Origin of the sequence: Streptomyces sp. 4N509B, from assembly GCF_052245655.1 — a bacterium.
GTDB lineage: Bacteria > Actinomycetota > Actinomycetes > Streptomycetales > Streptomycetaceae > Streptomyces.
In genome coordinates, this window is the sequence record NZ_JBQQBZ010000019.1 from 1 (window position 1) to 113,555 (window position 113,555).

The window sequence follows — 113,555 nt, forward strand, 5'->3', positions numbered from 1 at the left end:
CCGCGGTGGCCAGGGCGGCCAGGGCGGTGACGGCACCGCCGCCGGCGGCACGGGCCCCGTGCCCCTGCCCGGCCAGCACCAGCCGCACCAGCCGAACCACCCGGTGCGCCCCGGCTGGGAGACGGAGCCCCGCACCCCCCGCCCGCCCCAGTGGCCGGCGAACACGCCGCCGGCCGCCCCCGCGCCGCAGGCCGCCTCCGCCCCGCTGCCCGCCGTCCCGGCCGCCTCCGCCGCTCCCACCCCGCACGGGGCCCCGCCCACGCGCGTGGAGCGGTACCGCGGCCCCGACACCGCGCTCGCCGCCGAGCGTGCCCGCCAGGCCCGCATGACCACCGTCGGCGCGGTCACCGAGCGCTGGGCGCCCGAGCAGGCGGGCCCGGTCTACGAGCACTGGCGGCTGGCCCCGCCCGTCGGCCCGGCCGCCGACTTCTGGGCGCTGGGCGTGCTGCTCTTCCGCGCCGTCCAGGGATACCCGCCCTACCCCGAGGACAGCGCCGCCGAGCTGACCCAGGCGGTCTGCGCCGAGCAGCCGGCGTTCGCCGAGGACTGCGGCGCGCTGCGCCCGGTCGTCGAGTCCCTGCTGCGGCAGGACCCCACCGAGCGGCCGAGCGCCGAGGAGCTGCGCGGCTGGCTGCGTTCGCTGCTGCGCAGCGCCCCCGAGCCCGAGGTGGGTCAGCACACGGTCACCGCCCCGCCGCCCGCGCTGGAGCCGGGGCGTCCCGCGGACCCGAGGCGGCTGCCGATAGTGCGCCGACGGGGTCCGCTGGTGGGTCCGCTCCGCCGCCGTCACCGCACCCGCGCGGCGCGCGGGCCGCGCCACCTGGGGCGGATGCTGCTGGCCGCGGTGCTGGCCGGGCTGGTCGCCTCCATCGCCTCGGTGGTGGCGTTCATGTCGGACGGCGACCGCCGGGACGGCGCCGCCGTGCCGCCCGCCGACACCGGCGGTCCCATCGAGGACCCCGAGGTCACGCCCTCGCCCTCGACCGGTGGCGAGGACGACGAGCCGGCGCCCGAGCCCACGGAGGACGGCGCGGGCGGCGGGGGCGGCGGGGGAGACGGCGACGGGGACGGCGCCTCGCCGTCGATGCCCGGCGGCTTCGAGTCCGTCCAGGACCCGGCGGGCTTCAGCCTCGCCGTGCCCGAGGGCTTCCGCCGCCAGGGCGAGAACGCCGCGGGCCAGGTGATCTACGCCGACGGGCCGCTGGAGATCGTCGTCGTGTCCGGCCGCGACAGCACCGCCGAGTTCGGCGACGACCTGATGGACTACCAGCTGGACCTCGAACCAGAGTTGGAGGCGTACCGCGCCGACTCCTACGCCAGCTCCCGCGACGTCTACGACATCGGCGTCGGCGACTCGGCCATGGTCACGGGCGTCTTCGCCTGGCGCGAGGGCGACGAGCAGCGGGTGGCGTTCAACCAGGTCGTGATACTGGACGGGCACTACCACGTGGTGATGGTCCGCGGCCCGGCCAGCCAGGAGGCCGAGCTGGAGGAGATCAACGAGACGACCTCCACGAGCTACGCCGTCACCGACTGACCGCCGGCGCCCCGGCCCGAGGTCGGGTCGCGGGGGCGTTGTCACGACTGTGTACCTGTCCCCGACCCGGGGAACCTGTCGCTCCGACCCGCCCGGTATAGATGGTGGCATGCACACCTCTGGGGGAGACGAGAGCGAGACCACCAGCTACGGTCTGCGGCCACCGGACCCGGCGGCCGTCTCGGCGGCGCCGCCGCGGCCCGAGGCGCGGACCGCCCAGCTGGCGACGCCCCCGGCCCCGCCCACCCCACCCACCCCGCAACGTGGGTCCGCCGCGCCCGCGCCGGGCGCCGAGCCCACCGGGTCGCGGGACGGCGGGCGGCTGTTGGGCGGCCGGTACCGGCTGGTGGAGCGGCTGGGACACGGCGGCATGGGCACCGTCTGGCGGGCCCGGGACGAGGTCGTGGACCGGGACGTGGCGGTGAAGGAGCCGCGCCTGCCGCGTTCGGTGGGAGAGGAACACCGGGCGAACCTCCACGCCCGGATGCGGCGGGAGGCCCGTGCGGCGGCCCGCGTGACCCACCCCTCCGTGGTGGCCGTGCACGACGTGGTGGTGGAGGACGACCAGCCGTGGCTGGTGATGGAGCTGGTGCGCGGCGAGTCGCTCGCCGACGTGCTGGAGACCGGAACGTTGGAGCCGCGTGAGGCGGCGCGCGTGGGCCTCGCGGTGCTGGAGGCGCTGGTCGCGGCGCACGAGGCGGGGGTGCTGCACCGCGACGTGAAGCCGGCGAACGTGCTGCTGGGGCGGGGCGGCCGGGTGGTGCTCACCGACTTCGGGATCGCCCACGTCGAGGGGGACCAGCAGCTCACCTCCACCGGCGTCTTCGTCGGCTCGCCCGAGTACGCGGCGCCCGAGCGGATCGCCGGCCACCGTCCCGGCCCCGAGTCCGACCTGTGGTCGCTGGGCGTGATGCTCTACGCGGCGGTGGAGGGCGTCTCGCCCTTCCGCCGCAGCAACCAGGCCGCCACCGTGCAGGCGGTGACGAGCGCGGAGCCGCAGGCGCCCGTCCGCGCGGGGGAGCCGCTGGCCGGCCTGGTGCTGCGGCTGCTCGCGAAGCAGCCCGCCGCCCGTCCCGGGGCGGAGGAGATCCGCCGCGTGCTGTCGGCCGTCGCCGCGCCGCCGCCCGACGCGACGCTGGGGGCGACCCGGCTCGCCCCCGGAGTGCCGGGCGCCCCGCCGCTCCCGGGCGCGGTTGCGGGAACGGCTCCGGGCGCGGTTCCGGGTGCCGGCGAGGGCGGGCGGCGGGGCCGCGGCCGGGCGCTGCTCGCGGGTTTCGCGGCCGGCGCCGTGCTGGCGACGGGCGTGCTGCTCGCCCCGTTCAGCCCCACCAGTCCGTTCGGTGGGGAGGAGGAGAGCACCGCGTTCACCGAGGAGTGGCGCACCCACCAGGAGGACGAGCTGCGGTTCACGCTCGAGGTGCCGCGCTCCTTCGAGCGCTCCACCGACCCCGAGGACCCCTCGCGGGTGAACTACACCTCGCGCGACGGCATCTTCCAGGTCAGCGTCTGGTCCTGGGACGACGAGGAGGGCCGCAGCCCCCTCAACATCGCCAACGACGTGCTGGAGGAGTACCACGACAGCTTCTCCTACGACGACGTCGACGGCGACTTCGGGGAGACGGTCTTCCAGGAGCGCGAGGGCGCCGAGCTGTGGCTTGAGGCCCGCGACGCCTACGCCTCGGAGGGGGAGGACCACCTGCGGCGCGCGCTCGCCCTCTTCCACGCCGAGGAGGGCACCGACCACCGGTGGCGGGTCCAGGTCGGCATGCCGGGGGAGTCGGGCCACTCCCGCGCCTACGGCGAGCAGCTGTACGCCGACGTCGTCGAGAGCCTCGTGATCGACGACGGGGAGGCCGCCGGCTGAACGGGGCTTGGGGCGGGACTCGTTCAGGACCGAGGCGAGGGCCCGGACGGGGGCGTCGGACGGGAGGGCCGGGCCGACGGCGGGGTGAGCCGGTCTTGACAACCGAAAGCGGAGATGCCGTAAAAGCGGTTACCGCTAGGTAGTCAGCGGCAGCGCGGCACCGTACCCTCCCGCCTATGAGGACAGCGGAGTCACAGACAGACCTCCAGGACCGCGTCGAGCGGCTTGTCACCGACACGTTCGTGAAGCGACTGGCCGACGGCGTCGTCGGCAGGGGAACCACCAGCTGCCACAGCCCGCTGACGGGCGGCGGTCACCTCGCCGAGCTGCCCGAGGCCGACGACGCCGACGTGGCGGCGGCCTTCGACCGCGCGCGGGCCGCGCAACGCGCCTGGGCCGCGGTCCCCGTCCGTCGCCGCGCCGCCGTCCTCCTCCGCTTCCACGACCTCCTCCTGCGCCGGCAGGACGAGGCGCTGGACCTGATCCAGATCGAGACGGGCAAGGCCAGGCTGTCCGCCCACGAGGAGGTCATGGCCGTCGCCGTCTCGGCCCGCCACTACGGCCGCAGGGCCCCCGACTACCTCCGCCCGCGCCGCCGCCTCGGCGCCATACCCGTCCTCACCCAGACCAGCGAGCTGCGCCAGCCGCGCGGCGTCGTCGGCCACATCTCGCCGTGGAACTACCCGCTGGAGCTGTCCGTCGGCGACGCCCTGCCCGCCTTCGCCGCCGGCAACGCCGTCGTCATGAAGCCCGACACCGAGGCGGCGCTCACCGCGCTGTGGGCCCGCCGGCTCCTGATCGAGGCGGGGCTGCCCGAGGAGCTGTGGCAGGTCGTCCTCGGCGAGGGGCCCGTCGTCGGCCCGATGGTGGTCGGCCGCGCGGACTACGTCGTCTTCACCGGGTCGACCCGCACCGGCCGCACCGTCGCCCAGAGCGCCGCGGCCCGCCTCGTGGGCGCCACGCTGGAACTCGGCGGCAAGAACCCGATGCTGGTCCTCGACGACGCCGACCTCGACAAGGCGGCGGCCGGCGCCGTCCGCGGCTGCTTCGCCAACACCGGCCAGATCTGCGTCGGCATCGAACGGATCCTCGTCCACGCCTCCGTCGCCGACGCGTTCACCACGCGCTTCGTCGAGGCGACGAAGGCGATGCGGCTGGGTGCCTCCCTCGACTACGGCACCGACATGGGCCCGCTCGTCTCGGCCACCCAGCTCGACCGCGTCGTCCGCCACGTCGAGGACGCCGTCTCCCACGGTGCCACGGTGCTGACCGGCGGCAAGGCCCGCCCCGACCTCAGCGCCTTCTTCTACGAGCCGACCGTCCTCACCGACGTGAAGCCACCCATGCTCGTCTGCGAGGAGGAGACCTTCGGCCCCGTCGTCTCCATCACCCCCGTCGCCGACGACGCCGAGGCCGTCGCGCGCGCCAACGACACCGCCTACGGCCTCAACGCCGCCGTCTTCTCGCGCGACGGCCGCCGCGCCCGCCGCGTCGCGGCCCGGCTGCGCACCGGGAGCGTCAACATCAACGAGGGCTACGCCGCCGCCTACGGCAGCGTCCAGTCCCCGCTGGGCGGCATGGGGGACTCCGGCGTCGGCCGCCGCCACGGCGCCGAGGGCATCTGGAAGTACACCGAGTCGCAGACCATCTCCCACCAGCGGGTGCTGCCGCTGGCGCCCTCTCTCGGCATGGACGACCGGCGCTACGCCGCGCTCCTGACGTTCGGGATGAAGGCCCTGAAGTCCCTCAGGGTGCGGTAGACGATGGCCCGCGACGACACGACCGCCAGGACTGACAGGGCCGCCAGGACCGACAGGGGCGCCCGGGACGACTGCGACTACGACGTCGTGGTCGTCGGCTCCGGCTTCGGCGGCTCCGTGGCCGCCCTCCGGCTGAGCGAGAAGGGGTACCGCGTCGCCGTGCTGGAGGCCGGCCGACGCTTCGCCCGCTCCGACCTCCCGAAGACCTCCTGGCGGCTGCGCGACTACCTGTGGGCGCCGCGCCTGCGCCTGTACGGCATCCAGCGCGTCCACCTGCTCGGCAAGGTCATGGTGCTGGCCGGCGCGGGCGTCGGCGGCGGCTCCCTCAACTACGCGAACACCCTCTACGTGCCGCCGAAGGCGTTCTTCGAGGACCGCCAGTGGGCCGACATCACCGACTGGCAGGACGAGCTCTCCCCGTACTACGAGCAGGCCCGCCGCATGCTCGGCGTCCGTCTCAACCCCACCGTCACCCCCTCCGACGAGCACCTGAGGGACGCCGCCGAGCGGATGGGCGTGGGCGACACCTTCCACCTCACCCCCGTCGGCGTCTTCTTCGGCGACGGGAAGGACGCCGACGGCACGGCGGGCACGGCCAAGCCGGGCGAGGAGGTGCCCGACCCGTTCTTCGGCGGCGCGGGACCGAGCCGCCGGGCCTGCCTGGAGTGCGGCGCCTGCATGACCGGCTGCCGCTTCGGCGCGAAGAACACCCTCAACGAGAACTACCTCCACCTCGCCGAGCGCGCCGGGGCCGAGGTCCACCCCCTGACCACCGTCACCGAGGTGCGCGAGGTGGGACGGGCGGGGGAGGGAGGGGAGGAGCGGATCCACGAGGTCACCGTCGTCCCCACCAACGCCTCACCCCGCCGGCGCCGCCGCCGCGCCCGCACGCTGCGCGCGCGGCACGTCATCATCGCCGCCGGCACCTACGGCACCCAGGCGCTGCTGCACCGCATGCGCGACACCGGCACCCTGCCGGGCCTGTCCGACCGCCTCGGCGCCCTGGCCCGCACCAACTCCGAGGCGCTGCTCGGCGCCCGCACCAACCCCCGCCGCTACGGCGCGACGCCCGACTTCACGCGCGGGGTGGCCATCACCTCCTCCATCCACCCCAACGAGCACACCCACGTCGAGCCCGTCCGCTACGGCAAGGGCTCCAACGCCATGGGGTTCCTGGCGATCAAGCAGTTCCGGCAGGGCGGCCGGATGCCCCCGCTGCTGGCGTACGCCGCCACGACGCTGCGGCACCCGCTGCTGTTCCTCATATCGCTCTCCAACCGCCGGTGGTCGGAGCGGACCATCATCGCCCTGGTGATGCAGACCCACGACAACTCCCTGACCACCTACCGCCGCACCCGCCGCCCCGGCCGTGGCCTGCTCACCGCCCGTCAGGGACACGGCGCCCCGAACCCCGACTTCATCCCCGAGGGCGCCGAGGCGGCCCGGCACCTGGCCGACTCGATCAACGGCTTCGCCGGCACCAACGTCGGCGAGCTGATCGGCACCCCGCTCACCGCGCACTTCCTCGGCGGCTGCGTCATCGGCGCCGACCCCCAGGCGGGCGTGGTCGACCCCTACCACCGGCTCTACGGCCACCCGGGGATCTCGGTCGTCGACGGCTCGACCGTCTCCGCGAACCTCGGCGTGAACCCGGCGCTCACCATCACCGCGCAGGCCGAGCGCGCCATGGCGCTGTGGCCCAACCGGGGGGAGCCCGACGCACGCCCGCCGCAGGAGGCGCCGTACGCCTACCGCAGGCTCGACCCCGTCCCGCCCAGGGACCCGGCCGTTCCGCCGGGCGCCTTCGCCGCGCTCCGCTGGTGAGCCGGGGCGGCCGTCGGAGGGTCGTCGCAGGGCCGTTGAGCGGGGAGAGTTGGCGAAGGGGCCGCCCCCCGGGGGAGTGGGAGCGGACCCCTTCACGGTGAAGGACCCGCCACCGTGTGCCCGGGTTGCCTCGCACCTGATCACGAATCAGACACGAAGGCGCCACAAGCTGCCGGGAATTGGTGAGGAAGGCGTGGAGAAGATTCGGGAGGGGGCCCGGGAGAGGCGCGGAAGGGTGGGCCCCGGCCTGCCGTTACGGAGGGGAAACGACAGGCCGAGGCCCGTGTCTCAGCACCGGTGACAGGGCGGCTCCGGTGCTGAGGGGCGGGGCGCCCCGGGGAGAAGCGCCGTCGCCCGTTGGCCGGGCCGACGGGGAGGGGGTGAGGCCCGTGGCCCGCCATCGGTTCCGTCGGCATGGTGGGGGACGTCGCTCCGTGCCCGCAAGACTCGTGCCGCACGCGGCCGGCTCCCGGCGTCCCGGAATCCGGCCGCGCCCGCGTGGCCGGCCCGCTGTCCCCTGCTGCCCGGCCACATCCCGGAACGTGGTCCCGCGACGCGGAGCCCTCGCCGTGCCCCGCCCGCAATGGAGCCGCGTCTCGTCGCCCCGGGGTCATCCCGTTCAACGAACCCCCGCGCGGGCCGGTCACGCGGCGTACGGGTGACGCGTCGGAGGGTGACCGTTGGTGGGTGGGAGCGCGTCGGCGGCGGACGGGGCGGGGCGGCCGGTGGGGCGGCCGACGGCGGCCGGCGGGGCCGGCGACCCACCCGGGCTGAGTAGACTCGACAGCCAGGTACCAGGCACGAAAGGCAGCCAGCTCCGTGGCATCCGAGCCCACCCCGCCCGCCTCCGGCGACGTCCCCGGCACGCCCGACACCGTCCTCGTCGTCGACTTCGGCGCGCAGTACGCCCAGCTCATCGCCCGCCGCGTCCGCGAGGCCCGGGTGTACAGCGAGATCGTGCCCTCCAGCACGCCCGTGGCCGAGATGCTGGCCCGCCGCCCCCGGGCGATCATCCTCTCCGGCGGCCCCTCCTCGGTGTACGCCGAGGACGCCCCCGGCATAGACGCCTCGCTCTTCGAGGCGGGCGTCCCCGTCTTCGGCATGTGCTACGGCTTCCAGCTGATGGCCCAGGCCCTCGGCGGCACGGTGGACAACACCGGCGCCCGCGAGTACGGCCGCACCGAGCTGAGCGTCAGCCGCCCCGGGTCGACCCTCTTCGAGGGCACCCCGGCCCGGCAGCAGGTGTGGATGTCCCACGGCGACGCCTGCTCCGCCGCGCCCGACGGCTTCACCGTCACCGCCGCCACCGACACGGTGCCCGTCGCCGCCTTCGAGGACGACGCCCGCCGGCTGTACGGCGTGCAGCACCACCCGGAGGTCATGCACTCCACGCACGGCCAGCAGCTCCTGGAGCACTTCCTCTACCGCGGCGCGGGCCTGGCCCCGAGCTGGACGGCCGGCAGCATCGTGGAGGAGCAGATCGCCGCGATCCGCGCCCAGGTCGGCGAGGAGGGCCGCGCGATCTGCGCGCTCTCGGGCGGCGTGGACTCCGCCGTGGCCGCCGCCCTGGTCAACCGCGCCATCGGCGAGCGCCTGACCTGCGTGTACGTGGACCACGGGCTGATGCGCGAGGGCGAGACCGAGCAGGTCGAGAAGGACTTCGTGGCCGCCACCGGCGTCTCCCTGAAGGTCGTGGACGCCTCCGAGCGCTTCCTGGAGGCGCTGCGGGGCGTCAGCGAGCCCGAGCAGAAGCGGAAGATCATCGGGCGGGAGTTCATCCGCGTCTTCGAGCAGGCCCAGGCCGAGCTCGTCTCCCAGGGCGACCACGCCTTCCTCGTGCAGGGCACCCTCTACCCGGACATCGTCGAGTCGGGCGGCGGCACGGGCACGGCCACCATCAAGTCCCACCACAACGTCGGCGGCCTGCCGGAGGACCTGGAGTTCGAGCTCGTCGAGCCGCTGCGCCGGCTCTTCAAGGACGAGGTGCGGATGGTCGGGCAGGAGCTCGGCCTGCCCGAGCAGATCGTCCACCGCCAGCCGTTCCCCGGCCCCGGCCTCGCGATCCGCATCATCGGCGAGGTCACCCGCGAGCGGCTGGACACGCTCCGCGCGGCCGACGCCATCGTCCGCGAGGAGCTGACGGCCGCCGGGCTGGACCGCGACATCTGGCAGTGCCCCGTCGTGCTGCTGGCGGACGTGCGCAGCGTCGGCGTCCAGGGCGACGGCCGCACCTACGGGCACCCCGTGGTGCTGCGCCCGGTCACCTCGGAGGACGCCATGACGGCGGACTTCGCCCGCATCCCGTACGAGCTGCTGGCGACGATCTCCACCCGGATCACCAACGAGGTCGCCGACGTCAACCGCGTGACGCTCGACGTCACGAGCAAGCCGCCGGGCACCATCGAGTGGGAGTGACGCGGGCGCGCTGACCGCGGGCCGCGGCCCGTTTGCCGAAGTGGCAACGTCGCTTGCAATGCGGCGACCCCGGATGCACGCTGCGGTCATGCGTCCACACCACGACACCACGCCCCCCACCCACGCTCATGCCCACGCCCACGCCCACTCCCACGGCGGCGGCCACGGCGCCGCCGCCGGCGTCGACATCGACTGGAACGAGATGGCCGACGAGATGGAGCGGCAGGCCGGCGTCCACCTCGGCGTCGTCCTCGACAGCATCGCCTGGCTGCGCCCCCGCCTGACGGACGTCACGCGCGTCCTCGACGTCGGCAGCGGCACGGGCGTGGCCGCCGCCGCGTTCGCCGAGGCGTTCCCCGAGGCCGAGGTCGTCGCCGTGGACGGCGCGGCCGGGCTGCTGGAGCGCGCCGTCGCCCGCGGCCAGGGCCGCGTCACCACGCACCTCGCGGAGCTGTCGGAGCGCGCCGACCTCGACGCCCTCCCCGACGCCGACCTGGTCTGGGCCAGCCGCGTCGTCCACCACCTCGGCGACCAGCAGGCGGCACTCGACGCGCTCGCCCGCCGCGTCCGCCCCGGCGGGCTGCTCGCGATCAGCGAGGGCGGCCTGCCGCAGCGCGTGCTACCCCGCGACATCGGCGTCGGCCGCCCCGGGCTCCAGGCACGGCTCGACGCGGCCAACGAGGAGTGGTTCGCCGTCATGCGCGAGACGCTGCCCGACGCGACGCCGGTCGTCGAGGACTGGCCGGCGATGCTCACCCGCGCCGGGCTCGTCGAGGCCAGCAGCCGCAGCTTCGTGACGGAGCTGCGGGCGCCGCTCGACGACGCGGCCCGCGCCGTGGTCCACGGCTACCTCGCGCGGGCCCACGAGTCCCTGGGCGACTGGCTCGACGAGGAGGACCGCGGCACGCTCGCGCGCCTGCTCGACCCAAAGGACCCGGCCTCACTCCACCGGCGCACCGACACCTTCTACCTCACCGCCACCACCGTGCACACCGCCCGCGCCCCGCGCTGACGCGGGGCGGCTCAGCCGGGGGCCGCTCAGACCAGGCGGCGGGCCGTGGCCCAGCGGGTCAGCTCGTGACGGTTGGAGAGCTGGAGCTTGCGCAGCACGGCCGAGACGTGGCTCTCCACGGTCTTGACCGAGATGAACAGCTCCTTGCCGACCTCCTTGTACGCGTAGCCCCGCGCGATCAGGCGCAGCACCTCGCGCTCCCGCTGGGTCAGCCGGTCGAGGTCCTCGTCGACGGCGGCGGCCGGCTCGGAGGAGGCGAAGGCGTCGAGCACGAAGCCGGCCAGCCGGGGCGAGAACACGGCGTCGCCGTCGGAGACGCGGAAGATCGCGTCCACCAGGTCCTGACCGGTGATCGTCTTCGTGACGTACCCCCGGGCGCCACCCCGTATCACGCCGATCACGTCCTCGGCGGCGTCGGACACCGACAGCGCCAGGAACCGCACCGGATCGGTGGCGGCCGCCGTCAGCTGCGCGCAGCGGCGCAGCACCTCGACGCCGCCACCGCCCGGCAGGTGCACGTCGAGCAGCACCACGTCGGGCCTCGTCTCCCGGATGACGGAGACCGCCTCGTCGACGTCACCCGCCTCGCCGACCACCTCCACGCCGGTCTCGGCGGTCACGCCGATCTCGGCCCGCACGCCCGCGCGGAACATCCGGTGGTCGTCGACGAGAACGACCCTCGCCCGCCGCCCGGCCGTCTCCGTCCCCGGTGTCCCCGGCGTCCCTGGCTCGCCGCCGCGCTCCGTCATCCGTCCACTCCGTCACTGCCTCGGTCCCTGGCCCGGTCCCCGGCTCGGTCACTGCCGTGGCCAAGGCCCCGGTCACTGGCTCGCTCGGTCACTGCCTCGCTCCGTCACTGGCTCGCTCCATCGTGAGCACCACCTCGGTGCCCTCGCCCGGCGTGGACCTCACGCGCGCCGTGCCGCCGTTGCGGCGCATCCGGCCGATGATCGACTCGCGCACGCCCATCCGGTCGGCCGGCACCGCGTCCGGATCGAAGCCCGGACCCCGGTCCCGCACCGACAGGAAGACGGTACGCCCCTCCACCTCGGCGAAGACCCGCACCGGCGCGCTGTCGCCACCGTACTTGGCGGCGTTCACCATGGCCTCGCGCGCCGCCTGCACCTGCGCGGCCAGCGCCTCGTCCAGCGGGCAGTCCCCGACGCACACCACCTCGATCTGCACCCCGTGGTAGTCCTCCACCTCCGCGGCCGTGGCCCGGACGGCGTCGGCCAGCGTGGCCGGCGCGGGCCGCTCGCCCGCGCCGCCCGCCGCGCCGCCCGCCCCGGCCGCGGCGGAGGCCGCCGACCCCGGGCCGGCGGCGGTGTCGGACTCCGGGTCCGCCGACCGGTACAGCCACTGCCGCAGCTCCCGCTCCTGCGCGCGCGCCAGCCGCGCCACCTCCCGCGCGTTCTCCGCGTTCCGCTGGATCAGCGTCAGGGTGTGCAGCACCGAGTCGTGCACGTGGGCCGCGACCTCGGCGCGCTCCTGCGCGCGGATGCGCATCGTCCGCTCCGCCGACAGGTCCTGCACCATCCGCACCACGTACGGGCCCGCCAGCAGCGCGATGCCGACGACCACCGCCACCGACGCCTGGAGCACGTGCCCCAGGCTCTGCGTCGCGGCCGGACCCGAGGCGCCGCGGATCACGACGAAGCCGGCCACGCCACCGCAGACCAGCACCGCGCCGGCCGCGCTGCGCGCCAACGGCAGCCAGCGGCCCCGACGCGTGGCGGCGGCCCAGTGCGAGCGGCGCGAGTCGTCGGCCTGCCGCCACACCACGGCGGCGCCGACGCCGACGATCACCAGCGGCCACAGCGCCGCGCCCGAGATGGGGATCTGGAGGTTGCTCGCGCCCACGGCGAGCGCGCCGACCGCCATGCAGAACGCCAGCAGGTTCCCCTTGCCCGCGCGGTGCAGCACCTGCCGCAGCCCGCCGGGCTGCCGCTCGGGCGCGGGCGCCTCGCCCAGCGGCACCACGAACCAGAAGATGCCGTAGAGCAGGATGCCCAGGCCGTTGGCCGTCAGCAGGAAGAGGAAGACCAGCCGCACCCAGGCCACCGGCAGGCCGAGGTGGCCGGCGAGACCGCGCGCCACGCCGCCCAGCCAGCGGCCCTCGACCGAGCGGTAGAGCTTGCGGAGGGGAGGCAGGGGCTGCGCCGTGGGCGCGTCGGTGGTGGTCGTCGTCCCGATCCCGGACATGCACTGATCGTCACATGGACCGGCCGCCGTGAACATCAGGGGTGACCCCCGAGACCGGGGTGGGGGCAGCACCAGGGGATCCCCCGATGCCGCGACGGCGGGCCAGGCGTCACCATGGTGGCCATGGCCGAGGAGCGAGCGACGGGATCCGAGCGATCCGAGGGATCCGCGCGACCCACGACGACGTCGCGCCCGAGTGCGCGCTCGACGCCGCGGCCGACGCCGCCCACGCCGTCGCCGATCCCGCTGGCCCGCAGCCGCGAGCACAAGGTGGTCGGCGGCGTCTGCGGCGGCCTCGGCCGCTACACCCACCTCGACCCCGTCATCTTCCGGGTGTCACTGGCCGTGCTGTCGGTCATCGGCGGGCTCGGCTTCGTCGCGTACGGCGTGGCGTGGCTGGTGATCCCGTTCGAGGACGAGGACGAGAACGAGGGCCGGCGGATGCTGTCGGGCCGCGTGGAAGGCCCTGGGCTGACGGCGCTGCTCTTCGTCGTCGCCGGCTGCGGGCTGATGGTCGCCGCGTTCGACAGCGGCGGCGCCACCTGGTTCACGACGATGGTGGTGGCCGCGGTGGCCGGCGCCGCGGCCTGGTCGCGCCGCCGCCACCTCGGGCAGGGCGGTGCCGGCGGCGCGGCGGGCGAGGACGACGGCCTCCCGACGGACGCGGCCGTGGACCGCGTGACCGCGCCGCCCGAGGCGCACGCGCCGCCCGAGCCGCCCGGCCCGTCGTGGTGGCGCCGCCCCGCGGAGGGCGCCGCCGCCACGGCGGCGGAGCGGGCCAGCGAGTACCTGTGGGGCCCGGCCGCCGCGCGGCCGGCCATGGCCCGTGCCCGCGCCGAGGCCGCCGCCCGCGCGGGGACCGTGGACGGCGGCACGGCGACGGCACCGGCGACGGCGAGCGCGCCGTGGCGCCCGGCACCGTCGCGCGCCGCCGGCGGCCTGGCGGCGACCGCGGCGGGCGCCCCGGGCGTCGCCCCGGAGGGCGTGCCGGCCGAGGCCGCCCCGGCGCGCGGCGTGTGGTTCGGCGGCGTCGTGGTCCTGCTGGCGCTCCTGGCCTTCGCCTGCGGCACGGGCGGGGTGTGGCTGTGGGGCGGCGACGAGCTCGGCGAGGCGCTGGTCGTCGGCCTCGCGGCGGCGATGGTGATCTTCGGGCTCGGGCTGGCCGTCAGCTCCTTCGTCGGCCGCCTCGGCGTCGGCACCCTCGTCGCCGTCGTCGTCACCGGCGCGCTGCTGACCGGCGCCGCCGCGCTGCCGGAGAACATCACCACCAACTGGTCCGAGCGCGTGTGGCGGCCGGTCGCCGCCGACGAGCTGCGGCCCCGCTACGAGGTCGGCAGCGGCGACGCGGAGCTCGACCTCAGCGCCCTGACGCTGGCCCCGGGCGAGTACGCGGCCACCCGGGTCGAGGCGGGCGCGGGACAGCTCGTGGTCACGGTGCCGCGCGGCGCCCGGCTGGTCATTCACGTCGAGATCGGCGTCGGCGCGTTCACCTACGACGAGGACGGCCGCTCCACCGGCCGCGGCCCCGTCGACAGCTGGGGCGGCGCCGGCTGGCGGTGGACGGAGCGGTACGGGCCTCCCGACGGCGTGACCGAGGGGGGCACCGTGGAACTCTGGTTGGAGATGGGCCTCGGTTACGTGGCCGTGGAACGGGAGGTGTGACCGTGTCCGTGAAGGCGCCGCTGCAACGCCACCGCTTCGAGCCCGCCCGGCTGCTGCTGGGCCTGGCGCTGCTCGGCATCGCCACGCTGTACCTGCTGCGGACCTTCGGCGAACGCGGCGGCCCGCCGCTGTGGGTGTTGGGTCTGCTCCTGCCGTGCGCGCTGCTGGTCTCCGGCATCGTCGCCGCGGTCACCGTCACGGTGCGCCGTGCCCGCGCCCGCCGCCACGAGGACTTCGAACGCCGGCTGCGCGCCGCCACCAGCGACGAGCGACGGTCGGTGACGTCCCCGCGCTAGGGGGCGTCCGCGCTTCACCGGCCGGTGCGGGTGTGTGGGTGCCCGCCCCGACAGGTTGGCGCCCCGGGGCGGGCGTCCTGCCCGGGGCCCGACCGACCAGCGGGGCGGGGGCAGGAGTTGGGTGTGCTGCCGCCCGCCCGGCCGTGACGGGGGATGGGCGGGGCGGGCGGCGTCCCCGCGCGGCTTGGCCGGGCGGGGGGTTTGTGGTGCCCACCCCGGGGGTTGTGGGTGTGAATCAGCTGTCCCGGGGTGGGCGGGGTGTCCCTCACCGCGTTGCGGCACCCCAGCGAAGGGGCGGACCGGGGCGGGAGCGGCAGAGCGTCCGCTGCCGCTCGGGGCTGGTCCGGTCGGGGGACTTGCCCGGCCACCCCGCTGCGGGAGCGGCCGGGATCCTTCTACGACGGCGGTCTTCGCCCGGCCTCTTCCTCTCCGGCCGGGCCCGACCGCTGCTGCTGTTCGTCGGCGGGTGCGAGGTCGTCGAGGTTGAAGCGCCACTCCCAGCCGGAACCGTCGAGGCGTCGGACGTGCGCCTCGGTCCACAGCAGCTTCTCGCGGCCGAACAGGTCGTAGTGCAGGTGCTGCATGACCAGTCCCAACCGACCCGTCCGCCCACTGGCCGGATGGACGACCCGCCGCCCGACCCACGGATGCGCCACGTCCCGCAACACCTCCTTACCACCGCCGCCGAGATCCCCGATCACCGAACCGCTCCCGGCTCGATGGGCACCCACTCCAGCCGGAGGGTCACGCGATGGGTGTCGAACTCCCAGGCGCAGGCACCGTCCATGCTGACGCTCAGGTACGCGCCGGAGGCGTCCGCGTCGCGGCCGATCTCATCCGCGATGACGCGCGCGGCCGGTGCCGGGTCGTGCCACGCACGGCGGACGACGGGCCCGTCGTCCATGGACCGGAGGTCGCGGACCAGGACCCACACCCCGCCCTCGCGGGGAGTCAGAGCAGCGAGCATGCTTCCCAGCAACTCGGTCACGGCACCGGAGTCCGGCGCATCCTGCATCGTCGCCACGGTGCTCACCGCCCCGACTCCGGCCGAGCCCGGCCGGCAACGGCGGCGGTGAGGGCGGCGTTCAACAGGCCGGGGTCGGTCAGGCAGTCCCGCCCCGGCTCGGGCTGGACCAGCCACTCCACCCAGCACGTGTGGCTGCTGCCGAGCGACGGCACCAGCAGACGGCACGCGACGCCGTACACCTGCACCGGCAGACCACCACGCCAGCCGTCGGCCGCACCCGGCGCGACGAGCCAGCTGTAGACGCCGTCGCAACGGTCACCGATCACCGGCCCCGACTGCCCCGCCAACGCCTCCAGCACGACGGCGCCGATGTCCTCGGGGACCCTCACCGCATCCCACCAACATCCGCACGGCACACGCCGCGCGCTGACATCGGACGGCGGCAGCCACATGGGCATGTTCGGGATGACGCCCGCAGCCGCCTCTGCCAGCAGAGCCCGGCGCCACTGGTCGTGGTCACTACGGGTCATGCTCCATCACCGCCAGCAGGGACAGCGCCGGCGAGCATTCGTGTCAGGTCCGCGCACAGAGCTTCGGCCTCTTCCTGGCGCAGGACCAGCGAGCCGTCCCCCACGTGCTCGCCATCGCGCAGGACGCGCACCGGGAGGGCGATACGCCCGGCCTCCGTGCGCCGTAACGACCGACCCGGGATGCGCTCCAGACGCAGCCCCATGGCCGGGTTCGCCGTCGTCCCCCGGGAGGCTCGTCGCCCCCATCGCCGCTGAGTCGCTGTCATGTGACCGATGGTGAGGGAAAAAATCAGGCGCACCCCGGAAGAAGTTTCCGGGGTGCGCCTGATTCCGGGTCAGGCAGCCGCCAACACTCCGATGTGCTCGGCGATCTGCCGCAGGTCACGGCGGTACTGCGGGCGTTCGCGCTTCAGCAACGCGACGACAGCTTCACGCACGAGAGTGAAGTACGCGATCTCCTCCGGCGACTCCTCCAAGATCCTGCGCAGCATGTAGATCGTGCCGAAGTCGTCGCCGGTCAGTCGGTGGGAGTGCATGACCTCGACGAGGTAGCGGGTCCTTCGCTCCAGCGGCAGCTCGGGGTTGACCTCCACGTCGTCCGCCAGCCGCAGGGCTTCGTGTGCGTCGCCTTCCTCGGCCGCGAGGTGCACGCCGTGCATCCTCACGTTGCAGGGGCCGAAGCTGGTGTGCCAGTCGTTCCGGTCGCGCCCGAGGCGGTCGGCGACCGTCCCGGCCTCACGGAGAAGATCCCAGGCGGCGGGGGCGTTGGTCGACCTCACGGCAGCGATCACGGCCGCGAGATGGAGGGCGCCGAACGCGGACAGGTGATCGGGGGTGGCGTCGTCTCCCGGGCGGCAGTGGTCGATGGTCGACCGTGCGAGATCCAGGCTCTCGCGGACGTCGCCCGAGCTGGTGAGGATGCCGCACACGTTCCACGCGGACGCGGCGATGAGCGCCGGGTCCTCGGTCTCGTCCGCGATCTGCATCGCGCGGTCGGCGGCGATCAGCGACAGCTTGCGCTCACCGACGCGCCGGAGGAACACCTGGTGCAGGTGGAGCAGCGACACGAGGGACCGCACCGCCGACATCTCGTCCGGACCGGTGGACTTCCGCAGCGTCAGGTACGCCTCGGCGAGCAGTCGCGGCAGACGCTCGCCGACGGGGCCGTATCGCTCGGTCTGCGTCTCGTAGACGCTCCACGCGTCCCGCACGTGCTGATCCAACTCGCCCGCGCTCACCGGCTCCCCCGGCAGCCTCCCGCCGAGCAGGGACGGAGGCGTGCTGAGTGCGAGGCGGATCGCCGGCACGGCGGGGTGTTCCGGGCCGCTGGCCAGGGTCATGGTGAGGGAGGGCCCGGTGAGGTCGGACAGGTCGGAGACTCCGAGGACGCGGCCGATCTCAAGCAGCAGGGACAGCCGGTCCACGGAGATGACACCCCGCTCGACCTTCGATACCCAGTCCTCCGAGCGACCGACGAGGCCACCCAGGGCCGCCTGCGACTTGCCGGCCCGGTTTCTGAAGTACCTGATGCGCTCACCGATGGAGAGTTCGGGATAATCGATCATGTCGATCCTTTGGGTTATGAGCACTCGCTGCCCAGCGTACGGCTGTGCCGTCTCGCGCTCATCGAGACGGCGAGGCTGCCGCCCGAAGGGGTGCACTCGTCCGCAGTCGTGACGATCGTGCAGGATCTCGCGCTGCTCGTGCCATCCCCCGGCGCGGACTTGCGTGCACTCGCCGAGCGCTGTGGACTCCCGGCATGACCCGTGTTCGTGTCCTGTACCTGATCGCCTGCGCTGCCGGTCCCGCCGAGTACGTGGACAGAGGGGTGCGAGTCGCGCAGGACGCGGGGTGGGACACCTGCCTCGTCCTGTCCCCGACCGCCGCGCGCTGGTGGGAGGGCCGTCTGCCGGAGCTGGAGAAGCTGACGGGGCACCCGGTCCGTCACCAGTACACGCTGCCAGGCCAGGGCGGGGGACTGCCGCCGGCCGACGCGATGCTGGTGGCGCCGATGACGACGACCAGCGCGTGCCGATGGGCGGCGGGTGTCACGGACACGCTCTCCCTCGGTCTTCCCGCCGAGGCGGTGCACATGGGTGTCCCGGTGGCGGCCATGCCGTTCTGGAGCACGGCACTGGGTGCGCAGCCCGCCGTGCCGCGCGCCGTGGCGACGCTGCGGGAGCAGGGCGTCCGGGTCCTGCTCGGACCGGACGGCTACGAGCCACACGCGCCGAGGCAGGGCGCCCCGGGGGCCTTCCCCTGGGAAAGAGCCGTGGCCGCGCTGGGCTGAGGGCGACGGGCCCGCCGGGCGGGCCCTAGCCGAACATGCGGCGGTTGGCGCGTGCCTGGTGTGCGGAGAGCGCCGTGTCGAGGGCGAACGGGCCGCTGCCCGCCAGGAGGAGGGTCAGGAAGCCCGCCAGCAGCGGCAGGTCCGCCCCGAAGTAGTACGGGTCCGTGCTCCAGGACACCGTCAGCCAGAACGCGAGCGCCAGCAGCGCCCCCGCGGCGGCGGCCAGGCGCGTCCACAGCCCGAGCAGCAGGCCCGCGCCCACGGCCATCTCGACCACCGCCGTCCCGTGGCCGAACAGGCCCGGGTTCTCCAGTGCCAGGTCCACGAGCCAGCCCGCGGCGGCGCTGTCGCGGGAGAACTCCAGCAGCGTCTCCATCTGGTCGGTGTTCATGCTGTCGCTGAACGGCGCCGAGTCCACGTACTTGTCGATCCCCGCGTAGAGGAACGTGAAGCCGAGGAAGAACCGCAGCGGCAGGAGCGCGAAGTGGGCGGCGGTCTCCCGCAGCCCGCCGCCGGGGCCGCCCGTGCCGGGCAGCGGGCCGCGGGCCGCCGGACCCCCGAGTTGATCCCTGACTGACATGACCGTGCCACCTTTCGTCCGGCGGTCCCAGTCTGCCAGCGCCTCCTCACGGCCGACACCCGACAGGCGTCACGCGGGGCGCGTCGCCGCGGCGACGGGCATCGAGTCCACCGGGGCGAACGCGATCGGCGCGCCCGGCCGCGACGCGTGGATGACCTGCCCGCCGCCCACGTAGATCCCGACGTGGCTCAGCCCCGCGTAGTAGAAGACCAGGTCGCCCGGGGCCAGCTCGGACAGCGCGACCGGGGTGCCGGAGCCCACCTGGGCGTAGCTGGTGCGCGGCAGCGCCACCCCGGCCGCCGCCCAGGCCGCCTGGGTCAGGCCCGAGCAGTCGAAACCGTCGGGCCCGGTGCCGCCCCACACGTACGGCTTGCCCAGCTGCGCGTGGGCGAAGGCGACGGCCGCCGCGGCCCGCCCCACCGCCTCGCCGTCGCCGCCCGAGCCGGGCGCGGAGGGCACGACGCCCTGCGCGGCCCCCGCCGCGTCCGGCGAGCCGCCGAGCAGGATCCGCTCCCGCTCCTCCTCGGTGCGGGTGGCCAACAGCTCCTCCGCCTCGGCGAGCCGCTCGCGCACCTCCTCGCGCTCCTCGCTCGCGACGTCCCGCGCCTCGGCGAGCGCCTCGGCCTCCACGTCGGCCTCGCCCCGCAGCTGCTCGATCGCCCGCAGCTGCTCGTGCACCTCCGCCACGGCCTCGGCCTGGAGGTCGCCGCTCAGGTCGGCCAGCACGGCGGCGTCGAGGAAGTCGTCGGGGTCGGAGGAGAGCGCGAGCTGGAGCGAGGGCGGCAGACCGGCGTGGCTGTCGCGGTACTGGGCGGCGGCGTGGCCGCCGAGGGCGTCGCGGGCCTCGTCCAACAGCTCGGTGTGGCGGGCCGCCTCGTCCTGGAGCAGCTCGATCGCCTCCTGCGCCCGGTCGACCTCCTCGGTGGCCGCGTTGTACCGCTCGGTCGCCTCCTCGGCCTCGCGGTGCAGGGCGTCGACCCGCTCGCGGATCGCGGGAAGGCTCGGCTCCGGCTCGGCGAGCGCCACGCCGTCGACCAACGTGGTCGAGGCGGCGCCCGCGAGGGTGAGCGTCGCGGCGACGGACCGCAGGGCGCGGTGCGGGCGGCGGGAGCCGCGCGGGCGGAACGCGCCTAACGGGTGGGGCCGGCGCTTCGGCTTCCTGTGCTTTGCCATGGCCCAGGACGCTAAGTCGACATGACGGCCGTCAGCGACCACTTGATCGGTAGTGGCGGTGATTGACCGGCGTTGGCCTCCGGCGCGTGCCGGCTGCCCGGCCCCGCGTCCGGCCGCGACCGTTCGCGTCCTCTTCGGCTCGTTCGGCCATGCGGCTCACACGGCGTCGTCGGCGCTGTCTGCGTCGACGAGGGGCGTCAGCGGGCCGCCTCGTACGCCTCGTCGATGGTCTCGCGGAAGATCTCGGGGGACTGGACGCCCTGCACCGGCTCGCCGTTGATCAGGAACGACGGCACCGAGGTGACGCCCAGCTCGTACGCCTCCTCCGCGTCCCGCCCCACGGCCTCGCCCGCCGCCTCGGACTCCATGTCGGTCAGCAGCCGCTCGACGTCCTCCACGCCCGCCCGGTCGGCCAGCTCGCGCAGCCCCTCCTCCTCGAAGCGGCCCGAGTTCATGGAGAACTCCTCCGCCAGCGCGGCGTCGTGGAACTCCCAGAAGCGGCCCTGCTCCCCGGCCGCCCACGCGGCGCGCGCGGCGGCGTCCGACTCGGGCCCGTTGACGGGGTAGTTGCGGAACTCGATCCGCAGGATGCCGGCCTCCACGTACTCCGTCACCAGCTCCTGGTGGGTCCGACGGGCGTGGATGCCGACGAACGCGTCCTGGAAGTCGGCGTACTCGATCATCACGACGGGGGCGTCGGGCTCGCCGAGGGCGAGCGGGTCGCCCGCGTCCCGGCGCGCCAGCTCGGCCACCGGGCCGTCCGTGGGCAGCGTCGTCGGCTCGCCCCCGGCGTCGTCGTCCGCGCCGGTGGCGTCGCTCCCGCCGAGGGCGGCGAGCGTGCCGACCGCCATCGCCCCCACCAGCAGCGCCACCAGCAACGCGACGGCGTACGGCCGCGCGGCGCGCGCCCCGTACGTCGTCCTCGGCGGCTGGGTCCGTCCCGGCCTCCCCGTCTTCCGGGAGGACGACCCGGGTCGCTGGGAGCCGGTCGGGCGCTGCCGCTTCTTCGCGTTCTTCTTCGCGCGGGCTGGGGGCATGCCGCCAGCGTACGGGGAGCGCGCGGACAGCGAGGCGGGGGCGTACGGTGCGGTGGTCCGCGACCGTACGCCCCCGCCGGGGGCCCGGCGCCCGCGGGCGCCGTCAGGCCCTGATCAGGCCCTACGTGGGCAGGTCCTGCTCAGTCCCTGCTCAGGCGTCGCCGCCCTGGTCGTCGGCGTAGGCGGCCAGCCACGCCAGCGGGGCGTTCCAGTTGATCGTGACCTCGTTCGTCGCGTACGACTCGATGTGGTCGATGTAGCACATCGCGCCCACGCACCCGACGAGCTCCTGCTCGGCGATCGGGTCCTGGAGGTCCGCGTTCGGGCCGCCGGCCAGCGAGCCCGCGGGCGGGTTCGGCAGGCCGGGGTCGAGCTGGTTGGCCCAGAAGCGGTGGTGCTGGTTGACCGAGTCCCGCTCGCCGTAGCCGGTGACGTACGACTGGTTGAGCGGGTTGCGGCCCAGGACGTAGTCGAGCGCGCCCAGGGCGGCGTCACGGTAGGCGGCCTCGCCCGTCAGGTCGTGGGCGACACCGAGCACCACGCCGTTGTTGAGCACCTGGGAGTTGGAGCCCCAGATGAAGCCCTCGCCGTAGGGCAGGCCGTACGGCGCCGCCTGGGCGGTGGCCGCGTACCGGTCGGCCGCGTTGAGGACCATCTCGTCGACGTTGGCCTGGCGGACCCGGTTCAGGTCGTTCGGGACCGTGGCCAGACTCAGCGCGCCGAGACCGGCGGTCTCGCCCCAGCTCATGCCGCCGTCGGGGAAGACGGCCTCGGCGTCGCCGTGCAGCTCGGAGTCGAGCAGGGCGCCCTCGTAGGTGCCCTCACCGGTGGTGAGGTACAGCTCGGCCGCGGCCCAGTAGAACTCGTCGCTGACCTTCGCGTCGCTGTAGGCGCCGCCGCCGACGCCGTCGTTCGGGTCGGCGAGCATGTCCGGGTTGGCCTGCGCCGCCTGCCAGGCCCGCTCGGCGGCGGTCAGGCACTGGGCGGCGAAGTCCGCGTCGAAGGGCTCGAAGACCCGGGCGCACTGGGCGCCGGCCGCCGCGAGGTTCAACGTGGCGGCGGTGGACGGCGGGTGCAGCTCACGCGGCTGGCTGTCCTCGTGCGGGATGGTCGGCAGCGCGGTCCAGGCGGCGTCGTGGAGCTTGTGGTGGGCCATGCCCGCCAGCTCCTCGCCCTCGGGCACCTGCATGGACATCAGGAAGTCCAGCTGCCAGCGGGCCTCGTCGAGGATGTCGGGCACCGCGTTGCCCTGCTCGGGGACGGCGAGGGAGCTGTCGCCGAACGCCTCGGGGTCGCGCTCGTAGATCGACATCAGCTGCGCCACGGAGATGCCGCCGTTGACGACGTACTTGCCGTGGTCACCCGCGTCGTACCAGCCGCCGGCGGCGTCGAGGGTGTAGTCGCAGGCGTCCTGCCAGCAGGTCACGCCGTCGTCGCCCTGGTTCGGCTCGACGTTGGCGTGGCCGGCGGGGCGGGCGTACTCCTCGCCCACGAGCGCCGCGTCGATCTCGATGCCGGAACGGTTGTGGTAGTAGTACGCGAGCGCGTCGGTGCCCAGGCCCGCGTAGACGTCGTCGCCGATGGCGAAGGGCAGGCTCGTGTCCTCGCCGACGGTGACGGTGTAGTCCTCACCCGGGGTGGCGACCTCGCTGAAGTCGAAGGTGTGGACGTTCTCCGCCGAGGTGGGGTCGACGCCGGCGGGGGAGGTGGTGCCGGAGGCGACCTCGGTGCCGTCGGCGGCGTTGACCGTGAACGGCAGCGCCTCGGTCGACTCGGTCACGTACGTGCCGACCTTTGCCGCGTCCGTCAGGTACCCGTGCTGGTTGACGCGGACGGGCGAGCCGGTGTCGGGGTCGAACGGCGGCACCTCGGCGCCGCTGGTCAGCGAGACGTCGTCCACGCAGAAGGTGAACGCCTCGTCACGGCCGCCGAGCTGGAAGACCAGCTGGGCGTCGGGCTGGTTCACCGTGGGGGTGAAGATGTGGCTGATCGGCTCGGTGGCGTCGGTCGCCGTGTCGATCGCGGTGAGGTACGAGGTGTACGGGTCGGTCGGCATCTGGATGTTCGCGCGGACCGGCCCTTCCGGGCTGCTCGTGGGGGTGTACCGGAACTCGTAGCTCTCGGCGGCGGTCAGGGGCAGGGCGTCCTGCCCGATGATCACGTCCCAGGGGTTCGCCGTACCGCCCGGGATCTCTGCGCACAGGCGGCCGTCGACGATCTCGGGCGTGATGTTCTGGGTCCACCACCAGGGGGCGGTTTCCCCGCTGGCGAAGTCGCCGTTGGAGATCAGCTCGGGCCCTGGCTGGCCTGAGGCGGTGGTGGCGGAGGGCAGGGCGATGGCGGCTGCCAACAGTCCTGCCGCGGACGCGACGGCACCGCCGCCGAGGAGGCGGCGTCGTCTGCGGTGGGGGTGGGGGGTCACGGCTCTGGGTCCCTTCGCGACGGAGACGGAGTGGACATGACACGTTGAAGTTCTGAACGTGGGAGCGCTCCCAAAGCATCCTGGGGGGCGCGCCACTCAGCGTCAAGACGCGTGCTGGCTAGACTTCCGGCCCATGGAGGTCCTGATCGACGTCGTCCTCGGGCTGCACATCATCGGTATCGCGGCTCTGCTGGGTGGCTTCCTGTCGCAGATGAAGGCACTTCGAGCCGGTGAGGCGCGGGTGTCCCCGGGGATGCTCCACGGCGCGTGGACCATGCTCGTCACGGGTCTCGCCCTCGTCGGCCTCAACCAGGCGGACGATCAGGAGGTGAACAACGTCAAGATCGCCGTGAAGCTCACGGTGCTGCTGGCGATCCTCGCCGTCACGTACGTCAACCGCGACGAGGAGCGCGTGGCCGCCCCGCTGTTCGGCGCGATCGGCGGGCTCACGATCGTGAACATCTTCATCGCCACCGTCTGGTGACGCCGGCCGGCCCGCACCCCGGGCCGGCCCGCGATCTCCCGTCACGTCCCCGCACGCTCACCCGCGACGGCGACGGCGACGGCGACGGCGACGGCGCTCCGTTGGCGACCGCGCTCGTCGGCGACCGCGGCCGCCGGCCGTGACGCCGCCGGCCGCGTCACCACGCGACGGCCGTCAGAAGAGCAGGCCCCAGGAGTTGAGGGTGCCCTCGTCGGCCGCCCTGATGTCCTCCACGGTCAGCGTCCACGTGCCGTTGGCCGGCACCGCCGAGGCGTCGATGACGTACGAGTGCTCACCGCTGCTCGGGTGCTCCTCCTCCTCGTTGAGGGTGAAGGTGGTGCCGTCCGGGGCGGTCAGCCTGATGTCCAGTTCGTTGGAGGAGGTGTAGTCGTGGGTGATGTCCACGGGGACGGCCAGTGAGCTCGGGGCGTTGCCCTCGAACCCGGAGACCTCGATCGTCGAGACAGCCGAGTCCATGTCGGGGATGGCCACCGGATCGTTGTTCGCGAACGACTGGAAGCGCAGGCCCCAGGAGTTGAGGGTGCCCTCGTCGATCGCCCTGATGTCCTCCACGGTCAGCGTCCACGTGCCGTTGGCCGGCACCGCCGAGGCGTCGACGACGTACGTGTGGACGCCGCTCTCGCCGCCGTTGTGTTCCTCGTCCTGGCTGTTGAGGGTGAAGGTGGTGCCGTCGGGGGCGGTCAGCGTGATGTCCAGTTCGCTGGTGGAGGTGTAGTCGTGGGTGATGTCCACGGGGACGGCCAGTGAGCTCGGGGCGTTGCCGTCGATGCCGGTGACCTCGATCGTCGAGACGGCCGAGTCCATGTCGGGGATGGTCACGGGCTCGTTGTTCTCGAACGATCCGCCGACCGGGCCCGTCTGACCCCCGCCCTCGCCTTCGCCTCCGCCGTCGCCCGATCCCATGTGCAGGCCCCAGGAGTTCAGGGTGCCCTGGTCGAGTCCCGCGGTGTCCTCGACGGCGAGCGTCCAGGTGCCGTTGGCCACGACCGCCGCGGCGTTGACCGTGTAGGTGAAGGAGCCGTCCTCGCCGTCGTTGTGCGGGCCGTCCTCGTCCAGGACGAAGGTGGTGCCGTCGGGGGCGGCGAGCGTGATGTCGAGGTCGTTGACGTTGGTGTGGGTGAGGTCCACGGGGACGGCCAGCGCGGCGGGGGCGTTGCCGTCGACGCCGGTGACCTCGATCGTCGACTCGGCCGTCTCGTTGTCCCTGATCTCGACCGAGGTGTCGTTGACGAACGTCCCCGCCTCCGTCTCGCCTCCCCCTCCCGTGCCGTTGCCGCCCGTGCCGCCCGTGCCGCCCTCGGAGTCGCCTCCCGACGTGGCGACCAGGACCACGATCACGACGAGGGCCAGGCCGAGGACTCCGGCCAGCACCTTGACGACCAGGGCGTTGGAGGAGGGCCGGTGGGGACCGCCGGGAGGGTAGGGGACGGGTGCCGTCGGATAGGTGTGGCCGGGCTGCCCGGGGTAGCCGGGGTGGTGCGGCATCGGCGTGGCGGGGTACGCCTGGGGCGGGGTGTGCACGCCCGCCACCGCCGTGGGATACGCGTGGGTCGGCGTCGGCATCGCGGCCATCGTGGGCAGCGCGTGCGGCGGCGTCGCCGGCGTGACGGGCGTCGCCGGCGTGGCGGGTGTCGGCGGCTGCGCCGGCGGGGGCGGCGCGGTCGGCTTCGCCAGGCCCGGCGCGTCGGCGGCGCGCAGCGCGGACACCGGTATCGCGTCGAGCAGGGCGAGGGCCTCGGCGATCGACGGGCGCTGCGCCGGGTCCTTCGTGAGCAGCCGCGTGATCAGCGGCGCCAGCGGTCCCGCGCGTCGCAGCGGTGGCGGGTCCTCGTAGGCGACGGCGTGCAGCGTCACGGCCGTCGAGGTGCGGGCGAACGGCGACAGGCCCTCCAGCGCCTCGAACAGCGTCACGCCGAGGGAGAACAGGTCGCTCGGCGCCTGCCCCTTGTCGCCGAGGGCGCGCTCGGGTGCCATGTAGGCGACCGAGCCGATGACCGCCCCGGTGATCGTGAGCGAGGTGTCGGTCTCGTGCGTCGCGATCCCGAAGTCGGTGAGCAGGATGTCGCCGTTGTCGGCGAGCAGGACGTTGGCCGGCTTGATGTCGCGGTGCACGATCCCCGCCTGGTGCGCCGCGTCGAGGGCCTTCAGCAGCGCCCTGGCCAGGTCCGCGGTCTCGCTCACGGACAGCGCGCCGCCGTCCTGGAGGCGCTGGCTGAGGGCGCGGCCCGTGACGAGCTGCATCACGATCCAGAAGACGCCGTCGTCGACGACGACGTCGTGCACGCTCACGATGTGGGGGTGGTCACGCAGGCGGGCGGTGTTGAGGGCCTCGCGCTCCGCTCGGTTCAGGCGTTCTCGCCGTTCCGTCTCGGAGATCGACGAGGGCGGGCGGAGCTCCTTGATGGCCACGTCGGCCTGGAGCCGCTGGTCGCGCGCCTTCCAGACCCGCCCGAACCCGCCGGTGCCGATCACCTCGACGAGCTCGTACCGCCCGCTTATCAGTTCACCTGGGTGCGATGACTGCTCCACTGGTGCCGGACCCCCCGAGTGCTCGATCTAAGCGGCGGGCTACACAGTATGGCACCCCCATGGACATGGCCATGGCGTTCACACGTGCGGACGGCGGGTGGGCGGCGGGTGGGCGGAACCGTCTCAGGTCGGGCGGACGAAGGAGTAGATCGGCATCACGTCGATCGCCTCGACCTTCACCACGTCTCCCGGCTTCGGCGCGTGGATCATCATGCCGCCGCCGATGTACAGGCCGACGTGGCTGATGTCGTCGTAGAAGAAGACGAGGTCGCCGGGCTGGGCCTGGGAGCGGGGGATCGTGGTGCCGATGTTCACCTGGTCGTAGGTGACGCGCGGGATCTCGACGCCCGCCGCCAGCCACGCCGCCTGGGTCAGCCCCGAGCAGTCGAAGGAGTCGGGGCCGGTGGCGCCCCACACGTACGGCTTGCCGATCTGTGCCTCGGCGAACGCGATCGCCTGCTCGGCCAGCGAGGCGTACGTGTCGCCGCTCCCGGTGCCGCCGTCCGCCTGGCCGCCGCCGGACTCCTGCTCCTCCTGCTCGGCCTGCTCCTGCTCCCGCTGCTCCGCGAGCTCCCGCTCGCGCTCCTCCTGGGCCCGCTGCTCGGCCAGGCGGCGCTGCCGCTCGGCCTCCTCTTCCTCCAGCCGCTCCAGCTCGTCGTAGGCGGCCTGCTCCTCGTCGGTGAGCTGGTCGAGCAGCTCCCGCGCCTCGGCCAGCCTGCCCTGCACGAGATCCTTCTGCTCCTGGAGCTCGTCCTCGCGGCTCTGGAGCTCCTCCAGCGCCTCGGTGGCCTCGGCGCTGTGCTCCTCGGCGTCGGCCTGGCGCGAGCTGAAGGTGTCGAGGGCCTGCTGCTGCTGGTCGCCGAGCCGGTCGAGGGTGTGGCTGCGGTCGAAGAACGACTGCGGGTCGCTGGCCAGCAGCAGCGTCGCGGTCTCGGGCATGGTGCCCCCGCCGTGGCGGTACTGCGCCGCGGCGAAGGTGCCGAGGGTGCGACGGGCCTCGTTGACCTCCTCGGTGGCCTCGGCGGCGGCGTCCAACGCCTCGTCCACGGCGTCCTGCTGTTCCTCGACGTCCTCCTCGGCCTCCAGGAAGTCCTGGGTGGCGACGCCGGCCTCGTGGTACAGCTCGTCGACCTGGTCGCGCACCTCCTGGGCGCGCCCCGCGGCCTCCTCGGCCCGCTCGCGCTGCTCCTCGATGGAGGGGGTGTCGGGGTCGTCCGCGTACGCGCTCTGCGTCAGCAGCGTGGCCGACACGAGGGCGGCGGCGCCGACGCCGACGGCTCCGCGCCGGGCGGAGGGACGCTCCAACAGACCTGCCCGGGGCTTGCGATGGGAACCCACAGGTGGCTTCTCCTTCCCTAACCCTGACCGCTCACCGAGCGGGCCCGGGGGGAAGGGCCGGCGGTCGGCGAAGGTGACTCTGCCGCACGCTAGCCATTCGGAGGGGCGTTTGTGAAGGCTGGTGAGTAATTTGTTCGCGGTGTGACTGGAATCCTATTGTGACCTCGCGTTCGGTTTCGCGCCGCGCGGGCACGCCGCGCACCAGGGGTGTCGCCGCACGTCCGGTCCGCCCCGGCCGCCAGACCGGCCCGGTCCAACGGCGTCCGCCTACAGTGGAGTTGAGCCGGTGGCGCCCTCGTGGGGCGCGTCACCGACGGCCGACCGGAGGTCCTGGGGGTGGGACGCGATGGACGTTCTTCTCGTCTGCACGATCGAGTTGTCGTTGGGCCTCGCGGTCTTCGCGATGGCGGGGCGCGTGATCAGCGGCCTGCTGCTCCGGCGCCACGCGACGGGTCGCCTTTCGGTCACGTGGGCGGACGCCGCGTTCGTCGCCCTGATCGTGGCCTCGGGGACGTACGCCCTCGGGCTGCTTCTGCTGCGATGGGGGTATTCGGAGTACGAGTACTGTAGTTGGGGCAGAACCGGCGAACCGCCCGAGATCGCGTCGCCGGACGCCGAGTTCCTGTCGTACGAGAGGTCCTTCCTCCCGCTCGGCTCGGAGTGTCGGTGGGGTGACGGTTTCGTCGAGCAGACCGTTCCCCCCTGGCTGAACGGGGTGCTTCTCGCCAGTCTGCTGGCCGCCGCGCTGGCGGCGACGCTGGCCGTTTCGGCCTCCAGGCGTGCGCGGGCCGGTTCCGCTGGTTCCGCCGGTTCCGGAGGGCCGACAGCGCCGCCGGCGGCCCGCGCGCAGTGAGCCCGCGGCTCAGGCCGTCGGGTTGTCCCGCAGCTTGCGGCGCTCCCAGACGTTGGGATGGCGCACGACGGCGCCCGCCATGCCGCCACTTCCGGTCAGCCGGATCAGCGGCGACCCGGGGAGGCGGGTGACGGGACGGGTCTTGTCCTTCAGGCCGCCGATGCCGGGGTCCATGCCCGTGGTGTCCACGGTCCAGCCCTCGGGCACCACGACCGTGACGCCCGCCATCTCCCCGTAGATCTCGACCTCCACCTCGGGCCAGGGGCACGAGACGCGCGTGAAGTCGATCTTGACGCCGCCGAGTCCGCCCCGGGCGACGATCTTCGCCGGCACCTCCCAGCGACCGACGCGCTCCGCGCCGTGCAGGCCACCCTTGAGCACCAGCGGCGGGCCCGGCTCGGGGGCCGGCGGCTCGGGGAGGTCGGCGGTGAGCGGCGCGAGCTCGCCGAAGGTCTTGGCGGTCAGCGCCACCTCCAGCCGCTCCTCCAGCTCGTCGATGTCGATCCGTCCCTCGGCCGCGGCGTCGCGCAACCGTTCCGCCACCGCCTCCCGGTCCTCGTGAGAGGCGCGGAGCTCGGGGCGCGGGCGGGGCTCGGGCGTGGTCATGCGCATGATTCTAGGAGCCCGCCGCCCGGGGGACGTCTGGCGGGAGAGCGGGGAGGGGAGCGGTCATAGACTCGGTGGCGATGAGCGGGCTCTTCGATGACAACGTGCTGGCGGACCTCGACCCCACCCCGGAGGGCGACGTGCCGCCGCCCCCTCCCGACGAGGAAGGGGCCCCCTACGAGCCGGACGACGACGCCGTGGACGCGCTGTTCGCCGGCACCTTCGCCGAACCCGGCGCCGGCGCGCCGGCACACGGCGGCGACGCGTACTACCGCAACGGCGAGCCCAAGCCGGTGAGCGACCCGGCCGCGCTGCTGGAGGGCCTCAACGAACAGCAGCGCGCCGCCGTCACCCACAGTGGCGCCCCGTTGCTGATCGTCGCCGGCGCCGGCTCGGGCAAGACGCGCGTGCTGACCCACCGCATCGCGTACCTGCTGGCCGCGCGCGGCGCCCACCCGGGCCAGATCCTCGCGATCACCTTCACCAACAAGGCCGCGGGCGAGATGCGCGAGCGCGTCGAGGAGCTGGTGGGCCCGCGGGCCGGCGCGATGTGGGTGATGACCTTCCACAGCGCCTGCGTGCGGATCCTGCGCCGCGAGAGCAAGCGGCTCGGCTTCACCTCCAGCTTCTCGATCTACGACGCGGCCGACTCGCGCCGCCTGATGGCGCTGGTCTGCCGCGACCTGGACCTCGACCCCAAGCGCTTCCCGCCCAAGTCGTTCTCCGCGAAGGTCTCGAACCTCAAGAACGAGCTGATCGACCCCGAGGACTTCGCCGCCCAGGTCAGTGGGGGTACCCCCGGCGGGGCTGGGGGAGGTTTCGAGAAGACGCTCGCCGAGGCGTACGCGCTCTACCAGTCCCGGCTGCGCGAGGCCAACGCCCTCGACTTCGACGACCTCATCATGACGGCCGTGCACCTGCTGGAGGCGTTCCCCGACGTCGCCGAGCACTACCGCCGCCGCTTCCGGCACGTGCTGGTCGACGAGTACCAGGACACCAACATCGCGCAGTACCGGCTGATCCGGCAGCTCGTCGGCACCGGAGACGACGCCCAGGCCGCGGCGGAGGGCCACGGCGTCCCGCCGGCCGAGCTGTGCGTCGTCGGCGACGCCGACCAGTCGATCTACGCCTTCCGCGGCGCCACGATCCGCAACATCCTCCAGTTCGAGGAGGACTTCCCGCAGGCCACCACCCTGCTCCTGGAGCAGAACTACCGCTCCACCCAGACCATCCTCTCGGCCGCCAACGCCGTCATCGCGCGCAACGAGTCCCGCCGCCCGAAGAACCTCTGGACCAACGCCGGGGCCGGCGCCGGCATCACCGGCTGGGTCGCCGACTCCGAGCACGACGAGGCCCAGTTCGTCGCCGACGAGATCGACCGCCTGACGGACGCGGGCACCGCCCGCCCCGGCGACGTCGCCGTGTTCTACCGCACCAACGCCCAGTCCCGCGTCTTCGAGGAGGTGTTCATCCGCGTCGGCCTGCCGTACAAGGTCGTCGGCGGCGTCCGCTTCTACGAGCGCCGCGAGGTCCGCGACGTCCTGGCGTACCTGCGGGTGCTGGCCAACCCCGAGGACACCGTGCCGCTGCGCCGCATCCTCAACGTGCCCAAGCGCGGCATCGGCGACCGCGCCGAGGCGATGATCGAGGCCCTGGCGCAGCGCGAGCGGATCTCGTTCGCCCAGGCGCTGCGCCGCGTGGACGAGGCGTACGGCATGGCGGCCCGCTCCACCAACGCCGTCAGGCGCTTCAACACGCTGCTGGAGGAGCTGCGGACCGTCGCCGAGTCGGGTGCGGGACCGGCCACGGTCCTCCAGGCCGTGCTGGAGCAGACCGGGTACCTCGCGGAGCTGGAGGCGTCCAACGACCCGCAGGACGAGACGCGGGTGGAGAACCTCAGGGAGCTCGCCGCCGTGGCGCTGGAGTTCGAGCAGGACCGCCCCGAGGACGACCCGGGCACGCTCGCGGACTTCCTGGAGCGGGTCGCGCTGGTCGCCGACTCCGACGAGATCCCGGAGGACGGCGAGGACGACGGCGTCATCACGCTGATGACGCTCCACACCGCGAAGGGCCTGGAGTTCCCCGTGGTCTTCCTCACGGGCATGGAGGACGGCGTCTTCCCGCACCTGCGCTCCCTCGGCAAGACGAAGGAGCTGGAGGAGGAGCGGCGCCTGGCGTACGTCGGCATCACCCGGGCCCGGCAGCGGCTGTACGTGTCGCGCGCGGAGCTGCGCAGCGCCTGGGGCCAGCCGCAGCACAACCCGCCCTCCCGTTTCCTGGAGGAGATCCCGGGCGAGTTCGTCGAGTGGCGGCGGGCCGGTGGCCGGGGCTCGGGGGCGGCCTGGGGGTCCGCGTTCGGCGGCGGCTCCTCGGCCTCGACCGGGTCGGCCGCCTCGGCGGGCTCGGCCGCGGCGTCGGCCTCGGCGTCGGCCTCGTCGGGCCTCCGCGCCGGGGCACGGGGCACGGGCGGCTTCGCGACGCGTCGGATGGCGGAGCGGCCGGTGATCTCCCTCAGCCCGGGGGACCGCGTCACCCACGACAGCTTCGGCATGGGCACGGTCGTCTCGGTCTCCGGCAGCGGCGACCGTGCCGAGGCCACCATCGACTTCGGCGGCGAGAAGCCGAAGCGACTCCTGCTTCGCTACGCGCCCGTGGAGAAGCTCTGAGCTGCGGGTGTGTCGCCGTCCTGTCACATCTCACCGCGAAGGCTTGTCGTAGGGGGGTCGGGGGCGATTAGCTGCGGGGGCGATAATCAGCAAGTCGTTCGTACTCCAGCTCTTCCTGATCCCCGGAGTACGTCTCACCTCACGAACCCCAGGGGGAACAGATGAGCCAGCCCTGGCAGCAGCAGCCGCACGGCGGATACGGGCAGCAGCCGCCTCCGCCCCAGCCTCCGCCGGGCGGTGGGTACGGCCAGCCGGCCGGCGGCGGCTACGGCCAGCCCCAGCCGCAGCCCCAGCCGGGCTACGGCTACCCGCAGCCCCAGCCGCAGCCCCAGCAGCCCGGCTACGGCTACCCGCAGCAGCCCGGCCCCGCCCAGCCCTACGGCGCCCCCGGCGGCGGCTTCCCACCGCCGCCCCCGCCCGGCGCCGGCCCGCAGGCCAACCTGCCGGCCGCCATCGGCCTCTCGGCCGTCGCCGCGATCGTCGGCGCGATCCTCTACGCCTTCATCTACCGCGCGACCCTCGACGAGACGACGGGTGAGGTCACGCAGATCACGTACCTCGCGATCCTGCTCGGCATCCTCTGCGGTCTCGGCCCCGCCCTCTTCGCCCGCGGCAACTGGATGGCCTACGGCATCGGCGCGGCGCTCTCCTTCGTCAGCGTCTGCCTCGGCGAGGCGTGGGGCACGACGATGGTCGTCGCGCGGTACGCGGAGCTCGCCGGCGCGGAGATGGGCGCCAACTGGTTCGTCGCGCTGTTCAAGTACCCCGGCGACACGTGGGACGCGTGGAAGGAGGGGGCCGAGGCGATCAACTACATCTTCCTGTTCGTGGCCCCCATCGCCGCCATCGGCATCTGCCAGGCGATCCTGCGCAGGTCCCAGCAGCAGCGACGCCAGTTCTGAACCGACAGTTCTGAACCGACGCGACGGCCGCCCCGCGCGGCGCACGCGACGAACGGCCGACGGCCCGGCCCCCGATGGGGGGACCGGGCCGTCGGCCGTTCCTCGTGGAGGGTGCTGGAGGGTGGTGGAGGGTCGTGGAGGTTCGGGTTACAGCGGCTCCAGGCCGTGGTCGCGCAGCCAGGTGAGCGGGTCGACGGGGGAGCCGCCGTACGGGCGGACCTCGAAGTGCAGGTGGGGGCCCGTGGAGTTGCCCGAGTCGCCGGAGTACGCGATGACCGCGCCGGCCTGGACCCAGCCGGAGGTGTACAGGGTGCTGCTCAGGTGGGTGTACCAGGTCTCGGTGCCGTCGGGGGCGGTGAGGACGATCATCGTGCCGTAGCTGGGGTCCCACTGGGTGGTGATCGAGCCGTCGGTGGCGGCCATCACCGGGGTGCCATAGCTGACGGGGAAGTCGATGCCGGTGTGGAGGGACATCCAGTTGACGCCGGCCTCGCCGAAGTAGGCGCTCAGGCCCGCCTGCTCGACCGGCAGCGCGAACTTCGGCCGCAGCGCCTCCAGCCGGGCGGCCTCCGCCTCGGCCTCGGCCTCCTCCTGCTCGCGCTGGGCCTCCAGGTCGATGTCGGCCTGGGTCAGGCTGGCGCGGGAGGCGTAGTCGGTGGCGGCCTGGGAGAGGCCGGCGAGCTGGGTGTCGAACTGCCGGTTGGCGGCGACGGGCTCGGCCTCGGCGGGGGAGTCGGGGGCGGCGACCGGGGCGGGGTCGCCCGAGCCGGTGCCCGAGTCGCTGACGGTGGCGGCGGTGGCGATGGCCGTGACGCCGAGGACGGCGAGGGAGGGGGCGGCGACGCTCAGGAACGCGGAGCGGCGGGCGCGTGCCCGGCGGGCGGCGCCGGCGAGGACACCGCCGGAGCCGGAGCCCGAACCGGCGCGTCGGCCGTTCGACGCCGAGGAGCGGCGCCTGCCACGGGCCGCGCGGGGCGGGGGCACCGGCCGCGCGTCGTCGTCGGCGGCCTCCGCGGCCTCCGCCGCCTCGTGGTCCGCCTCCGCCGCCGGGTCCGGCCCGTCCGCCATGCCGGCGCCGGAGTCCGTCGCCGCCTCGGTGTCCGCGTCCGCGCCGGCCGCCTCGTAGAGCTCGTGTCCCCCGTCGTACCCCGCCGGTGCCGCGTACGTCTCGTACGCGTCGTAGCCCTCGTAAGCGTCGTAGGAGGCGGCCGGCTCGGTCGCCTCGCCGTGCGGGCTGTGGGACGCGTGCGCCTCGGGCGTCTCGTACGCCTCGGCCGGCTCGTACATCCCGACGGGCGTCGGCGTCGCGGCCCAGGCGTCCGGCGGAGGGGCCTGTCCGGTGTCGGGCAGGCCCCACACCTCCCAGGCGTCCCACTCGCCCGTCGAGGCGCCGGGCTCGGCGACCGCCGTGGCCTGGTACGTCTCGCCCGGGGCGGCGTACCCCTCGGTCAACGGGTCCGCCGTGGTGAGCGACGCGCCGTACGTCTGCCCGTACGCGTCGTACCCGTAGCCGCCGTACACGTACGCGGCGTCCTCTCCGTAGGGCGAGGACGCCGCCCCGTGGGCGAGCTGGGGATCCGTCAGCGGGTCGAAGGCGGACTCCGGGTGGCCCGGGTCGTAGGCGGTAGCGGCGGGGGCCGTGGCCGTGGCGGTCGTCATGGCCCCGTAGGCGTCGTACGCGCCGTACGCTCCGCCGTCGTGTCCGCCGTGCGCGCCGTACGGGTCGTGCGCGCCGTACCCGCCGAACGGGTCCGTGCCGTACGCCGAGGAGGGGGAGTCCGCGGCCACGGGTGAGGGCTGTCTCCAGGGGTCGCCTGGTTCGTCAGTGAGGGCGTTCGGGGCGTACACCCCGGTCATCTGACGATCGGTCACCGACTGCGCCTTTCGGCTCGACTACGGGAGCGGGTGGGCCCGGTGGCTACGTGCGGCGACTGTACCCGGCGGTATGCGAGCGCCACAATCTTTCGCCCCCACCGCCACGCCATTCCCACCTCTGGAAACGGGTCATACAACGTCCTTTCGGGTTTCATTCGAGAGTTTCGCGCGACCTTCCACAGAGGTGTCCACCTCGTGTGCGAGACACGTTCGATTTGCTGGCGCCGTGTCGTCCCATGCGCGATGCTGGTGTTAACGACCGTTCGCAGGGGGCGGGCGGCTCTCGCTCTGGAGGCAGCACGATGGCGGTGGAGACGACGGGAACGGCGGAGTCGAACGTGTCGGGTATGTCGGTCCCTCTTCGCGTCGTGGTCGCCAAGGCGGGCCTCGACGGGCACGACCGGGGCGCCAAGGTGATCGCCCGTGCCCTGCGCGACGCCGGCATGGAGGTCATCTACACCGGGCTGCACCAGACGCCCGAGCAGATCGTGACCACGGCGATCCAGGAGGACGCCGACGCCATCGGCCTGTCGATCCTCTCCGGCGCGCACAACACGCTCTTCGCGCGCGTGCTGGAACTGCTCGACGAGCGGGACGCGAGCGACATCACCGTCTTCGGCGGCGGCATCATCCCCGAGGACGACATCCCGCCGCTGAAGGAGAAGGGCGTCGCCGCGATCTTCACCCCCGGCGCGCCGACGAGCGACGTCGTCGCGTGGGTCCGCGCCAACGTCCGCGGCGCGGGCACGCGCTAGAAGGCGCCCGCGCCGTCCGACGGCGCGCGGCCTCCGCCCCCGGGCGTGGTCGGCCGCGCCCACGCCCTCCGCCACGCTGCCGCCCCGCCGCTTCGCGGTTCGCGGTCCCGACCGGGAGTGCTCGCTGTCCTCGCGGGAGCGCCAGGGCCTGGCCAAGCACGGCGTCGCTCCCACCGGACCCGCGCTGCCTGGCGTCGCGCCGCCCCCTCAGCCTCCGGCCCGGGACGCGTCCGCGCACCGCACCGCTCCGCTGCAGCACGGTCCGTGTCCGAGGGCGATCCTCTCCCTGGGATTGATTCCGGCTCACGCAGGGACCGGGGGAGCACTGCGGTCTGACCGGGCGGCGCGATGTCGTGGACACGCGCCGGGGAGCGTGCCGGCCCGCGCTGCCTGGCGTCGCACCGCTTCACCAGCCTTCGGTCCGGGGCGCGTCGACGCACCGCACCGCGGGTGACGCTCCGCCCAGGGTCCGTCCTTTGCAGGGGTCCGGGGGAGCACGGCCCCTTGGGGCCGTGGCTGGCCCGGCGCGATGTCGTGGTCAGATCCTGGGGAGTCTGTCGGTTCCGTGTCGTCGGGCGGCGCGCGCTCTCTTCCCCGGCCTTCGGCCCGGGGCCGCCCCCGGCGTGGACCGGCGCGTCCACGTGGACCCCCGCCGCATCGCGGTCCTTGCCCGGGAACGATCCCCTTCCGGGGGGCGCCTCCGGTCATCCCCGTAGGGGCCCGGAAGAGCGCTGCGCCTGGCGCCGCGACCCCGGGGAGCCTGCCGGGGTCCACGCGGCCTGGCGTTGTGGCGCTCTCGCGGCCTCCGCCCCGGGGGTGTCCACGCACCGCGCCGCGCGGCGCGGGAGCGTGCCTGCCGCTTCGCGGTCCGTCGAACTCCGCCGCATGGCGCCCTGCCGTTGCGCGGTCCGCGACCGGGGGCGACGCTTCGCCCGGGGCGCCGTCCTGTGCGGGGGCTACGGGAGCGCTGGGCCTGACGCCGCGACCCCGGGAAGCCCGCCGGGCCCGCGCGGCCTGGCGTTGCGGTGCTCTCTCAGTCTTCGGTGCGGGAGGGCGTCCGCCGCCTCGCGGGCCGTGGCCGAGGGCGGCCGCCGCCGCGCGGCGCTTCCCGGCGCCGGGGTCGGGGGGTGCCCCCCGGGTCCCGGGTGACGTGGGCCGGCCGACTGGAGCGACCGGACGGGCCCGCGGGTGTGGCGTGCCGCCCCGGTCCGGCCGGCCGAACGGGTGCCCGGTTCGGACGGGCTCCGTCGCGCTCTGTCACGCTCCGTTCCTGCTCAGAGCCGGTGTGACAGGTTTCACCGCGCCGGGGACGGGGGGCGATTTATCCCCTCCGGTGCTGCCCCGTTACGCTGCACTCCGGACATGCCGCGTGCCACGCTCCGGTTCCTCGCGCAACCGCTCGCCAGGCCCGCACGCGGCCACGCGGCACGCCCATGCGACACGCAGACATCGAACCGCGAGATCACACCCCGCGAATTCACTGAGTGAGGACGGACGCGCGTGGACCTGTTCGAGTACCAGGCGAGGGACATCTTCGCCAAGCATGGCGTACCGGTGCTGGCCGGTGAAGTCATCGACACGCCGGAGGCGGCACGCGCGGCGACCGAGCGACTCGGTGGTCGCGCGGTCGTCAAGGCGCAGGTCAAGACCGGTGGACGAGGCAAGGCGGGCGGCGTGAAGCTCGCCGCCGACCCGGAGGACGCCGTCGTCAAGGCCGGGCAGATCCTCGGCATGGACATCAAGGGCCACACGGTCCACAAGGTCATGCTGGCCCAGACCGCCGACATCGCCGAGGAGTACTACGTCTCCTACCTCCTCGACCGCACCAACCGCACCTTCCTGGCCATGGCCTCCGTCGAGGGCGGCATGGACATCGAGGAGGTCGCCGCGACCAAGCCCGAGGCGCTCGCCCGGATCCCGGTGGACGCGATCGAGGGCGTGACCGAGGCGAAGGCCCGAGAGATCGTCACCGCGGCCCGTTTCCCCGCCGAGGTCGCCGACGCCGTGGTGGACGTCCTCCAGAAGCTGTGGACCGTGTTCACCGCGGAGGACGCCCTCCTCGTCGAGGTGAACCCGCTGGTCAAGACCGCCGACGGCGGTGTCCTCGCGCTCGACGGCAAGGTGTCCCTCGACGCCAACGCCGAGTTCCGCCAGCCGGACCACGCCGCGCTGGAGGACAAGGCCGCGGCCAACCCGCTGGAGGCGGCGGCCAAGGCCAAGGGCCTCAACTACGTCAAGCTGGAGGGCGGCTCGGTCGGCATCATCGGCAACGGCGCCGGCCTCGTCATGAGCACCCTCGACGTCGTCGCCTACGCCGGCGAGGCCCACGGCGGCGTGAAGCCCGCCAACTTCCTCGACATCGGAGGCGGCGCCTCCGCCGAGGTGATGGCCAACGGTCTGGAGATCATCCTCGGCGACCCGGACGTCACCTCGGTCTTCGTCAACGTCTTCGGCGGCATCACCGCCTGCGACGCCGTCGCCAACGGCATCGTCCAGGCCCTGGAGCTGCTCGCGTCCCGTGGCGAGGAGGTCAGCAAGCCGCTGGTCGTGCGGCTGGACGGCAACAACGCGGAGCTCGGCCGGAAGATCCTCACCGACGCCAACCACCCGCTGGTCGAGCAGGTGGACACGATGGACGGCGCCGCGGAGCGCGCCGCCCAGCTGGCGGCCAAGTAAGGCACGGACGAGGACCAGGACCCGGACAGACAGCCGGACAGGACAGAAGGACACCGAGACACACCATGGCTATCTTCCTCACCAAGGAGAGCAGGGTCATCGTCCAGGGGATGACCGGCTCCGAGGGCCAGAAGCACACCCGCCGCATGCTCGCCTCCGGCACCACCATCGTCGGCGGCGTCAACCCCCGCAAGGCCGGCCAGACGCTCGACTTCGACGGGACCCAGGTGCCGGTCTTCGGCACCGTCAAGGAGGCGATCGACGCCACCGGCGCCGACGTCACCGTGATCTTCGTGCCGGAGAAGTTCACCAAGGCCGCCGTCATCGAGGCCATCGACGCCGAGATCCCGCTCGCCGTCGTGATCACCGAGGGCATCGCCGTCCACGACACCGCCGCCTTCTGGGCCCACGCCCAGGCGAAGGGCAACCTCACCCGCATCATCGGCCCGAACTGCCCGGGGCTGATCTCCCCCGGCCAGTCCAACGCCGGCATCATCCCGGCCGACATCACCAAGCCGGGCCGCATCGGCCTGGTCTCGAAGTCCGGCACGCTGACGTACCAGATGATGTACGAGCTGCGCGACATCGGCTTCAGCTCCTGCGTCGGCATCGGCGGCGACCCGGTGATCGGCACCACCCACATCGACGCGCTGGCCGCCTTCGAGGCCGACCCGGAGACCGAGCTGATCGTGATGATCGGCGAGATCGGCGGCGACGCCGAGGAGCGGGCCGCGGCCTACATCAAGGAGAACGTCACCAAGCCCGTCGTCGGCTACGTGGCGGGCTTCACCGCGCCCGAGGGCAAGACCATGGGCCACGCGGGCGCCATCGTGTCCGGCTCCTCCGGCACTGCCCAGGCCAAGAAGGAGGCGCTGGAGGCCGCCGGGGTGAAGGTCGGCAAGACCCCCTCCGAGACCGCCCGCCTCGCCCGCGAGATCCTGACGGCCGCCTGACGACCGTCCAGGTCCCGACGTCCGCCCGAACGCCGGCCCGTCCCGTTGATCAACGGCGATCAGCGGGCCGGCTCGGCGGTCAGCCGCGCAGGGCCGCCGTCAGCAGCACACCCAGCACCAGCGCCACGAACGCCACCGCCGCCCAGGTCAGCGCGCGGGTGGCGCGTTCGCTCGCCTCCCTGACGCGGTGGGCGGGCGGCACGCGGGCCGGCTCCGGCGCCGCCGCGAGCCGCACCAGCAGCTCGCGCAGCACGGGGCCGCGCCGCTCGGGGTGGGTCTCCGCGAGCCGTGGCACCCACGCCGCCAGCTCCTCCCGCGCCCGCGTCACGCGCCGTGCCGCCGCGCCCACGCTGGACTCCATCTCCGCCGCCGTCCTCGCCAGGTCGAGGCCGACGACGTCGTGCAGCACCAGGGCACGGCGGTTGCAGGGCGGAAGGCTCAGCAGCGCCTCGAACAGCGCCCGGTCCAGCAGCCGCCCCGGATACGCGCGCGCGGCCGCGCGCGCCCACGAGCGCGAGCCGTGCCGGTTGCCGGCGGGGCGCCAGGGCGGCATCGCGTGGGCGCAGGCCGCCGCCCGCACCCACCCCACCGGGTCGGGGTGGGACGCCACCTCGGGCCACCGCTCCCACGCCCGCTGGAAGGCGCGCCGGACCGCGCGCCGCGCCGGTTCGAGTCGGCCGCAGAGCAGGAAGGTGTGGCACGTCAGCGACTCGACGTGCCGCGCGTAGAGCGCGTCGAACGCCGCCACGGCGCCGTCCGTCGCGGCGCCGTCGGTGAGGGTCGCCCTCGTGGGGGCGGTCTCCACGGTCGACAGTCGGCTCATGGGGGCCATGCTGGCCGACGCCGACCCGAAAACGGGCTATCTGTGCAAAGCGGTCAGGAAGAAACAGCTGTCCGGTCGAGAACCGGACGGGTGTCAGCTCGGCTCGGTCAGGAACCGACGCATCTCGCTCGGGAGATGTTGCTCACAGGTCTCGCGCGCCGGCGTGGTCAGCGCGTCCGCGACACAGTCGTAGTAGTCCTTGTAGACGAACTGGAGCGTGTACGCCCCGGCCGCGATGGCCAGCGAGGACGCCGCCAGCACGATCCCGGCCACCGCCGCCGCGAACTGCGGACGCTCCTTCCGCCCCGCGCCCGCGGCCCCCGCCGCGCCGGCCGCGCCGCCACGAGGCGCCCACCCCGGTGCCTGCGCCCCCGGAGCCGGAGCGCCCGGCGGTTGGGACCCCGGCGGTTGCGATCCCGGTGGCTGGGACCCCGGCGCCTCGGGCCCCGGCGCGGCGGAGTCCGAACCCTGCGGGCTCCGCCCCTCCAGCTGCGCTACGAGCCGCTCGCGCCGGGCGTCGTCCCGGCCGCCGTCGACCTGCCGGGGGCCGCCGCGCAGCGCGCTGATGCCCCAGTACATGGCGAGGGCGCCCAGCAGCAGCCCGACCTCCAGCCAGCCCAGCGGCCCCGCGGCGAGAATGCCCCACAGGCCCGCCATCACGGCGTACCTGGCGTGCCGCTGCGCCGGATCGCTCGGGTCCCAGCGGTGACGGGCGCCGAAGCCGCCGTCGCGGTCTCCGCCGCGGTCCCGGTCACGGTCGCGGTCACCGCCGCGGTTCCGGTCGCGGTCGCGGTCGCCGTTGCGGCCCGAGGGCGACGGCGGCGGGTCGCCGAAGCCGCCGTTCTGCCGCCGCGGCTGCCGCCTGCTCCACTGGCTTCCCCACCGCGAACGCTGACCCGGCCTGCCGTCCTCGCCGGACCCGCCGTCGTCGCCCCGGCCCTCCTGACGGCCGGAGGCGTCCTCGGGCCGCTGCTGGTCCGGGTAACGCGGTCGCCAGGGCTGGTCGGGCTGCCCCTCGGGGGGCGGAGCGAAGGGGTTGTCCTCCTCGCTGCGGCGTCGGTCGGTCATCTCGCTCGTCGCGTCTCCTCAGTAAGGCCCGCGTCCGTGGTCCCGGAGGGGAGGGGATCGCCGTGGGATCGCCGTGGGAACGCGGTGCCGCCTGCTTCGACCGTACACGGGGGCGCCCCCTCGCCGACGGGCCGGCCAGCCTCCGCCGCCCGGCCGGCCGGTATCGTGGCGAGCGCTCCCCGGCCAGACGAGAGAGAGACCCCGCCGTGCCCCCTGCCCGCATCGTCGTCCTCGTCTCGGGTTCCGGCAGTCTCCTCCAGGCGCTGCTCGACGCCGTCGCCGAGCGGGGAGCCGCGGCCTACGGCGCCGAGATCGTCGCCGTCGGGGCCGACCGGGGCGACATCGAGGGGCTGCGGCGCGCCGAGCGGGCCGGCCTGCCGGCGTTCGTCCAACGGGTCGCCGACCACGCCAACCGCGAGGAGTGGGACCGCGCGCTCACCGAGGCGGTCGCGGCGCACGAGCCCGACCTCGTGGTCTCGGCCGGGTTCATGAAGATCGTGGGCCCCCACTTCCTCGCCCGCTTCGGCGGGCGCATCGTCAACACCCACCCCGCGCTGCTGCCGAGCTTCCCCGGCGCACACGCCGTGCGCGACGCCCTCGCACACGGCGTGAAGGTGACCGGCTGCACCATCCACGTCGTCGACGCCGGTGTGGACACCGGCCCGATCATCGCCCAGGGCGCGGTCGAGGTGCGCGAGGACGACGACGAGGGCAGCCTCCACGAGCGGATCAAGCACGTCGAGCGGGAGATGCTCGTCGAGGTCGTGGGACGCCTCGCCCGCGACGGCTACACCATCGAGGGACGAAAGGTCTGTATCCCGTGACCGAGACGACGAAGCGGCCGATTCGCCGGGCCCTGATCAGCGTCTACGACAAGACCGGACTGGCCGAGCTGGCGCGCGGCCTCCACGAGGCCGGGGTCGAGCTGGTCTCCACCGGCTCCACGGCCGCGACGATCGCCGCCGCCGGGGTTCCCGTGACGGCCGTCGAGGAGCTGACCGGCTTCCCCGAGTGCCTCGACGGCCGGGTGAAGACCCTCCACCCCCGCGTCCACGCCGGGCTGCTCGCCGACACCCGTCGGACCGAGCACCTCGCGCAGATCGAGGAACTCGGCGTCGCGCCGTTCGAGCTGCTGGTCGCGAACCTCTACCCCTTCCGCGAGACCGTCGCCTCCGGCGCCTCGCCCGAGGAGTGCGTGGAGCTGATCGACATCGGCGGCCCCGCCATGGTGCGGGCCGCGGCGAAGAACCACGCCTCGGTGGCCGTCGTCGTCGACCCCGCCCGGTACGCGGAGGCGCTGGCCGCCGCGGCCGACGGCGGCTTCGACCTCCCGGCGCGCGCCCGGCTGGCCGCCGCCGCGTTCCGCCACACCGCGGAGTACGACGCGGCCGTCGCCACCTGGTTCGCCGAGCAGACCGCCGAGCAGGCCGGTGAGACCGGTGAGGCCGGCGGGGCCGGGGCGGCCTTCCCCGCGTTCATCGGCGGCGCCCTCACCCTCGACCGGGTGCTGCGCTACGGCGAGAACCCGCACCAGCCCGCCGCGCTCTACGGCGACGGCAGCGGCACGGGCCTGGCCGCCGCCGAGCAGCTGCACGGCAAGGAGATGTCGTACAACAACTACGTCGACACCGAGGCCGCCCACCGCGCCGCCCACGACCACGCCGCCGACGACCGGCCCTGCGTCGCGATCGTCAAGCACACCAACCCCTGCGGCATCGCCCTCGGCGAGGACGTCGCCGAGGCCCACCGCAGGGCGCACGCCTGCGACCCGCTCTCCGCCTACGGCGGCGTCATCGCCGTCAACCGCCCGGTCTCCGTCGCCATGGCCGAACAGGTCGCCGAGATCTTCACCGAGGTCATCGTGGCCCCGGACTACGAGGACGGCGCCGTCGACGTGCTGGCCCGCAAGAAGAACATCCGCGTGTTGCGCTGCCCCACCCCGCCCCGCGCCGTGCGCGAGCAGCGGCGCATCGACGGCGGCGCGCTGGTGCAGGTCGCCGACCGCCTCCAGGCCGAGGGCGACGACCCGGGCGCCTGGCGGCTGGTGGCCGGCGAGCCGCTGCCCCCGGCCGAGCTCGCCGAGCTGGCCTTCGCTTGGCGCGCCTGCCGCGCGGTGAAGTCCAACGCGATCCTGCTGGCCAAGGACACCGCCACCGTCGGCGTCGGCATGGGCCAGGTCAACCGCGTCGACTCCGCGCGCCTCGCGGTGCAGCGCGCCGGCGCCGAGCGGGCCCGCGGCTCGTACGCCGCCTCCGACGCGTTCTTCCCCTTCCCCGACGGCCTCGAGGTCCTGACCGAGGCGGGCGTGCGTGCCGTGGCCCAGCCCGGCGGCTCGGTCCGCGACGAGGCGGTCATCGAGGCGGCCCGCGCGGCGGGCGTCACCATGTACCTGACGGGGACGCGGCACTTCTTCCACTGAGGCGCCGCCGAGGCGGGCCGCGTCGGCGGTCCGCCTCGCTCGGCCGCGGCCGGCCGCGCCGTCACGGCTGGTCGCGGTGGAGGAGGTTCACGAGGACGTCGTGGACCACCTCGTGGTCGCGCGGGTCGTGGAGGCGGTACGGGCCGCCGGGCGCGGTGTACCACTCGGCGGCGCCCGCGTAGCGGACGCGCAGCGTGAGGCCGCCGTCCTTCGGGTCGGCCGTCGTGTGGAGCTCCAGCTCGCCCGTGATGACGCCGACCTCCGCCGTCATGACGCCGCCGCGCGGCGGCGAGAACACGGTGTGGCGGTCGGAGACGGGGGCGTCAGGAGAGCCGGTGTCGGGGGAGTCGGTGTCGGTGGAGCCGGTACCGGGGGAGTCGGCGGCTGGCCGCCTGGCGTCGTTCATGCCGGCAGTTCAGCAGGTGTCGAGCATCGCCTCCAGCGCGGTTCGCTCGTCCGTGTCAACGGACAGCTCCCACACGTGTTTTGACCGGATCCACATGCGAGCGTAGGCGCAGTGGTACGTCTCCACGGTCGGCTGCCAGTCGGCCGGGTCCTGGTCGCCCTTGGAGCGGTTGGAGGTGGCGCTCGTGGCGATCAGCTGAGGGTTCGCCAGGTCGTTCGCGAACTCCTCGCGGCGGTCCGTGGTCCACTCGGCGGCGCCCGAGCGCCACGCCTCCGCCAGCGGGACCATGTGGTCGATGTCCACCTCGGCGGCGACGTCGAGCACCTCCCCGTCGTACGGGCTGTGCCACTCGCCCGAGGTGGGGTAGCAGTCGGATCCCGCGACGACGTCGACGCCGTCGCGCGCGAGGACGGTCTCCCGGACGGAGCACTCGCCCTCCTCCGACCAGTGCGGGAAGAGCTCCCGCTCGTAGTCGGTCATCGGGCCCTCGGACTCGACGGCGAGGGCGTCGAGCTCCGCGCGGGCGGTCTCGGCGTCGGGGACGTTCGGCACGGTCGAGGCGGGCTCCCCGCCCTCCTCGCCCTCACCGCTCCCGCCGTCCTCGTCGCCCGTCCCGCCGCTCTCCTGCACGGCGCCGTCGTCGGAGGAGGTGTCGGTCTGCTGAGTGCAGGCCAGCAGGACCGTGGGCGTGAGGAGGATCACCGCGAGCCGGCGTGCCTTCATGCGTCTACTCCGCTCCTGCGCTACGGGCGTGACCGGTGGCGACGCTCGCGACGATCACGCCTGTCGCGTTTGTCGCCTTCCTCGCATCTACCCGCTGTGTAGCGTTTCCACCACACTCCGCCGCGCTCTGCCGCTCGTTCGGGGGTACGGGGCGCGTTCAGAGGCGCGGACGCTCGAACCAGGTGCGGCTCGGGGCGCGCGTCAGGTTCCAGACCGCCAACGTGCCGAGCACCACGGTCACCAGCCCGAGCGGCACCGTCCCGAGACCGATGGCGACGGCGAGCCCGCCCCACACCAGCGAGCCGACGCGGATGCCGGACCCACCCGTGCTGTAGCGCAGCGCCAGGCCGACGCCGCTGCCGCCGTGGGCCAGCATGATGACCCCGAGGACGCCCAACGCCTCGGACTCCACGCCGTAGGTCCGTTCCACCTCGTCGGGATCGCCGAGCGCCAGGCCCGTGTAGAGCAGGCCCGTCAGCAGCACCAGCCCGGAGGCGGCGAACGACAGCACGCGCGCCGTCCGGACCTGGCTGGGCATCTCTCCCGGGTTGCCGGGGGAGGTGTGCGCGGTGGCTGGTGTCTTTCCCTGGTTTCCCTGGCGGTCGCGGGGCGCGTCCCCGGGCGAGTTGCTCGCGGCCATGGCGACGTACCGTCCTTTCCGAACTGTGGTGGTTTTCACGGACCTGAGCCGACGTGGGTGGGCTGATTGGCCCGCGGCGGGCCGTATCCGGGAGGATAGGCCCCATGAGCGCGCAGATTCTCGATGGCAAGGCCACGGCGGCCGCGATCAAGGCCGAGCTGACCGGCCGTGTGGCCGCCCTGGCGTCGCGCGGGCGAACGCCCGGCCTGGGCACGGTGCTCGTCGGAGACGACGTCGGCAGCCGGAAGTACGTGGCGGGCAAGCACCGCGACTGTGCCGCCGTGGGGATCGCCTCCATTCAGCGGGAGTTGCCCGCGTCCGCCACGCAGGCGGAGATCGAGGCCGTGGTGCGCGAGCTCAACGACGACCCGGCCTGCACCGGGTACCTCGTCCAGCTCCCGCTACCCAGGGGCATCGACGTCAACCGGGTGCTGGCGCTGATCGACCCGGCCAAGGACGCCGACGGCCTGCACCCCACGAACCTCGGCCGCCTCGTCCTCAACGAGCCGGGCCCGCTGCCCTGCACCCCCAACGGCATCATCACGCTCCTGCGCCGCCACGGCGTGGAGATCGCCGGCGCGCACGTGGTGGTGATCGGGCGCGGCGTGACGGTCGGGCGCTCCCTGCCGCTGATGCTGACGCGCCGGAGCGAGAACGCCACCGTCACCCAGGTGCACACCGGCACCAGGGAGATGGCCGAGCACCTGCGGAGCGCGGACATCGTCGTGGCGGCGGCCGGCGTGCCGCACCTGGTCAAGCCGGAGGACGTCAGGCCCGGCGCGGCCGTGCTGGACGTCGGCGTCAGCCGCGACGAGAGCGGGCGGATCGTGGGCGACGTGCACCCGGCGGTGGCCGAGGTCGCCGGCTGGCTGTCGCCGAACCCCGGCGGCGTCGGCCCCATGACGCGGGCGATGCTGCTCCAGAACGTCGTCGAGGCCGCGGAGGCGGCGGTGGCCGCCGAGGCGGGCGAGGGGTGAGCGGGGTGCCGTCCGCCGAGCGCTTCCCCACGCGCGGCACGGCCCGGCCGGAGGGCGGGCGCCGCACCGCCCCGGGCAGCGCGCCCGCGCCGGTGCGGCAGTGGCCGTTGCTCGGCGTGCTGGCCGCCACCCTCACCGGCCTGCTGGTGACTCTCGGCAGCTTCCGCGTCGGTCTGCTGATCGTCGGCGGCACGCTGCTGGTGGCGGCGCTGCTGCGGATGTGGCTGCCGGAGGTCGGCATGCTGGCCGTCCGGTCCCGGACGACCGACGTGCTGACCTACGGGGTGCTGGGCGGGGTCGTCGTCCTGCTGACGTTGATGGCGCAGCCCGACCCGTTGGTCTCGGTGCCGTTCCTCAACGACCTGCTGCGGTTCTCCGCCGGCTGACGGGGACGGGTGTCGCGAGCCCGTCGGGGAGCGCGGCACAGCCGTCAGGGCGCGCCTCACGGAAGACCTTCGGACCGTCCCGCGGTGGCGTCGCGCCAGCCACGGAACCCAACGCCGTCTCGCGGGCGTCGGAGCGGGCGGGCCGTTCACAGCGTTCGACGTAGTCGACGATCGCCACGGCGCACCGGAGACGACGGGGACGGCGCCGCTCGAGAGGAGCGCGATCCTGCCCGCGCGTCCGCGTCGACGGGAAACGGCGGCCAGGCACTCGATAAGCGTCCAGGACCGGCGCGGCTGCGCGTTGTCACGCCCACATCGGCAGGGACGCGGGGGTGACGTCTGCTTCGGATGACTCGGCGGTCCTGTCGTGGCGGCTGACGACGCCGCGCCGTTGCCTCGGGTGGTTGACGCACCGTTCCACTTCCGCCGCGCTGCATATGGGCCTGCCGGTCAGAGGCTGGCGGCCGGCCGCTGTGGCTGACGAGGGCCAGTGGACGGCCGGCGCGGCCCAGGAGCCGTACCGCTCCGGCATGTCTCCCGCCAGGCCGTCCCGGGCCCGGACCTTCCACAGATTCCCGTTCAGGACCATCAGGTCGTCCAGCCGCCCCAGGTCGGGCTCTCGCCGTCTTGACACATAACTTACTGTGTAGTCAGTCGGTTTCACTTCGATCGAGGACACACGATGGCGATCACCATGACCAAGCTGCTCTGCAACTTTCGTTCCGAGGTGCTGGAACTCGGCACGTCGATGACGGTGCTGTTGCCGGACGTTCCGGTCCCGGTGGACGGCTATCCGACGCTGTTCCTGTTGCACGGGCTCAGCGACGACGACTCGATGTGGACGCGCATGACCTCGTTGGAGCGCTATGCCCGGGAGCGGGACCTGGCGGTCGTGATGCCTCAGGTGCACCGCAGCTACTACACCGACGAGGCCCACGGCGGCGACTACTGGACCTACCTGACCGAAGAGGTGTTGGCCACCGCGCGCCGGTTGTTCCGACTCTCGGACCATCGCGCGGACACCTTCGTCGCGGGGTTGTCGATGGGCGGCTATGGAGCGTTCAAGTGGGCCCTGCGTCATCCCGAGCTGTTCGCGGCGGCGGCCAGCATGTCCGGGGCCATGGGTGTTGCCCAGCGAACCGCACCTGTGTCCACGGGCCCGCTGGAGAGCCGGCTGTGGGACAAGATCTTCGACCACCGGTCGGTGGTCGAGACCGAGGACGACCTGATGTGGCTGATCCGGCGGGCGCCCTCCCGGTCGGTCGCGCCGCCGGACCTCTTCGTTTGCTGTGGCGCCCAGGACCCGCTGTACGAGGAGAACGTGCTGTTCTGCAGGACCGCTCGGGAGGTGGGGATCGATGTCACCTCGATCTTCGATGAGGGCGCCCACGAGTGGTCCTACTGGGACCACCACCTTCAGACCGTCCTGGACTGGCTCCCCGTCCCCAAACCCCGTGTGTGACCCACGGGCCATCGCCCCTCAGGTGCGGGACCGGGAGGTGCTTGGGGGGTGGCCCGGTGTCCGCTGTCGGATCATCCGGGTCGCAGGGCCGCCTTCTGGTCAGCGAGCCACTGCTTCGCGATCGCCTTGGCCGGCATCTCGGGATCCATCAACCAGGCGGTCTCCAGACCGTTGATGAACGCCAGAATCTCCATCGCCTTGTGGTGTGGATCCACGTCGCGGCGTACGTCGCCGGCCTGTTGGGCCTGCTCGAGCGCGGCGGCGAGCCGGGAGACGCCCGCCTGGTACCGGGTGGTCAGGCGGGCGTGCATCGGGGTCCCCTGCTGAGCGGCGTTCTCGGCGACGAGCACGGTGTGCATTCCGACATGGCTTGGTTGCTCGGACCAGTTCCCGATCGCGGTGGCGATGATGTCCAACGCCGCCAGGCCGGGATTCTCCTCTTCTGGCCAGGCCAGGTACTCCTCGGCCTCGTCGCGGAGGTCCAGGGCCGCGTGCAGCAGCTCTTCCTTGGTGTGGAAGTGGTAGATCAGCCCAGCCTGGGAGACCCCGGCAGCCTCGGCGATCTGGGCCAGGCTGGTGCCTCGGGATCCGTTGCGGGCGACGAAGGTCGCGGCAGCTTCGATGAGCATCGCGCGTCGGGCGGCGCCCTTGGCGGTGGGCCTCTTGCGTTCCGGCTCGAGTTGGGTGGACATCGTGGGCCTCCTGAACTGCCGAGACTGATCGGTCCACACACATTCTAGACAGCCAACTGAGCAGTCAGTAGGCTCACCTTGTTTCTACTGAGTGATCAGTAGGTAACTCTTCGGTGAAGGGAGCTAGCGATGCGTGTTCGACCCTCTCGATTGCGTCGGTCCTGGTGGGGGACTGGTGTGCTGGTCGCTGGCCTGGTGGCGACGGCGAGCTGTGGAAATCCCGGCTCCGCGACCGATCGAGACACCACCCCCAGCGACATCAGCACCACGGTCGGCCCGGACCCGGTGACGCTCACCATGCGGGTCAACGCCGACCAGGAGGCGCTGTGGAGAGCCCTGGCCGCCGGGTTCGAGGAAGCCGAGCCTTCGGTCACGGTCGACGTGACCACCGAGGACTTCGCCACGCTGCAGCAGAACGCCCCCCGGTACCTGGCCGCAGAGAACCCCCCGGACCTGCTGCGGTTGCCCGCGCCGGGTGACGCGGTCAAGGACCAACTGTTGCTGAACCTCGACGAGTACGCCGATGCCTACGGGTGGGACCAGTGGCCCGAGAGCCAACTCGAGCAGCTGCGAGTCTCCGACGACGGCCGCCAGCGCGGCGAAGGGTCGTTGTACGGCGTCGGGATCGGTTTCCAGCTCTCCGGCCTTTACTACAACACCGACCTGGCTCAACAGATCGGCATGGAGGCGCCGCCGGAGACGATCGAGGAACTGGTCGCGGCGATGGATGACGCCGCCGCGGCCGGAAAGATCCCGATGATGGCCTCGGGCGACAGCACCTTCGTGCTGCAGGCGCTGATGCACGCCTACGGCGCCGCCGGGGAGGTCTCGGCCTGGGTCGGCAACGCCCCGGAGGCGAGCATCCAGACCCCGGAGACCGTCGCGGCCGCCAGCACCGTGCAGGAGTGGGTCGAGGCGGGCTACTACCCCGAGGACCTGCTCTCCATCGATGACGAGCAGGCCCTGGGCACCTGGTTCGAGGGCAACGCCCTGTTCCTCTACCAAGGGGGCTGGCTGGCCGGCGCGATGGACCAGAACATGGCCGGGAAGGTGGGGTTCGTGCTGTTCCCGGCCGAGACCTCCGGTGACCCACGCTATGCGATGTCGGCGCCCAACGGTCTGGTGATCCCCGAGGCAGCCGAGCATCCGAACGAGGCGGCCGCGTTCCTGAACTGGGCCAACACCTCCGAGGAGGGACGCCAGATCCAGGTCGACCAGGCCGGGCTCGCACCCGGTGGCAGCACCGACCTGCCGGTCCCCGAAGCCCCCCGTGACAGCGTGTTGTCACAGACGCTTGAGGCGTTCGCCGCCGCCAGCGAGCAGGACACCCTGATCGACTTCCTTGCCAATGCAACCCCGGGAATGCTCAGTGCGACCCTCAACCCCCAGACGCAGTTCCTCGTCAGCGGCAGTGTCACGCCCGCGGAGTACATCGCCAACCTCCAGGCCGAGTATGAGTCCGACCTCGGCAACTAGCCCGGCCTCGGCCCAGGCCGCGGCGGAACACCACGGTGTTCTCGCACGACGGGTCTCCCGCAGACGCCGCGGCGCACGGTGGCTCGGGTTGCTGTGGGTGCTTCCGGCTCTGGTCATGTACGCCGGATTCGTGCTCTACCCGCTGACCCAGACGGTGCGCTACTCCTTCTACGACTGGAACGGCATCGGCGCCGCCACGTGGGTCGGGACTCGCAACTTCGCCACGGTGTTCAACGATCCCCAGCTGTACGGGTCGGTCCTGCACGCCTTCCAGTTGGTGATCTTCTTCAGCTTCGTCCCGGTCGCCCTCGGCCTTCTGATCGGAGCGCTGCTGCGCGGCCTGAAGGAGGGCCGGTTCACCACCGTGGCCCGCACGGTGCTGTTCCTGCCCCAGATCATCCCCCTGGTCGGCGCCGCGATCGCCTGGCGTTGGCTCTACGCCCAGGACGGACTGGTGAACCAAGCCCTTGGCTGGGTGGGCCTCGGCCATCTGACCCGGGGGTGGCTGGGCGACTTCGGCACCGCGCTGCCCGCCGTCGGTCTCATCGGCTGCTGGGTCGCCACCGGCTTCTGCACCGTGTTGATGCTGTCCGGGATCGCGCGGATCGAGCCGGCCCTGTACGAAGCCGCCCAACTCGACGGAGCCGGGCCGGTCAGGGAGTTCTTCGCCGTCACCCTGCCCAACCTGCGCCACGAGATCACCGTGGCGCTCTCAGTGACCACCATCGCCGCCCTGGCGAGCTTCGACATCGTCTACATCGCCACCCAGGGCGGACCCGGCTACTCCACCATGGTGCCCGGGGTCCAGATCGTTCGGCTCGCATTCACCGAGAACAACGTCGGCCTCGCCTCGGCCCTGGCCGTGGTGCTCCTCCTGCTGGTGTTCGTCGTCGCTCTGCCCATTCAACTACTCAACCGGACGTCGCGATGATCACCAGCCGAGCCCGACGAACCAACAGCACCCTGATGCTGTTGCTGATGATGGTTCTGACCATCGTTCCGCTCGTATCGATGTTCGTCACCGCGCTGCACGCGCCCGGCTCCCAACCCTCCGGCCTGACGTGGCCCGAGGACCCGCACTGGGGCAACTTCTCCCTCGCCTGGGACCAGGCCAACGTCGAGGTGCTCCTCAAGTCCAGTACTCTCATCGTCCTCGGCGTCGTGCCGGCCTCACTGCTGATCTGCACCATGGCCGGCTTCGGTCTGGGTCACCTCAAGCTTCCCGGCGGGGCGGCCCTGTACGTGCTGATCCTTCTGGGACTGGCCATTCCGTTCGAGTCCACCGTGATCCCGCTCTACCACCAGATGCAGTCGCTGGACCTTCTCAACACCCGCCTCGCCATCGTGCTCCCCCTGATCGGGCTGTTCGTCCCTTTCGGTGTCTTCTGGATGCGCGGCCACTTCGCGAACATGCCCCAGGACCTCACCGACGCCGCACGCGTCGACGGCGCCAACGGCTGGAGACTCTTCTGGAACGTGCACCTGCCGCTGGCGGTCCCCGCGCTGACCACCCTCGGGCTGCTGCAGTTCATCAATGCCTGGAACCAGTTCCTCCTGGCCGTCGTGCTCGTCGACGACCCCGCCAAGCGCACCATGGCAGGAGCGCTCGGCGCGTTCCAGGGCGAACACAGCACCGACATCGTGCTCCTGTGCGCCGGCGCGCTGCTGATCATGACCCCCACCGTGGTCGTGTTCCTCGTCCTGCAGCGGTACTTCGTCCGGGCTCTCCTCGCCGGCGCCGTCAAGGGATGAACACCCCCGGTCCGGAACGTCCACACGATCCCGTCTGGGATCATCCGGTCATCCGGCCGCTCGCGGCCCCACCGCGATCCATCACAGGGGATCACGTGAGGACACGCCCCAGGCGGGACAGCCGTCAAGAGCTGCCCGACAGCTCGCGGAGGTGGTTGGCGACGAACCGGGCGCGCTCGGCCACCGGCGCGCGGGGGAGAGGCACCAGCTCGTAGCCGTACTCGGTGTAGGTCGTGACCATGACGTCGTGGGTGCGCTCCGCCTCGGCCTCGGACTGCCTGCGTTCGGCGTCGCGCTCGTAGATCTCGGGCCAGTGCGGGGCGAGGAACACCCGCCGGTGGTAGCGGAACGTCTCGGCCGCCGCGTGGAGGTGGGCGGGGACGGGCCGGCCCTCGAGGCGGAGGTAGCCGACGATGTCGGGGACGCCGCGGTCGAAGAGGACGGGTCCCGTCAGCCGTGCCGCGTCGCGGTAGGAGCGCAGCTCCCAGCCGAGCATCAGCTCGGCGAAGAGCTCACGGTCCTTCCACGGCAGCGCGCGGCCCCCGATGGCCGTCTGGTCCTGGATGACGCCCCGACCCGCCTCCTGGGAACGGGCGTAGCCCGCCCGCTGGAGATGGTCGAGCAACGTGCTCTTCCCGGACCCCGGGCCTCCGGTGACCACGACGAACCCGTCCACCTGCGACGTCATGCGGTCTCTGCTCCTCTCCGTGCGTTCCGTGGGTTCCGTGCGTTCCGTGCGTGTCTGTGGGTTCCGCGCGTGTCCGTGGGTTCCGTGTGTGCCGAACCGGCCGTGGTCGCCCGTCAGGAGCGTCTGCGACGATGGGGCGCGTGAACGAGGAGGCGATCCCCATCCTCCGCGTCGCGGACGCTGCCGCGGCGGTCGGGTGGTACGAGCGACTGGGCTTCACCCAGCAGTGGGAGCACCGCTTCGAGCCGGGCCTGCCCGCGTTCGTCGAGGTCGCGCGGGGCGGCGTGCGGCTGTTCCTGTCGGAGCACGAGGGCGACGCCCGCCCGGACACGTTGGTCTACCTGCGCGTGCGCGACGTCGACGCCCTCGCCGCCGCGTTCGGCGAACAGGCGCGGGACGTGCCGTGGGGGCGTGAGTTCGAGCTGCGCGACCCTGACGGCAACCGGCTACGGATCGGCACGCCTCCCCGGGACTAGCCGCCCAGGGCCTGGCCGTCCGCGTTCAGCCACTCCTGGACCCGCTCTGGATGGTGGCTGGCCCACTCCTCGGCGGCGGCGCGCGGCGTGTACCCCTCCTCGGCGACGAGGCGGGCCACGGCGTTCTGCTCGCTCGCCGTCAACGTGAAGTCCCGCAGGAACGCGGCGGCCTGACCGCCGTGGTCGAGGAAGTAGGTGTTGAGGTACTTCCTCAGCTCGATGTCGGGGTAGTACGCGGCCTGCGGGTCCGGCAGTTCGACCTCGGTGAGGTCGGCCTCGGTGAAGACCCAGTGCGGCTCCCACAGGTACGTGAGCGTCGGGGTGCCCACCAGGCTGGAGCGCGTGACCTCCGTCAGCAGCGCCTCCTCGCTGCCGACCGCCACCGGCCGGAGGTCGAGCCCCAGTTCGTCGAGGATCTCCTCGTCGCGGGTGGCGTAGAACGGGTCCGCGTGGAGCAGTTCACCGTCGAGGTCGTCGGCGAAGGCGTTCAGGTTCTCGGCGTGGAGCACCTCCGGGTGCGCCTCGGCGAACTGACGGGTCACGTACCAGCCGACGCCGCCGGTGATGCCGAGCGGGCCGGCGTCGGTGACGTTCCCCTTCCGCTCCACGTAGAGCTCGCGCCGGTCGGGCAGCGCGCCCCAGTCCTCCAGGATCGCGTCGACGCCGCCGCTGGCGAGCTGGTCCCAGGAGGTCTCCTGGTCGCCCCGGCGCAGCTCGACGGGGACGTCGAGCTCGTTCTCCAGCACGTGGGCGGCGACGGCGGCCGTGGCCTGGCCACCGGTCCAGTCGGGCATGGCGAGGACGACCATCTCGAAGTCGCCCGCCGCCCCCGACGGCTCCTCCTCCGCCTCCGCCAGCATGGAGCAGGCGGTGGCGGCGAGGAGCAGCGGGAGCGTCGCGAGGGCGTGGAGCGTACGCCGGGTGTGGCCCATGACGTGAGGTGTCGTGAGGTGACGTGCGGGTCAGATCAGCCCCAGCGAGCGGACCGCGTCGCGCTCGTCCTGGAGCTCCTTCACCGAGGCGTCGATGCGGGGGCGGGAGAACTCGTTGATCTCCAGGCCCTGCACGATCGAGTAGGTGCCGTCCGCGCAGGTGACGGGGAAGGAGGAGATGAGGCCCTCGGGCACGCCGTAGGAGCCGTCGGAGGGGATGGCCATGGAGGTCCAGTCGCCCTCGGGGGTGCCCGTCACCCAGGTGTGGACGTGGTCGACGGCGGCGTTGGCGGCGGAGGCGGCCGAGGAGGCGCCGCGCGCCTCGATGATGGCGGCGCCGCGCTTGGCGACGGTGGGGATGAAGTCCTCCGCCAGCCACTTCTCGTCGCCCACGGCCTCGGCGGCGTTCCGGCCGGCGACCTCGGCGTGGAAGATGTCCGGGTACTGGGTGGCGGAGTGGTTGCCCCAGATGGTCAGGCGGCGGATCTCGCTGACGGGGGTGCCGGTCCGCTTCGCGAGCTGCGTCAGCGCGCGGTTGTGGTCGAGGCGGGTCATGGCGGTGAAGCGCTCGGCCGGCACGTCGGGCGCGGCGGCCTGGGCGATCAGGGCGTTGGTGTTGGCCGGGTTGCCCACGACGAGGACGCGGACGTCGTCGGCGGCGTGGTCGTTGATGGCCTGGCCCTGCGGCTTGAAGATGCCGCCGTTGGCCTCCAGCAGGTCACCGCGCTCCATGCCCTTGGTGCGGGGGCGGGCGCCGACGAGCAGCGCGACGTTGGTGCCGTCGAAGGCGGTGGCCGGGTCGTCGGTGATGTCGATGCCGGCCAGCAGGGGGAACGCGCAGTCGTCGAGCTCCATGGCGGTGCCCTCGGCGGCGCCGAGAGCCGGCGTGATCTCCAGCAGCTTCAGTCGCACCTGCGTGTCAGGACCGAGCAGCTGGCCCGAGGCGATGCGGAACAGCAGCGCGTAGCCGATCTGGCCAGCGGCGCCGGTGACGGTGACGGTGACGGGTGTGCGGGGCATGGCGTACGACCTCCTGGCGGGACCCGCCGGACTGTGTGGGCGGCGGGCCGAACCTTAGCGAACCTGCGCGGTCAGGCTATCTCGGACGCGGCGGGGCGACGGTCGCGGCCATGCCACCGCCGGGGGACGGTCGCCGGTCATGCCTCGTCGGCGTCCCGCCACGGGCCGCTCGGCACGAGAGCGCGGAGCACCGCCGGCAGCTCCGGCGGCTCCAGCCGGTCGGGCACCGCGTCCAGCTCCGACCACGCCACCCACGCGTGGGTGTCCAGCGTGGCCTGTTCGTCCGGCAGGAGGCCGGTGCGCGTCAGCGAGGGCCTCTCCTCGGCGAAGCGCGCCAGGAAGAAGTGCTCGGGACCGCCGTACCGCACGCCGTTCCACCACACGTCGCGGTCGACCGGCACCGAGCGGTCGAGGACGGCGCCCGGGTCGAGGCCGGTCTCCTCGGCCAGTTCGCGGCGGGCCGCCGCCAGCGGCGACTCGCCGGGCTCTATGCCGCCGCCTGGTGGCTCCCACAGCAGGGACCCGTCGAAGGGGTCACGCCAGCGCAGCAGCAGGACGCGGTGCGCGGCGTCCAGGCAGACGATCCGCACCGCGGGTCGGTGTCTCGGTTCCACGGGGACGACCGTAGCCGCCCGCGCGTCGCCGCCCGGGAGACCGGTCACCTCGTGGGCGAGCGCCGGCCGGTGGCCGGAGCCGACGTCGGGGCCGGAGCCTGTGGCGCCCGCGCGGCGCCCGGATGGCGCGGCAGGGTGACGGTCACGACGAGGCCGCCGCCGTCCCGGGGAAGGGCCGTGACCTCGCCGCCGTGGGCGTGGGCGACGGCGCGGACGATCGACAGGCCGAGGCCGGTGCCCCTCACCCCCCGCGTCGCCGCCGAGGCGCGGCGGAACGGCTCGAAGAGGGACGGGATCTCGTACGGCGGTACGACGGGACCCGTGTTGACCACCCGCACCGCGACGCGGCTGTCGACCCGGCCGTCGCCGCCGGCGTGGCCCCCGTCGTGCGGGCCCGTCGTGACGCGCACCCAGCCGCCGCCCTCGGCGACGGTGTTGTGCCGGATGCCGTTCTCCACGAGGTTGTGCACCAGCCGTTCGAGGAGGAGCGCGTCGCCGCTGGTGGGAGCCTCGTCGACCGTCTCGTGGAGGGTGACCCCGGCCCGGCGCGCCTCCGGCTCGGCCCGCGCGGCGACGTGCGCGGCGATGTCGGCGAGGTCGACGGGCCGCCGCTCGGGCAGCGCGTGCTCGGCGTCGGCCAGCAGCAACAGGCCCGCGATCAGGCGCTCGTGTCGGTCGTTGATCTCCAACAGCTCCTCCCCGAGCCGCCGGACGTCCACCGACGCGGTGGGGCGGTGCATCGCCATCTCGACCAGGGCGCGCCCCAGGGTCAGCGGCGTCCGCAGCTCGTGCGAGGCGTTGGCGACGAAGCGGCGCTGGCCGTCGAAGGAGCGGTCGAGCCGGTCGACCATGGTGTCGAAGGCGTCGGCGAGGTCCTTCACCTCGTCGTCGGGGCCACGCAGCGCGATGCGCTCGTGCAGGCCGCGGTCGGCGGCCGGCGCCGCGGCGATGCGCCGCGCGGTGTCGGTGACCCGGTGCAGCGGGGCCAGCACCCGGCCGGCCACCAGCCAGCCGAGGCCGGCGGCGACGGCGACGACGAGGAGCAGCGCGATGCCGCCCTGGGTGAGCAGGGAGGTGGTCGCCGCGTCGTGGAGGGCTTCCTGCTCGTTCGCGAGCCAGCGGGTGGCGTCGTCGCCGGTGAGCACCCCGCCGTCCCCGGTGACGACGGAGGTGTTCCGCTCCGGCGACGAGGTGGGCGCCTCGGCCGACGGCCCACCCGCCGCGTCGCCGGTCGCGTCGCCGGTCGCGTCGCCGGGCTCCTCGGTGGCGGTGAACTGCGCCGACTCGCCGTGGAGCCGCTGGTTGAAGAGCACGTACGTGGCGGCGAGCAGCACGACCCCGGCGGCCAGGAACAGACCGCCGTGGATCAGCGTCAGCCGCGTACGCAACGAGACCCGTCCCCTCGCCCGGCTCCTTCGGCTCACCTGGCTCACCTGATCCGGTACCCCACTCCCGTGACGGTCTCGACGACCGGCGGGTCGCCGAGCTTGCGGCGCAGCTTCAGGACGGTGAGCCGGACGGCGCCGGTGAACGGGTCGGCGTGCTCGTCCCACACCTTCTCCAACAGCTGCTCGGCGGAGACGACGCCGCCGTCGGCGCGCAGCAACTCCGCCAGCACCCCGAACTCCTTGCGCGCCAGCGGAACGTACCGCCCGTCGCGGACCACCTCACGCCGCGCCTGGTCGAGCACGATGCCGCCGCGCCGCAGCACGGGCGGGGCGGCCGGCCGGCACCGGCGGCCCAGGGCCAGCACGCGGGCGGACAGCTCGGGGAAGGCGAACGGCTTGGTCAGGTAGTCGTCCGCGCCGAGGCCCAGCCCCGCGACCCGGTCGGCGACCCTCGCGGCGGCCGTCAACATCAGCACCCGCGTCGGGGCGCGGGAGGCGAGCACCTCCCGGCAGACCTCGTCGCCGTGGACGCCCGGCAGGTCGCGGTCGAGCACGACGACGTCGTAGGCGTTGACGGCGACGCGTTCGAGCGCCGCCGCGCCGTCGTAGGCGACGTCGACGGCGTGCGCCTCGCCGCGCAGCCACTCGCCGATCGCGTCGGCCAGCCGTGGTTCGTCCTCCGCCACCAGCACCCGCATGGCGTCATGGTGGCCGGTGACCTGTTTCCTCCTCGTAAGCCCGTAAGCCCGTAAGCCCGTAAGCCCGTAAGCCCGTAAGCCCGTAAGCCCGTAAGCCCGTAAGCCCGTAAGCCCGTAAGCCCGTATGTCCTCCGAAAGGAAGGCAGTACGGTCGCCTCGTGAGCGAACACCCGACCGTGGTCGTCGGCTACCCAGTCGCCGAGTTGCTCGACATCGCCTGCCTGACCACCACGTTCGACTACGCCAACCGCGCCGGCGCCACCCCGCCCTACCAGGTGCGCGTCGTCTCCCCTGCCGCCCGCCCGATCGTCTGCCAGTCAGGGCTGACGATGCGGCCCCAAGGCTCCCTCGAACGGCTGCTGGGTCCGGTGGACACGCTCGTGGTCGTCGGCGGGGAGGGGCACGAGGCGGCGGCCGACGACGGCGCGCTCGTCGCGCACGTGCGGCGGCTGGCGCGTGTCTCCCGGCGCGTCGCGTCGGTCTGCACGGGCGCGTCAGTCCTCGCCGCGGCGGGGCTGCTCGACGGGCGGCGCGCCACCACCCACTGGCTCTTCGCCGACGAGCTCGCCGCCCGCTACCCGGCGGTCGACGTCGACCCGGCGCCCCTCTACATCCGCTCCGGCGGCGTCACCACGGCGGCGGGCGTCACCAGCGCGCTCGACCTGGCGCTGGCGTTCGTCGAGGAGGACCACGGCGGCGAACTCGCCCGCCTGGTAGCGCGTGGCCTGGTCACCTACCTCCAGCGGCCTGGCAACCAGGCGCAGATGAGTCCCTACGTCACCGCGCCACCACCGGACAACGAGCTGGTCAGGCGGGTGGTGGCGACGATCGGTGGCGCCCTCGACGGCGACCTGCGGGTCGGCGCGCTCGCCGCGCGCGCCGGCGTGAGCGAACGTCACCTGACCCGCCTGTTCCTCGCCCACCTCGGCCAGACACCGGCCCGCTACGTGCGGCTGACGCGGGTCGAGGCGGCGGCGCGCCTGCTCGTCACGAGCCGGCTCTCGCAGGAACGGATCGCCGCCCGCTGCGGCTTCTCCTCCGCCGAGACGTTGCGCCAGGCGTTCACCGCGCGATACGGCGTCAGCCCGTCGCACTACCGCGCCACCCAGTCCGCGACCCGGTCCGCGACTCACGACTGGGCTGGGACCGGTGCTCAGACCGCCCCCGTCGCCGCCAGCACCACGGCGCCCACGCCCAGCGGCAGGTCCAGCGCCACGCAGAACTCCGACAGCGAACGGACCACCACCGCGTTCCGCCGGTAGTGGACGACGTCCCAGACGGCGTGCCCCACCAGCGCCAGCCCGGCCAGCGTCAGCCCGGCCCGTGGCGCGAGGAACAGCGCCGCCACCGCGACGCCGCCGTAGCCGGCCAACGCGAGCGTCTGCGCGGTGACCGCCACCCTGGGCGCGCCCGTGGCCAGCCCCACGACGACCAGCACCGCCCCCGCGGCCGCGACGCCGGCCCACCAGGCCAGCCCGACCACCTCGCTGACGACCACGACGGCGGTGCCGCCCGGAATCCCCGGCCAGGCCAGCCACGGCCGCTCGAACGCCGCCGCGCTGAGGTAACACAGGGCCGCCACGCACACGATCGTCGCGACGCCCTCCGCCTCGACGCCGCTCACCAGCATGACCGTGGCCGCCACCAGCCCGACCGCGCTCGGCCACCGCGACAGCACCCCACGCCACCCGACACTCCTGACCGCGGCGGATGCCCCGACGGCCGATCTTCCCGTCTCCATGCCGCCACGCTGCCGACCGCCTCGGCCCGCCGTCGAGCGCGTCGTTCGGAGTGGTCCGAAATCCTGGGATACCTGTCCGTGTGATCGTGACGGGTGCGCCGGAGCGGGTGCCGACTCGGCGAGCGGCCCTCAGCTGCCGGCGGGAAGGACGCGGCCGCGATCGCTAGGGTTGCGGTGCCTGTGCGGTCGCAAACGTGGAGAGAAGGGGGAGCCGGTGGTCACCACGAGGAGATATCCGGACAGCGACGACTGGGAGTACCTGGAGAACATGCCCGCCGGGCTGGCGGCCGTGTTGGGCGTCGTGCTGCTGGCCCTGATCGTCGTTCTCGTCGTGACGCTGCTGCGCCTCGGGCCTCGCAGACGCCGCGACCCCGCCGCCGAGGAGCGGTACCAGGCACGCCGGGCGAGCCGCCGCCGCCAGGCCGCGTTGCGCAGGCGCCGTGAGAGGCTGGCCCGCAGGAGGCGGTGAGCGTCGCGGGCGTCGCCGCCGCACGCGAACACGGGGGACCCATGACGCGTTGGGCACTGGTGGTCCGGCAGTTGCAGGGCTCGGGGCAGGCGTTGCACTGGAACGCCGACCTGATCGGCGAGGTCGTCGGCACGCGCGAGGACGCCATGGCCGCGCTGTGGCAGCACGCCCAGACCTACCAGCCGCGCCACCCCGTCAACGTCGGCCGGCGCGTCGTCTGCCGGGACGGCGACGACGGCTTCCTCGTCATCAACCACGGCATGTCCCGCGACTACCCCTGTGAGTTCCGCGTCCACGAGGTGCTGTGGGACTCGGGCGCCGTGGCCCCGCCGCTGCCGAGGAGCTGACACGATGGCTCCGCTGTTCTCCGCACCGTCCGCCCGTCGGGGCATGAACCTCGGCAACGCCCTGGACGCCCCCGCCGACGCCGCCCACGCCCTCGCGCCGCGCGAGCGGTACCTCGACGCCATCCGCGACGCCGGCTTCGACACCGTCCGGCTGCCCGTCGCCTGGTCGGCACACGCCGCACCCACCGCCCCGTACACCGTCCGGCGCGCGTTCGCCGAACGCGTCGACCGCGCCGTGGACGCGGCGCTGGCACGCGGCCTGACCACCATCGTCAACGTGCACCACTACCACGAGCTCCACGAGGACCCCGAGGCGCACGCGGAGCGGTTCCTGGCCCTGTGGCGCCAGATCGCCCCGCGCTACGCGGACCGCGACCCGGCGCTGCTCCACTTCGAACTGCTCAACGAGCCGCGCGCCGCGCTCACCCCGGAGCGATGGAACGTCCTCCTCGCCCGGGCCCTCGCCGTCGTCCGGGAGTCCAACCCCGACCGCACCGTCCTCGTCGGCCCCGCCGAGATGAACGACCTCCGCGCCCTCCCCCGGCTCGAACTGCCCGACGACGACCACCTGACGGCCACCATCCACTACTACGCGCCGTTCCCCTTCACCCACCAGGGCGCGCACTGGGTGGAGGGCTCCGCGCCGTGGCTCGGCACGAGCTGGGGCGCGGACGCCGACCGCGGGGACGCGGACCGTGTCGCCGCCGAACGCGCCGCCGTCAGCGACGACCTCGCCGAGGCCGCCGCCTGGGCCAAGGCCCACGGCGTCCCCCTCTTCCTCGGCGAGTTCGGCGCCTACGAACGGGCGGACCTGGACTCCCGCGCCCGTTGGACCGCCCACGTGCGGCGCGAGGCGGAACGCCTCGGCATCGGCTGGGCCTACTGGGAGTTCGGCACGGACTTCGGCGCCTTCGACCCCGCCACCGACACCTGGCGCGAGCCACTGCGCCGGGCCCTCGTCCCCGACGGCCGCTGACGCGGGGGCCGCCACCGTCCGGGGCGAGCGGGAGCGTCGGCGAACGGAGGAAGCGGAGGAAAACGTCTACAGACGGCCCTCTTGTGTGTACGTTTTCCTCCGCCTGGCCTGCCGGTCGCTGACCCCGTTCAGCCGCGTCGCGGCAGCTGCCCCCGCCCTCGACGTGCCCGCTGGCCGTCGACGACCACGTCGACCGCTCTGGGAGCCAGCACGCATCCACGCCTGCCCTGCCCGAACTCCGTCCGCCGCGCTCGGAGGAGGTGTCGTGAGAGGCTCGTCAGCGGGGCAGGGGAGAACGAGCCGACCGCGAGGCGAGCGGCGGGCGGACGGAGCCGGGCCCTCGCGGCGCGCTGGCGGAAGGAGACGAGGCGTGACGAGCGGCACCACGGCCTGGCGGGTCGGACGGCCGTGGGTGTGGCTCGCGCCGAGCCTGCTCCTGCTCGCCGCCATGACGGCCTGGGGCGTGGTGCGGTATCCGGAGTTGCCCGAGCGGGTGCCCGAGCACATCGGCGTCGACGGCGTCGACGCCTGGGCGGACAAGAGCGTGGGGAGCGTGTTCCTGCCGGTGTTCGTCTACGCCCTGGTCACGGTGGTCGTCGTGGCCTGCGCGGTGGGGGCGGCGCGCGTCACGCCGCTCGACGAGCTGCCCGAGCCGGAGCCCGGGGAGCGGTGGGCGAAGGCCACCTCGACGACGAACGGCCGTCCGGCGAGCGCCGCCTCGGCCCGGCGCCTGGTCAGGGCACTGCTCGCGATGAACGTCGCGTTCGGGCTCGCCTTCCTGCCCCTGTGCTGGACCCAGTGGCGCACCACCCAGACCCCCGACGTCCCGGGCTGGATCCTGCCCGTCACGCTCGTGGCGTTCCTCGTGTCCCTGGCACCCCTGGGCGTGGCGTGGTGGCGCGACGCGGAGGAGCGGTCGGCGAGCCGGACGGAACGTCTGAGACCCTGAGTGCCTGTGCCCCGCTGGCTCGTGGCGCCCACACCCGATGCTCGGCCGCCCAACGCAGGCCGCCCACCGTGCCCGTGAGTGCCGGATCCGCGAACGCCGCGACGTCCGCGAGGACCTCGGCGAAGGACCGAGGTAGCTCGACACCCCTGTCCTGTTTGCGTGCCCACACGGCCCATCGGCGCTGGGCGAGCGGGGGGAGCGTCTCCAGTTCGGGCAGGAGAGCACGCAGCCTCACCCCCCGATGACGCGCGACAGCCTCCAGGGCCGCCGCCAGCTCGTGGCCGTCAGCGTCGTGCCTCTGCGCGAGCTGGTACACGTCGGCGAAGTCGCGCCACCGCGTGTTGGCCTCGCCGCGTTCCAGCATGGTGACGATCTTCTCTGCCCGCACCATGGCTAACGGGTATCCGAGCAGCGTCAACGTACCGCCCCGCAGGCGCGGGACCTCGATCGTCTGGGCCTCGGGCACGACGGGATCGCCGACGTTGACGTCCACGTGGAACGCCATGCGGGCGCTGGCCAGTTCGACGGGCATCGTGACCCGTACGCCGTTGTACTCGTCCTCGTCCCTGATCGCCTCGGCGAGTGCCTGAGACGTGCCGAACACCACCCCGTCGTCGATCGTCCGCGAGGCGACGTCGCACACCGCGCGGAGGACGGCGTCGGGCGTCGCGGAGAGGCGGTCGGCACGGAGGTCCACGTCGCGGGTGGGTCGGCGCATCTCGTAGGCGGCGAGGAGGACTCCGCCCTTGAGAACCAGGCGGTCAGCGTAGGCCGACCGGGAGAGGCGGTCGAGGAAGCACTCCAGAACGTAGAGCAGGTGCAGTTCCTGTGTCGGACGGCCGGTGCGTCGGGCCAGGTTCTGGAGGTCGAGGTAGACGCGGCCGGCTTCCGTGGCGCGAGTGGGACGGTCAGGGCGGGTGGGACGGGTGGGGCGAGTGCTCAAAGGAGGATCTCCAGTGCGTGACGCAGAGGTTTACCCGCCCGTGGGAAGTACCGCGCCACCGCCAACAGGTCGGCTGGGTGGTTCCCCGAACGGCGGAGCCAGGCGCGGAGCGCGGCCGCGGCGAGTTCGGGGCCTTCCTGGTGACGCAACCGAAAGGCGTCGACGATGCTGCGCTCGGCGCTGTAGACGCCGACATGCTCTCCTGGGCCCACGCGCAGCACCTCGCGTCCCACGGTGAAGGTCTCACGGGCGAAGTGGTGCCAGCTGATCGGCGCCCGGGACTGGGGTGTCCTTCGCCCGCGTGGAATCGCGATGTCGATCGTCGCGGGGATCTGGTCCGTCAGGCCGTGGTGCGCCAAGGCCGATGCCAGACACAGAGTACCGTCCGGAGCACGCTGAGCAACTTCGAGGAGATCCAGATCCACCATCGGGTCCGCGTCCGCCCGCCGGTAGAGCCCTCGGGAGAACCGCTCGACCGTGCCCTCGGCCAACAGGTGGCGTAGGCGTCGATCCGAGAGACCGAGGTCGTGGGCGTCGACGTAGCGAAAGGTCGCCGGCAGGGCGTCACTGTCCATGGGGCTGCTTCCCACCTCGGGCCTTCCTCGGTGCGGCGGAGGAAAACGTACACACCTAGGGTACATCTGTAGACGTTTTCCGTCGCATGGGCCGAGCCGCCGAAGGGGGCACCTCGGTGCGGCGGCCCCGGGCGCGCGGGCGGGGAGTCGGGGTGACCCGTGACGGCGGTCTCGACGTCGCGTCGTAGGGAAACGCCGGGGAAACGGCGTGTCGCGTTGGCTCGGTCCCGGTGGGTCGGCCGTCGGGGTCGGCCCTCGGATCGAGACTGAGGAGACACGCGATGCGTGGACGACGACTGCGTCGGGCGGCGCTGCTGCCGTCGCTGCTGGTGGCGGCGGGACTGGGGCTGGCGGGAGCGGCCTCGGCCGTCGCGGGCACCGGGTCCGGGGCCGGGGCCGGCTCCGGTGCCGACGACGGGGGCGGCGCTCCCGTCGGCCAGGCCGACGAGCAGCGGGACTTCGACGCGATGATGCGGGAGTTCGCCGAGTGCCTGCGGGCGAACGGCATGGAGGTCGCCGACCCCGAGCCCGGCCAGGGCGTCGCGCTCAACGGCGACGGCCAGGACCCGGCCGTCGTGGAGGCCGCGATGGAGGCGTGCCGGGAGTACGACCCGGCCCACTGGGAACAGGAGCCCATCGCCCCGGAGATCGAGGCGGCCCTCCGCGACTACTCCGCCTGCATGCGCGACCACGGCGTCGAGGACTTCCCCGACCCCGTGCCCGGCGAGGGACTCCAGCTCGACGGCGCGATCGAGCAGGACCCGGACTTCGACGCGGCCGACGAGGCGTGCGCCGCGCTGCTGCCGGAGGGCGGCGGCGAGCGCGGCACCCACGAGGTGACGGAGTGAGCCTCCGGCGGTGAACGCGTCCGCTGACCGGGCCGTCAGGGCGGGCCCGAACGGCCCGGTCAGCGGGTGCAGCGCTCGGTGCCGTCGGCGAGGGTGGCGCAGGCGCGGGCCCGGGTCAGCTCGGCCGGATCGTCGACGCCGACCATCATCGTGAAGACGGAGGCGTTGGCGGCGGACTCCACCGGCTCGCGGCGGCCGTCGGAGGTCTCCACCCACACGACGTCCCCGGGTCGGGCGTCCGCGAGACGGGCCCACACCGCCTGACAGCGGTCGCTGGCACGCAGCTCGACCGTCCGGCCGCCCCCGGCGTCGCGCGTGGCGAGGGTGCGGGCGTTGTACCAACAGAGGACGTTCGGGTCGCCGCCCGTGCAGCTCACGCCCTGACACGAACCCGTCGGGCTCGCGCTCGCGCCGGGGCCCGACGTGGGGTTCGACGACGCGACCGGGCTCGACTCGGGGTCGTGGACGACGTAGCCGAGGGTCGCGAGCAGGCCGACGGTGGCGGCGACGGCCGCGCCCGCGAGGACGCCGGTGCGGGGGCGACGGCGTCGCCGCGCCGGCCCCGGGGGCGGCGCCGACTCCGACGAGGGGGGAGAAGACGCCGGCGCCGGCTCCGGCTCCGGTGACGGGTCCGGCGGCGGGGACACGGGAGCGGCGTCGCGGGCGCGCCAGGCGCGTTCCGCCAGCTCCCACAGGGCGACGAGCATGGCCGGCTGCTCCCCGCCGAGCCGTGCCAACGCCGCCACGGCCTCGCGCGGCGGCAACGTCTTCCCGTTGAGGTACCGCTCCCAGGAGGACTTGCTGAAGCCGGTCTCGGCCGCGAGCGCCGCGTAGCTGAGGCCCGTACGCCGCTTCAGCGCACGGAGCTGCTCGCACAGGTGCCGTACCTCGGGCTCCGGCTGGAACTGTGGCCCGGGCACCTCAGCCATCGCGCAGCGCCTCCCAGGTCATGGGCCCGACGATGCCGTCGGCGGTCAGGCCCGCCTCGCGCTGGAACTCGATGACGGCCGCCTCGGTGAGCGAACCGAAGAGGCCGTCGACGGGGCCCGGGTCGATGCCGTGTCTGAGCAGCAGGCACTGCACCTCGGCGACGGCCGGGCCGGCGGACTGGATGCCGAGCAGCTCGGTCATCGTCGTGCTGTTCCCGGAGTAGAGGCGGCCCTCGCCGCGGAGGTTCTCGCAGGGGTAGGTCGACGGGGAGGCGCCCGAGGCCACGGGTGTCGGATCGCTCGGCTCACCGGGCTGGGAGGACGCGGTGGGGCCGGCCCCGGCGGTGTCCTCGTCGCCGGAGTCCCAGGGTTGGAGGAAGAGCAGCGTCGCGGCGGCCACCGCCACCGCGACCACCAGGGCGGGAGCCAGCAGCGCCCACCTCCGCCGTCCGCCGCGCGGCGCGTCGGGCGGCGGGGCGGGGGCGAAGGCCCCCTCGTCGCCGACGCCCTCGCCGTACTCCCCGCCGGGAACGCCGTCCGCTCCCGGCGGGGGGAGCTGCGAGGCGGGGAGCCGTGCGGCGGCCACCTCCCACAGCGCCAACAGCGGCTCCGGCTCGGTCCCGGTGACCCGCGCCAGCGACTCGACGGCCTGTCTCGGCGGCAACGCGGCCCCGTTGAGGTACCGTTGCCAGGCCGAGCGACTGACGTACGTCTTCCTCGCCAGGGCCGCCAGGCTCAGCCCGCTGTGGTCCTTCAGTTGACGCATACGCACGACGAGCCGCTGGGCCTGGGGATCCAGTGACTCCGGCAACGACTTCCAACGTGACATGACCCACCCCGGTCCGTCCGTAGTCCGCGCCACGCCCCGTGGCGCGGTGTTGCTCCTGATCTCATCCGCTCGATAGCACGCGGAGGGGCGGCGGTTCCCGTGCGGCGTGCGCGCGGTGGGACTTCCGGCCATCCCCGCGTCCCGCGACGTCCCACCGGCCACCGCGTTGGTGCAGCTCAGCGACGTGAGCGTCCCGCGATGTCCCCGGCTGGCCAGCGGCTATGGCCATGTCCTGATTCGCCCGCCCACGATGGTGGTGCCCCGGGAGGGAGCGATCCACCCCTCGCTCTGCCCGGGGCGCCGCACGCCGTTCCACCGCCAGGCGCCCGGTCCGTCCCTTACGGGGGTGGGGACAGGCCGGGCGTCCACGCCTCGCGGGTGCTCGGGACGTTGCTCGGGACCGGTGCGCGGGACCGGTGCGCGGGTGGCGCGGAACGGGTGCCGGAGCGGTGTCGGACGGGTGCGGGAAGGGTGCCGGCGCGGTGTCGGACGACTGCGGGACGGGCACGCGCAGAGGGGTACGGGGCGCGCCGCGGCGCCTGAGAGAATGGCCGCATGGCCACCCAGCACACCACCGAGCGACTGCGTACGTTCTCCGGCATCCAGCCCACCGCGGGCTCGTTCCACCTGGGCAACTACCTCGGCGCGGTCCGCCAGTGGGTGGCCCTCCAGGACACCCACGACGCGTACTACTCCGTCGTGGACCTGCACGCGATCACCATCCCGGGACAGGACCCGGCCGAGCTGCGGGCGTCCACGCGGCTTGCGGCGGCCCAGCTGCTCGGGGCCGGCGTCGACCCGGACCGGTGCACACTCTTCGTCCAGAGCCACGTCCCCGAGCACGTCCAGCTCGCCTGGGTGCTGAACTGCCTGACCGGCTTCGGCGAGGCGTCGCGCATGACGCAGTTCAAGGACAAGTCGGCCCGCCACGGGGCGGACGGCACGACGGTCGGCCTCTTCACCTACCCCGTGCTCCAGGCCGCGGACATCATGCTCTACCACGCGGACCACGTGCCCGTCGGCGAGGACCAGCGGCAGCACATCGAGCTGACCCGGGACATCGGGCAGCGCTTCAACGGCCGGTACGGCGAGACCCTGACGCTGCCCGAGGCGTACATCCTCAAGGAGGCCGCGAAGATCTTCGATCTCCAGGACCCCTCGGTCAAGATGAGCAAGTCCGCCTCCGCGGCCAAGGGCATCGTCTGGCTGATGGACGAGCCGAAGACGTCGGCGAAGAAGTTCCGCAGCGCGGTCACCGACACCGACACCGTGATCCGGTACGACCCGGAGGCCAAGCCCGGCGTCAGCAACCTGCTGACGATCTACTCGGCGCTGACCGGGGAGAGCGTGGCCCAGCTGGAGGAGAAGTTCGCCGGACGGCTCTACGGGGCGCTCAAGACGGAGGTCGCCGAGGTCTTCGCCGAGTGGGTGGAGCCGTTCCGCAGCCGGACGCTGGAGTTCCTGGACGACCCGGCGGAGCTCGACGCGATCCTGCGCAAGGGCGCGGAGAAGGCCCGCGTGGTGGCGGCCCAGACGCTGCGCGAGGTCTACGAGCGGGTCGGCTTCCTGCCCGCGGCGCCGTAGGGCGGCGGGCGCGGCCGTGGGCATGGGCGTGCGACGGCTGGGCGCGGCCCTCGCCCGTCACCCGTCGGCCGGCGACCGTTGCCGAACCGGGCCCGGAACCGGAACCGAGGCCGGAACCGACGCCGGAGCCGGAGCCGGGGCGGAGCCTGGACGGAGTCGTGGTGGTGCCGTCATGGGACTGTGGCGGTGAATGTCTGGAGGTGTGACGGGTGTGTGACGTCCATGGCTCGCCTTGCGCGCCTCCTCCCGGCACACTGACAGCCGGGCCGCAAACGGGGCGAGGAGGTAGATGAGCTGTGGGGACCGTCACGCTCGGCGTGTCCATCGCCGTTCCCGAGCCGCACGGCGGCCTGCTGCAACGCTGCCGCCTGGGCTTCGGTGACGCCGCCGCCGCCGTGATCCCCACGCACGTCACGCTCCTGCCGCCCACCGAGGTCGACGCGGCGACGCTTCCCGAGATCGTCGATCACCTCGCGGCCGTCGCCACGGCGGGGCGGCCGTTCCCGATGCGGCTGTGCGGCACGGACACCTTCCGGCCGCTGTCGCCCGTGGTCTTCGTCCGGGTCGTCGAGGGCTCCTCGGCCTGCGGCTGGCTCCAGGAGCGGGTCAGGGAGCCCGGCGGGCCGCTGGACCGCGCCCTGCCGTTCCCGTACCACCCGCACGTCACGGTGGCGCACGGCATCGCCGAGGAGGCGATGGACACCGCGCAGGAGGCGCTCGCCGACTACGAGGCGACGTGGACGGCGGACGGGTTCGCGCTCTACGAGCAGGACGGGTCCGGCGCGTGGCGGCAGCAGCGGGAGTTCCGCTTCGTGCGCCGGTCGAGCCCGGCGGAGGAGTCGAGCGAGGCGGCGGGGCCGCTGATGCGCGCCCGCTAGACGCCTCCCCCCGCGTCCGAGCCGTCCGAGCCGTCCGGCCGATGAGTCCGGCGTGCCGGCTCGGTCTGTCCTCCCGAGTCAGGTGGCCGCGGGCGCGAGTGGTCGTGCCGCCCGTGCTCGCCGGGGCGAGCGGCCGCCACCCGAGGAGGAAGAGGAGGGGCCGTGATCATCATCGCCGGGAAGGTGTGGGTGGACGCCGCCGAGCGTGACGCCTATCTGGCCGGATGCGGGAAGGTCGTCGAGCAGGCGCGGGTCAGCGCCGGATGCCTCGACTTCGCCCTGTCACCCGACCCGGTCGATCCGGGGCGGATCAACGTGTACGAGCGGTGGGAGAGCGAGGCGGACCTGGCGCGTTTCCGTGGTGCTGGGCCCGAGCCGGCGCAGGCGGCCCGCATCCGGGACGCCGAGGTGGCCCGGTACCTGGTCTCGGGCGTCGAGGCGCCGTAGACGAGCCGCCGAGCCCGGTCGCGTGGGCCGGCTACGGCTTCGCGCCGTTCGTGCCGTTCGCACCGTTCGCACCGTTCGCGTCGTTCCCGTCGTCCGTGCCGCGACGCGCGCCGTCCTCGCTGCCCCCGCCGTCCTCGCCGTCCTCGGGCCGCGGCGGCAGCGGGCGGGGCGTTCCCGACGGCCCCGACGGCCCCGGAGTTCCCGACGTCCCCGGCGTTCGGGACGTGCGCAGGGCTGCCAGGGCCAGCGGACGGCGGCGGTGGAAGACGTACGCGCCGGCCGCGACCGCAGCGAGGCCCGCGGCCGTGGCCGCCAGCACGACGCCGCCGGCCGGGCCGTCGTCGTCCTCGGCGGCAGCCGAGCCGTCGCCGCCGCCCACCGCGTTCGCCGTGCCGTCGCGGCCCTCGGGCCCGCTGGCCGACTCGGCGCCGCCCGCGTTCTCGATCTCGCTGAGCGGCGGCACCAGCTCCCCGACCGGCTCGGCCCGCCCGGCCGCCTCGAAGCCCCAGTCCAGCAGCGCCGCCGCCTGCCGGTAGACCTCCAGGCCGTCGTCGCCCCGGCCGCTGGGGTCCATCACGGTCACCAGCACCGTCCGGCCCTCGCGCTCGGCGACGCCCGTGAAGGTGTAGCCCGCGTTGGAGGTGTATCCGTTCTTGATGCCGGCGATGCCCGGGTACGGGTCGAGCCCCGGGGCGCCGACCAGCAGGCGGTTGGTGCTCTGGATCTCGTACGTCTCGCGCTTCGCGCCCCGGCCCTGGCCGGGGAAGTCGTAGCGCGGCGTCGAGACGTAGTCGCGGAAGTCCTCGTTGCGCAGGGCGGCGCGGGCGATGAGGGTCAGGTCGTAGGCCGAGGAGGTCTGGCGGCGGGCGTCGTAGCCGTCGGGGTTGACGACGTGGGTGTCGTGGGCCTGGAGCTCCTCGGCCCGTTCGTTCATCGCGGCGACCGTCTTCTCCCTGCCGCCGTTCATGGCCGTCAACGCGTGGACCGCGTCGTTGCCCGAGGCGAGGAAGACGCCGTGCCACAGGTCCTCGACGGTGTAGGTGTGGCCGTCGGAGATGCCGACGGCGCTGCTGCCGGCGCCCATGTCGACGAAGTGCTCCGGCTTGGCGAGGTACACCTCGTCGGGCTCGAACTCCGTCAGCAGGGTGTCGGCGAAGAGCATCTTGATCGTGCTGGCCGGGGCGAGCGGCCAGTGCGCGTTGTGCGCGGCGAGGACCTCGCCGCTCTCCGCGTCCGCCACGATCCACGCCTTGGCGGAGAGGTCCCTCGGCAGCCGAGGGACGCCGTCACCCGCGTGGACCTGCGTGCCGGAGCGGCCGAGCAGCTCGCCGCCGATCTCGGACATGTCGGCGGGCGGCTCGTCGGGCGCCGCCTGGGCCGGAACACCGAACAGGACAGGACCCAGGACCAGCGCGAACGTGGCGGCGGTCACCCCGGCGCGGCGGAGCGCGCGTGGCGTGCGTACGGGAGTCCGACAAGCGGACGAGCGACTGAACGGCACAGAGTGAACTTACCTGTGCCGGGCCGCGTCCACGCCTGTGAGGGCCGCGCCAAACCGGTGAGGGGCCGTCAGAGGGTGTGTCCGATACTTGGACGTACGCGGCGCACCACCCGTTGGAAGGAACTTCATGGTCGTCATCTTCGCCACCGTCGTCACCGCTCTCGTGGGCGGCATCCACTGGTACCTGTGGAAACGGCTGGTGCGCGACGTGTCCGTGCCGGGTGGCTGGTACCGGCGGGTCGGGACGGTCGTGATGATCGTGGTGCCGCTGCTGGTGACGATCACGATCGCGGGCGCGCAGATGGGTCTGCCGTTCGAGCTGCGGCAGGTCGTGGCGTGGCCCGGCATGTACTGGTTCGGATCGCTGCTCTACCTGGTGCCCTGCCTGCTCGTCGGCGAGGCGCTGCGCCCGCTGCTGCTGCGCCGGATGCGTGCCGCCGCGGGCGGGGAGAAGGGTGGCGAGACGGGTGCGGAGCCGGGCGGTGCGGGGGAGGCCGCGCGGGCCCCGCGGGCCGCGGACGCCGCCGCGCCGCTGCCCGAGCCGGCCGTCGCCGGGGCCGGTGCGGCGGGCCGCGCGGCGTCGGGTGGCGCGGGGCTGCCCGAGCGGGGGAAGGCCCGTGCGGGCGACGAGGCGTCGGAGGGGGCCTCGGAGGACGGGGCCTCGGAGGACGGGGCGTCGGCCGATGGCTCGAACGCGGGCGGATCGAACGCGGGCGGCTCCGGCGGAGCGGACGCCGGCGAACGGGACGGTCGGGGCGGCCGGGACGGCGGGGAGCCGAGCGCCGCGGAGCTCAGCCGGCGGCGGCTCGTGGCGCGGGGCGTCGCGGTGGGCGCCGGCGTGGTCGCGGCGGGCACGATGGGCTACGGCACCTACGCCGCGCGGCGGCTGCGCACCAAGCACGTCACCATCCAGCTGGCGAAGCTCCCCCGGGCCTCCCACGGGTACCGGATAGCGGTGGTCAGCGACGTCCACCTCGGGCCGATCCTGGGCCGCTCCCACTGCCAGCGGGTCGTGGACGCGCTCAACGCCACCCAGCCCGACATCGTGACCATGGTCGGCGACCTCGTCGACGCCGAGGTGGACGACCTGCGCGCCGCCGCCGAGCCGCTCGCCCAGATCCGTTCCCGCGACGGCTCCTTCTTCGTCACGGGCAACCACGAGTACTACGTCGACACCGAGGAGTGGATCGCCCACGTCCGGGAGCTCGGCCTCGAACCGCTGGAGAACGAGCGGCGCGAGCTGCCGTACTTCGACCTCGCCGGGGTCAACGACCTCGACGGCGAGGGCAGCGACCACGGCGGGCCCGACTTCGAGGCGGCGCTCGGGGACCGCGACCGGCAGCGCACCGCCGTGCTCATGTCGCACCAGCCGGCCACCATCCACGACGCGGTCGACCACGGGGTGGACCTCCAGCTGTCCGGGCACACCCACGGCGGGCAGCTGTGGCCCGGCACCCTCCTGGCGGGGCTGGTGAACCCGACTGTGGCGGGCCTGGAGAGCTACGGCGACACGCAGCTGTACGTCAGCCGTGGCGCCGGCTCCTGGGGGCCGCCGGTCCGGGTCGGCGCCGATCCCGACATCACGGTGATCACGCTGGCGTCGCCGGAGGCGTGATCCCCAGCGGACCCCTGTCCGCTCCCTCGTCCGCTCCCCCGACCGTGCCCGTGCCCGCGCTTCTCGCTGGTCGCTCGGCCCATTGTTCGGTTTCTGTCCCAATCACCTCGGTAGCTCAACTCTTTGCCCCGTTCAGGTGTCGTAGATAACGGTCAGGGCACAAACTGACAGCGTGGTGGAAACAGGGGAGCGAACGAGGAGCGTGGGGATGGCGGACTCCCTCTCACACGGCGAGCAGTGGAACGAGGAGCAGGACACGGGCACGGTGGCGGAGACGACGGCTGTGGAGACGACGACGGCGGCGCCGGACGGGACGGCGGCGGGCGGTTCGGTGGCGGGCGAGGCGGTGACAGGCGAGCCGGCGGCGCGGCCCGCGGCCGAGGTGGTGGTGGACGCCGAGACGGAGGCGGCGGCGCTGGTGATCCGGGGGATGGTGCGGGACGCGCTGGGCGTGGCGCTGCCCCGGGCGGTGGTCACGCTGACGGGCGCGGAGGGCGGCCGGCGCCTGGCGAAGACGCGGAGCGCGGCGGACGGCGCGTTCACCGTGACCGCGCCGGGCCGTGGCGAGTTCCTGCTGGCGGCCACGGCGCCGCAGCTGGGCAGCCAGAGCGTGACGGTCCGGCTGACGGGGCGTCCCGTGGAGGTGGAGTTCCGTATGCCCGTGCCGGGACACCTCGACTAGGCCGGACAGGGCCCAAGGCGGGGTCGGTCCGGGGCGCTGGCGTCGCCCGGGCCGGGCGCGGTCGGAGGAGTCAGAGGACCTTGCCGGGGTTGAGGATGCCCAGCGGGTCGAAGACCCGCCGGATGCCGCGTTGGAGCTCCAGCACGTCGGGGCCGAGCTCACGCGCCAGCCAGTCGCGTTTGAGCACCCCCACCCCGTGCTCGCCGGTGATGGTGCCTCCCAGTTCCAGGCCCAGCGCCATGATCTCGTCGAACGAGACGCGGGCCCGGCGCGTCTCCTCCGGGTCGCCGGCGTCGAAGCAGACCGTGGGGTGGGTGTTGCCGTCGCCCGCGTGCGCCACGACGCCGATCGTCAGCGCGTGGCGGTCGGCGATCGCGGCCACGCCGTCGAGCAGCTCGGCCAGCCGGCTGCGCGGCACGCACACGTCGTCGATCATCGTCGTGCCCGTCACGGCCTCCAGCGCGCTGAGCGCGGAGCGGCGCGCGGCGAGCAGCTGCTCGGACTCGGCCTCGTCGTCGGCCGGCACGACCTCGCTCGCGCCCGCCGCCCGGCAGAGCTCTGCGACGGCCGCCAGGTCCTCCGCCGGATCGGGGGTGTCGAAGCCGGCCAACAGCAGCGCCCGCGTGGACTCGGGCAGGCCCATGCGAGTGAGGCGGTTCACGGCGGCGATGGTGGTGGCGTCCATCAGCTCCAGCAGTGACGGGGTGTGGCCGGCGGCCATGATGGCGGCCACGGCCTCGCCGGCCGCGGCGGTCGAGCCGAACTCGGCGGCCAGCACCAGCTGCCGCGGCGGCGCGGGCCTCAGCGCCAGCACGGCGCCGACGACCACGCCGAGGGTGCCCTCGGAGCCGACGAACAGGCGGGTCAGGTCGTAGCCCGCGACGCCCTTGGCGGTCCGGCGGCCGGTGCGCAGCAGCCGCCCGTCGGCGAGGACCACCTCCAGGCCGAGGACGTACTCGGCGGTGACGCCGTACTTCACGCAGCACAGGCCGCCCGAGCCGGTGCCGATGTTCCCGCCGATGGTGCACTGCTCCCAGCTGGAGGGGTCGGGGGGATAGCTCAGGCCGTGGGCGGCGACGGCCTTGGACAGGGCCGCGTTGACGACGCCGGGCTCGACGACGGCGACGCGGTTGACCGGGTCGATCTCCAGGACGCGGTCCATGCGGACCAGGGAGATCACCACGCAGCCGTCGACCGCGTTGGCCGCGCCCGACAGGCCGGTGCGCGCGCCCTGCGGCACCACGGGCACCCGCAGCTCGCTCGCCGTGCGCAGCACGTGCTGGACCTGCTCGGTGGTGCGGGGCAGCACGACGACCGCCGGGGAGCCGGCCGGGCAGAAGCTCGCCATGTCGTGCGCGTAGGAGGCGGTGACGTCGGGGTCGGTCAGGACCGCCTCGGCGGGCAGGCCCTCGCGCAGTCGGGCCACCAGCCCGTGGTGCTCTCCTGTCACCCTGCCACTGTGACACCGCGCGTGCCGCGAATGAAGCCCCGCGACGCAGGTCAACCAGGGGATCGGCGCCGCCGTGGGCCGGGCGTGGGGGGCGGCCGGGGCCGCGCGGCGCCTCCTCGGGCGGGTCCGGCGGGCCTCGGCGGCGTCTCAGAGCTGGCGGGTGACCAGGGCCCGCTTGACCTCCTGGATCGCCTTCGTCACCTCGATGCCGCGCGGGCAGGCGTCCGTGCAGTTGAACGTCGTGCGGCAGCGCCACACGCCGTCCCGGTCGTTGAGGATCTCCAGGCGGCGCCGGGCACCCTCGTCGCGCGAGTCGAAGATGAAGCGGTGGGCGTTGACGATCGCCGCCGGGCCGAAGTACTGCCCGTCGTTCCAGTACACCGGGCAGGAGGAGGTGCAGGCGGCGCAGAGGATGCACTTGGTGGTGTCATCGAAGCGCTGCCGCTCGGCGGGTGACTGGAGCCGCTCGCGGATGGGCTCGTTGCCCGAGGTGACGAGGAACGGCATCACGTCGCGGTACGCCTGGAAGAACGGCTCCATGTCCACCACCAGGTCCTTCAGCACCGTCATGCCCTTGATCGGCTCGATGGTGACGGGCCGTCCGGCGCCGCCCTTCGCGCGGAGGTCGGCGATGTCCTTGACGAGGGTCTTGCAGGCGAGGCGGTTGCGGGCGTTGATCCGCATCGCGTCGGAGCCGCAGATGCCGTGGGCGCAGGAGCGGCGGAAGGTGAGGGTGCCGTCCTCCTCCCACTTGATCTGGTGGAGCGCGTCGAGGACCCGCTCCCTGGGGTCGATGCGGATGGTGAAGTCCTGCCAGCGGGCCTCGGCCGCCACCTCGGGGTCGAAGCGGCGGACGCGGAAGGTCACCGTGGCGAGGTGGTCGGCGGCCTCGTCGGGCGGGGCGCTCTCCTCGGGCGGGGTGGTGTCGGCGGGTGCGGTCATCAGTAGCTGCGCTCCATCGGCTGGTAGCGGGTGACGACGACGGGCTTGTACTCCAGCCGGATCGACTCGGTGCCGGCGGCGCCGTCCGTGGCGTCCGCGCCGTCCGCACCCCCGGCGCCCACCTCGCGGTACGCCATCGTGTGGCGCATGAAGTTGACGTCGTCCCGGTGCGGGTGGTCCTCGCGGTAGTGGCCGCCGCGCGACTCCTTCCTGGCCAGGGCGGACGTCACGAGCACCTCGGCCAGCTCCAGCAGGTTCCCCAGCTCCAGCGCCTCCAGCAGCTCGGTGTTGTACCGGCGGCCCTTGTCCTGCACCGCCACCCCGCGGTACCGACGGCGCAGCTCCCCGATGTCCGTCAGTGCCTGCTTCAGGGTGCCCTCGGTGCGGAACACCATGGCGTTGGCGTCCATCGTCTCCTGGAGGGCGCGGCGGATGACGGGGACGCGTTCGCCGCCCGTGGAGGAGCGCGTCCGCTCCACCAGCTCCGCCACGAACGCCTCGGGACGCTCGGGCGGCTCGACGAGGGGGGCGCCCGCGGCGAACTCGGCGGCGGCGATGCCGGCGCGGCGGCCGAAGACGTTGATGTCGAGGAGGGAGTTGGTGCCCAGGCGGTTCGCGCCGTGCACGGAGACGCAGGCCACCTCGCCGGCCGCGTACAGCCCCGGCACCACCTCGGTGTTGTTCGCCAGCACCTCGCCGTGGACGGTGGTGGGGATGCCGCCCATCGCGTAGTGCGCGGTGGGCTGGATCGGGACGGGGTCGGTGTACGGCTCGATGCCGAGGTACGTCCTGGCGAACTCGGTGATGTCGGGAAGCTTCGCGTCCAGCTGCTCGGGCGGCAGGTGCGTCAGGTCGAGCACCACGTGGTCGCCGTCGGGGCCGCAGCCGCGGCCCTCGCGGATCTCGGTGTAGATCGAGCGGGAGACCACGTCGCGGGAGGCGAGGTCCTTCATCACCGGCGCGTACTTCTCCATGAAGCGCTCGCCGTGCCGGTTGCGCAGGATGCCGCCCTCGCCGCGGGCGCCCTCCGTCAGCAGGATGCCCATCCGCCAGATGCCGGTGGGGTGGAACTGGAAGAACTCCATGTCCTCCAGCGGCAGGCCGCGGCGGAAGCAGGCGGCCTGCACGTCCCCGGTGAGGGTGTGGGCGTTGGAGGTGACCTTGTAGAACTTGCCGTTCCCGCCGGAGGCGAAGACCACGGCCCGGGCGCGGAAGACGTGCAGCTCGCCCGTGGCCAGCTCGTACGCGACGACGCCTGCCGCGCGGCCCTCGCTCAGCAGCACGTCGAGCACGTAGAACTCGTTGAAGAACTCCACGCCCTCCCTGACGCAGCTCTGGTAGAGCGTCTGGAGGATCATGTGCCCGGTGCGGTCCGCCGCGTAGCACGAGCGACGCACGGGGGCCTCGCCGTGGGCGCGGCTGTGGCCGCCGAAGCGGCGCTGGTCGATGCGGCCCTCGGGCGTGCGGTTGAACGGCAGGCCCATCCGCTCCAGGTCCAGGACGGCGGTGATCGCCTCCTTCGCCAGGATCTCGGCGGCGTCCTGGTCCACGAGGTAGTCGCCGCCCTTGACGGTGTCGAAGGTGTGCCACTCCCAGCTGTCCTCCTCGACGTTCGCCAGGGCGGCGGCCATGCCGCCCTGGGCGGCGCCGGTGTGGGACCGGGTGGGGTACAGCTTGGTCAGCACGGCCGTGCGGCAGCGCGGGGTGGCCTCGATGGCGGCGCGCATCCCGGCGCCGCCGGCTCCGACGACGACGACGTCGTAGGTGTGGTGGTGGGTGGTCGGGGAGGGGGTGTGGCTCTGCATGGGGGCGGCCCCTGGCGAACGGTCCGTGAGCGGAAGCGGGATCAGCGGACGGGGATCAGCGGAGGTTGGGATCGAAGGTGAGGATCACCAGCGTGCCCAGCAGCACGGTGAAGCCGGTGGCGACGTAGAGGAGGGCCTTCAGCCACAGGCGGGTGGCGGTGTGCTGGGCGTAGTCGTTGACGATGGTCCGCAGGCCGTTCGCGCCGTGCAGCAGCGCGAGCCACAGCATGATCAGGTCCCACGCCAGCCAGAACGGGGAGGCCCAGCGGCCCGCCACGTACGCGAAGCTGACCTTGCTGACGCCGCCGGCGAGCACCAGCTGGACCACGAGGTGGCCGACGACGAGCAGGACGAGCAGGACGCCCGACAGGCGCATGAAGAGCCAGCCGTAGAGCTCCGCGTTGCCCCGGGTGACGCTCGGGGTGCGGGAGGTGCGGGCCCGGGGCGGCTCCAGGAGCGGGGCGGGGTGCTCCGGCGACGGGGTGTGGGTGGCGGCCATCGCGTCAGCTCCCGAACATCTCGCGCAGGGCGTGCCCCAGCACCGGGTACGCGGCCAGCGCCATCAGCACCGCCCACACCCCGACGACGGTCCACAGCATCGAACGCTGGACGCGCGGCCCCCGGTCCCACAGGTCGACGGCCGCGACGCGCAGCCCGTTGAGCGCGTGGAAGAGGACGGCGGCGACCAGCCCGTACTCCATGAAGGCCACGATCGGCGTCTTGTACACCGCGATCGTGTCGTCGTACGCCTCGGGCGAGACGCGCACCAGCGCGGTGTCGAGCACGTGGACGAAGAGGAAGAAGAAGACCAGGACCCCGGTGACGCGGTGCGCCACCCAGGACCACATGCCTTCCCGGCCGCGGTAGAGCGTTCCTGCCGGCACGGTCGAACCCTTCGAGCGGTCTTTCCGGGCCGGCCGTCCCACGGGGTGCGCCGGCCGGACCAGGGCCGGATCTGTCACCGACCGCGGTCATCGTATCGACGAGGAGTGACAATCGGGCCGTAGAGCGCGCCGGGTCCGGGGGAGTCCGCGTGGACGCCGCGCGGACTCCGCGCGCGTTCCGGCCATCCGGTGGCCACGAGACGGTCCGGATTTTCGGCCACAATCCCGGGCAGACCTGCGGACAGCTCCCCGCGCGGACGGGATCCTGACGCGGCCCGGACGATCGCTCGGGCCCTCGCCCGCCCCGCCCCGACCCCTCCCCGCCCGGCCCCGGGCGGTCCCGGCCGGAAGGCCCGGCGAGCAGCCAGGGCCGCCACCCCCCACAGGAGAGACCCCGGCTGCCGCCGTCACGAGCCCAACGGGGCGCGGGCCCGTACTCCCTACAGCGCTACGAACCCCGAACGCGTTACCGAGCGGATACGTCCGGATGCGCCATGGACGGGAAAGGCTTCTGACGCGTAGCGTTCCAGCAGGTAAGACGCACAGTCACCAGTCGACCAAGTGAACCGTTGCCGGTAGGGAACCGTTACCAGCTCTGTGACGATGCGGCCAGCCGCAGAGGGGGGAGCCGGGAGTGCAGGGAGCAGACAGCGAGCTCAGTGCCGCCGTGCAGGCGGCCCAGGGGGGAGACGAGGCCGCGTTCTCCCACATATTCCGGACCGTCCACCCCCGGCTGCTCGGCTACGTCCGCACGATCGTCGCCGACCGGGACGCCGAGGACGTCGCCGCGGAGGCCTGGCTGCACATAACCCGGGACCTCGCGCGGTTCAGCGGCGACGCCGACCGCTTCCGCGGCTGGACCGCCAGGATCGCCCGCAACCGCGCGCTCGACCACCTGCGGGCGCGCGCCCGGCGGCCCGCGGAGGTCCACGTGGAGGAGGCGGCCCTCGCGGAGCTGCCCGACGGCGCGGACACCGCCGAGGAGGCGATGGTCTCGCTCGCCACCTCCCGGACGTTCAACCTGGTGCGTTCGCTGCCCCGTGAGCAGGCGGGCGCCGTCGTCCTGCGCTCCGTCATGGGCCTGGACGCCCGGCGGGCCGCGGCCCTGCTGGGCTGCCGCCCGGGGGCCGTGCGCACCGCCCAGCACCGGGGTCTGCGCCGGCTGGCCCAGCTGATCGTCGCGGACCTGCCGGACTGCGTCGCGGAGCGGCTGCCCGAGCATGTAACAGAAAACGGCGCCCCGACGCTGTAAGAAGCAAGGCCGACTGGTCATCGGCCGACAGGGCGCCCGAGGTCCCCCCCGTACCTCGGGGACGCCCGAGGCGCGGGCGGGGCGGCATCTTTCCCCCTAGCCCCGCCCGCGCGCTTCCTCTCCGACCGCGCCGCCGCGCTCCGTCCGGTCGGCGTCCCGCCGGCTCGGGCCGTCCGAGCGCCCTCGGCGCAGGCCGCGGCCGTCGGGCGCGGCCCCGTCCCGTTCTCCGCCGCCGTGCAGGTGCGTCTCGGCCACGTCGCGCCACCTCCGCGCGCACGTCTCGATACAGTCCGTGTCGAGGGTGGGTGGGGCGGTGCGCGGGCCGGGAGCGACGGGCCGGGGCGCGCCGCCGCGACGGGCGGGCGGCCACGGGACGGAAGGACGGGCGGGATGGCGCGCGAGTCCGAACGCGAGGCACCCGGCGCGTCCGACGCGTCCGAACCGTCCAGCGCACCCCACGCGTCCGAGGCACCCGAGGCACCCGTCGAGACGGAGTCCGGACTGCCCGTCGAGCCGGTCTACGGGCCCGAGGCGCTCGCCGGCTTCGACCCCGAGCGGCAGCTGGGCCGGCCGGGGGAGTACCCCTTCACCCGCGGCGTGTACCCCACGATGTACCGGGGCCGGCCCTGGACCATGCGTCAGTACGCCGGCTTCGGCACGGCCGCCGAGACGGCCGCCCGCTTCCGGCGGCTCATCGCCCACGGCACCACGGGCCTGTCGGTCGCCTTCGACCTGCCCACCCAGATGGGCTACGACTCCGACGCCCCGCAGGCCCGCGGCGAGGTCGGCCGCGTGGGCGTCGCGATCGACTCCCTGGCGGACATGCGGACCCTCCTCGACGGCATCCCGCTGGAGCGCGTCTCCACCTCGATGACGATCAACGCGCCGGCCGCGCCGCTCCTCCTGCTCTACCAGCTTGTCGCCGAGGAGCGGGGCGTGGACCCGCGCGCCCTCACCGGCACCGTCCAGAACGACGTGCTGAAGGAGTACGTCGCGCGCGGCACCTACATCTTCCCGCCGGCCCCCTCGCTGCGGCTGGCCGCCGACGTCCTGCGGTACTGCCGCGACGAGCTGCCCCGGTGGAACAGCATCTCGGTCTCCGGCTACCACATGGCCGAGGCCGGCGCGACGCCCGCGCAGGAGGTCGCGTTCACCCTCGCCAACGCCCTGGCGTACCTCGACGCCGCGCGCGAGGCCGGGATGGACGTCGACGAGGTGGCGCCCCGCCTGTCGTTCTTCCTGGTGGCGCGGACCACGCTGCTGGAGGAGGTCGCGAAGTTCCGCGCCGCCCGCCGGATCTGGGCGCGGCTGACGCGGGAGGAGCTCGGCGCCCGCGACCCCCGCTCGTGGCGGCTGCGCTTCCACACCCAGACGGCCGGCGTGCAGCTGACCGCCCAGCAGCCCCGGGTCAACCTCGTGCGCGTCACCGTGCAGGCCCTGGCGGCGGTGCTGGGCGGCACCCAGTCCCTCCACACCAACGCCTACGACGAGGCGCTCGCCCTGCCCAGCGAGGCCGCCGCGCGGCTCGCGGTCCGCACCCAGCAGGTGCTCGCCCACGAGACGGACCTCACCGCCACCGTCGATCCGTTCGCCGGCAGCTACGCCGTCGAGGCCATGACCAACGCCATGGAGAAGGCCGTCGAGGAGCTGATGCGGCGGGTCGCGGAGCGGGGCGGGGCCGTCGCCGCGATCGAGCAGGGCTTCCAGAAGGAGGAGATCGAACGGGCGGCGTACCGCGTGACCCGGCAGGTGGAGGAGGGCGAGCGCGTCGTCGTCGGCGTCAACCGCTTCCGCGACGGGCGGCCGGCCGGGCACGAGGCGGTCGGGGCCGACGGAGCGGCCGGGGCCGACGCGGACGCCGATGCCGCAGAGCCCGTCGGGTCTGCCGAGGAGGAGCCGTACGTGCCGCTGCGCGTCGACCCGGCGATCGAGCGGCGGCAGGCGGCGCGCCTGGCCCGGCTGCGCGCCGAGCGCGACGCGCGTGCCGTCGGCGCCGCGCTGGCGGCGCTGCGCCGGGCGGCCGCCACCGAGCGCGAGAGCGTGCTGCCACCCATGAAACGGGCCCTCGCCGCGCACGCCACGGTCGGCGAGGTGTGCGACGCGCTCCGCGACGTCTGGGGTGTCCACGAGCCCCCTGACCGGGGGCGGGCGAGGGGAGTTGGCGCGACGTAGGCATGCTGTTAACTGTTTGTTGTGACCCCGTTGGCCCGAGGATCGGCCGTGATGCCTACCTTTTTGTCCGTGCCCGACCCATCCCCCACTCCACTGCGCGTGGCTGTGCTGGCGGATTCCGACACCCGGTGGAAGTGGGGCGCGCTGACCGCGCGCCGGCTGGCGCCCGAGGCGGCCGTACACGGCTTCCTGCTCCACGGACGCGCCACCCCCACCGCGAGACAGCTCCAGGAGACCGGAGCGACGGCCGAGGAGCTGGAGGAGATCGACGCCGCCGCCTTCCTCGCCGAGCTCGGCAAGCGGGCCCACAGCGGCACCCGCGGTGAGGGCCGGGAGCCGTTCGACCTGCTGGTCCTGTCCTGCGTCGGCGGCACCGTGCAGGCGATGCTGCACGGCCTGGCCCGCGCCTGGCGCACCGCCGACCGCCGGCCCGTCGTCGTCACCGGATACGTCGGCGTGGTGTACGAGAAGCTCGCCGACGGCCTGCTGCTGCGCCACGGCGCCGACATCGTGCTGGCCAACAGCCCGCACGACGCGGAGCGCTTCCGCGCCGTCTACGACGGCGTGGGCGCCGACAGCTCCGCCGTCACCGAGTGCGTGCTGCCGTTCCTCGGCGGCAGGTCGTACGACGCGGGCGCCGTCGAGCGCGGCGAGCGCCCCTTCCGCGTCGTCTTCGCCGTGCAGCCCTCGGTGCCCGACAGCCGCGTGGACCGCGCGTACCTCCTGCGGCGCGCCATGGAGCACGCCCGCCACCACCCGGACCGCGAGGTGGTGCTGAAGCTGCGCAGCAAGCCGGGCGAGCACACCACGCACGTCGAGGAGCTGCCGTACCAGCGCCTCGCCGAGCGCGCCAGGGACGAGCAGCCGCCCAACTTCCAGCTCGCCTACGGCAACATGGGCGAGGTCCTCGACGGCACCGACCTGCTGGTCACCGTCTCCTCCACCGCCGCCCTGGAGTCGCTCCAGCGCGGCATACCGACGGCCGTCCTCACCGACCTCGGCGTGCGCGAGCCCCTGGGCAACCACTACTTCATCGGCTCCGGCTGCCTGGCCTCCTGGGACGAGCTCGACGACGGCCACCTGCCGCGGCCCGACGCCGCGTGGCTGGCGGACCAGGGCCTGGACCTCGGCGGCCAGGCCGGGCGGGGCACGGGCGGGGCCGTGGACGGCGAGGACGTCGGCGAGCAGGGCTTCGCCGCCGCGCGCGGCCGGCTGGCCGGGCTGCTGGAGTCGGCGAGGAAGGCGGGCCTGCCCCCGCTCACCCCCTTCTACACGGTCCGCACCGCCCCCGGGTACCTGCCGCGGATCCTCGCCAGGCACGGCCTGGACCCCAAGGGCGAGCCCGTCGCGCCCGCCGCGCAGCCCACGGGTCCCACGGCCGGGCTGCGCCGCGCCTCCCGGCGCGTGCTGCGCAGCACGGCGCGCGGCGCGTACCGCGCGGGCGTGCAGCGTGTGGCGCCTCTCATAAGGCGGTGGGGGCAACTGTGACAGCCCCCCGGGTGTCCAAGGAGAGGACGAACGGCGAGAGGACGACCAGGGACACGGCCGATCCGATCGCCGCACCGTTCCTCCAAGCGACCCCCGGGGTGATCCTCCGTGTGGGCTCCGACGGGAGTGGCGGGGCGGCATCGGTGGGCGCGCCGCCGACACCGTGGGAGAGACTGTGCCGTGAGACAAACAGTGGTGCGACCCGGCCCGACCGGGGCGGGCACCGCGACCAGAGCGAGACACGAACGAAGGCATTCTCATGAGCACTGTCCTGGCAGTCATTCCCGCGCGCGGCGGTTCCAAGGGGGTGCCCGGTAAGAACCTCGCCCCGGTCGGGGACGCTCCCCTGGTGTCGCGGGCCGTGCGGGAGTGCCGCGCCTCGCGGCTGCTCAGCGCCGTCGTCGTGTCCACCGACGACCCCGGGATCGCCGCCGCGGCGCACGCCACGGGGGCGGAGGTGATCGAGCGCCCCCAGCAGATCTCCAGCGACACCGCCACCAGCGAGTCCGCCGTGCTGCACGCCATGGAGGTCTACGAGGAGCGGCACGGCACCACCGTGGACGTGGTGCTGCTCGTGCAGTGCACCAGCCCGTTCCTGACGAGCGCGGAGATCGACGGGGTCGCCGCCGCCATCCTCGACGGCGCCGACACCGCCCTGACCGTCGCCCCGTTCCACGGCTTCGTGTGGCGCGAGTCGGAGCTGGAGGGCATCACCCCCGGCGGCCGGCGCGTCACCGGCGGGTACGGCGTCAACCACGACAAGGCGTACCGGCCCCGCCGGCAGGACCGCCCTGAGGACCTGCTGGAGACGGGCGCGGTGTACGGTATGCGAGCCGCGGGCTTCCGTTCCGAGCAGCACCGCTTCTTCGGCCGCACCGAGCTGGTCCGCACCGACCCGGCGCGGGTGCTGGAGATCGACGATCCACACGACCTGGCGCGCGCCCGCGCGCTGGCTCCGCTGCTCGACGGTGGCAAGGCCGTCATCCCGGCCGAGCCGTTCCCCAACGCTTTCGTGGACTATCTGCCGACTCGCGACGACGTTGACGCGGTCGTGCTCGACTTCGACGGCACCCAGACGGACGACCGGGTGTACGTCGACTCCGAAGGACGGGAGACCGTCGCGGTGCACCGCGGCGACGGCCTGGGCATCGCCGCCCTGCGCCGCGCCGGGCTGCCGCTGCTGATCCTGTCCACGGAGGAGAATCCGGTCGTCGCCGCACGGGCGCGCAAGCTGCGCGTCCCCGTGATGCACGGCGTCGACCGGAAGGACCTCGCGCTGAAGCAGTGGTGCGAGGAGCAAGGAATCGCGCCCGAGCGCGTGCTCTACGCGGGCAATGATGTCAACGACCTGCCGTGCTTCGACCTTGTTGGCTGGCCGGTCGCCGTCGCCACCGCCCACGACGTCGTGCGCGGCGCAGCCCGCGCGGTCACCTCCGCACCCGGAGGGGCCGGCGCGATCCGCGAGATCGCCTCGTGGATCCTCGGAAAGGAACTCACAGCATGACCCCTGGCAACCGCCTCCGTAAGCTCGGCGACCGCGTCGTGGGCCCCGGCCGTCCCGTCTACGTCACGGGCGAGATCGGTATCAACCACAACGGTGACCTGGAGAACGCCTTCGCCCTGATCGACGCCGCCGTCGACGCAGGCTGCGACGCCGTGAAGTTCCAGAAGCGCACGCCGGAGATCTGCACCCCCCGCGACCAGTGGGACATCGAGCGGGACACCCCCTGGGGCCGGATGACGTACATCGACTACCGGCACCGCGTCGAGTTCGGCGAGGACGACTACCGCGCCATCGACGACTACTGCCGGCAGAAGGGCATCCACTGGTTCGCGTCCCCGTGGGACACCGAGGCCGTGGACTTCCTGGAGCGCTTCGACGTCCCCGCCCACAAGGTGGCGTCCGCCTCGCTCACCGACGACGAGCTGCTGCGCAAGCTGCGCTCCACCGGCCGGACGATCATCCTGTCCACCGGCATGTCCACCCCGAAGCAGATCCGGCACGCCGTGGAGGTGCTCGGCAGCGACAACATCCTCCTCTGCCACGCCACCAGCACCTACCCCTCGCGGGCCGAGGAGCTGAACCTGCGGGTGATCCACTCCCTCCACGCCGAGTACCCGAACGTCCCGATCGGGTACTCGGGGCACGAGACCGGCCTGCAGACCACGCTGGCCGCCGTGGCCCTCGGCGCCGTCTTCGTCGAGCGGCACATCACCCTCGACCGCGCGATGTGGGGCTCCGACCAGGCCGCCTCCGTCGAGCCGCAGGGCCTGGTGCGCCTGGTGCGGGACATCCGCACCATCGAGGAGGCCCTGGGTGACGGCGTGAAGAAGGTCTACGACAGCGAGCTGGCGCCGATGAAGAAGCTGCGCCGCGTCAAGGGCGTCGTCGCCGAGGAGCAGGAGCAGGAGCGGGAGCCCGCCTCGGCGGTCTGACGCCCGAAGACTCCCGTCACGAGAACGGAGCCGCGAGCCGCATGGTTGCCTCTGGTGCCGAGACGCTGGCGTTCGCCGAGAGCCCGGTCCAGCTGCTCAACATCCTGGAGTGGGCCCACACGGCGAGCCCCGGTGCCTTCACCGTGGTGATCCTCCCGCCGCAGGGCACCGCCAGCAGGGGCCAGCTGCGGCGGATGGCGAGCATCGCCCGCGACTCCGGCTGCCGCGTGCTGTGGCGCGAGGCCCGGGGCGGCGCCGTGACGCCGTCCCGGGCCCTGGCCGCCCTGGCCGCGCCGCTGCGGCGCGCCAGGCGGCTGGTCATCGGGGACCCGTTCTCGCACTACCTCCAGCTGCTGCTGTCCATGGCCCGTCGCTGCGACGTGGTCGTGGTGGACGACGGCACCGCCACCATGGAGTTCACCGCGCAGCTCGGGCGCGGTGAGCGGCTGGTGCGGTGGCACCGCGGCGCGCCGCGTGGGCCGCGTGCCGCCCTGTTCGCGCCGGTGGCGCGGCGGGCGGTGGCGCGGCTGACGCCCGCCAAGGGCCGCAGCGTCGAGGTCTTCACCGTGATGCCGGTCCAGGCCCCGCCCGGCGTCACCGTCACGGAGAACACCTTCGCGTGGACCCGTTCCCAGTTCGGCCCGCCCGACCTGACCGGCGGGGCCGACATGGTGGGCACCTCCCTGGTGGAGACGGGCGTGCTGGACGAGGACCGGTACGTCCGAGCCGTCACCGGGCTGGCCCGTGCCCACGGCATCACCCGGTACTTCGCGCACCGCAAGGAGAGCGCCGAGAAGCTCGGGCGGCTCACGGTCGAGGCGGGCCTGACGATCGTCCGGCCCGACCTGCCGCTGGAGCTGGTGGCGCGCTGCGGGCCCATCGGCTCGTCGATCCTGAGCTTCCCCTCCACGGTGGTCCACACCCTGCCGCGGGTGCTGTCGGACACCACGGTCTCCGTCGCGGTCGTCGACATAGCGGACACCTGGTACACCGACCGGGTCTCCGAGCGCGCCACCGGCTTCCTCAGCAACGTGACGGCCTCGGCGCTCGGCGCCCACGGCCTGCGGACGCTCTCGACGCCGAACGAGCTCCGCTCCCCGGCGGCTCCGGCCACGCCGGCCGCCTCCGCGGGCGACACGAGTGATCTCTGACACACTCGAATCGAGCAACGCGCGAAGATGCCCGAAAGAGACCAGTCATACCCAGGCGCAGGTGTTCTCATGCGGCAACGAGGGCACTCGGTGGGATGACGTTTCGCACGCAAGCCCCCAACTCCCGCCCCCGGAGCGTTAATCTCGTCACGTGAGTGAACTGCCGCAACTGGAGCCCGCCCTGGAGGAGGAGCTCGTCGCCTTCCGCCGGGACCTGCACATGCACCCCGAACTCGGTCGCGAGGAGGTACGCACCACCGCGGCCGTCCGCGAGCGGCTGGAGCGCGCCGGTCTCGCCCCACGGGTCCTCGACAGCGGCACGGGTCTGCTCTGTGACATCGGCGACACCAGCGGCGGCGCCCCCGTCCTCGCCCTGCGCGCCGACCTCGACGCGCTCCCCATCCCCGACACCAAGACGGTGCCGTACCGCTCCACGGTCCCCGGCCGCGCCCACGCCTGCGGGCACGACGTCCACACCACGGTCGTCCTCGGCGCCGGCCTGCTCCTGGCCGAGGCCGCCCGCGCCGGCCGGCTGCCCCGCCCCGTGCGGCTGGTCTTCCAGCCCGCCGAGGAGGTCATGCCGGGCGGCGCGCACGACGCGATCGCCTCCGGCGCGCTGAAGGACGTCGGCCGTATCCTCGCCGTCCACTGCGACCCCCGGGTCGAGGTCGGGCGCATCGGCGTGCGGACCGGCGCCATCACCTCCGCCTGCGACATGATCGAGGTCGCCCTGGCGGGCCCCGGCGGGCACACCGCCCGCCCCCAGCTCACCACCGACCTCGTCACCGCCGCCGCCCGGATCGCCACCGACGTGCCGGCGCTGCTGGCCCGCCGCGTCGACGCCCGCGCCGGCCTCGCCGTCACCTGGGGCCACATCGCCGCCGGCCACGCGCCCAACGTCATCCCCCAGCAGGCCACCCTCGCCGGCACCATGCGCTGCCTGGACCTGGCCGCCTGGCACGACGCGCCGGACCTCGTCCACGCCGCCATAGACGAGGTGGCGGCGCTGCACCGCGCCAAGTGCGAGCTGAGGTACGTCCGGGGCGTCCCCCCGGTGGTCAACGACGCGGACGCCACGGCCCTGCTGACCCGCGCCATGACCGAGCGGCACGGCCCCGGCGCCGTGGAGCCCACCGAGCAGAGCCTCGGCGGGGAGGACTTCTCCTGGTACCTGGAGCACGTGCCCGGGGCCATGGCCCGTCTCGGCGTCCGCTCTCCGGACGAGGCGTCCGCTCACGGTGCGCCCCGCGACATCCACCAGGGGGACTTCGACGTGGACGAGCGCGCCATCCGCGTCGGCGCGGAGCTCCTCGCGGCCGCCGCCGTCCTGGACTGACAAGGTCAGGGCGGCGCGCGTCGCGCGGCTCCGCGGCGTGGCGGGCGCCGGCGCCATGTTGCGTACGCGTTGCGTTCGCACCGATCTGATAACGGGCCGGGAAGCGGGCTTCACGCCAGATCTACGCGCGTTACGATTCCGCCGACATCTCACGGCTTCTGTGTGAAGGGATCGTTCTCTTGCGCCGCGTAACCAGGCTTGCGGCAACGGCCGCCATCACCACGGTCCTGGCGCTCGCCGCCAGCGCCTGCGGTGAGAGTTCCACCGAGTCCGGCTCCGAGAACGAGGACGCGGGCGTCGCCATCGCCTTCGACGTCGGCGGCCGTGACGACGCCTCCTTCAACGAGTCCGCGGCCCGCGGCGCCGACCGCGCGGCCGAGGAACTCGACATCCCCGTCGAGTACTCCACCGCGGACGAGGGCGAGACCAACGCCGACCGCGTCCAGCGGCTGGAGACCTTCGCCCGCGAGGGCTACAACCCGGTGATCGCCGTCGGCTTCCTCTACGCCGACGCCGTCGCCGAGGTCGCCGCCGACTTCCCCGACACCACCTTCGGCGTCGTGGACGCCGCCCCCGAGGGCGAGAACATCTACGGCATGCTCTTCGCCGAGCACGAGGGCTCCTACCTCGCCGGCGTCGCCGCCGCCCTGAAGAGCGAGAGCGGCCAGGTCGGCTTCATCGGCGGCGTGAACAACCCGCTGATCCAGAAGTTCGAGGCCGGCTTCGTGCAGGGCGTCGCGGACACCAACCCCGACGTCGAGGTCTCCGTCGAGTACCTCTACGAGTCCGACCCCAAGGGCTTCAACGACGCCGCCCGCGCCAGCGACAAGGCCAGCGGCATGCTCGACCGCGGCATCGACGTGATCTACACCGCCGCCGGCCAGTCGGGGCTCGGCTCCATCGAGCAGATCGCCGGTCAGGAGGGCGCCTGGGCCATCGGCGTCGACTCCGACCAGTACCAGCAGCCCGCCCTCGCCGAGTACCAGGACTCGATCCTCACCTCGGTCGTCAAGGGCGTCGACAACGCGGTCTACGACCTGATCACCCGGGTCGAGATCGGAGACCCGCCCGGGGGCCCCTCGGGCATCCACGAGTACGACCTCGCCGAGGGCGGCGTCTCCCTGGCCACCTCCGGCGGTTTCATCGACGACATCGAGGCCGAGATCACCGCCGCCGCGGACGCCATCCGCAACGGCGAGATCTCGGTCGACGAGACGCCGTAACCGCCCTCCTCCCACGCGGAACCGCGGCGCGCTCCCGCGCGCACCGACGCGCCCCCGCGTGGGAGGGAGTACCACCGCTCACCGCCGCCCACCGCCGGCCGGCCCCGAATCCCGGCCCGCGGTGGGCGGCGCGGTACGGTCACACCGTTCCCACGTCCGTCGTCCCACCGTCCGTCCGCTCCCGCTTTCGTCCCGAGGAGGGTGCGCCATCGAAGCCCCCAGCGAACGCGCCGCCGCCGTCGCGTTGCGCGGCATCACCAAGCGCTTCCCCGGCGTGGTGGCCAACCACGACATCGACATCACCGTCGAACGCGGCACCGTGCACGCCCTCGTCGGCGAGAACGGCGCGGGCAAGTCGACCCTGATGAAGATCCTCTACGGCATGCAGCGGCCGGACGAGGGCACCATCACCATCGACGGCGAGCAGGTCACCCTGCACAGCCCCTCCGACGCCATCGCCCGCGGCATCGGCATGGTCCACCAGCACTTCATGCTGGCCGACAACCTCACGGTGCTGGAGAACGTCGTCCTCGGCGCCGAGCGCCTGCACGGCATCGGCGCCCGCGCCCGCCGCCGCGTGATGGAGATCTCCGACGCCTACGGCCTCGGTGTCCGCCCCGACGTGCTGGTCGAGGAGATCGGCGTCGCCGACCGGCAGCGCGTGGAGATCCTCAAGGTCCTCTACCGCGGCGCCCGCACCCTGATCCTCGACGAGCCGACCGCCGTCCTCGTGCCGCAGGAGGTCGACGCCCTCTTCGACAACCTCCGCGGCCTGAAGGACGAGGGCCTGACCGTCCTGTTCATCTCGCACAAGCTCGGCGAGGTGTTGGCCGTCGCCGACGCCATCACCGTGATCCGGCGCGGCACCACCGTCGCGTCCCTGACCCCCGGCGAGACCACGCCCCGCCAGCTGGCGGAGCTGATGGTCGGCAGCGAGCTGCCCACCCCTGAGACCCGCGAGTCGACCGTCACCGACGAGCCGGTGCTGACCGTCTCCGGCCTCCACCTCTCCGGCACGGACGCCGACGGCCTGCCGCGCGAGCTGCTGGCCGACATCGACTTCACGATCCACCGTGGCGAGGTGCTGGGCATCGCCGGGGTCGAGGGCAACGGGCAGGCCGAGCTCGTCGAGGCCGTCATGGGCGTCCGCGTGCCCGACGGCGGCACCGTCGTCCTCGACGGCGAGGACCTCTCGCGCGCCACGACCCGCACCCGCCGCGAACACGGCATCGGGTACATCCCGGAGGACCGGCAGCGCCACGGCCTGCTGCTCCAGGCCCCGCTGTGGGAGAACCGGATGCTCGGCCACGTCACGCAGGAGCCCAACAGCCGCGGCCCGTGGCTGAACCTCGCGGGCGCCCGCGCCGACACCCGCCGCATCGTCGAGGAGTACGACGTGCGCACGCCGGGCATCGAGGTCACCGCGGCCAGCCTCTCCGGCGGCAACCAGCAGAAGCTGATCGTCGGCCGCGAGATGAGCCACCGGCCGAAGGTGCTGATCGCCGCCCACCCCACGCGCGGTGTGGACGTCGGCGCGCAGGCCGACATCTGGGACCGGATCCGCCAGGCCCGCCGCGAGGGCATGGCCGTGTTGCTGATCTCCGCCGACCTCGACGAGCTGATCGGGCTGTCCGACACGCTGCGCGTGATGTACCGCGGCCGGCTCGTCGCCGACGCCGACCCGGCCACGATCACCCCCGAGGAGCTCGGCACCGCCATGACCGGCGCCGCGACGGGCCACCTGGAGGGTGAGACGGCCGACGCGGACGGCGCGGCCGACGCCGACGGCCCGGCCGACGCGGACGGCCCGGCCGACGAGGCGGACAACGGGGAAGGGAAGGACACGCCGTGACGTCCACGTTCCGCTCCCGGCTCAGGCCGGACCGGGAGAAGCTGATCCTGGCGCTGGCCGCGCCCGTGCTGGCGATCGTCACCGCCGTCGCCATCACGTCCCTCGTCATGAGCCTGACGGACCAGAACCCGTTCACCGCCTACGAGGTGATGATCGACTTCGGCATCAAGAGCGACAGCCAGGTCTGGATCATCAACAAGGCCATCCCGTACTACCTGGCAGCCGCGGCCGTCGCCATCGGCTTCCGGATGAACCTCTTCAACATCGGCGTCGACGGCCAGTACCGCATCGCGGCCTTCTTCGCCGCCGTCGTCGGCGGCGCGTTGACCCTGCCGGGTGTCATCCAGATCCCGGTCATCATCCTCACCGCCATGGCCTGCGGCGCGCTCTGGGCCGGCATCGCCGGATACCTCAAGGCCACCAGGGGAGTCAGCGAGGTGATCACCACCATCATGCTGAACTTCATCGCCGGCTCCCTCATCGGCTACTTCCTCCAGCCCGACCGCTTCGGCGAGTTGGAGGACAACATCATCCACACGCCGGACATCCCCGGCTCCAGCTGGTTCTTCGAGATCGCCACCAACCCCGACCCGATCTACGGCACCATCGTGCTCGCCGTCCTGACCGGCGTCGCGTACTGGCTGGTCCTGAACCGCACCCGCTTCGGCTTCGACCTGCGCGCCGTCGGCCGCAGCGAGTCCGCCGCCGAGGCCAGCGGCGTCAGCGTCAAGCGCACCGTCGTCACCGCGATGCTGCTCTCCGGCGCCGTCGCCGGCCTGGTCGGCATGCCGACGCTGCTCAACGAGTCGGGCAACTACGGCAACGACTTCCCCGAGGGCCTGGGCTTCACCGGCATCGCCATCGCCCTCCTCGGCCGCAACCACCCCGTCGGCATGGCCTTCGCCGCCCTCCTGTGGTGCTTCCTCGAACGCACCGGCACCCAGCTGGAGTTCGAGGGGTACGCCCAGGAGATCGTCGACGTGATGCAGGGCGTCATCGTGCTCTCGGTCGTCATCGCCTACGAGGTGGTCCGCCGCTGGGGCCTGCGCCGCCAGCAGCGCCTGGTCGGCGAGGAACTGGCGCGGGCGGCGGCCGGCACCCCGAAGAAGAGCGACGAGTCGGCGGAGGTGTCGGCGTGACCAGCCCCAGCACGAGCTCCACCACCAGCGCGGTCAAGGAGAGCACGGCGGGCGTGCCCCGCCCGCGCCCGCACACCCGCCGGCCGCGGCTGACCACGCCCCGCGTGCTGCTGCTGATCGCCGGCGCGCTGGTGCTCTTCTCCGTCGTCCGCGTCGTCACGGGCGAGTCCAGCCTCACCGAGACGGGGCAGTGGACCAGCGCCCTGACGGCCGCCGTCCCCATCGGCCTGGCCGGCCTCGGCGGGCTGTGGGCCGAGCGGGCGGGCGTCATCAACATCGGCCTCGAGGGCATGATGATGCTCGGCCTCTTCGCCGCCGGCTGGATCGGCTGGCAGCACGGGCCGTGGGCCGCCGTCGTCGCGGGCATCATCGGCGGCGCCGTCGGCGGGCTCGTCCACGCGGTCGCGACCGTCACCTTCGGCGTCGACCACATCGTCTCCGGTGTCGCCATCAACATCCTGGCCCTGGGCGTCGTGCAGTTCCTCGCCAAGCTGTGGTTCGCGGCGGAGGGCAGCGAGGCCGAGCGGCTGGGCGGCAACGACAACCAGTCACCGCAGATGGACGACCTCTCCCCGTTCACCGTCCCCGGCGTCTCCGACTGGCTCGGCGACCTCGACGAACAGGACTGGTTCCTGCTCTCCGACACCGCCGGCATCCTGCGCGCCGCCGTCCACAACGTCTCCTGGCTCTCGCTGCTCGCCGTGGCGCTCTTCGTCGGCAGCTACGTCGTGCTGTGGCGGACCTCCTTCGGCCTGCGGCTGCGCTCCTGCGGCGAGAACCCCGAGGCCACCGAGTCCCTCGGCGTCAACGTCTACCTCTACAAGTACCTCGCCCTCGTCATCTCCGGCGCCCTGGCCGGCCTCGGCGGCGCGTACCTGGCCGTGCTCATCCACATGTACCTGGAGGGCCAGACCGGCGGCCGCGGGTACCTGGGCCTGGCCACCATGATCTTCGGCAACTGGCGCCCCGGCGGCGTCGCCACCGGCGCGGGGCTCTTCGGCTTCATGGACTCCCTCCAGAACCGTGGCGGCGGCGACACCGTCCACGCCACGCTGCTGCTGTTCGCGCTCGCGCTGGCGGCCTGGGCGGTGTGGCAGTTCGTCCGGGGCCGGCGCCGTCCCGCCCTCCTGACCGGGGTGGTGGCCGCGCTGCTGGCGCTCTGGTACGCCACCACCGACACCATGCCGGCCGAGTTCGTCTCGGCCACCCCGTACCTCACGACGCTGCTGGTGCTGGCGCTGTTCGCGCAACGGCTCCGCCCACCACGCGCCATCGGCCGACCGTTCAGGAAGGGTGAGAGCACGTGAGCCGGGAGAACACGGCGGCGGGCGCGCCGGACGCGCCGGACGCGGGAGACGTGGACTGGGAGGCGCTGCGCCTGGCGGCCAGGGAGGCGATGAGCCGGGCGTACGCCCCGTACTCCCGCTACCCCGTGGGCGCAGCGGCGCTCGTCGACGACGGCAGGACCGTCAGCGGCTGCAACGTGGAGAACGCCTCCTACGGCCTGGGCCTGTGCGCCGAGTGCGGCCTCGTCTCGGCCCTCCACGCCACCGGCGGTGGCCGCCTGACGCACTTCACCTGCTGCGACGCGGCCGGCCGCGTCATCACGCCCTGCGGGCGCTGCCGGCAGCTGCTGATGGAGCACGGCGGCCCCGGGCTGGTGGTGGACACCCGCGACGGCGCCGTCCCCCTGGCCACGCTGCTGCCCGCCGCCTGGGCCCTCGACGACGACCGACCGACCCCGCCCGCCGCCGGCGACTGAAGCCGGCCCGGCGGCCCGGTGACCGGCCCGCGAACCGGCCCGCGATCCGGCCCGCGAACCGCCCGGTGACCGGCCCGCGATCCGGCCCGTGATCCGACCCACACCCCGACGAGAACCAGAGCCCGCATGGACGCCATCACCGTCATCCGCGCCAAGCGCGACGGCCACGCCCTGACCCCCGCCCAGATCGACTGGGTCGTCGACGCCTACACCCGCGGCGAGGTGGCCGACGAGCAGATGTCGGCCCTCGCCATGGCGATCCTCCTCAACGGCATGGACCGGGCCGAGATCGCCCGCTGGACCGCCGCGATGATCGCCAGCGGCGAGCGCATGGACTTCGCCTCCCTGCCCCGCCCCACCACCGACAAGCACTCCACGGGCGGCGTCGGCGACAAGATCACCCTCCCCCTCGCCCCGCTCGTCGCCGCCTGCGGCGCCGCCGTGCCGCAGCTGTCGGGCCGTGGCCTCGGCCACTCCGGTGGCACCCTCGACAAGCTGGAGGCGATCCCCGGCTGGCGCGCCCGCCTCACCCCCGACGAGATGCTCGACATCCTCGCCACCACCGGCGCCGTGATCTGCGCCGCCGGGGAGGGCCTGGCACCGGCCGACCGCAGGCTCTACGCGCTGCGCGACGTCACCGGCACCGTCGAGTCCATCCCGCTGATCGCCTCCTCGATCATGTCCAAGAAGATCGCCGAGGGCACGGGAGCCCTGGTGCTGGACGTCAAGGCGGGCTCCGGCGCGTTCATGAAGAACCTCGACGACGCCCGCGAGCTGGCCGAGACCATGGTGGGCCTCGGCACCGACCACGGCGTCACCACCGTCGCCCTGCTGACCGACATGGAGACCCCGCTCGGCCTCACCGCGGGCAACGCGCTGGAGGTCCGCGAGTCCGTCGAGGTGCTGGCCGGCGGCGGCCCCGCCGACGTCGTCGAGCTCACCCTCGCGCTGGCCCGCGAGATGCTCGACGCCGCCGGCCTGACCGACGCCGACCCGGCGCGGGCGCTGGCCGACGGCTCCGCCATGGACGTCTGGCGCCGCATGATCACCGCCCAGGGCGGCGACCCCGACGCGGCCCTGCCCGTCGCGCGCGAGACGCACACCGTGGCGGCGCCCGCCAGCGGGGTGCTGACGCGGCTGGACGCCTACGCCGTCGGGGTGGCGGCCTGGCGGCTCGGGGCGGGGCGCGCCCGCAAGGAGGACCCGGTGCAGGCGGCGGCCGGCGTCGAACTCCACGCCAAGCCGGGGGAGACCGTCACCGAGGGCGCGCCGCTGCTGACCCTGCACACCGACACCCCGGAACGGTTCGAGGCGGCGCTGACCGTGTTGGCCGCCGAGGACGCCGTCCGCGTCGAGCCCGCCGGCACGCCCGCGCCGGCACGCCCCCTCATCCACGGGCGGGTCGCGTAGCGTTCACCACATGTTCCGCGTGAGGCCCCCGGTCGGCGCCCCGAGTGGCGCGCGGCGCCCTGGATGGGCGATACCCTGAAGAACGGTTTTGGCGGATCCGTACCGCGGGAGGTGAGGCTGCGATGCGCAGTGACCCTCCCAGTCATCCCCCGCGCCACGCCAGCCCACCCAGCTGAGGCCGGACCACCAGGCCGGGTGGTCTGAGACAACGCGCCCCCGCGGGGCGGTTGGTCGGCGTGTGCGCGCACCCCGGATGCCCGTGATCGCCTTCCGTCTCCTGGGGGTTCACCCGTCATGACCCACCTGCCCGCGCTGCTCGACGACCACGACCTCGCCGGAGCGCTGGAGTGGCTGGAGACCCAGCCGCCCTACGCCATCGCCGACGAGATCGCCCGCATGGACGCCGTCAACTCGGTCGTCACCTTCCGGCTGCTGGACAAGGACCGGGCGCTGGAGGTCTTCGAGGAGCTCGACCCCGTCGACCAGCAGCAGATCCTGGAGGGTCTGCGCGACCAGGCGTTCCGCGACCTCGTCGAGCACATGGACCCCGACGACCGCGCGCGGATGCTGAAGGAGGCCCCGGCCAAGGTCGCCAGGCGGGTGCTGGCCGGCCTGTCCGCCCACGAGCGGCAGATGACGGCCGCGCTGCTGGGCTACCCCGAGGGCTCCACCGGCCGGTACATGACGCCCGAGACCGTGGCCCTCCAGCAGGACCTGACGGCGGGCCAGGCGCTGGAGGTGGTGCGCCGCCGCGGCGCCCACGCCGAGACGATCTACACCCTGCCGGTGGTGGACCGGGGCCGCCGCCTGCGGGGCGTCGTCGAACTCAGGGAACTCGTGCTGACCGAGCCGGAGACCATGGTCTCCGACCTCGTCGTCACCGAGGCGCCCCGGGCGCGGGCCACCGACCCCGCCGAGCAGGCCGCGCGCCTCATGCGCGAGACCAACGTCATCGACCTGCCCGTCGTGGACAGCGAGGACCGCCTCGTGGGCCTTCTCACCAGCGACGACGCCTTCGAGGTCATCGAGGCCGCCGACACCGAGGACGTCGCGCGCCAGGCCGGCACCGAGCCGCTGGAGCGGCACTACATGTCGGCCAGTGTCTTCCATCTCTCCCGCATCCGCATGATGTGGCTGACGCTCCTGATGGTGGCCGCCACCCTCACCGTCACCGTGACGCGCGTCTTCGAGAGCGAACTGGAGGCCGCCACCCAGCTCGCCCTGTTCGTCCCGCTCATCATCGGCACGGGCGGCAACGCGGGCGCGCAGGCGGCGACGACGGCGGTGCGCGCCCTGGCCGTCGGCGAGGTGCGGACATCCGACCTGCTGAAGGTGGTGTGGCGCGAGTGCCGCACCGGGCTGCTGCTGGGCTGCATGCTCGCCGTCGTCGGGCTCCTCGTCGGCTCCCTCTTCGTCGGGTGGGACGTGGCCGCCGTCGTCGCCGTCACCCTCGTCGTCATCTGCGCCTGGGCCTCGACCGTCGGCGGCACGATGCCGCTGCTGGCCAAGCGGCTGCGCATCGACCCGGCCGTGGTCTCCGCGCCCATGGTGACCACCCTGGTGGACGCGACCGGGCTGGTCATCTACTTCAGCACCGCCAAGCTCTTCCTCGGCGTCTGACGGGACTCCGACGGGACTCCGAGGGGACTCCGACGGGCTCAGTAGACGATGCCGTCCTCCGTGATGTAGTAGCAGTCCTGGTAGACGAAGCCGGCGTCCAGGCGCCACACGCCGTCGTAGGCGGTGACGGACTCGTCCTGGGTGGAGCGGGCCAGCGTCTGGTAGTCCCCGACGGGGAGGGTGATGGTGGTCGACGGCAGCCCCTCGGGGTTCTCGCAGCGGCCCTCGCCCGCGTCGGGCCCCGCCTCGACGGTGACGCGGCCGTACTCGGGCCCCGCGTAGAGCAGCTCGATCGCCTCGCCCGAGGCGTTGTAGATCTCCATCGACACCGAGCCGCCGCCGCTGTCGGTCCACGAGCCGCCGGGCATGACCTGCTCCGGGTCGCGGTCGCCGGCCTCGTTGACGTCCACCGCGATCAGCATGTCCCGCGCTGCGCGCGCCTGGTCGGAGCCCTCGTACTCGTCCACCACCCGCTGGAACAGCTCCCGCGCCCCGCCGTGGTCGCGGTCGCGGAACCGCACCAGGCCGCAGTCGTAGAGGGCGCCGCGCAGCGCGGTGCGCGTCCGGTCCGCCACGCCGCCGCCGTTGACGGCGTCGACGGCGTCGACGGCGTCCAGCGGTTCGAGCGCCTGGCAGGGGCGGTCGTCGGCCAGGTGCGCGGCGCCGCACTCGTAGCGGGCCTGGTTCAGGGAGCTGTCGGCGGACGCGCGCACGTCCGCGGGGGCGTTCGGGTCGCCAGCCGCCTCGTCGAAGGAGCCCATCGCCTCGCAGAAGTCCCCGGCGGCGTACCGGGTGTCGCCGCAGCCGAGATGCGCCCTCGGCACGTCCGACGCGGCGCGCTCGGCGAGCGTCGCGGCGTCGTCGACGGGCGAGACCGCGCTCAGCTCGGCGAAGGGCGTGAGTTCCGCGACGGCGTCGCAGTACCGCTCCTCGCTCAGGGCCGGGGTGCCGTTCGCGTAGAGGTCGTCGAGGCGGCCGTCGACCTCGGCCTCCTCGGGGGTGTCCGGGTGGTGCTGACGGACGGCGGCGTACGCCTCGACGGCGTCCACGTACCGGTTGGGGTCGTGGGGGTCCGTCTCGGCCAGGGCCGTCTCCGCGAGCACGTCGGCGTACTCCAGGCGCAGCCCCGCCAGGTGGTCCTCGGCGCCGGTCCACACGGGGCCGCCGTCCCGCCGGTACCGGTCGAGGTAGGACTCGTAGTCGTCGATCGCCGCGCTGAACGCCCTGGCCGCCTCGGCGTCCTGCGCACGCTGGAGCAGAACGCAGTTGTCCCGCTCGCGGCGGGCGTCGGCGGGCTCGCTCGGGAGCGTGAACTGGGTCCAGTCCGCCTCGACCCGGGAGTAGTGGTCGACGGCGCTCACGCAGTTGCCGGAGGCGTGGTCTTCCTGCCCCTTGTCGAACTCGCTCTGTGGTATGGCGCGCAGCATCGTGACGCCGGTGGCGACGAGGGCGACCAGCAGCACGCCCACGGCGAAGGGACGCCAGGTGGCGCGGGGCGGCGCCGCGGGCGGGGCGGCCAGCGTCATCGTCGGGCTGTCGAGGTCGGGCCCCACGGCCGGCGGGGGCGGGCCACCGTCCGGTGCTGGCGCGGCAAGCGTGACGGTCGGGCTGTCCGCCCGTGGCGGCTCCTCGTCCGCTGCCGCCGGCTCCTCCGCCGCGGTCGTCGATCCGGTCGCCGTCACGGCCGCCACGGCCGGCGCCGCCGCCGTGGCGCGCGGGCGGCGTGGCCTGGCCCGCAGCCAGCCGGCCGCGGCGACCAGCGCCAGCCACCCCGCGTAGACCCCGAGCCACAGCCGTGGCCTGTCGGACGCCTCCGTGAGGCTCGCGCCGACGAGCAGCCCCGCCGTCCCCACCACGTTCACCGCCGCGAGCCACCACGCGCCCAGGTACAGGAAGCCCGCGCCCAGACCACTGGCGTTGAGCAGCGCCGCCGCCCACCCCCGGCGGCCCGCCCCCCGGCGACCGCCAGCCCTCGCCTCCGCCTCCGCCTCCGGGCCCGCTTCCGCTTCCGGCTCCGCGTCCGCGCCGCTCGTGCCGTCCTCGTCCATGACCATGGATCAAGCCTCTCCCACAGGAGGTCAGAAGAACGTGATGTAGAAGTAGTTCGCGTACGCGTATCCACCATCCAGCTCCCACGTCCCGTAGAACGGGATGACGGTGCTGTCGGAGCTGGCCCGCGCCACCACCTCGTAGGCGCCCGGCGCCAGCGTGAGCGTCGCCGCGCAGCCCGAGCAGGCGTCGATGGTGGTGGTGCCCGTCTCCGGGCCGGTGTACAGGATCTCCAGCGTCTCCGAGGAGCCGTTCTCGATCTCCACGGTGGCCACGCCCGCCGCGCCCGAGCCCGCCTCGGTCGGGTCCGGCAGCTCGCCCGCCTCGCCGCCCTCGCTGATCTCGGCGATGTCGATGGCGATCAGCAGGTCCTCGGCGTCCGCGACCCGGCCGTCGTCCGGGTAGTCGTCGATCAGCCGCCGCAACGTGTCCCTGGCGCCGCCGTAGTCACCGTCCTGGTACCGCGTCTGCCCGCAGGCGAACAGCGCGTCGCGCAGGGAGGAGCCGGCGTTCTCCGACAGTTCCCGCGTGGCCGCGGCGGAGCCCGCCACCGCCTCGAACTCCGGCACGGCCTCGCAGGGCCGGCCGTCGTCGCTGTGGCCGGCGCCGCACTCGAAGCGGGAGCGCAGCGCGAGGTTCCTGGCCTGGTCGGCGAGGTCGTCGGTGGCCTCGGGCATGCGGGCGGCCTCGTTGAAGTGCGTGGCCGCCTGGCAGTACCGCCCGTCGTCGTAGCGCAGCGAGCCGCAGCCGTGGACCGCCTCGGGGAGGGCCCGCGAGGCCCGCTCGTCGAGGTCGGCCGCCTCGGGCTCGTCGAAGCTCTCGGCGAACTCCGTGAACGGGCGCAGGCCCTCGACGGCCTGGCAGAAGCGGCCGGCGTCGAAGTCGGCCGTGCGCGCCGCGTAGATGCCCTCGACGCGGCCGGGCACCTCGCCCGCCTCGGCGGAGTCGGGGTGGTCGGCGCGGAGCGCGAAGTACGCCTCGAACGCCTCCAGGTATCCGCCCGCGCCCTCCCAGGCGCCGGAGTCCTCGGCCTGGAGGGCGAGGGCGTCCGCCTCCTGGAGGCGCAGGCCCGTCAGCCGTGCCTCCGCGCCGGCGAACGGCGGGGCGCCGTCGTACCCGGCCAGGTAGTCCTCGTAGTGGACGACGGCGGAGGTGAAGTCGCCGCTGCCGGCGGAGTCCTCGGCGGCGAGCAGCAGCTCGCAGGCGGCCAGGCCCTGCCGCGCCTGGCCGAGGGCCGGGCTCAACAGGAACTCGTAGCGCGTGTCGGCCGCCCGCTCGTAGTGGCGCATCGCCTCGGAGCACTCGCCCTCGCGGTGCGCCGTCTCCGCCCTGTCGAGCTCGGCCTGCGGCACGGCGCGCGCCAGCACCACCGCGGTCGCGGCCAGGGCCAGGACCAGCACGCCCACGAGCGGCGCCCAGCGCGGGGCGCGGATCGTCGCGGTCTCGCCGGCGCGGCCGTGCCGCCAGCCCTGGAACACGGCGAGCAGCAGCCACAGGGCGTAGGCGACCAGCCAGACGGCGGGCGCGTCGGCGGCGTTCAGCGCGTTGGCGACGATCACCAGCAGGGCGGCGACGACCCAGTACCGCAGCGCCCGCCCCCACAGCCGAAGGTAGACGAAGCCGAGCCCCAGCCCGGTCGCGTTGAGCAGCGCGGCGGCCACGGCCCGCCGCCGCCGGGCTCGCGGGTCGAACTCCACGGTCACGGTCATGTCGGTGCGCCCCTCGGTCCCCTCGCAGCAGAGAAGTGTCTCTTATCACGCCGCCCGACCCCGGACGGTTGCGGGGCGGTATACGGCCGGGCGAGGAGCCGGACGAGAAGCCTCGGGCAGAGGCCCGGGAGAGAGGTATCCATTTCTGGTACGCTCACGAATGGATGTCTCATGGATGGATGTCTCTGGAGGTCTCGCGGTGGCCGTGGACGCGCGCTTCATCGGACGGGAACGCGAGCTCGCCGCGCTGACCCGCATGCTCGGGCGCGTCGAGGACGGCGGGCGGGGCGGCCGGCCGGGCCGGGCCATGCTCATCCGGGGCAGGCGCAGGGTGGGCAAGTCGCGGCTCGTGGAGGAGTTCATCGAGCGCTCCGGGCTGCCCAGCCTGTACTTCACGGCCTCGGCGCCGCCCACCGCCGCCGCCGACCTCGCGATGTTCACCGAGGCCCTGACCGCCTGTGACCTGCCCGGCGTGGCCGCGCTCGGCGAGCAGCGGCCCGCCACCTGGGACGCGGCGCTCCACCTGCTGGCACTGGCGCTCCCGGAGGACCGGCCGACCGTGGTCGTGCTCGACGAGATGCCCTACCTCATCAGGAACGACCCCGGCTTCGAGGGCACTCTCCAGAAGCTCTTCGACCGCGAGCTCTCCCGGCGTCCGGTGCTCCTGCTCTGCGTCGGTTCCGACCTGGCGATGATGGAGCGGCTCAACGACTACGACCACCCGTTCCACCAACGGGGCACGGAGATGGTGGTGCCCCCGCTGAACCCGGCGGACGTCGCCGAGATGCTGGACGTTCCGCCCGCCGACGCGTTCGACGCGTACCTCGTCACCGGCGGGCTCCCCCTGGTGCTGGAGGAGTACCCGAGCGGGGCGGGCGTCTTCGACTACCTGGCCGAGGTGGTGGCGGACCCCACGTCGGCGTCCCTCGTCAGCGGTGAGCGGTCGCTGGCCGCCGAGTTCCCGGCCGAGGTTCAGGCCCGGCAGGTGCTCGCCGCCATCGGCACGGGCGAGCGCAGCCGCGTCCTGATCGGCCGAGCCGCCGGCGACATGCCCGTGAGCAGCCTCTCCCGCGCGCTCTCGCTGCTCACGGCCAAGCGGGTCGTGGAGGCGGGCACCCCGCTCTCCACACGTCCCTCCAAGGAGACGCGGTACGCCGTCGCCGATCCCCACCTGCGCTTCTGGCTCGCCTTCCTCGGCCCGTACCTCCCCGACATCGAGCGTGGGCGGGGAGACCTGGTGCTCGACCGCGTCCGCCGCTCGTGGACCAGCTGGCGCGGCCGTGCCGTCGAACCCGTCGTGCGCGAGGCGCTGTTCCGGATGCGGGAGGGCGGCCTGCCCGACGGCACGGGAGCCGTCGGCGGATACTGGACCCGGTCCAACGATCCCGAGATCGACATCGTGGCCGCCGACCGGGGTCCGGTCGCCCGGCGGATCACGGCCGTGGGCTCCATCAAGTGGCTGGAGTCCAGGCCCTTCGACGCCCGTGACCTCTCCCGGCTCATCATCCACCGCTCCCAGCTCCCCGGCGCGAACGAGGACACCCCCCTCATCGCGGTCTCCCGCGCCGGCACGACGGCGGAGGGCGTCAGGACCGTCGACCCGGCGGACCTGTTGACGGCCTGGCGGCCGTGAGGCGGCTGTGGGAGGTGTGCCCGCGGCGGGCCCGCCGGGGCCTTACCGGGCGGCTCGTCGACCGTCACGGTGACGACGCCGCCGTGCTCCGCGTCGAGCCGGCAGCCGAGCGGGTCACCGTCGCAGGCCCGCGTCGAGGCCCCGGTCGGAGCCGTGGTCGAGGACGTCCCGGAGGCGGTCCCGACGGCGCGCGCGCAGTGCGCCGGCGACGGCCACGGTGGCGGCGAGCGTCGCCGCCGCCGTCGGGATCCAGAAGCCGGCCGCCGGGGAGTCGCCCAGGTGGTCGGCGGCCCAGCCGCCGCTGGCGGAGCCGAGGGCGATGCCGCCGAGGAGGGCGGTGACGGCGAGGGTCATGCCCTCGTTGAGGCGGGCCGGTGGCGTGACCCGTTGGACCAGGGTCATGCCGGTGACCATGGTCGGAGCCGTCGCCATTCCCGCGAGCAGCAGGGCGGGCGCGAGCCACAGCAGGGAGCCGGTGCCCGAGGCGATCAGCGGCAGGGTCATGAGCGCCGCCATCGCCGCCACGCACCACGCGAAGCGGGTCCGCACCGCGCCTCCCAGGCGCACGAGGCCGAAGGCCAGCCCCGCCGTGGCGGACCCGGCCGCCTGGGCGGCCAGCACCACGCCGGCCCAGGCGCGGTGCCCCTGCTCGTCGGCGAAGGCGATGGTCACCACCTCCATCGCGCCGAAGAGGGCACCGGTGCAGGCGAACGTCACCAGCAGGCTCGCCAGCCCGGATATCCAGAACGGGTTGCCGCCGCCGCGCGAGACCCCGCCCTCCGCCGGCCCGGCCGGCGCGGCCGGCGCGGGCGGCGGCTCCGTGGCGCGTTGGGCGGCGAACGCGAGCGTGCCGCCGAGCATCATCGCGGCACCCACCAGCGTCCCCGCCTCCGGGAAGAGGTGGGTGCACAGCAACGCCGCGAGCACGGGCCCGAACATGAAGCAGACCTCGTCCACGCTCTGCTCGAAGGAGTTGGCGACGTGCCGCTGCGGCGAGTCCGCCTCCGGCAGCAGGTGGGCCCAGCGGGCGCGGGACATGCCGCCGGTGTTCGGGGTGGTGGCCGTCAGGAGGATGCTGACGTAGTACGTCCACGTCGGCGCGCCCAGCAGCACACACAGCAGCAGGGACAGGTGACCGACGACGGCCACCGTCGTCGCGGGGACCGCGACGCGGGCCTGGCCGCGCCGGTCGACCAGCCGGGCCACCAGCGGCGCCACCACCGCCGACACCACGAGCCCGGTGGCCACGACCGAGCCGGCCAGCGCGTAGGAGTCGTGGCGCGAGGTGATCATGACGACGGCCGAGACGCCGAACATGCCCATCGGGAAACGGGCGACGACGTTCGGAACGGTGAAGGCGAGCGCGCCGGGGTGCGCGAACAGGCGGGCGTAGGGGCGAAGGAACGACGGGGGCATGGCGGACAGCCTCGCCCCCGCGCGGCGCGTCGGTCCAACGCCTGTTCGGCGCGGATTCACGCGTTCGTGTTGTGGGTCGTTAGGCTGCCGAGGAGGCGAGGGCGGCTCAGGGCGCGAGGAGCCGACGGGAGGAGGCGCGGGCGGTGGGAACGACGACGGATCCACGGCTGCTGCGCGCCTTCGTCGCGGTCGCCGAGGACCTGCACTTCACGCGGGCGGCGGCGCGCCTGTACGTCGCGCAGCAGGCCCTCAGCCGCGACATCAGGCGGCTGGAGCGGGACTGGCGCACGCAGCTGTTCGTCCGCAGCACCCGGCGGGTGACGCTCACGCCGGAGGGCGAGCGGCTGCTGCCCCACGCCCGGCGCGTCCTCGCGGCCTGCGACGAGCTCGCCGCCGCCGTCGAGGCGGGAACGGGCGCGGGCGGCGCGGCCCGGCCGCTGCTCGTCGACGTCGGCGCGCCCGTCTCGACCGGGCAGCGGGTGCTGGACGCGGCCCGTCGCGCCGCGCCCGAGCGGGAGTTCGTGGCGCGCTTCCTCAGCGGACTGACCGGGGCGGCGGCCGAGATCGCGGCGGGGCGGCTGGACGTCTCCTTCGGGCGGATCGCCGGCCTCGACCCGGCGGCGCGCTCGGGGCTGGACCACCGCCTGATCCGCCAGGAGCGGGTCGCGGTGCTGCTGCCCGAGGACCACCCGCTGGCCGCGCTGGCCGAGGTGCCGCTCGGCGCGCTCGCGGGGGAGACCCTCTACGCGGGGGCGGGCAACCCCGACACCGCCGAGTGGACCGACTACGCCCGGCGGCTCTTCGCGGGGAGCGGCGTGAGGCTGGCCGCGCCGTATCCCCGGATCGAGGGCGAGGCCGAGTTCCGCAGGATCGTGCGGCGGCAGGGGTGGTCGGTGCTGGCCAGCGAGGTCTTCACCGGGGTGCCCGGCATGGCGTTGCGCCCGCTGACCGACCCGGTGGCGCTCTCTCCCGTCTCCCTGGTCTGGCGCAGAGGGCTGCGCCATCCGGGGCTCGACACCCTGCTCGCCGCCGCCCGTGGCCTCGCCGCCGCGGAGGGCTGGCTGCTACGGGCCCCGGGGCGGGGGGTGTGGCTGCCGGAGGACGACCGCCGCCTGCTGGTGGGGGACGCGGACGGCGTCGAGGACGCGCACGGCGTTGAGGGCGTTGTCGACGACGCGGGCGTCGAGGACGTGGACGGCGCGTCGCCCGGCGAGGGTCCGGCCGGCGACCGCCGCGACGGCCGTCAGCGTCGCGACGGCTGACCGGCCCACGGGCTCGGGGGAGGAACCCGCGGGGTCAGGGGGCCGACGGGGTGAGGACCACGCAGTCGGCGCCCGCCGGGTCGAGACAGATCGCGAGCCGGCCGACGCCCTCCGCGTCCTCCGGCCCCATCTGGACCCCGCCGCCGAGGTCACGGAAGCGGGCGACCGTGGCGTCGCAGTCCTCGACGGCGAACACCGGGTGCCAGTAGGCCATGCCGCCCGTCAGCGCCAGGTCCTCGCGGGCCATCTCCATCAGACCGCCCTGCATCAGGTCCTCGTCGCCGCCCGCGGGCGTGAGGAGGGTGTACGGGCCGCCGGTCGGCATCGGCATGTCGCTGGTCTGCCAGCCGAAGACGGCGTCGTAGAACGTCTTGGCCGCGTCGGCGTCCGTCGTGTACAGCTCGGTCCACGTCAGGGTGCCCGGCGTGTTCACGGCCTCCAGGCCGGCGGTCTTCCCCGGCTGCATGGCGGCGAACTGGCCGCCCTGCGGGTCGCTGAACTGCGCCATCCGCGCCTCGCTGTCGATGTCCATGGGCGCGACGCGGACGGTGCCGCCGGCCTGCCGCACGGCCTGGGCGGTGGCGTCGACGTCGGCGGTCGCGAAGTAGATCATCCACGCCGACCGGGCGCCCTTCTCGGTGAGCGGCCCGAGCGCGGCGACGGTCTTCCCGTCCCGTTTGAAGAGCCCGTACTGGTCGTCCATGGCCTGGTACTGCCAGTCGAGCGCCGCTCCGTAGAACTCCGCCGCGGCGGCCACGTCGGGCGCGCCGAGGTCGAGCCAGCAGGGGGAGCCGGGAACGTAGTTCGTCGTGATCATGGTGGTGGCGCCTTTCGCATCGCTGACCTGGTCGGCTGCGCGTTCCGCGCGGACGGCGGGTACCCCCTCGCCCCCCCGTCCACGCGTCACCCACGATCGTCAGCGGTCACCCACGGTCACCCGTGCTCACGACGTCCCCGGCGCGGTGGCCTCAGGCCGCCGTGGTCAGCACCCGCCGCCGCAGCACCCGGGCGCGGGCCGTGGCGTAGAGGGTGATCGCGGCCGTGGCGGTCAGGGCCGCGACGGCGAGGACCACCAGACCGTCCCAGGCCGCGTGGCGGAAGATGACCGCGCCCGCCGTGCCGCCGACGCTGGCGCCCACGTAGTACGCCACCTGGTAGAGCGCCGACGCCTGGGCCCGCCCGTGCCGGGCGGTCCTGCTGACGGAGCCGGAGGCCACCGCGTGGCCGAGGAAGAAGCCGCCCGTGATGAGCACCAGGGCGAGCAGCACGACGACCAGCCGGTCCACGAGGCTCAGCAGGAGGCCCGCCGTCACGGTGACGATCGCGGCGTAGAGCGCGCCGCGCCGGCCCAGCCGGTCCGTCACCGGGCCCGTCACCGAGGAGGAGCCCGTGCCGACGAGGTAGATCACGAAGACCGAGCCGGCCAGGCCGGCGGAGAGCCCGAAGGGCTCGGACACCAGCCGGAAGCCGATCACCGTGTACACCGCGCTGAAGGCCACCATCAGCAGCATGCCGATCGCGTACAGCCGCACCAGCAGGGGCTGCGAGAGGTGGTCGGCGACCACGCGCAGCACGGCCCGTGGGCGGATCGAGGCGGGGGTGAAGTTGCGGGGCGCGGGGAGCAGCAGCCGGTAGGCGACGGCCGCCGCGAGGGCGCCGAGCGCGAGCGCGGCGAGCGCGGCGCGCCAGCCGTAGCCCTCGGCCACCCAGCCGGTCAGGACGCGACCCGACATGCCGCCGACGCTGTTGCCCGCGATGAACAGCCCGACGGCGCCGACGGTGGCCCGCGAGGGCAGCTCCTCGGAGAGGTACGCGACGGCGGAGGCCGGTATGCCGGCGATGGCCGCGCCCTGGAGGGCGCGCAGCGCGATCAGCGTGCCGAGGTTCGGGGCGAACGGGACGAGCAGCGCCAGCACCACGGCGGCGGCGACGGACAGCGTCATCACCTCGCGGCGGCCGTAGCGCTCGGAGAGCGTGCTGAGCGGCAGCACGGCGGCCGCGAGGCCCAGGGTCGCGGCGGAGACGGTCCAGCTGGCCTGGTCGGGGTGGACGCCGTAGGCGGCGGCGATGTCGGGGAGGAGAGCCTGCGTGGAGAAGAGCATGGCGAAGGTGGCCATGCCGATGGCGAACAGCGCGAGGTTGACGCGCAGCGTGCCACGTGACGGACGGGAGGAGAGGGGTGAGGCCGCCGCGGTGGCGGGGGCCTCGACGGCCTGGGAGCTGGTAGGTGCAGGCTGCATGCACTCGACGCTAGATCGCTCCGGCTGATGCGTCCAATGCATCATTGAGGGGCTAATCATGTTCGTTTCGTATCAGTGAAGGTGGGCGAGGGGCATGTCATCCCGGGGTAACGAAAGAGACGTCTCGGCAACAGGGTCCGCGCGGGCCAGGGAGCCCGGCGAACCCGGCACCCCGTCCGGGGCCCCGTCCGGCGCCTCGCCCGGCTTCCCGTCCGGCGCCGCGCCCGACCTCCCACGGGACCTCCCGGTCGACATCAAGGCCGACTCGTGGGCCGCGGTCCTCGCACCCCGCCTCGCCCAGTTCGCCGGCGTCGCCCGCCACGAACACGTCACCCAGGCCGCCCGCGAGCTCGCCGTGCCCCAGCCCACCCTCAGCCGCGCCGTCGCCCGCCTCGAGGCCGACCTCGGCGTCGCCCTGCTCGCCCGCCACGGCCGCACCGTCTCCCTCACGCCCGCCGGCCGCGCCTTCGCCCGCGCCGTGGAGCGCGCCCTCGCCGAGGTCTCCCGCGCCGCCGAGGCGGTCAGGGCGGACGCCGACCCGTCCTCGGGCAAGGTCGCCTTCGGCTTCCTGCACACCATGGGCCCGGAGACCGTGCCCGAGCTGATCCGCGAGTTCCGCACCGACCACCCCGGCGTCCGCTTCGCGCTCGTGCAGAGCTACGGCGAGGACATGATCGAACGCATGCGCGCCGGCGAGCTGGACCTCTGCCTGACCTCGCCCATCCCCGGCGACCCCGACCTCGTCACCCGCCGCCTCGGCGAGCAGCGGCTCTTCCTCGCCGTTTCCGAGGGCCACCGGCTGGCCGGCCGCCGCCGCGTGCGGCTGGCCGAGGCGGCGGGCGAGCCGTTCGTCACCCTCGAACCCGGCTACGGGCTGCGCCGCCTGACCGACGACCTCTGCGAGGAGGCGGGCTTCCGGCCCCGGATCGCGTTCGAGGGCGAGGAGCCGGAGACGCTGCGCGGCCTGGTCGCCGCCGGCCTCGGGCTGTCGCTGCTGCCGCCGCCCAGCGTCCCCCGCCCCGGCGTCCGGGACCTCGCCGTCCTCGCGCCGCCCCGGGCGGTGCGGGAGATCGGCGTGGCGTGGATGGCGGGCCAGCGCGACTCCCGCCCGGTCGCGGACTTCAAGCGCTTCCTGCTCAGCGGGCGCGGACAGGCACGGGTGGTGGCCCGGTATCCGTGACCGGCCGGGGCCGGCCCCGGCGCAGCCACCGCACGAGCAGGCCGTGGCGCGGCGCCAGCAGCCAGGCCACCGCGAACATCGCGGTCAACGTGATCACGATCGTGCCGCCCGCCGCGAGGTCCCGGTGGTAGGAGACGTACAGCCCCAGCAGCCCGCCGGACGCGCCCAGCGCCGCCGACAGCAGCGTCATCACGCCGAGCCGGTCGGTCAGCATCCGCGCCGTCGCCGCCGGGGTGACGAGCAGCGCCAGCACCAGCACGTTCCCGATCGCCTGCAAGGACATGACGATCACGACCGTGACCAGCACGTACAGCAGCAGGTCCAGGCGGAGCACCGGCAGCCCGGCCGCGCGCGCCGTCTCCCGGTCCAGCGCGACGGCCACCAGCTCCTTCCTCACCGCCGTCGCGGCCAGCAGCAGCGCCGCGCCCATCACCGCCACGGCCCACACGTCCGCCGTGCTCACCGCCAGGATCTGGCCGAAGAGGAACGACGCCAGGTCGGTGCTCCAGCTGTCGCGGGTGGACACCAGCACGATGCCCAGGCCGAAGGCGAACGCGAAGAACACGCCGATCACCGTGTCCTCCCGCAGCCTGCGGTGCTGCGAGACGAGGGCGATCAGCACCGCCGTGACCACCCCCGCCACGGCCCCGCCGACGAGCAGGTTCCCGTGGAAGGCGTAGGCCACCGCCACACCGGGGAACGCCGAGTGCGCCACGGCGTCGCCGATGAACGCCATGCCGCGCAGCACCACGAACACGCCGATCACGCCGCAGACCGCCCCCGTCACCAGCGCCAGGGTGAACGCCCGCCGCATGAAGACCAGCTGCCACGGATCGGCCACCAGCTCCCAGACGCCGGCCATCAGGCGCCCACCGCCGACCGCAGCCCGAAGGCGCGCAGCACGCTGCCCGCGTCCGCGAGCAGCTCGGGTCCGCCGACCGCCGCCACCGTCCCGTCCACCAGCGCCACGCGGTCGCACCGCTCGGCGGCCGAGGCCAGGTCGTGGGTGGCCATCAGCAGGCCGGTGCCCGCCGCCCGCAGCTCGGCCAGGAGCTCGCCGAGCAGCCGGCGCGTCGGGGTGTCCACCCCCGTGAACGGCTCGTCGAGCAGCAGCAGCCGGGGCGCGGTGGCCAGCGCCCGCGCCACCAGGACGCGTTGACGCTGGCCACCGGAGAGCTCCCCGACCGGTCGCCGGCACAGCGGGGTGAGCCCCACCCGGTCGATCGCCTCGGCCGCCGCCCGGCGGTCGGCGGCGCGCGCCGGGCGCAGCCAGCCGACCGCGCGGGTGCGCGCGGCCAGCACCGCGCCCGCCACGTCCACGGGGAAGTCCCAGGCGAAGTCGTGGCGTTGCGGCACGTAGCCGACCAGGGGACGCGCGGCGGCCACGGGCCGGCCGTCGACGCGGACCCGCCCCGCGGCCAGCGGCACCAGGCCGAGCGCGGCGCGCAGCAGCGTCGTCTTGCCCGCGCCGTTGGGCCCGATCAGGCCCACCAGCTCGCCGGGGTGGAGCGTCAACGACGCGTCGCGGAGCGCCGTCCGGCCGCCGAGCGTCACCGTGACGGAGTCGAGCCGCAGCAACGGCGCGGGCTCGTTCACGCCGCGGCCCCGCCGCCACGACGCCGCAGCCGGGTGGCGTACCAGGCGGCGAGGCCGCCGAGGCCGGCCAGCGCGAGGGCGAGGCCGGTCAGCAGTCCCGGCGAGGCGCCGGCGCCGGTCTCGGCCATCGCGCCGCCGGGGCCGCCCGTGGCCGTGCCGTCCGTTCCGCCGCCCGTGTCCGTGCCGTCCGAGGAGCCGTCCGTGGTCGTGCCGCCCGACGTCCCGCCCGTCGCCCCGGCGCCTGCCCCGCCGCTCGTCCCGTCCGAGGAACCGCCGTCCTCACCGCCGCCGCCCGCGCCGCCGGCACCGCCGCCTCCCGGCGGGCTGACCGTGTCGGGGTCGACGTCGCCGACCGCGAAGGTGAACGTCTCGGTGTCGCTGACCGTCTCGCCGGACGCGAGCGTCCCGCTCATCGTGAGGTCGAGCGCGTAGACGCCCTCCGCCGTGAAGGCCCAGCCGCCGTGGGCGTGGGTGTTCTGCGGCACGTCGATCGCGTCGGGCGTGCCGTCGGCGCTGTGGAAGAGGACGTTCGGGCCGCCGAACGGGTCGCTCAGGAACAGCGAGAAGTCGCCGGGCCCCGACACCCCCTCCAGACGGAACTCCACCGGGCCGTCGATCACGCCGGGGCCGACGTTCTCGGTGCTCCACCCGGGCCACAGCAGCCCGTCCTGCTGCACCTGGTCCAGCAGCCAGACCGGGTCCCCGGGCGCGCCGAGGAAGTCGAAGCCGCCCCCGGAGGGGACCTCGCGTCGCGACGCGGGCAGGGCGTGGAGCACGACGGCGCTCGGCTCCCGCCACGTCGACTCGCCCGGCACCGTGCCGTCCTTGATCTGGAGCTGCAACTCGCCGTCGAGCACGCGGGCGGCGAGGTCGACGTGGCCCTCGTCCAGCACGACCCGTTCGGTGGCGGCGGCAGGCTGCTGCTCTCCGGCCTGCGTGGGTGCGGTGACCAGCACCTCGTACGCGGTGGCGCGGCCCTCGGCGTCGGTCAGCGCCATCTCGTAGGCGCCGGGTTCGGCGAAGGCCCACCGGACCTCGTCCGCGCCCCCCGCCAGCGTCAGGCCGTCGGCCGGGAGCTCCTCGCCCGGTGGGAGCACCAGCTCGCCGCCGGCCGCCTCGTAGACGGCGACGGGGGCGGGGCCCGCCAGCGCGGTCAGCGTCACCGGGCCGTCCGCCGGCTCGGGCATCGCCAGCTCCCACACCCGCTCGCCCGGCTCCGCGCCCGGGTAGGGCGCCGTGGTCAGCTGCTCGGTGCCGAGTTCGACGCTGGCGCGCGGCGTCTCCGTCTCCCGGGCGCTCGCGGTCGCGGTCGCCGTCGACGCCCCGCCCACGGCGAGCGTCGTCACCGCGACCGCCACGGCGCTCGCGCGCCGCCCGCGTCGGCGGTGCCGGCGTCCGTGGTGTCCGCCCTGTCCGTGTGGTCCGTGTGGTCCGGTCCTCATGGTCCTGCCTCTCCGATTGCTCTCGTGTGGACGTCTCGCCTGGTCAGGCGAGGCACCGGGCCAGCTCGTCGGCGTTGTGCCGCATCATGTCCAGGTACGTCGTCACCTCGTCGTCGAACGCGTCGCCGTAGATCACGCAGACGTCCGTGTCGTGGTCGGCCGCGACCTGCCGCAGCACGTCGCCGCGGGCGGCGAGGTTCGGCTCGACGAAGACGGCGGGGACGTCCCGTTCGGCGATGGTCCGGCCCAGCTCCTCCACCTCCGCCGCGCTCGGCTCCCGACCCGGCACGGGCACGACGAAGCCGGCCACCTCCAGCCCGTAGGCGCGGGCCAGGTACCCGAACGCGTCGTGGGTGGTGATCAGCTGACGGTTCGCCTCGGGGATGGTGGCGAGGCGCTCGCGGACGTGCGCGTCGAGCGCGTCCAGCTCCCGCAGGTACGCCTCCGCCCGCTCGGCGTAGCCGGCCGCGCCGGCCGGGTCGGCCTGGCTGAGCGCCTCCTCGACGTGTCGCACGTACGCCTCGGCGTTCCGCACGTCCTCCCAGGCGTGGGGGTCGAGGTCGCCGTGGACGTGCTGGCCGAGGACGGCCTGCGGCAGCACCCACAGCTCCTCGCCGGCGCGGCCTAGGAAGCGGTACGCCTCGCCCTCCGGCACCGCCTCGACGGCCCGGTCGGGCACCTCGATCACCACCTCGTCCGCGGCGTGGTGGACCCGCTCGCCGGTGGTCTCGTCGTCGTGGCGGACGCGGAGCTCTCCCGTGCCGGCGTGGAGCGCGACGTCGGCGTGGCCGCCGTCCAGCACCGTGGCGGTGCCGGGCACCGCCGTCCGGTCGCCCACGGCGAAGGTGACGGTGCCGCGCCCGGCGGGAGAGGTCCGGCCGTCGAGGGTCTCGACGTGGCCGGTCAGCTCCAGCCGGTAGACGCCCGGTTCGGTGAACGCCCAGTTGACGTGGGTGTGTGCCTCGGGCGGCAGCGTCGTGGTGTCCGTGTCGGGGGCGAAGCCGTCGGAGGAGTCGACGTGGGTCCGCGGGACGCCGAGGGTGTCGGTCAGGTAGACGAACATCTCGGCGGTGTCGCTGGGCGCCTGAAGTCCGGTGGCGGTCAGCCTCACGTGGGAGCCCTCGCCGGGCACCCGGCCCTCGACCGCCAGGCCGAGCCACAGCACGTCGAGCCCGAGGTCCTCCTCGAACGGGATGACGCTGCCCCCGTACTCCTCCAGGTTCTCGGTGAGCTCGACGACCGGGACGTCGTCGCGGGCGTTGGCGTGGACCATCCGCATGATCCCCGGCTCCTCCAGGAGCAGGCCGTTGCCGAGGACGAGGTCGGCCTCGGTGACCCTGGCGGCGTCGGCGGGGCTCGGCTCGTAGGAGTGCGGGTCGCCGTTGTGCGGCACGATCGAGCTGACCGCGACGCGGTCGCCGCCGACGACGGAGGCGAGGTCGGCGATGATCGGCGTCGTCGCCGAGACGGTCAGCGCCGCGTCGCCGTCGCCCTGCCCCGTGCCGCCGCCGCAGGCGGTGACCGCGACGGCCATGGCCGCCGTGGCCGCGACGGCGGCTCTGGCTCTGGCTCTGGCTCTGGCGCTGGCACCGGCCCCGGCCCCGGCTCGGGTGCTCGCCCCGGTGCGGGGTGTCGCCTGGGGCCTCATGCGGCGTCCCCGAGCCGCGAGCGGCGCAGCAGCGCGCCGCCGACGCCGACACCGACGAGCAGCGCAGCCCCGAGGGCCAGCGGCACCACGCCGCCGCCCGTGGCGGCCAGCTCACCGCCCGCCGGCCCCGGTCCGGCGCCGGCCGCGCCCGCTCCCGTGGCGCCGCCGGCACCGCTCGTACCGTCCGCGTCGCCCGTTCCGCCGGGCGTCCCGGCATCCCCGTCCTCCGGTTCCTCTGGATTCCCGGGCTGTTCGGGCTGTTCCGGCTGTTCGGGT

100 protein-coding genes and 1 pseudogene (1 of these 101 running past the window's edge) are annotated in these 113,555 nt (G+C 73.8%); 53 read left to right on the top strand and 48 right to left on the bottom strand.

The window, feature by feature from the left end:
* The 6 genes and pseudogenes from ACTWP5_RS18190 to ACTWP5_RS18215 all read left to right on the top strand — a co-directional run.
* Window positions 1-1,537: pseudogene (locus ACTWP5_RS18190) on the top strand (protein kinase); the annotation flags it as partial.
* A 109-nt stretch (window positions 1,538-1,646) separates the two neighbouring features.
* On the top strand, window positions 1,647-3,401 hold the full coding sequence (locus tag ACTWP5_RS18195) for a serine/threonine-protein kinase (protein ID WP_443222042.1): 1,755 nt from the start codon (window positions 1,647-1,649) through the stop codon (window positions 3,399-3,401).
* Between the two features lie 176 nt (window positions 3,402-3,577).
* Window positions 3,578-5,161, top strand: coding sequence for a succinic semialdehyde dehydrogenase (locus tag ACTWP5_RS18200; protein ID WP_443222043.1), 1,584 nt, complete (start codon window positions 3,578-3,580; stop codon window positions 5,159-5,161).
* A gap of 3 nt (window positions 5,162-5,164) precedes the next feature.
* Window positions 5,165-6,985, top strand: coding sequence for a GMC oxidoreductase (locus ACTWP5_RS18205; RefSeq protein ID WP_443222044.1), 1,821 nt, complete (start codon window positions 5,165-5,167; stop codon window positions 6,983-6,985).
* Window positions 6,986-7,804: 819 nt separating this feature from the next.
* A complete protein-coding gene (gene guaA, locus ACTWP5_RS18210; protein ID WP_443222045.1) occupies window positions 7,805-9,400 on the top strand; it encodes a glutamine-hydrolyzing GMP synthase in 1,596 nt (531 codons plus the stop codon).
* A gap of 88 nt (window positions 9,401-9,488) precedes the next feature.
* Window positions 9,489-10,412, top strand: a complete 924-nt coding sequence (locus ACTWP5_RS18215; RefSeq protein ID WP_443222046.1) for a class I SAM-dependent methyltransferase — start codon at window positions 9,489-9,491, stop codon at window positions 10,410-10,412.
* Between the two features lie 26 nt (window positions 10,413-10,438).
* On the opposite strand, the gene ACTWP5_RS18220 is transcribed toward ACTWP5_RS18215, so the two are convergent.
* Window positions 10,439-11,161 (bottom strand): LuxR C-terminal-related transcriptional regulator, encoded by a 723-nt coding sequence (locus tag ACTWP5_RS18220; protein WP_443222047.1) that lies wholly within the window; start codon window positions 11,159-11,161, stop codon window positions 10,439-10,441.
* Between the two features lie 88 nt (window positions 11,162-11,249).
* Window positions 11,250-12,614, bottom strand: coding sequence for a PspC domain-containing protein (locus tag ACTWP5_RS18225; RefSeq protein ID WP_443222048.1), 1,365 nt, complete (start codon window positions 12,612-12,614; stop codon window positions 11,250-11,252).
* A gap of 123 nt (window positions 12,615-12,737) precedes the next feature.
* Between ACTWP5_RS18225 and ACTWP5_RS18230 the strand changes: the two genes are divergently transcribed.
* Together ACTWP5_RS18230 and ACTWP5_RS18235 are read left to right on the top strand one after the other, a co-directional pair.
* Window positions 12,738-14,276 carry a PspC domain-containing protein gene (locus ACTWP5_RS18230; protein WP_443222049.1) on the top strand — a complete coding sequence of 513 codons (1,539 nt, stop codon included), beginning with the start codon at window positions 12,738-12,740 and terminating at the stop codon, window positions 14,274-14,276.
* 2 nt (window positions 14,277-14,278) lie between these two features.
* A complete protein-coding gene (locus tag ACTWP5_RS18235; protein ID WP_443222050.1) occupies window positions 14,279-14,572 on the top strand; it encodes a hypothetical protein in 294 nt (97 codons plus the stop codon).
* Window positions 14,573-14,967: 395 nt separating this feature from the next.
* Here ACTWP5_RS18235 and ACTWP5_RS18240 read toward each other — a convergent pair whose 3' ends face one another.
* The 4 genes from ACTWP5_RS18240 to ACTWP5_RS18255 all read right to left on the bottom strand — a co-directional run bounded on the left by ACTWP5_RS18240 (window position 14,968) and on the right by ACTWP5_RS18255 (window position 17,634).
* Window positions 14,968-15,156, bottom strand: a complete 189-nt coding sequence (locus ACTWP5_RS18240; protein WP_443222051.1) for a hypothetical protein — start codon at window positions 15,154-15,156, stop codon at window positions 14,968-14,970.
* Between the two features lie 113 nt (window positions 15,157-15,269).
* On the bottom strand, window positions 15,270-15,587 hold the full coding sequence (locus tag ACTWP5_RS18245; protein WP_443222052.1) for a hypothetical protein: 318 nt from the start codon (window positions 15,585-15,587) through the stop codon (window positions 15,270-15,272).
* A 14-nt stretch (window positions 15,588-15,601) separates the two neighbouring features.
* Window positions 15,602-16,069: a hypothetical protein gene (locus ACTWP5_RS18250; RefSeq protein WP_443222053.1), complete on the bottom strand. Its 468-nt coding sequence runs from the start codon at window positions 16,067-16,069 to the stop codon at window positions 15,602-15,604.
* Between the two features lie 335 nt (window positions 16,070-16,404).
* The gene (locus ACTWP5_RS18255; protein ID WP_443222054.1) at window positions 16,405-17,634 is read right to left on the bottom strand and encodes a helix-turn-helix domain-containing protein; all 1,230 of its coding nucleotides are present in this window, start codon (window positions 17,632-17,634) and stop codon (window positions 16,405-16,407) included.
* Window positions 17,635-17,828: 194 nt separating this feature from the next.
* Here ACTWP5_RS18255 and ACTWP5_RS18260 point away from each other — a divergent pair, with 194 nt between their 5' ends.
* Entirely contained in the window at window positions 17,829-18,359 is a 531-nt protein-coding gene (locus ACTWP5_RS18260; protein WP_443222055.1) for a flavoprotein, read from the top strand.
* A gap of 25 nt (window positions 18,360-18,384) precedes the next feature.
* Here ACTWP5_RS18260 and ACTWP5_RS18265 read toward each other — a convergent pair whose 3' ends face one another.
* The 4 genes from ACTWP5_RS18265 to ACTWP5_RS18280 form a co-directional block, all read right to left on the bottom strand.
* Complete coding sequence (locus ACTWP5_RS18265) at window positions 18,385-18,939, bottom strand: DoxX family protein (protein ID WP_443222056.1); 555 nt, start codon at window positions 18,937-18,939, stop codon at window positions 18,385-18,387.
* Between the two features lie 69 nt (window positions 18,940-19,008).
* Window positions 19,009-20,112 carry an NlpC/P60 family protein gene (locus ACTWP5_RS18270; protein WP_443222057.1) on the bottom strand — a complete coding sequence of 368 codons (1,104 nt, stop codon included), beginning with the start codon at window positions 20,110-20,112 and terminating at the stop codon, window positions 19,009-19,011.
* A gap of 197 nt (window positions 20,113-20,309) precedes the next feature.
* The gene (locus ACTWP5_RS18275) at window positions 20,310-21,149 is read right to left on the bottom strand and encodes a DsbA family protein (protein WP_443222058.1); all 840 of its coding nucleotides are present in this window, start codon (window positions 21,147-21,149) and stop codon (window positions 20,310-20,312) included.
* Window positions 21,150-21,300: 151 nt separating this feature from the next.
* The gene (locus tag ACTWP5_RS18280) at window positions 21,301-23,571 is read right to left on the bottom strand and encodes a glycoside hydrolase family 9 protein (protein WP_443222059.1); all 2,271 of its coding nucleotides are present in this window, start codon (window positions 23,569-23,571) and stop codon (window positions 21,301-21,303) included.
* 133 nt (window positions 23,572-23,704) lie between these two features.
* On the opposite strand from ACTWP5_RS18280, the gene ACTWP5_RS18285 reads away from it, so the two are divergent.
* Window positions 23,705-24,055, top strand: coding sequence for a hypothetical protein (locus ACTWP5_RS18285; protein ID WP_443222060.1), 351 nt, complete (start codon window positions 23,705-23,707; stop codon window positions 24,053-24,055).
* 174 nt (window positions 24,056-24,229) lie between these two features.
* Here the strand turns inward: ACTWP5_RS18285 and ACTWP5_RS18290 are convergent, their stop codons facing one another.
* Together ACTWP5_RS18290 and ACTWP5_RS18295 are read right to left on the bottom strand one after the other, a co-directional pair.
* The gene (locus tag ACTWP5_RS18290; RefSeq protein ID WP_443222061.1) at window positions 24,230-26,605 is read right to left on the bottom strand and encodes a proprotein convertase P-domain-containing protein; all 2,376 of its coding nucleotides are present in this window, start codon (window positions 26,603-26,605) and stop codon (window positions 24,230-24,232) included.
* Between the two features lie 123 nt (window positions 26,606-26,728).
* The gene (locus ACTWP5_RS18295) at window positions 26,729-27,943 is read right to left on the bottom strand and encodes an NlpC/P60 family protein (protein WP_443222062.1); all 1,215 of its coding nucleotides are present in this window, start codon (window positions 27,941-27,943) and stop codon (window positions 26,729-26,731) included.
* A 346-nt stretch (window positions 27,944-28,289) separates the two neighbouring features.
* Between ACTWP5_RS18295 and ACTWP5_RS18300 the strand changes: the two genes are divergently transcribed.
* A complete protein-coding gene (locus ACTWP5_RS18300) occupies window positions 28,290-28,796 on the top strand; it encodes a hypothetical protein (RefSeq protein WP_443222063.1) in 507 nt (168 codons plus the stop codon).
* A gap of 9 nt (window positions 28,797-28,805) precedes the next feature.
* Here ACTWP5_RS18300 and ACTWP5_RS18305 read toward each other — a convergent pair whose 3' ends face one another.
* Complete coding sequence (locus ACTWP5_RS18305; protein ID WP_443222064.1) at window positions 28,806-29,408, bottom strand: DUF1707 SHOCT-like domain-containing protein; 603 nt, start codon at window positions 29,406-29,408, stop codon at window positions 28,806-28,808.
* Window positions 29,409-29,482: 74 nt separating this feature from the next.
* On the opposite strand from ACTWP5_RS18305, the gene pcrA reads away from it, so the two are divergent.
* Both pcrA and ACTWP5_RS18315 read left to right on the top strand, forming a co-directional pair.
* Window positions 29,483-32,068 carry a DNA helicase PcrA gene (gene pcrA / locus ACTWP5_RS18310; protein ID WP_443222065.1) on the top strand — a complete coding sequence of 862 codons (2,586 nt, stop codon included), beginning with the start codon at window positions 29,483-29,485 and terminating at the stop codon, window positions 32,066-32,068.
* A gap of 161 nt (window positions 32,069-32,229) precedes the next feature.
* Entirely contained in the window at window positions 32,230-32,970 is a 741-nt protein-coding gene (locus tag ACTWP5_RS18315) for a hypothetical protein (RefSeq protein ID WP_443222066.1), read from the top strand.
* A 147-nt stretch (window positions 32,971-33,117) separates the two neighbouring features.
* Here the strand turns inward: ACTWP5_RS18315 and ACTWP5_RS18320 are convergent, their stop codons facing one another.
* Window positions 33,118-34,842 carry a M23 family metallopeptidase gene (locus ACTWP5_RS18320; RefSeq protein ID WP_443222067.1) on the bottom strand — a complete coding sequence of 575 codons (1,725 nt, stop codon included), beginning with the start codon at window positions 34,840-34,842 and terminating at the stop codon, window positions 33,118-33,120.
* Window positions 34,843-35,192: 350 nt separating this feature from the next.
* Between ACTWP5_RS18320 and ACTWP5_RS18325 the strand changes: the two genes are divergently transcribed.
* The 3 genes from ACTWP5_RS18325 (at window position 35,193) to sucD (ending at window position 39,229) form a co-directional block, all read left to right on the top strand.
* Window positions 35,193-35,600, top strand: a complete 408-nt coding sequence (locus tag ACTWP5_RS18325) for a cobalamin B12-binding domain-containing protein (protein ID WP_443222068.1) — start codon at window positions 35,193-35,195, stop codon at window positions 35,598-35,600.
* A gap of 1,500 nt (window positions 35,601-37,100) precedes the next feature.
* Entirely contained in the window at window positions 37,101-38,276 is a 1,176-nt protein-coding gene (gene sucC / locus ACTWP5_RS18330; RefSeq protein WP_443222069.1) for an ADP-forming succinate--CoA ligase subunit beta, read from the top strand.
* Between the two features lie 65 nt (window positions 38,277-38,341).
* The gene (sucD, locus tag ACTWP5_RS18335) at window positions 38,342-39,229 is read left to right on the top strand and encodes a succinate--CoA ligase subunit alpha (RefSeq protein WP_443222070.1); all 888 of its coding nucleotides are present in this window, start codon (window positions 38,342-38,344) and stop codon (window positions 39,227-39,229) included.
* Between the two features lie 79 nt (window positions 39,230-39,308).
* On the opposite strand, the gene ACTWP5_RS18340 is transcribed toward sucD, so the two are convergent.
* Together ACTWP5_RS18340 and ACTWP5_RS18345 are read right to left on the bottom strand one after the other, a co-directional pair.
* Window positions 39,309-40,052: a sigma factor-like helix-turn-helix DNA-binding protein gene (locus ACTWP5_RS18340; RefSeq protein WP_443222071.1), complete on the bottom strand. Its 744-nt coding sequence runs from the start codon at window positions 40,050-40,052 to the stop codon at window positions 39,309-39,311.
* A 93-nt stretch (window positions 40,053-40,145) separates the two neighbouring features.
* Entirely contained in the window at window positions 40,146-41,120 is a 975-nt protein-coding gene (locus ACTWP5_RS18345; protein WP_443222072.1) for a hypothetical protein, read from the bottom strand.
* 206 nt (window positions 41,121-41,326) lie between these two features.
* On the opposite strand from ACTWP5_RS18345, the gene purN reads away from it, so the two are divergent.
* Together purN and purH are read left to right on the top strand one after the other, a co-directional pair.
* Window positions 41,327-41,944, top strand: a complete 618-nt coding sequence (gene purN / locus ACTWP5_RS18350; RefSeq protein ID WP_443222073.1) for a phosphoribosylglycinamide formyltransferase — start codon at window positions 41,327-41,329, stop codon at window positions 41,942-41,944.
* Window positions 41,941-43,539, top strand: a complete 1,599-nt coding sequence (gene purH, locus ACTWP5_RS18355; protein ID WP_443222074.1) for a bifunctional phosphoribosylaminoimidazolecarboxamide formyltransferase/IMP cyclohydrolase — start codon at window positions 41,941-41,943, stop codon at window positions 43,537-43,539. The genes purN and purH overlap by 4 nt, the downstream gene beginning before the upstream one ends.
* Window positions 43,540-43,600: 61 nt before the next feature.
* Here the strand turns inward: purH and ACTWP5_RS18360 are convergent, their stop codons facing one another.
* The 3 genes from ACTWP5_RS18360 to ACTWP5_RS18370 all read right to left on the bottom strand — a co-directional run bounded on the left by ACTWP5_RS18360 (window position 43,601) and on the right by ACTWP5_RS18370 (window position 45,308).
* Window positions 43,601-43,945 (bottom strand): hypothetical protein, encoded by a 345-nt coding sequence (locus ACTWP5_RS18360; protein ID WP_443222075.1) that lies wholly within the window; start codon window positions 43,943-43,945, stop codon window positions 43,601-43,603.
* A 9-nt stretch (window positions 43,946-43,954) separates the two neighbouring features.
* The gene (locus tag ACTWP5_RS18365; protein WP_443222076.1) at window positions 43,955-44,668 is read right to left on the bottom strand and encodes an HNH endonuclease family protein; all 714 of its coding nucleotides are present in this window, start codon (window positions 44,666-44,668) and stop codon (window positions 43,955-43,957) included.
* 157 nt (window positions 44,669-44,825) lie between these two features.
* Entirely contained in the window at window positions 44,826-45,308 is a 483-nt protein-coding gene (locus tag ACTWP5_RS18370; protein ID WP_443222077.1) for a hypothetical protein, read from the bottom strand.
* 104 nt (window positions 45,309-45,412) lie between these two features.
* Between ACTWP5_RS18370 and ACTWP5_RS18375 the strand changes: the two genes are divergently transcribed.
* From ACTWP5_RS18375 to ACTWP5_RS18385, 3 genes are all read left to right on the top strand, one after another.
* On the top strand, window positions 45,413-46,285 hold the full coding sequence (locus ACTWP5_RS18375) for a bifunctional methylenetetrahydrofolate dehydrogenase/methenyltetrahydrofolate cyclohydrolase (protein ID WP_443222078.1): 873 nt from the start codon (window positions 45,413-45,415) through the stop codon (window positions 46,283-46,285).
* Window positions 46,282-46,671, top strand: coding sequence for a DUF3017 domain-containing protein (locus ACTWP5_RS18380; RefSeq protein ID WP_443222079.1), 390 nt, complete (start codon window positions 46,282-46,284; stop codon window positions 46,669-46,671). Before ACTWP5_RS18375 ends, ACTWP5_RS18380 begins: the two co-directional genes overlap by 4 nt.
* A gap of 682 nt (window positions 46,672-47,353) precedes the next feature.
* The gene (locus ACTWP5_RS18385; RefSeq protein WP_443222080.1) at window positions 47,354-48,133 is read left to right on the top strand and encodes an alpha/beta hydrolase; all 780 of its coding nucleotides are present in this window, start codon (window positions 47,354-47,356) and stop codon (window positions 48,131-48,133) included.
* A 71-nt stretch (window positions 48,134-48,204) separates the two neighbouring features.
* Here the strand turns inward: ACTWP5_RS18385 and ACTWP5_RS18390 are convergent, their stop codons facing one another.
* Window positions 48,205-48,825 carry a TetR/AcrR family transcriptional regulator gene (locus tag ACTWP5_RS18390; RefSeq protein ID WP_443222081.1) on the bottom strand — a complete coding sequence of 207 codons (621 nt, stop codon included), beginning with the start codon at window positions 48,823-48,825 and terminating at the stop codon, window positions 48,205-48,207.
* A 177-nt stretch (window positions 48,826-49,002) separates the two neighbouring features.
* On the opposite strand from ACTWP5_RS18390, the gene ACTWP5_RS18395 reads away from it, so the two are divergent.
* From ACTWP5_RS18395 to ACTWP5_RS18405, 3 genes are all read left to right on the top strand, one after another.
* Window positions 49,003-50,301, top strand: coding sequence for an ABC transporter substrate-binding protein (locus tag ACTWP5_RS18395; protein WP_443222082.1), 1,299 nt, complete (start codon window positions 49,003-49,005; stop codon window positions 50,299-50,301).
* A 115-nt stretch (window positions 50,302-50,416) separates the two neighbouring features.
* On the top strand, window positions 50,417-51,232 hold the full coding sequence (locus tag ACTWP5_RS18400) for a carbohydrate ABC transporter permease (RefSeq protein WP_443222083.1): 816 nt from the start codon (window positions 50,417-50,419) through the stop codon (window positions 51,230-51,232).
* Window positions 51,229-52,053, top strand: a complete 825-nt coding sequence (locus ACTWP5_RS18405) for a carbohydrate ABC transporter permease (protein ID WP_443222084.1) — start codon at window positions 51,229-51,231, stop codon at window positions 52,051-52,053. The genes ACTWP5_RS18400 and ACTWP5_RS18405 overlap by 4 nt, the downstream gene beginning before the upstream one ends.
* Before the next feature lie 124 nt (window positions 52,054-52,177).
* On the opposite strand, the gene ACTWP5_RS18410 is transcribed toward ACTWP5_RS18405, so the two are convergent.
* Window positions 52,178-52,741: an AAA family ATPase gene (locus ACTWP5_RS18410; RefSeq protein WP_443222085.1), complete on the bottom strand. Its 564-nt coding sequence runs from the start codon at window positions 52,739-52,741 to the stop codon at window positions 52,178-52,180.
* 140 nt (window positions 52,742-52,881) lie between these two features.
* On the opposite strand from ACTWP5_RS18410, the gene ACTWP5_RS18415 reads away from it, so the two are divergent.
* Window positions 52,882-53,217 (top strand): bleomycin resistance protein, encoded by a 336-nt coding sequence (locus ACTWP5_RS18415; RefSeq protein WP_443222086.1) that lies wholly within the window; start codon window positions 52,882-52,884, stop codon window positions 53,215-53,217.
* Here ACTWP5_RS18415 and ACTWP5_RS18420 read toward each other — a convergent pair.
* From ACTWP5_RS18420 to ACTWP5_RS18440, 5 genes are all read right to left on the bottom strand, one after another.
* The gene (locus ACTWP5_RS18420; RefSeq protein ID WP_443222087.1) at window positions 53,214-54,149 is read right to left on the bottom strand and encodes a glycine betaine ABC transporter substrate-binding protein; all 936 of its coding nucleotides are present in this window, start codon (window positions 54,147-54,149) and stop codon (window positions 53,214-53,216) included. The two genes, ACTWP5_RS18415 and ACTWP5_RS18420, sit on opposite strands and share 4 nt — an antisense overlap.
* Before the next feature lie 30 nt (window positions 54,150-54,179).
* Window positions 54,180-55,169 (bottom strand): malate dehydrogenase, encoded by a 990-nt coding sequence (locus ACTWP5_RS18425; protein WP_443222088.1) that lies wholly within the window; start codon window positions 55,167-55,169, stop codon window positions 54,180-54,182.
* A gap of 137 nt (window positions 55,170-55,306) precedes the next feature.
* Window positions 55,307-55,783 carry an NUDIX hydrolase gene (locus ACTWP5_RS18430; RefSeq protein WP_443222089.1) on the bottom strand — a complete coding sequence of 159 codons (477 nt, stop codon included), beginning with the start codon at window positions 55,781-55,783 and terminating at the stop codon, window positions 55,307-55,309.
* A gap of 44 nt (window positions 55,784-55,827) precedes the next feature.
* Window positions 55,828-57,207 (bottom strand): sensor histidine kinase, encoded by a 1,380-nt coding sequence (locus ACTWP5_RS18435; RefSeq protein ID WP_443222090.1) that lies wholly within the window; start codon window positions 57,205-57,207, stop codon window positions 55,828-55,830.
* 5 nt (window positions 57,208-57,212) lie between these two features.
* Window positions 57,213-57,869 (bottom strand): response regulator transcription factor, encoded by a 657-nt coding sequence (locus ACTWP5_RS18440; RefSeq protein WP_443222091.1) that lies wholly within the window; start codon window positions 57,867-57,869, stop codon window positions 57,213-57,215.
* Between the two features lie 158 nt (window positions 57,870-58,027).
* On the opposite strand from ACTWP5_RS18440, the gene ACTWP5_RS18445 reads away from it, so the two are divergent.
* Window positions 58,028-59,131, top strand: coding sequence for a GlxA family transcriptional regulator (locus ACTWP5_RS18445; protein ID WP_443222092.1), 1,104 nt, complete (start codon window positions 58,028-58,030; stop codon window positions 59,129-59,131).
* On the opposite strand, the gene ACTWP5_RS18450 is transcribed toward ACTWP5_RS18445, so the two are convergent.
* Entirely contained in the window at window positions 59,023-59,610 is a 588-nt protein-coding gene (locus tag ACTWP5_RS18450) for a hypothetical protein (protein WP_443222093.1), read from the bottom strand. The genes ACTWP5_RS18445 and ACTWP5_RS18450 overlap by 109 nt on opposite strands.
* Window positions 59,611-59,824: 214 nt before the next feature.
* On the opposite strand from ACTWP5_RS18450, the gene ACTWP5_RS18455 reads away from it, so the two are divergent.
* The 4 genes from ACTWP5_RS18455 (at window position 59,825) to ACTWP5_RS18470 (ending at window position 62,351) form a co-directional block, all read left to right on the top strand.
* Window positions 59,825-60,079, top strand: coding sequence for a hypothetical protein (locus ACTWP5_RS18455; protein ID WP_443222094.1), 255 nt, complete (start codon window positions 59,825-59,827; stop codon window positions 60,077-60,079).
* Window positions 60,080-60,120: 41 nt separating this feature from the next.
* Window positions 60,121-60,426 (top strand): hypothetical protein, encoded by a 306-nt coding sequence (locus ACTWP5_RS18460; protein WP_443222095.1) that lies wholly within the window; start codon window positions 60,121-60,123, stop codon window positions 60,424-60,426.
* A 4-nt stretch (window positions 60,427-60,430) separates the two neighbouring features.
* The gene (locus ACTWP5_RS18465; RefSeq protein WP_443222096.1) at window positions 60,431-61,402 is read left to right on the top strand and encodes a glycoside hydrolase family 5 protein; all 972 of its coding nucleotides are present in this window, start codon (window positions 60,431-60,433) and stop codon (window positions 61,400-61,402) included.
* Window positions 61,403-61,772: 370 nt separating this feature from the next.
* Window positions 61,773-62,351 carry a DUF1648 domain-containing protein gene (locus tag ACTWP5_RS18470; protein ID WP_443222097.1) on the top strand — a complete coding sequence of 193 codons (579 nt, stop codon included), beginning with the start codon at window positions 61,773-61,775 and terminating at the stop codon, window positions 62,349-62,351.
* Here ACTWP5_RS18470 and ACTWP5_RS18475 read toward each other — a convergent pair.
* Window positions 62,248-63,294 (bottom strand): nucleotidyl transferase AbiEii/AbiGii toxin family protein, encoded by a 1,047-nt coding sequence (locus tag ACTWP5_RS18475; protein WP_443222098.1) that lies wholly within the window; start codon window positions 63,292-63,294, stop codon window positions 62,248-62,250. The genes ACTWP5_RS18470 and ACTWP5_RS18475 overlap by 104 nt on opposite strands.
* On the bottom strand, window positions 63,291-63,869 hold the full coding sequence (locus ACTWP5_RS18480; protein ID WP_443222099.1) for a type IV toxin-antitoxin system AbiEi family antitoxin domain-containing protein: 579 nt from the start codon (window positions 63,867-63,869) through the stop codon (window positions 63,291-63,293). The genes ACTWP5_RS18475 and ACTWP5_RS18480 overlap by 4 nt, the downstream gene beginning before the upstream one ends.
* Window positions 63,870-64,150: 281 nt before the next feature.
* Here ACTWP5_RS18480 and ACTWP5_RS18485 point away from each other — a divergent pair, with 281 nt between their 5' ends.
* Window positions 64,151-64,717, top strand: a complete 567-nt coding sequence (locus ACTWP5_RS18485) for a hypothetical protein (RefSeq protein ID WP_443222100.1) — start codon at window positions 64,151-64,153, stop codon at window positions 64,715-64,717.
* 59 nt (window positions 64,718-64,776) lie between these two features.
* Here ACTWP5_RS18485 and ACTWP5_RS18490 read toward each other — a convergent pair whose 3' ends face one another.
* Together ACTWP5_RS18490 and ACTWP5_RS18495 are read right to left on the bottom strand one after the other, a co-directional pair.
* Complete coding sequence (locus ACTWP5_RS18490) at window positions 64,777-65,646, bottom strand: helix-turn-helix domain-containing protein (protein ID WP_443222101.1); 870 nt, start codon at window positions 65,644-65,646, stop codon at window positions 64,777-64,779.
* Window positions 65,639-66,412: a peptidoglycan-binding protein gene (locus ACTWP5_RS18495; RefSeq protein WP_443222102.1), complete on the bottom strand. Its 774-nt coding sequence runs from the start codon at window positions 66,410-66,412 to the stop codon at window positions 65,639-65,641. Before ACTWP5_RS18495 ends, ACTWP5_RS18490 begins: the two co-directional genes overlap by 8 nt.
* Window positions 66,413-67,030: 618 nt before the next feature.
* Between ACTWP5_RS18495 and trpS the strand changes: the two genes are divergently transcribed.
* The 3 genes from trpS to ACTWP5_RS18510 all read left to right on the top strand — a co-directional run bounded on the left by trpS (window position 67,031) and on the right by ACTWP5_RS18510 (window position 69,384).
* A complete protein-coding gene (gene trpS, locus ACTWP5_RS18500; protein WP_443222103.1) occupies window positions 67,031-68,059 on the top strand; it encodes a tryptophan--tRNA ligase in 1,029 nt (342 codons plus the stop codon).
* Between the two features lie 296 nt (window positions 68,060-68,355).
* A complete protein-coding gene (locus ACTWP5_RS18505; RefSeq protein ID WP_443222104.1) occupies window positions 68,356-68,937 on the top strand; it encodes a 2'-5' RNA ligase family protein in 582 nt (193 codons plus the stop codon).
* A 162-nt stretch (window positions 68,938-69,099) separates the two neighbouring features.
* Window positions 69,100-69,384: a putative quinol monooxygenase gene (locus ACTWP5_RS18510; RefSeq protein ID WP_443222105.1), complete on the top strand. Its 285-nt coding sequence runs from the start codon at window positions 69,100-69,102 to the stop codon at window positions 69,382-69,384.
* A 31-nt stretch (window positions 69,385-69,415) separates the two neighbouring features.
* Here the strand turns inward: ACTWP5_RS18510 and ACTWP5_RS18515 are convergent, their stop codons facing one another.
* Window positions 69,416-70,816 carry a D-alanyl-D-alanine carboxypeptidase family protein gene (locus ACTWP5_RS18515; protein WP_443222106.1) on the bottom strand — a complete coding sequence of 467 codons (1,401 nt, stop codon included), beginning with the start codon at window positions 70,814-70,816 and terminating at the stop codon, window positions 69,416-69,418.
* A gap of 196 nt (window positions 70,817-71,012) precedes the next feature.
* On the opposite strand from ACTWP5_RS18515, the gene ACTWP5_RS18520 reads away from it, so the two are divergent.
* Entirely contained in the window at window positions 71,013-72,500 is a 1,488-nt protein-coding gene (locus ACTWP5_RS18520) for a metallophosphoesterase (protein WP_443222107.1), read from the top strand.
* A 208-nt stretch (window positions 72,501-72,708) separates the two neighbouring features.
* Complete coding sequence (locus ACTWP5_RS18525) at window positions 72,709-73,182, top strand: carboxypeptidase-like regulatory domain-containing protein (RefSeq protein WP_443222108.1); 474 nt, start codon at window positions 72,709-72,711, stop codon at window positions 73,180-73,182.
* A 70-nt stretch (window positions 73,183-73,252) separates the two neighbouring features.
* On the opposite strand, the gene ACTWP5_RS18530 is transcribed toward ACTWP5_RS18525, so the two are convergent.
* The 5 genes from ACTWP5_RS18530 to sdhC form a co-directional block, all read right to left on the bottom strand.
* Entirely contained in the window at window positions 73,253-74,632 is a 1,380-nt protein-coding gene (locus ACTWP5_RS18530; protein WP_443222109.1) for an FAD-binding oxidoreductase, read from the bottom strand.
* Between the two features lie 147 nt (window positions 74,633-74,779).
* Window positions 74,780-75,574 carry a succinate dehydrogenase iron-sulfur subunit gene (locus tag ACTWP5_RS18535; RefSeq protein ID WP_443222110.1) on the bottom strand — a complete coding sequence of 265 codons (795 nt, stop codon included), beginning with the start codon at window positions 75,572-75,574 and terminating at the stop codon, window positions 74,780-74,782.
* Window positions 75,574-77,379: a succinate dehydrogenase flavoprotein subunit gene (gene sdhA, locus ACTWP5_RS18540; RefSeq protein WP_443222111.1), complete on the bottom strand. Its 1,806-nt coding sequence runs from the start codon at window positions 77,377-77,379 to the stop codon at window positions 75,574-75,576. Before sdhA ends, ACTWP5_RS18535 begins: the two co-directional genes overlap by 1 nt.
* Window positions 77,380-77,434: 55 nt before the next feature.
* Window positions 77,435-77,878 (bottom strand): succinate dehydrogenase hydrophobic membrane anchor subunit, encoded by a 444-nt coding sequence (locus ACTWP5_RS18545; protein WP_443222112.1) that lies wholly within the window; start codon window positions 77,876-77,878, stop codon window positions 77,435-77,437.
* A 4-nt stretch (window positions 77,879-77,882) separates the two neighbouring features.
* Window positions 77,883-78,263: a succinate dehydrogenase, cytochrome b556 subunit gene (gene sdhC / locus ACTWP5_RS18550; RefSeq protein ID WP_443222113.1), complete on the bottom strand. Its 381-nt coding sequence runs from the start codon at window positions 78,261-78,263 to the stop codon at window positions 77,883-77,885.
* A gap of 634 nt (window positions 78,264-78,897) precedes the next feature.
* On the opposite strand from sdhC, the gene ACTWP5_RS18555 reads away from it, so the two are divergent.
* Window positions 78,898-79,515 (top strand): RNA polymerase sigma factor, encoded by a 618-nt coding sequence (locus ACTWP5_RS18555; protein WP_443222114.1) that lies wholly within the window; start codon window positions 78,898-78,900, stop codon window positions 79,513-79,515.
* Window positions 79,516-79,611: 96 nt separating this feature from the next.
* Here ACTWP5_RS18555 and ACTWP5_RS18560 read toward each other — a convergent pair whose 3' ends face one another.
* Window positions 79,612-79,770 carry a hypothetical protein gene (locus ACTWP5_RS18560; protein WP_443222115.1) on the bottom strand — a complete coding sequence of 53 codons (159 nt, stop codon included), beginning with the start codon at window positions 79,768-79,770 and terminating at the stop codon, window positions 79,612-79,614.
* Window positions 79,771-79,905: 135 nt separating this feature from the next.
* Here ACTWP5_RS18560 and ACTWP5_RS18565 point away from each other — a divergent pair, with 135 nt between their 5' ends.
* The 13 genes from ACTWP5_RS18565 to mgtE all read left to right on the top strand — a co-directional run bounded on the left by ACTWP5_RS18565 (window position 79,906) and on the right by mgtE (window position 97,104).
* The gene (locus tag ACTWP5_RS18565; protein ID WP_443222116.1) at window positions 79,906-81,687 is read left to right on the top strand and encodes an acyl-CoA mutase large subunit family protein; all 1,782 of its coding nucleotides are present in this window, start codon (window positions 79,906-79,908) and stop codon (window positions 81,685-81,687) included.
* Between the two features lie 69 nt (window positions 81,688-81,756).
* Entirely contained in the window at window positions 81,757-83,175 is a 1,419-nt protein-coding gene (locus ACTWP5_RS18570) for a DUF6716 putative glycosyltransferase (protein WP_443222117.1), read from the top strand.
* A gap of 259 nt (window positions 83,176-83,434) precedes the next feature.
* Entirely contained in the window at window positions 83,435-84,679 is a 1,245-nt protein-coding gene (locus ACTWP5_RS18575; RefSeq protein WP_443222118.1) for a cytidylyltransferase domain-containing protein, read from the top strand.
* On the top strand, window positions 84,676-85,611 hold the full coding sequence (locus ACTWP5_RS18580; protein ID WP_443222119.1) for an N-acetylneuraminate synthase family protein: 936 nt from the start codon (window positions 84,676-84,678) through the stop codon (window positions 85,609-85,611). Before ACTWP5_RS18575 ends, ACTWP5_RS18580 begins: the two co-directional genes overlap by 4 nt.
* 41 nt (window positions 85,612-85,652) lie before the next feature.
* Window positions 85,653-86,762, top strand: coding sequence for a hypothetical protein (locus tag ACTWP5_RS18585; protein WP_443222120.1), 1,110 nt, complete (start codon window positions 85,653-85,655; stop codon window positions 86,760-86,762).
* Window positions 86,763-86,913: 151 nt separating this feature from the next.
* Window positions 86,914-88,098: an amidohydrolase gene (locus tag ACTWP5_RS18590; RefSeq protein ID WP_443222121.1), complete on the top strand. Its 1,185-nt coding sequence runs from the start codon at window positions 86,914-86,916 to the stop codon at window positions 88,096-88,098.
* Between the two features lie 179 nt (window positions 88,099-88,277).
* Window positions 88,278-89,321, top strand: a complete 1,044-nt coding sequence (locus ACTWP5_RS18595; protein WP_443222122.1) for a BMP family lipoprotein — start codon at window positions 88,278-88,280, stop codon at window positions 89,319-89,321.
* A gap of 208 nt (window positions 89,322-89,529) precedes the next feature.
* Window positions 89,530-91,173 (top strand): ABC transporter ATP-binding protein, encoded by a 1,644-nt coding sequence (locus ACTWP5_RS18600; protein WP_443222152.1) that lies wholly within the window; start codon window positions 89,530-89,532, stop codon window positions 91,171-91,173.
* On the top strand, window positions 91,170-92,312 hold the full coding sequence (locus ACTWP5_RS18605; RefSeq protein WP_443222123.1) for an ABC transporter permease: 1,143 nt from the start codon (window positions 91,170-91,172) through the stop codon (window positions 92,310-92,312). Before ACTWP5_RS18600 ends, ACTWP5_RS18605 begins: the two co-directional genes overlap by 4 nt.
* The gene (locus ACTWP5_RS18610; protein WP_443222124.1) at window positions 92,309-93,619 is read left to right on the top strand and encodes an ABC transporter permease; all 1,311 of its coding nucleotides are present in this window, start codon (window positions 92,309-92,311) and stop codon (window positions 93,617-93,619) included. The genes ACTWP5_RS18605 and ACTWP5_RS18610 overlap by 4 nt, the downstream gene beginning before the upstream one ends.
* On the top strand, window positions 93,616-94,074 hold the full coding sequence (locus tag ACTWP5_RS18615) for a cytidine deaminase (RefSeq protein ID WP_443222125.1): 459 nt from the start codon (window positions 93,616-93,618) through the stop codon (window positions 94,072-94,074). The genes ACTWP5_RS18610 and ACTWP5_RS18615 overlap by 4 nt, the downstream gene beginning before the upstream one ends.
* 126 nt (window positions 94,075-94,200) lie before the next feature.
* Entirely contained in the window at window positions 94,201-95,484 is a 1,284-nt protein-coding gene (locus ACTWP5_RS18620; RefSeq protein WP_443222126.1) for a thymidine phosphorylase, read from the top strand.
* A gap of 294 nt (window positions 95,485-95,778) precedes the next feature.
* Window positions 95,779-97,104 carry a magnesium transporter gene (mgtE, locus tag ACTWP5_RS18625; protein WP_443222127.1) on the top strand — a complete coding sequence of 442 codons (1,326 nt, stop codon included), beginning with the start codon at window positions 95,779-95,781 and terminating at the stop codon, window positions 97,102-97,104.
* 38 nt (window positions 97,105-97,142) lie between these two features.
* Here the strand turns inward: mgtE and ACTWP5_RS18630 are convergent, their stop codons facing one another.
* Together ACTWP5_RS18630 and ACTWP5_RS18635 are read right to left on the bottom strand one after the other, a co-directional pair.
* Entirely contained in the window at window positions 97,143-99,158 is a 2,016-nt protein-coding gene (locus tag ACTWP5_RS18630; RefSeq protein ID WP_443222128.1) for a tetratricopeptide repeat protein, read from the bottom strand.
* 24 nt (window positions 99,159-99,182) lie between these two features.
* Window positions 99,183-100,862, bottom strand: coding sequence for a tetratricopeptide repeat protein (locus ACTWP5_RS18635; RefSeq protein ID WP_443222129.1), 1,680 nt, complete (start codon window positions 100,860-100,862; stop codon window positions 99,183-99,185).
* A 175-nt stretch (window positions 100,863-101,037) separates the two neighbouring features.
* On the opposite strand from ACTWP5_RS18635, the gene ACTWP5_RS18640 reads away from it, so the two are divergent.
* On the top strand, window positions 101,038-102,495 hold the full coding sequence (locus ACTWP5_RS18640; RefSeq protein WP_443222130.1) for an ATP-binding protein: 1,458 nt from the start codon (window positions 101,038-101,040) through the stop codon (window positions 102,493-102,495).
* Between the two features lie 114 nt (window positions 102,496-102,609).
* On the opposite strand, the gene ACTWP5_RS18645 is transcribed toward ACTWP5_RS18640, so the two are convergent.
* Complete coding sequence (locus tag ACTWP5_RS18645; protein ID WP_443222131.1) at window positions 102,610-103,911, bottom strand: MFS transporter; 1,302 nt, start codon at window positions 103,909-103,911, stop codon at window positions 102,610-102,612.
* 143 nt (window positions 103,912-104,054) lie between these two features.
* Here ACTWP5_RS18645 and ACTWP5_RS18650 point away from each other — a divergent pair, with 143 nt between their 5' ends.
* Window positions 104,055-105,173 carry a LysR family transcriptional regulator gene (locus tag ACTWP5_RS18650; protein ID WP_443222132.1) on the top strand — a complete coding sequence of 373 codons (1,119 nt, stop codon included), beginning with the start codon at window positions 104,055-104,057 and terminating at the stop codon, window positions 105,171-105,173.
* A 34-nt stretch (window positions 105,174-105,207) separates the two neighbouring features.
* Here the strand turns inward: ACTWP5_RS18650 and ACTWP5_RS18655 are convergent, their stop codons facing one another.
* Entirely contained in the window at window positions 105,208-105,990 is a 783-nt protein-coding gene (locus ACTWP5_RS18655; protein ID WP_443222133.1) for a VOC family protein, read from the bottom strand.
* Window positions 105,991-106,141: 151 nt separating this feature from the next.
* On the bottom strand, window positions 106,142-107,413 hold the full coding sequence (locus ACTWP5_RS18660; protein ID WP_443222134.1) for an MFS transporter: 1,272 nt from the start codon (window positions 107,411-107,413) through the stop codon (window positions 106,142-106,144).
* A gap of 94 nt (window positions 107,414-107,507) precedes the next feature.
* On the opposite strand from ACTWP5_RS18660, the gene ACTWP5_RS18665 reads away from it, so the two are divergent.
* On the top strand, window positions 107,508-108,593 hold the full coding sequence (locus ACTWP5_RS18665) for a LysR family transcriptional regulator (protein WP_443222135.1): 1,086 nt from the start codon (window positions 107,508-107,510) through the stop codon (window positions 108,591-108,593).
* Here ACTWP5_RS18665 and ACTWP5_RS18670 read toward each other — a convergent pair.
* The 5 genes from ACTWP5_RS18670 to ACTWP5_RS18690 form a co-directional block, all read right to left on the bottom strand.
* Complete coding sequence (locus ACTWP5_RS18670; protein WP_443222136.1) at window positions 108,550-109,455, bottom strand: anchored repeat-type ABC transporter permease subunit; 906 nt, start codon at window positions 109,453-109,455, stop codon at window positions 108,550-108,552. The genes ACTWP5_RS18665 and ACTWP5_RS18670 overlap by 44 nt on opposite strands.
* Window positions 109,455-110,189, bottom strand: coding sequence for an anchored repeat-type ABC transporter ATP-binding subunit (locus ACTWP5_RS18675; RefSeq protein ID WP_443222137.1), 735 nt, complete (start codon window positions 110,187-110,189; stop codon window positions 109,455-109,457). Before ACTWP5_RS18675 ends, ACTWP5_RS18670 begins: the two co-directional genes overlap by 1 nt.
* Window positions 110,186-111,535 carry a choice-of-anchor M domain-containing protein gene (locus ACTWP5_RS18680; protein WP_443222138.1) on the bottom strand — a complete coding sequence of 450 codons (1,350 nt, stop codon included), beginning with the start codon at window positions 111,533-111,535 and terminating at the stop codon, window positions 110,186-110,188. Before ACTWP5_RS18680 ends, ACTWP5_RS18675 begins: the two co-directional genes overlap by 4 nt.
* A 139-nt stretch (window positions 111,536-111,674) precedes the next feature.
* Window positions 111,675-113,165: an anchored repeat ABC transporter, substrate-binding protein gene (locus tag ACTWP5_RS18685; protein WP_443222139.1), complete on the bottom strand. Its 1,491-nt coding sequence runs from the start codon at window positions 113,163-113,165 to the stop codon at window positions 111,675-111,677.
* A gap of 110 nt (window positions 113,166-113,275) precedes the next feature.
* Window positions 113,276-113,555: the 3' end of a choice-of-anchor M domain-containing protein gene (locus ACTWP5_RS18690; RefSeq protein WP_443222140.1), read on the bottom strand. The gene runs 833 nt beyond the window's last position; the window shows 280 of its 1,113 coding nt (coding positions 834-1,113); the start codon falls outside the window, past its right edge; it ends in the stop codon at window positions 113,276-113,278.

Coding starts and splice junctions, on each gene's coding strand:
- ACTWP5_RS18195 (WP_443222042.1), top strand. CDS start 1,647: ATGCACACCTCTGGGGGAGACGAGAGCGAGACCACCAGCTACGGTCTG.
- ACTWP5_RS18200 (WP_443222043.1), top strand. CDS start 3,578: ATGAGGACAGCGGAGTCACAGACAGACCTCCAGGACCGCGTCGAGCGG.
- ACTWP5_RS18205 (WP_443222044.1), top strand. CDS start 5,165: ATGGCCCGCGACGACACGACCGCCAGGACTGACAGGGCCGCCAGGACC.
- ACTWP5_RS18215 (WP_443222046.1), top strand. CDS start 9,489: ATGCGTCCACACCACGACACCACGCCCCCCACCCACGCTCATGCCCAC.
- ACTWP5_RS18220 (WP_443222047.1), bottom strand. CDS start 11,161: ATGACGGAGCGCGGCGGCGAGCCAGGGACGCCGGGGACACCGGGGACG.
- ACTWP5_RS18225 (WP_443222048.1), bottom strand. CDS start 12,614: ATGTCCGGGATCGGGACGACGACCACCACCGACGCGCCCACGGCGCAG.
- ACTWP5_RS18230 (WP_443222049.1), top strand. CDS start 12,738: ATGGCCGAGGAGCGAGCGACGGGATCCGAGCGATCCGAGGGATCCGCG.
- ACTWP5_RS18240 (WP_443222051.1), bottom strand. CDS start 15,156: ATGCAGCACCTGCACTACGACCTGTTCGGCCGCGAGAAGCTGCTGTGG.
- ACTWP5_RS18245 (WP_443222052.1), bottom strand. CDS start 15,587: ATGCAGGATGCGCCGGACTCCGGTGCCGTGACCGAGTTGCTGGGAAGC.
- ACTWP5_RS18250 (WP_443222053.1), bottom strand. CDS start 16,069: ATGACCCGTAGTGACCACGACCAGTGGCGCCGGGCTCTGCTGGCAGAG.
- ACTWP5_RS18255 (WP_443222054.1), bottom strand. CDS start 17,634: ATGATCGATTATCCCGAACTCTCCATCGGTGAGCGCATCAGGTACTTC.
- ACTWP5_RS18260 (WP_443222055.1), top strand. CDS start 17,829: ATGACCCGTGTTCGTGTCCTGTACCTGATCGCCTGCGCTGCCGGTCCC.
- ACTWP5_RS18265 (WP_443222056.1), bottom strand. CDS start 18,939: ATGTCAGTCAGGGATCAACTCGGGGGTCCGGCGGCCCGCGGCCCGCTG.
- ACTWP5_RS18270 (WP_443222057.1), bottom strand. CDS start 20,112: ATGGCAAAGCACAGGAAGCCGAAGCGCCGGCCCCACCCGTTAGGCGCG.
- ACTWP5_RS18275 (WP_443222058.1), bottom strand. CDS start 21,149: ATGCCCCCAGCCCGCGCGAAGAAGAACGCGAAGAAGCGGCAGCGCCCG.
- ACTWP5_RS18285 (WP_443222060.1), top strand. CDS start 23,705: ATGGAGGTCCTGATCGACGTCGTCCTCGGGCTGCACATCATCGGTATC.
- ACTWP5_RS18300 (WP_443222063.1), top strand. CDS start 28,290: ATGGACGTTCTTCTCGTCTGCACGATCGAGTTGTCGTTGGGCCTCGCG.
- ACTWP5_RS18305 (WP_443222064.1), bottom strand. CDS start 29,408: ATGCGCATGACCACGCCCGAGCCCCGCCCGCGCCCCGAGCTCCGCGCC.
- pcrA (WP_443222065.1), top strand. CDS start 29,483: ATGAGCGGGCTCTTCGATGACAACGTGCTGGCGGACCTCGACCCCACC.
- ACTWP5_RS18315 (WP_443222066.1), top strand. CDS start 32,230: ATGAGCCAGCCCTGGCAGCAGCAGCCGCACGGCGGATACGGGCAGCAG.
- ACTWP5_RS18325 (WP_443222068.1), top strand. CDS start 35,193: ATGTCGGTCCCTCTTCGCGTCGTGGTCGCCAAGGCGGGCCTCGACGGG.
- sucD (WP_443222070.1), top strand. CDS start 38,342: ATGGCTATCTTCCTCACCAAGGAGAGCAGGGTCATCGTCCAGGGGATG.
- ACTWP5_RS18340 (WP_443222071.1), bottom strand. CDS start 40,052: ATGAGCCGACTGTCGACCGTGGAGACCGCCCCCACGAGGGCGACCCTC.
- ACTWP5_RS18345 (WP_443222072.1), bottom strand. CDS start 41,120: ATGACCGACCGACGCCGCAGCGAGGAGGACAACCCCTTCGCTCCGCCC.
- ACTWP5_RS18360 (WP_443222075.1), bottom strand. CDS start 43,945: ATGAACGACGCCAGGCGGCCAGCCGCCGACTCCCCCGGTACCGGCTCC.
- ACTWP5_RS18365 (WP_443222076.1), bottom strand. CDS start 44,668: ATGAAGGCACGCCGGCTCGCGGTGATCCTCCTCACGCCCACGGTCCTG.
- ACTWP5_RS18370 (WP_443222077.1), bottom strand. CDS start 45,308: ATGGCCGCGAGCAACTCGCCCGGGGACGCGCCCCGCGACCGCCAGGGA.
- ACTWP5_RS18375 (WP_443222078.1), top strand. CDS start 45,413: ATGAGCGCGCAGATTCTCGATGGCAAGGCCACGGCGGCCGCGATCAAG.
- ACTWP5_RS18385 (WP_443222080.1), top strand. CDS start 47,354: ATGGCGATCACCATGACCAAGCTGCTCTGCAACTTTCGTTCCGAGGTG.
- ACTWP5_RS18390 (WP_443222081.1), bottom strand. CDS start 48,825: ATGTCCACCCAACTCGAGCCGGAACGCAAGAGGCCCACCGCCAAGGGC.
- ACTWP5_RS18400 (WP_443222083.1), top strand. CDS start 50,417: ATGTACGCCGGATTCGTGCTCTACCCGCTGACCCAGACGGTGCGCTAC.
- ACTWP5_RS18405 (WP_443222084.1), top strand. CDS start 51,229: ATGATCACCAGCCGAGCCCGACGAACCAACAGCACCCTGATGCTGTTG.
- ACTWP5_RS18410 (WP_443222085.1), bottom strand. CDS start 52,741: ATGACGTCGCAGGTGGACGGGTTCGTCGTGGTCACCGGAGGCCCGGGG.
- ACTWP5_RS18420 (WP_443222087.1), bottom strand. CDS start 54,149: ATGGGCCACACCCGGCGTACGCTCCACGCCCTCGCGACGCTCCCGCTG.
- ACTWP5_RS18425 (WP_443222088.1), bottom strand. CDS start 55,169: ATGCCCCGCACACCCGTCACCGTCACCGTCACCGGCGCCGCTGGCCAG.
- ACTWP5_RS18440 (WP_443222091.1), bottom strand. CDS start 57,869: ATGCGGGTGCTGGTGGCGGAGGACGAACCACGGCTGGCCGACGCGATC.
- ACTWP5_RS18450 (WP_443222093.1), bottom strand. CDS start 59,610: ATGGAGACGGGAAGATCGGCCGTCGGGGCATCCGCCGCGGTCAGGAGT.
- ACTWP5_RS18460 (WP_443222095.1), top strand. CDS start 60,121: ATGACGCGTTGGGCACTGGTGGTCCGGCAGTTGCAGGGCTCGGGGCAG.
- ACTWP5_RS18465 (WP_443222096.1), top strand. CDS start 60,431: ATGGCTCCGCTGTTCTCCGCACCGTCCGCCCGTCGGGGCATGAACCTC.
- ACTWP5_RS18480 (WP_443222099.1), bottom strand. CDS start 63,869: ATGGACAGTGACGCCCTGCCGGCGACCTTTCGCTACGTCGACGCCCAC.
- ACTWP5_RS18485 (WP_443222100.1), top strand. CDS start 64,151: ATGCGTGGACGACGACTGCGTCGGGCGGCGCTGCTGCCGTCGCTGCTG.
- ACTWP5_RS18490 (WP_443222101.1), bottom strand. CDS start 65,646: ATGGCTGAGGTGCCCGGGCCACAGTTCCAGCCGGAGCCCGAGGTACGG.
- ACTWP5_RS18495 (WP_443222102.1), bottom strand. CDS start 66,412: ATGCGTCAACTGAAGGACCACAGCGGGCTGAGCCTGGCGGCCCTGGCG.
- trpS (WP_443222103.1), top strand. CDS start 67,031: ATGGCCACCCAGCACACCACCGAGCGACTGCGTACGTTCTCCGGCATC.
- ACTWP5_RS18520 (WP_443222107.1), top strand. CDS start 71,013: ATGGTCGTCATCTTCGCCACCGTCGTCACCGCTCTCGTGGGCGGCATC.
- ACTWP5_RS18525 (WP_443222108.1), top strand. CDS start 72,709: ATGGCGGACTCCCTCTCACACGGCGAGCAGTGGAACGAGGAGCAGGAC.
- ACTWP5_RS18535 (WP_443222110.1), bottom strand. CDS start 75,574: ATGACCGCACCCGCCGACACCACCCCGCCCGAGGAGAGCGCCCCGCCC.
- sdhA (WP_443222111.1), bottom strand. CDS start 77,379: ATGCAGAGCCACACCCCCTCCCCGACCACCCACCACCACACCTACGAC.
- ACTWP5_RS18545 (WP_443222112.1), bottom strand. CDS start 77,878: ATGGCCGCCACCCACACCCCGTCGCCGGAGCACCCCGCCCCGCTCCTG.
- ACTWP5_RS18565 (WP_443222116.1), top strand. CDS start 79,906: ATGGCGCGCGAGTCCGAACGCGAGGCACCCGGCGCGTCCGACGCGTCC.
- ACTWP5_RS18575 (WP_443222118.1), top strand. CDS start 83,435: ATGAGCACTGTCCTGGCAGTCATTCCCGCGCGCGGCGGTTCCAAGGGG.
- ACTWP5_RS18580 (WP_443222119.1), top strand. CDS start 84,676: ATGACCCCTGGCAACCGCCTCCGTAAGCTCGGCGACCGCGTCGTGGGC.
- ACTWP5_RS18585 (WP_443222120.1), top strand. CDS start 85,653: ATGGTTGCCTCTGGTGCCGAGACGCTGGCGTTCGCCGAGAGCCCGGTC.
- ACTWP5_RS18620 (WP_443222126.1), top strand. CDS start 94,201: ATGGACGCCATCACCGTCATCCGCGCCAAGCGCGACGGCCACGCCCTG.
- mgtE (WP_443222127.1), top strand. CDS start 95,779: ATGACCCACCTGCCCGCGCTGCTCGACGACCACGACCTCGCCGGAGCG.
- ACTWP5_RS18630 (WP_443222128.1), bottom strand. CDS start 99,158: ATGGTCATGGACGAGGACGGCACGAGCGGCGCGGACGCGGAGCCGGAA.
- ACTWP5_RS18635 (WP_443222129.1), bottom strand. CDS start 100,862: ATGACCGTGACCGTGGAGTTCGACCCGCGAGCCCGGCGGCGGCGGGCC.
- ACTWP5_RS18640 (WP_443222130.1), top strand. CDS start 101,038: ATGGATGTCTCTGGAGGTCTCGCGGTGGCCGTGGACGCGCGCTTCATC.
- ACTWP5_RS18645 (WP_443222131.1), bottom strand. CDS start 103,911: ATGCCCCCGTCGTTCCTTCGCCCCTACGCCCGCCTGTTCGCGCACCCC.
- ACTWP5_RS18655 (WP_443222133.1), bottom strand. CDS start 105,990: ATGATCACGACGAACTACGTTCCCGGCTCCCCCTGCTGGCTCGACCTC.
- ACTWP5_RS18660 (WP_443222134.1), bottom strand. CDS start 107,413: ATGCAGCCTGCACCTACCAGCTCCCAGGCCGTCGAGGCCCCCGCCACC.
- ACTWP5_RS18665 (WP_443222135.1), top strand. CDS start 107,508: ATGTCATCCCGGGGTAACGAAAGAGACGTCTCGGCAACAGGGTCCGCG.
- ACTWP5_RS18670 (WP_443222136.1), bottom strand. CDS start 109,455: ATGGCCGGCGTCTGGGAGCTGGTGGCCGATCCGTGGCAGCTGGTCTTC.
- ACTWP5_RS18685 (WP_443222139.1), bottom strand. CDS start 113,165: ATGGCCGTCGCGGTCACCGCCTGCGGCGGCGGCACGGGGCAGGGCGAC.